Source organism: Kaistia defluvii (assembly GCF_026343955.1).
GTDB classification, from domain to species: Bacteria; Pseudomonadota; Alphaproteobacteria; order Rhizobiales; family Kaistiaceae; genus Kaistia; species Kaistia defluvii.
Genome location: NZ_JAPKNI010000006.1, coordinates 54,879 through 168,843, shown reverse-complemented (window position 1 = coordinate 168,843; position 113,965 = coordinate 54,879). Strand labels below are relative to the sequence as shown.

At 66.8% G+C, this 113,965-nt stretch carries 105 protein-coding genes, 2 tRNA genes and 1 riboswitch (2 of these 108 only partly in view); of the genes, 57 read left to right on the top strand and 50 right to left on the bottom strand.

The window, feature by feature from the left end:
• The 7 genes from OSH10_RS16760 to OSH10_RS16730 all read right to left on the bottom strand — a co-directional run.
• A protein-coding gene (locus tag OSH10_RS16760) for a CHASE2 domain-containing protein (RefSeq protein ID WP_266333052.1) crosses the window boundary here: on the bottom strand, positions 1-1,255 show its 5' portion. It extends 935 nt beyond the left edge of the window; the window shows 1,255 of its 2,190 coding nt (coding positions 1-1,255); it begins with the start codon at positions 1,253-1,255; the stop codon falls past the left edge of the window.
• A 66-nt stretch (positions 1,256-1,321) separates the two neighbouring features.
• Positions 1,322-2,128, bottom strand: a complete 807-nt coding sequence (locus tag OSH10_RS16755; protein WP_266333051.1) for an ATP-binding cassette domain-containing protein — start codon at positions 2,126-2,128, stop codon at positions 1,322-1,324.
• Positions 2,125-3,246, bottom strand: a complete 1,122-nt coding sequence (locus OSH10_RS16750) for an ABC transporter permease (RefSeq protein ID WP_266333050.1) — start codon at positions 3,244-3,246, stop codon at positions 2,125-2,127. The genes OSH10_RS16755 and OSH10_RS16750 overlap by 4 nt, the downstream gene beginning before the upstream one ends.
• A 90-nt stretch (positions 3,247-3,336) precedes the next feature.
• Positions 3,337-4,335, bottom strand: a complete 999-nt coding sequence (locus OSH10_RS16745) for a sugar ABC transporter substrate-binding protein (RefSeq protein WP_266333148.1) — start codon at positions 4,333-4,335, stop codon at positions 3,337-3,339.
• A gap of 87 nt (positions 4,336-4,422) precedes the next feature.
• Complete coding sequence (locus tag OSH10_RS16740) at positions 4,423-5,688, bottom strand: ROK family transcriptional regulator (protein WP_266333049.1); 1,266 nt, start codon at positions 5,686-5,688, stop codon at positions 4,423-4,425.
• 165 nt (positions 5,689-5,853) lie between these two features.
• Positions 5,854-6,261 carry a hypothetical protein gene (locus OSH10_RS16735; RefSeq protein WP_266333047.1) on the bottom strand — a complete coding sequence of 136 codons (408 nt, stop codon included), beginning with the start codon at positions 6,259-6,261 and terminating at the stop codon, positions 5,854-5,856.
• Positions 6,258-6,533 carry a hypothetical protein gene (locus tag OSH10_RS16730; protein ID WP_266333046.1) on the bottom strand — a complete coding sequence of 92 codons (276 nt, stop codon included), beginning with the start codon at positions 6,531-6,533 and terminating at the stop codon, positions 6,258-6,260. Before OSH10_RS16730 ends, OSH10_RS16735 begins: the two co-directional genes overlap by 4 nt.
• A gap of 81 nt (positions 6,534-6,614) precedes the next feature.
• Here OSH10_RS16730 and OSH10_RS16725 point away from each other — a divergent pair, with 81 nt between their 5' ends.
• Complete coding sequence (locus OSH10_RS16725; protein ID WP_266333045.1) at positions 6,615-7,454, top strand: AraC family transcriptional regulator; 840 nt, start codon at positions 6,615-6,617, stop codon at positions 7,452-7,454.
• Here OSH10_RS16725 and xylB read toward each other — a convergent pair.
• Positions 7,418-8,890 (bottom strand): xylulokinase, encoded by a 1,473-nt coding sequence (gene xylB / locus OSH10_RS16720; RefSeq protein WP_266333044.1) that lies wholly within the window; start codon positions 8,888-8,890, stop codon positions 7,418-7,420. The genes OSH10_RS16725 and xylB overlap by 37 nt on opposite strands.
• A 546-nt stretch (positions 8,891-9,436) precedes the next feature.
• Here xylB and OSH10_RS16715 point away from each other — a divergent pair.
• The 3 genes from OSH10_RS16715 to OSH10_RS16705 all read left to right on the top strand — a co-directional run bounded on the left by OSH10_RS16715 (position 9,437) and on the right by OSH10_RS16705 (position 12,995).
• A complete protein-coding gene (locus tag OSH10_RS16715) occupies positions 9,437-9,637 on the top strand; it encodes a hypothetical protein (RefSeq protein WP_266333043.1) in 201 nt (66 codons plus the stop codon).
• 323 nt (positions 9,638-9,960) lie between these two features.
• The gene (locus OSH10_RS16710; protein WP_266333042.1) at positions 9,961-12,261 is read left to right on the top strand and encodes a putative bifunctional diguanylate cyclase/phosphodiesterase; all 2,301 of its coding nucleotides are present in this window, start codon (positions 9,961-9,963) and stop codon (positions 12,259-12,261) included.
• A 149-nt stretch (positions 12,262-12,410) separates the two neighbouring features.
• Positions 12,411-12,995, top strand: coding sequence for a serine O-acetyltransferase (locus tag OSH10_RS16705; RefSeq protein WP_266333041.1), 585 nt, complete (start codon positions 12,411-12,413; stop codon positions 12,993-12,995).
• A gap of 1 nt (position 12,996) precedes the next feature.
• Here OSH10_RS16705 and OSH10_RS16700 read toward each other — a convergent pair whose 3' ends face one another.
• From OSH10_RS16700 to OSH10_RS16680, 5 genes are all read right to left on the bottom strand, one after another.
• A complete protein-coding gene (locus tag OSH10_RS16700) occupies positions 12,997-14,238 on the bottom strand; it encodes a glycosyltransferase (protein ID WP_266333040.1) in 1,242 nt (413 codons plus the stop codon).
• A gap of 2 nt (positions 14,239-14,240) precedes the next feature.
• Positions 14,241-15,536, bottom strand: a complete 1,296-nt coding sequence (locus OSH10_RS16695) for a hypothetical protein (protein ID WP_266333039.1) — start codon at positions 15,534-15,536, stop codon at positions 14,241-14,243.
• A gap of 120 nt (positions 15,537-15,656) precedes the next feature.
• Complete coding sequence (locus tag OSH10_RS16690; protein ID WP_266333038.1) at positions 15,657-16,277, bottom strand: invasion associated locus B family protein; 621 nt, start codon at positions 16,275-16,277, stop codon at positions 15,657-15,659.
• 80 nt (positions 16,278-16,357) lie between these two features.
• Complete coding sequence (locus tag OSH10_RS16685) at positions 16,358-16,900, bottom strand: invasion associated locus B family protein (RefSeq protein WP_266333037.1); 543 nt, start codon at positions 16,898-16,900, stop codon at positions 16,358-16,360.
• A gap of 380 nt (positions 16,901-17,280) precedes the next feature.
• Positions 17,281-20,814 carry an autotransporter domain-containing protein gene (locus OSH10_RS16680; RefSeq protein WP_266333036.1) on the bottom strand — a complete coding sequence of 1,178 codons (3,534 nt, stop codon included), beginning with the start codon at positions 20,812-20,814 and terminating at the stop codon, positions 17,281-17,283.
• 525 nt (positions 20,815-21,339) lie between these two features.
• Between OSH10_RS16680 and OSH10_RS16675 the strand changes: the two genes are divergently transcribed.
• Entirely contained in the window at positions 21,340-21,582 is a 243-nt protein-coding gene (locus OSH10_RS16675; protein ID WP_266333034.1) for a hypothetical protein, read from the top strand.
• A gap of 329 nt (positions 21,583-21,911) precedes the next feature.
• The gene (locus OSH10_RS16670; protein ID WP_266333033.1) at positions 21,912-23,264 is read left to right on the top strand and encodes an MFS transporter; all 1,353 of its coding nucleotides are present in this window, start codon (positions 21,912-21,914) and stop codon (positions 23,262-23,264) included.
• Positions 23,265-23,362: 98 nt separating this feature from the next.
• Here OSH10_RS16670 and OSH10_RS16665 read toward each other — a convergent pair whose 3' ends face one another.
• Positions 23,363-24,292 carry a ring-cleaving dioxygenase gene (locus tag OSH10_RS16665; protein ID WP_266333031.1) on the bottom strand — a complete coding sequence of 310 codons (930 nt, stop codon included), beginning with the start codon at positions 24,290-24,292 and terminating at the stop codon, positions 23,363-23,365.
• Positions 24,293-24,571: 279 nt separating this feature from the next.
• On the bottom strand, positions 24,572-25,435 hold the full coding sequence (locus OSH10_RS16660) for a DMT family transporter (RefSeq protein WP_266333030.1): 864 nt from the start codon (positions 25,433-25,435) through the stop codon (positions 24,572-24,574).
• A gap of 107 nt (positions 25,436-25,542) precedes the next feature.
• Here OSH10_RS16660 and OSH10_RS16655 point away from each other — a divergent pair, with 107 nt between their 5' ends.
• Positions 25,543-26,973 carry an aminotransferase-like domain-containing protein gene (locus OSH10_RS16655; protein WP_266333029.1) on the top strand — a complete coding sequence of 477 codons (1,431 nt, stop codon included), beginning with the start codon at positions 25,543-25,545 and terminating at the stop codon, positions 26,971-26,973.
• Positions 26,974-27,007: 34 nt separating this feature from the next.
• Here the strand turns inward: OSH10_RS16655 and OSH10_RS16650 are convergent, their stop codons facing one another.
• The 6 genes from OSH10_RS16650 to OSH10_RS16625 form a co-directional block, all read right to left on the bottom strand.
• Complete coding sequence (locus OSH10_RS16650; protein WP_266333028.1) at positions 27,008-28,180, bottom strand: pyridoxal phosphate-dependent aminotransferase; 1,173 nt, start codon at positions 28,178-28,180, stop codon at positions 27,008-27,010.
• A gap of 26 nt (positions 28,181-28,206) precedes the next feature.
• The gene (locus OSH10_RS16645) at positions 28,207-28,476 is read right to left on the bottom strand and encodes an ATP-binding cassette domain-containing protein (protein ID WP_266333027.1); all 270 of its coding nucleotides are present in this window, start codon (positions 28,474-28,476) and stop codon (positions 28,207-28,209) included.
• A 53-nt stretch (positions 28,477-28,529) separates the two neighbouring features.
• Positions 28,530-29,561, bottom strand: coding sequence for a histidine kinase dimerization/phosphoacceptor domain -containing protein (locus tag OSH10_RS16640; RefSeq protein WP_266333026.1), 1,032 nt, complete (start codon positions 29,559-29,561; stop codon positions 28,530-28,532).
• Positions 29,562-29,564: 3 nt separating this feature from the next.
• Positions 29,565-29,978, bottom strand: a complete 414-nt coding sequence (locus OSH10_RS16635; RefSeq protein WP_266333147.1) for a response regulator — start codon at positions 29,976-29,978, stop codon at positions 29,565-29,567.
• A 34-nt stretch (positions 29,979-30,012) separates the two neighbouring features.
• The gene (locus OSH10_RS16630) at positions 30,013-31,533 is read right to left on the bottom strand and encodes a sensor histidine kinase (protein ID WP_266333024.1); all 1,521 of its coding nucleotides are present in this window, start codon (positions 31,531-31,533) and stop codon (positions 30,013-30,015) included.
• Positions 31,534-32,353: 820 nt separating this feature from the next.
• A tRNA-Pro gene (locus OSH10_RS16625) sits at positions 32,354-32,430 on the bottom strand.
• Positions 32,431-32,614: 184 nt separating this feature from the next.
• On the opposite strand from OSH10_RS16625, the gene OSH10_RS16620 reads away from it, so the two are divergent.
• Positions 32,615-32,689 (top strand) — tRNA-Gln (locus tag OSH10_RS16620).
• Between the two features lie 374 nt (positions 32,690-33,063).
• Here the strand turns inward: OSH10_RS16620 and OSH10_RS16615 are convergent.
• Together OSH10_RS16615 and OSH10_RS16610 are read right to left on the bottom strand one after the other, a co-directional pair.
• Entirely contained in the window at positions 33,064-33,738 is a 675-nt protein-coding gene (locus OSH10_RS16615) for an outer membrane protein (RefSeq protein WP_266333023.1), read from the bottom strand.
• Between the two features lie 199 nt (positions 33,739-33,937).
• Positions 33,938-34,591, bottom strand: coding sequence for an outer membrane protein (locus OSH10_RS16610; protein ID WP_266333022.1), 654 nt, complete (start codon positions 34,589-34,591; stop codon positions 33,938-33,940).
• 446 nt (positions 34,592-35,037) lie between these two features.
• Between OSH10_RS16610 and OSH10_RS16605 the strand changes: the two genes are divergently transcribed.
• A complete protein-coding gene (locus OSH10_RS16605; protein WP_266333021.1) occupies positions 35,038-35,475 on the top strand; it encodes a YqaA family protein in 438 nt (145 codons plus the stop codon).
• Between the two features lie 117 nt (positions 35,476-35,592).
• Positions 35,593-35,868, top strand: a complete 276-nt coding sequence (locus tag OSH10_RS16600) for a helix-turn-helix domain-containing protein (protein WP_266333020.1) — start codon at positions 35,593-35,595, stop codon at positions 35,866-35,868.
• A gap of 50 nt (positions 35,869-35,918) precedes the next feature.
• Here OSH10_RS16600 and OSH10_RS16595 read toward each other — a convergent pair whose 3' ends face one another.
• Entirely contained in the window at positions 35,919-37,067 is a 1,149-nt protein-coding gene (locus OSH10_RS16595) for an MFS transporter (protein ID WP_266333019.1), read from the bottom strand.
• A gap of 287 nt (positions 37,068-37,354) precedes the next feature.
• Between OSH10_RS16595 and OSH10_RS16590 the strand changes: the two genes are divergently transcribed.
• The 4 genes from OSH10_RS16590 to OSH10_RS16575 all read left to right on the top strand — a co-directional run bounded on the left by OSH10_RS16590 (position 37,355) and on the right by OSH10_RS16575 (position 40,663).
• Complete coding sequence (locus OSH10_RS16590) at positions 37,355-37,723, top strand: hypothetical protein (protein WP_266333018.1); 369 nt, start codon at positions 37,355-37,357, stop codon at positions 37,721-37,723.
• A gap of 136 nt (positions 37,724-37,859) precedes the next feature.
• Positions 37,860-38,420: a sigma-70 family RNA polymerase sigma factor gene (locus OSH10_RS16585; protein ID WP_266333017.1), complete on the top strand. Its 561-nt coding sequence runs from the start codon at positions 37,860-37,862 to the stop codon at positions 38,418-38,420.
• Positions 38,417-39,091 (top strand): zf-HC2 domain-containing protein, encoded by a 675-nt coding sequence (locus OSH10_RS16580; RefSeq protein WP_266333016.1) that lies wholly within the window; start codon positions 38,417-38,419, stop codon positions 39,089-39,091. Before OSH10_RS16585 ends, OSH10_RS16580 begins: the two co-directional genes overlap by 4 nt.
• Positions 39,092-39,145: 54 nt before the next feature.
• Positions 39,146-40,663 (top strand): S8 family serine peptidase, encoded by a 1,518-nt coding sequence (locus OSH10_RS16575; protein ID WP_266333015.1) that lies wholly within the window; start codon positions 39,146-39,148, stop codon positions 40,661-40,663.
• Positions 40,664-40,786: 123 nt separating this feature from the next.
• On the opposite strand, the gene OSH10_RS16570 is transcribed toward OSH10_RS16575, so the two are convergent.
• Entirely contained in the window at positions 40,787-43,063 is a 2,277-nt protein-coding gene (locus OSH10_RS16570) for a heavy metal translocating P-type ATPase (RefSeq protein ID WP_266333014.1), read from the bottom strand.
• A 98-nt stretch (positions 43,064-43,161) separates the two neighbouring features.
• Here OSH10_RS16570 and OSH10_RS16565 point away from each other — a divergent pair, with 98 nt between their 5' ends.
• Positions 43,162-43,587 (top strand): MerR family transcriptional regulator, encoded by a 426-nt coding sequence (locus OSH10_RS16565; RefSeq protein ID WP_266333013.1) that lies wholly within the window; start codon positions 43,162-43,164, stop codon positions 43,585-43,587.
• A 308-nt stretch (positions 43,588-43,895) separates the two neighbouring features.
• On the opposite strand, the gene OSH10_RS16560 is transcribed toward OSH10_RS16565, so the two are convergent.
• The gene (locus tag OSH10_RS16560; protein WP_266333012.1) at positions 43,896-44,822 is read right to left on the bottom strand and encodes an SMP-30/gluconolactonase/LRE family protein; all 927 of its coding nucleotides are present in this window, start codon (positions 44,820-44,822) and stop codon (positions 43,896-43,898) included.
• 193 nt (positions 44,823-45,015) lie between these two features.
• On the opposite strand from OSH10_RS16560, the gene wrbA reads away from it, so the two are divergent.
• Positions 45,016-45,633 carry an NAD(P)H:quinone oxidoreductase type IV gene (gene wrbA, locus OSH10_RS16555; protein WP_266333011.1) on the top strand — a complete coding sequence of 206 codons (618 nt, stop codon included), beginning with the start codon at positions 45,016-45,018 and terminating at the stop codon, positions 45,631-45,633.
• Positions 45,634-45,774: 141 nt separating this feature from the next.
• The gene (locus OSH10_RS16550) at positions 45,775-46,683 is read left to right on the top strand and encodes an MBL fold metallo-hydrolase (RefSeq protein ID WP_266333146.1); all 909 of its coding nucleotides are present in this window, start codon (positions 45,775-45,777) and stop codon (positions 46,681-46,683) included.
• Between the two features lie 9 nt (positions 46,684-46,692).
• Here OSH10_RS16550 and OSH10_RS16545 read toward each other — a convergent pair whose 3' ends face one another.
• The gene (locus tag OSH10_RS16545; RefSeq protein WP_266333010.1) at positions 46,693-47,511 is read right to left on the bottom strand and encodes a DUF1499 domain-containing protein; all 819 of its coding nucleotides are present in this window, start codon (positions 47,509-47,511) and stop codon (positions 46,693-46,695) included.
• A 267-nt stretch (positions 47,512-47,778) separates the two neighbouring features.
• Between OSH10_RS16545 and OSH10_RS16540 the strand changes: the two genes are divergently transcribed.
• Positions 47,779-47,958 (top strand): hypothetical protein, encoded by a 180-nt coding sequence (locus tag OSH10_RS16540; RefSeq protein ID WP_266333009.1) that lies wholly within the window; start codon positions 47,779-47,781, stop codon positions 47,956-47,958.
• Positions 47,959-48,194: 236 nt separating this feature from the next.
• Here the strand turns inward: OSH10_RS16540 and OSH10_RS16535 are convergent, their stop codons facing one another.
• Both OSH10_RS16535 and OSH10_RS16530 read right to left on the bottom strand, forming a co-directional pair.
• Positions 48,195-48,806 (bottom strand): LysE/ArgO family amino acid transporter, encoded by a 612-nt coding sequence (locus OSH10_RS16535; protein ID WP_266333144.1) that lies wholly within the window; start codon positions 48,804-48,806, stop codon positions 48,195-48,197.
• Between the two features lie 123 nt (positions 48,807-48,929).
• Complete coding sequence (locus OSH10_RS16530; protein ID WP_266333008.1) at positions 48,930-49,673, bottom strand: SOS response-associated peptidase; 744 nt, start codon at positions 49,671-49,673, stop codon at positions 48,930-48,932.
• Between the two features lie 138 nt (positions 49,674-49,811).
• Here OSH10_RS16530 and OSH10_RS16525 point away from each other — a divergent pair, with 138 nt between their 5' ends.
• The 6 genes from OSH10_RS16525 (at position 49,812) to OSH10_RS16500 (ending at position 52,878) form a co-directional block, all read left to right on the top strand.
• Positions 49,812-50,219, top strand: a complete 408-nt coding sequence (locus OSH10_RS16525; protein WP_266333007.1) for a hypothetical protein — start codon at positions 49,812-49,814, stop codon at positions 50,217-50,219.
• Positions 50,194-50,643, top strand: coding sequence for an NUDIX hydrolase (locus OSH10_RS16520; protein WP_266333006.1), 450 nt, complete (start codon positions 50,194-50,196; stop codon positions 50,641-50,643). Before OSH10_RS16525 ends, OSH10_RS16520 begins: the two co-directional genes overlap by 26 nt.
• 34 nt (positions 50,644-50,677) lie before the next feature.
• Positions 50,678-51,169 carry a TIGR02301 family protein gene (locus tag OSH10_RS16515; RefSeq protein WP_266333005.1) on the top strand — a complete coding sequence of 164 codons (492 nt, stop codon included), beginning with the start codon at positions 50,678-50,680 and terminating at the stop codon, positions 51,167-51,169.
• A 148-nt stretch (positions 51,170-51,317) separates the two neighbouring features.
• Positions 51,318-51,566 carry a hypothetical protein gene (locus OSH10_RS16510; protein WP_266333004.1) on the top strand — a complete coding sequence of 83 codons (249 nt, stop codon included), beginning with the start codon at positions 51,318-51,320 and terminating at the stop codon, positions 51,564-51,566.
• Between the two features lie 152 nt (positions 51,567-51,718).
• Positions 51,719-52,396: a hypothetical protein gene (locus tag OSH10_RS16505; RefSeq protein ID WP_266333003.1), complete on the top strand. Its 678-nt coding sequence runs from the start codon at positions 51,719-51,721 to the stop codon at positions 52,394-52,396.
• 71 nt (positions 52,397-52,467) lie between these two features.
• Positions 52,468-52,878, top strand: coding sequence for a VOC family protein (locus OSH10_RS16500; RefSeq protein ID WP_266333002.1), 411 nt, complete (start codon positions 52,468-52,470; stop codon positions 52,876-52,878).
• Positions 52,879-52,991: 113 nt separating this feature from the next.
• Here OSH10_RS16500 and OSH10_RS16495 read toward each other — a convergent pair whose 3' ends face one another.
• On the bottom strand, positions 52,992-54,326 hold the full coding sequence (locus OSH10_RS16495) for a dihydroorotase (protein WP_266333001.1): 1,335 nt from the start codon (positions 54,324-54,326) through the stop codon (positions 52,992-52,994).
• Between the two features lie 116 nt (positions 54,327-54,442).
• Here OSH10_RS16495 and ygfZ point away from each other — a divergent pair, with 116 nt between their 5' ends.
• The 6 genes from ygfZ to OSH10_RS22930 all read left to right on the top strand — a co-directional run bounded on the left by ygfZ (position 54,443) and on the right by OSH10_RS22930 (position 61,452).
• Positions 54,443-55,327: a CAF17-like 4Fe-4S cluster assembly/insertion protein YgfZ gene (gene ygfZ / locus OSH10_RS16490; protein ID WP_266333000.1), complete on the top strand. Its 885-nt coding sequence runs from the start codon at positions 54,443-54,445 to the stop codon at positions 55,325-55,327.
• Positions 55,324-55,944 (top strand): HD family hydrolase, encoded by a 621-nt coding sequence (locus OSH10_RS16485; protein WP_266332999.1) that lies wholly within the window; start codon positions 55,324-55,326, stop codon positions 55,942-55,944. Before ygfZ ends, OSH10_RS16485 begins: the two co-directional genes overlap by 4 nt.
• Before the next feature lie 117 nt (positions 55,945-56,061).
• Positions 56,062-56,583, top strand: a complete 522-nt coding sequence (locus OSH10_RS16480) for a tyrosine phosphatase family protein (RefSeq protein WP_266332998.1) — start codon at positions 56,062-56,064, stop codon at positions 56,581-56,583.
• A gap of 25 nt (positions 56,584-56,608) precedes the next feature.
• A complete protein-coding gene (locus tag OSH10_RS16475; protein ID WP_266332997.1) occupies positions 56,609-57,181 on the top strand; it encodes a GNAT family N-acetyltransferase in 573 nt (190 codons plus the stop codon).
• 134 nt (positions 57,182-57,315) lie between these two features.
• Positions 57,316-60,036, top strand: coding sequence for a pyruvate, phosphate dikinase (gene ppdK, locus OSH10_RS16470; RefSeq protein ID WP_266332996.1), 2,721 nt, complete (start codon positions 57,316-57,318; stop codon positions 60,034-60,036).
• Positions 60,037-60,162: 126 nt separating this feature from the next.
• The gene (locus tag OSH10_RS22930) at positions 60,163-61,452 is read left to right on the top strand and encodes a cell wall hydrolase (protein ID WP_323181616.1); all 1,290 of its coding nucleotides are present in this window, start codon (positions 60,163-60,165) and stop codon (positions 61,450-61,452) included.
• Positions 61,453-61,560: 108 nt separating this feature from the next.
• On the opposite strand, the gene acuI is transcribed toward OSH10_RS22930, so the two are convergent.
• The gene (acuI, locus tag OSH10_RS16460) at positions 61,561-62,550 is read right to left on the bottom strand and encodes an acrylyl-CoA reductase (NADPH) (protein WP_266332995.1); all 990 of its coding nucleotides are present in this window, start codon (positions 62,548-62,550) and stop codon (positions 61,561-61,563) included.
• Between the two features lie 262 nt (positions 62,551-62,812).
• Between acuI and OSH10_RS16455 the strand changes: the two genes are divergently transcribed.
• The 3 genes from OSH10_RS16455 (at position 62,813) to OSH10_RS16445 (ending at position 67,348) form a co-directional block, all read left to right on the top strand.
• Complete coding sequence (locus OSH10_RS16455) at positions 62,813-63,697, top strand: glycine--tRNA ligase subunit alpha (protein ID WP_266332994.1); 885 nt, start codon at positions 62,813-62,815, stop codon at positions 63,695-63,697.
• Positions 63,698-65,908 carry a glycine--tRNA ligase subunit beta gene (gene glyS / locus OSH10_RS16450; protein WP_266332993.1) on the top strand — a complete coding sequence of 737 codons (2,211 nt, stop codon included), beginning with the start codon at positions 63,698-63,700 and terminating at the stop codon, positions 65,906-65,908. It begins immediately after the preceding gene.
• Positions 65,909-66,985: 1,077 nt separating this feature from the next.
• The gene (locus tag OSH10_RS16445) at positions 66,986-67,348 is read left to right on the top strand and encodes a hypothetical protein (protein ID WP_266332992.1); all 363 of its coding nucleotides are present in this window, start codon (positions 66,986-66,988) and stop codon (positions 67,346-67,348) included.
• A 39-nt stretch (positions 67,349-67,387) separates the two neighbouring features.
• Here OSH10_RS16445 and OSH10_RS16440 read toward each other — a convergent pair whose 3' ends face one another.
• From OSH10_RS16440 to OSH10_RS16425, 4 genes are all read right to left on the bottom strand, one after another.
• On the bottom strand, positions 67,388-67,579 hold the full coding sequence (locus tag OSH10_RS16440) for a hypothetical protein (protein ID WP_266332991.1): 192 nt from the start codon (positions 67,577-67,579) through the stop codon (positions 67,388-67,390).
• Positions 67,580-67,655: 76 nt separating this feature from the next.
• The gene (locus tag OSH10_RS16435) at positions 67,656-68,459 is read right to left on the bottom strand and encodes a S49 family peptidase (RefSeq protein ID WP_266332990.1); all 804 of its coding nucleotides are present in this window, start codon (positions 68,457-68,459) and stop codon (positions 67,656-67,658) included.
• Between the two features lie 82 nt (positions 68,460-68,541).
• A complete protein-coding gene (locus tag OSH10_RS16430) occupies positions 68,542-69,372 on the bottom strand; it encodes a tRNA1(Val) (adenine(37)-N6)-methyltransferase (RefSeq protein WP_266332988.1) in 831 nt (276 codons plus the stop codon).
• Between the two features lie 3 nt (positions 69,373-69,375).
• Positions 69,376-69,603 (bottom strand): putative signal transducing protein, encoded by a 228-nt coding sequence (locus tag OSH10_RS16425; RefSeq protein ID WP_266332986.1) that lies wholly within the window; start codon positions 69,601-69,603, stop codon positions 69,376-69,378.
• A gap of 226 nt (positions 69,604-69,829) precedes the next feature.
• On the opposite strand from OSH10_RS16425, the gene OSH10_RS16420 reads away from it, so the two are divergent.
• The 4 genes from OSH10_RS16420 (at position 69,830) to moaB (ending at position 74,550) form a co-directional block, all read left to right on the top strand.
• Complete coding sequence (locus OSH10_RS16420) at positions 69,830-70,849, top strand: polyprenyl synthetase family protein (protein ID WP_266332984.1); 1,020 nt, start codon at positions 69,830-69,832, stop codon at positions 70,847-70,849.
• A 145-nt stretch (positions 70,850-70,994) separates the two neighbouring features.
• Positions 70,995-73,016, top strand: coding sequence for a tetratricopeptide repeat protein (locus OSH10_RS16415; protein WP_266332983.1), 2,022 nt, complete (start codon positions 70,995-70,997; stop codon positions 73,014-73,016).
• A complete protein-coding gene (locus tag OSH10_RS16410) occupies positions 73,013-73,927 on the top strand; it encodes a 4-(cytidine 5'-diphospho)-2-C-methyl-D-erythritol kinase (protein WP_266332982.1) in 915 nt (304 codons plus the stop codon). Before OSH10_RS16415 ends, OSH10_RS16410 begins: the two co-directional genes overlap by 4 nt.
• Before the next feature lie 68 nt (positions 73,928-73,995).
• The gene (gene moaB / locus OSH10_RS16405) at positions 73,996-74,550 is read left to right on the top strand and encodes a molybdenum cofactor biosynthesis protein B (protein WP_266332981.1); all 555 of its coding nucleotides are present in this window, start codon (positions 73,996-73,998) and stop codon (positions 74,548-74,550) included.
• Here the strand turns inward: moaB and OSH10_RS16400 are convergent, their stop codons facing one another.
• Complete coding sequence (locus OSH10_RS16400) at positions 74,551-75,144, bottom strand: glycosyltransferase (RefSeq protein WP_266332980.1); 594 nt, start codon at positions 75,142-75,144, stop codon at positions 74,551-74,553.
• A gap of 101 nt (positions 75,145-75,245) precedes the next feature.
• On the opposite strand from OSH10_RS16400, the gene OSH10_RS16395 reads away from it, so the two are divergent.
• From OSH10_RS16395 to OSH10_RS16380, 4 genes are all read left to right on the top strand, one after another.
• The gene (locus OSH10_RS16395; protein ID WP_407660724.1) at positions 75,246-76,397 is read left to right on the top strand and encodes a PA0069 family radical SAM protein; all 1,152 of its coding nucleotides are present in this window, start codon (positions 75,246-75,248) and stop codon (positions 76,395-76,397) included.
• 112 nt (positions 76,398-76,509) lie between these two features.
• The gene (locus OSH10_RS16390; RefSeq protein ID WP_266332977.1) at positions 76,510-77,265 is read left to right on the top strand and encodes an NYN domain-containing protein; all 756 of its coding nucleotides are present in this window, start codon (positions 76,510-76,512) and stop codon (positions 77,263-77,265) included.
• A 115-nt stretch (positions 77,266-77,380) separates the two neighbouring features.
• Positions 77,381-78,166: a hypothetical protein gene (locus tag OSH10_RS16385; RefSeq protein ID WP_266332975.1), complete on the top strand. Its 786-nt coding sequence runs from the start codon at positions 77,381-77,383 to the stop codon at positions 78,164-78,166.
• A 144-nt stretch (positions 78,167-78,310) separates the two neighbouring features.
• Positions 78,311-79,021, top strand: a complete 711-nt coding sequence (locus OSH10_RS16380) for a ribonuclease HII (RefSeq protein WP_266332973.1) — start codon at positions 78,311-78,313, stop codon at positions 79,019-79,021.
• On the opposite strand, the gene atpF is transcribed toward OSH10_RS16380, so the two are convergent.
• From atpF to OSH10_RS16355, 5 genes are all read right to left on the bottom strand, one after another.
• Entirely contained in the window at positions 79,018-79,503 is a 486-nt protein-coding gene (atpF, locus tag OSH10_RS16375; RefSeq protein ID WP_266332972.1) for a F0F1 ATP synthase subunit B, read from the bottom strand. The genes OSH10_RS16380 and atpF overlap by 4 nt on opposite strands.
• A gap of 11 nt (positions 79,504-79,514) precedes the next feature.
• Positions 79,515-80,126, bottom strand: coding sequence for a F0F1 ATP synthase subunit B (locus OSH10_RS16370; RefSeq protein WP_266332971.1), 612 nt, complete (start codon positions 80,124-80,126; stop codon positions 79,515-79,517).
• 92 nt (positions 80,127-80,218) lie between these two features.
• Entirely contained in the window at positions 80,219-80,446 is a 228-nt protein-coding gene (locus tag OSH10_RS16365; RefSeq protein ID WP_266332970.1) for a F0F1 ATP synthase subunit C, read from the bottom strand.
• A 62-nt stretch (positions 80,447-80,508) separates the two neighbouring features.
• Positions 80,509-81,261 (bottom strand): F0F1 ATP synthase subunit A, encoded by a 753-nt coding sequence (locus tag OSH10_RS16360; protein WP_266332968.1) that lies wholly within the window; start codon positions 81,259-81,261, stop codon positions 80,509-80,511.
• A 58-nt stretch (positions 81,262-81,319) separates the two neighbouring features.
• Positions 81,320-81,712: an AtpZ/AtpI family protein gene (locus OSH10_RS16355; protein ID WP_266332966.1), complete on the bottom strand. Its 393-nt coding sequence runs from the start codon at positions 81,710-81,712 to the stop codon at positions 81,320-81,322.
• A gap of 229 nt (positions 81,713-81,941) precedes the next feature.
• Between OSH10_RS16355 and OSH10_RS16350 the strand changes: the two genes are divergently transcribed.
• The 3 genes from OSH10_RS16350 to smc all read left to right on the top strand — a co-directional run bounded on the left by OSH10_RS16350 (position 81,942) and on the right by smc (position 86,863).
• Positions 81,942-82,448, top strand: a complete 507-nt coding sequence (locus OSH10_RS16350) for a DUF721 domain-containing protein (RefSeq protein WP_266332965.1) — start codon at positions 81,942-81,944, stop codon at positions 82,446-82,448.
• Positions 82,449-82,585: 137 nt separating this feature from the next.
• Entirely contained in the window at positions 82,586-83,224 is a 639-nt protein-coding gene (locus OSH10_RS16345; RefSeq protein WP_266332964.1) for a DsbA family protein, read from the top strand.
• Between the two features lie 177 nt (positions 83,225-83,401).
• Positions 83,402-86,863, top strand: a complete 3,462-nt coding sequence (gene smc / locus OSH10_RS16340; RefSeq protein WP_266332963.1) for a chromosome segregation protein SMC — start codon at positions 83,402-83,404, stop codon at positions 86,861-86,863.
• A 15-nt stretch (positions 86,864-86,878) separates the two neighbouring features.
• Here the strand turns inward: smc and OSH10_RS16335 are convergent, their stop codons facing one another.
• Positions 86,879-87,748 carry a class I SAM-dependent methyltransferase gene (locus OSH10_RS16335; protein WP_266332962.1) on the bottom strand — a complete coding sequence of 290 codons (870 nt, stop codon included), beginning with the start codon at positions 87,746-87,748 and terminating at the stop codon, positions 86,879-86,881.
• Between the two features lie 188 nt (positions 87,749-87,936).
• On the opposite strand from OSH10_RS16335, the gene OSH10_RS16330 reads away from it, so the two are divergent.
• The gene (locus tag OSH10_RS16330; RefSeq protein WP_266332961.1) at positions 87,937-89,565 is read left to right on the top strand and encodes an ABC-F family ATP-binding cassette domain-containing protein; all 1,629 of its coding nucleotides are present in this window, start codon (positions 87,937-87,939) and stop codon (positions 89,563-89,565) included.
• 7 nt (positions 89,566-89,572) lie between these two features.
• Positions 89,573-90,664 carry an A/G-specific adenine glycosylase gene (gene mutY / locus OSH10_RS16325; RefSeq protein ID WP_266332960.1) on the top strand — a complete coding sequence of 364 codons (1,092 nt, stop codon included), beginning with the start codon at positions 89,573-89,575 and terminating at the stop codon, positions 90,662-90,664.
• Positions 90,665-90,706: 42 nt separating this feature from the next.
• Here the strand turns inward: mutY and OSH10_RS16320 are convergent, their stop codons facing one another.
• A complete protein-coding gene (locus tag OSH10_RS16320) occupies positions 90,707-93,955 on the bottom strand; it encodes a hypothetical protein (RefSeq protein ID WP_266332959.1) in 3,249 nt (1,082 codons plus the stop codon).
• Between the two features lie 244 nt (positions 93,956-94,199).
• Between OSH10_RS16320 and OSH10_RS16315 the strand changes: the two genes are divergently transcribed.
• The 3 genes from OSH10_RS16315 (at position 94,200) to OSH10_RS16305 (ending at position 96,245) form a co-directional block, all read left to right on the top strand.
• The gene (locus tag OSH10_RS16315; protein WP_266332957.1) at positions 94,200-94,814 is read left to right on the top strand and encodes an HAD family hydrolase; all 615 of its coding nucleotides are present in this window, start codon (positions 94,200-94,202) and stop codon (positions 94,812-94,814) included.
• 71 nt (positions 94,815-94,885) lie between these two features.
• Positions 94,886-95,347, top strand: a complete 462-nt coding sequence (locus tag OSH10_RS16310) for an Rrf2 family transcriptional regulator (protein ID WP_266332956.1) — start codon at positions 94,886-94,888, stop codon at positions 95,345-95,347.
• A complete protein-coding gene (locus OSH10_RS16305) occupies positions 95,337-96,245 on the top strand; it encodes an NAD(P)/FAD-dependent oxidoreductase (RefSeq protein WP_266332955.1) in 909 nt (302 codons plus the stop codon). The genes OSH10_RS16310 and OSH10_RS16305 overlap by 11 nt, the downstream gene beginning before the upstream one ends.
• 71 nt (positions 96,246-96,316) lie before the next feature.
• On the opposite strand, the gene OSH10_RS16300 is transcribed toward OSH10_RS16305, so the two are convergent.
• Positions 96,317-97,441, bottom strand: coding sequence for a site-specific DNA-methyltransferase (locus OSH10_RS16300; RefSeq protein WP_266332954.1), 1,125 nt, complete (start codon positions 97,439-97,441; stop codon positions 96,317-96,319).
• 199 nt (positions 97,442-97,640) lie between these two features.
• Here OSH10_RS16300 and OSH10_RS16295 point away from each other — a divergent pair, with 199 nt between their 5' ends.
• From OSH10_RS16295 to OSH10_RS16280, 4 genes are all read left to right on the top strand, one after another.
• Positions 97,641-99,080 (top strand): vWA domain-containing protein, encoded by a 1,440-nt coding sequence (locus OSH10_RS16295; RefSeq protein WP_266332953.1) that lies wholly within the window; start codon positions 97,641-97,643, stop codon positions 99,078-99,080.
• Between the two features lie 195 nt (positions 99,081-99,275).
• The gene (locus tag OSH10_RS16290; protein WP_266332952.1) at positions 99,276-99,956 is read left to right on the top strand and encodes an HAD family hydrolase; all 681 of its coding nucleotides are present in this window, start codon (positions 99,276-99,278) and stop codon (positions 99,954-99,956) included.
• Between the two features lie 15 nt (positions 99,957-99,971).
• Positions 99,972-100,397 (top strand): DUF1284 domain-containing protein, encoded by a 426-nt coding sequence (locus OSH10_RS16285; RefSeq protein ID WP_266332951.1) that lies wholly within the window; start codon positions 99,972-99,974, stop codon positions 100,395-100,397.
• Positions 100,398-100,462: 65 nt separating this feature from the next.
• Positions 100,463-102,379 carry a VWA domain-containing protein gene (locus tag OSH10_RS16280; RefSeq protein WP_266332950.1) on the top strand — a complete coding sequence of 639 codons (1,917 nt, stop codon included), beginning with the start codon at positions 100,463-100,465 and terminating at the stop codon, positions 102,377-102,379.
• A gap of 21 nt (positions 102,380-102,400) precedes the next feature.
• On the opposite strand, the gene OSH10_RS16275 is transcribed toward OSH10_RS16280, so the two are convergent.
• From OSH10_RS16275 to OSH10_RS16250, 6 genes are all read right to left on the bottom strand, one after another.
• On the bottom strand, positions 102,401-103,297 hold the full coding sequence (locus OSH10_RS16275) for a formyltransferase family protein (protein ID WP_266332949.1): 897 nt from the start codon (positions 103,295-103,297) through the stop codon (positions 102,401-102,403).
• 251 nt (positions 103,298-103,548) lie between these two features.
• Positions 103,549-105,129, bottom strand: coding sequence for an aminomethyl-transferring glycine dehydrogenase subunit GcvPB (gene gcvPB / locus OSH10_RS16270; protein ID WP_266332948.1), 1,581 nt, complete (start codon positions 105,127-105,129; stop codon positions 103,549-103,551).
• Positions 105,126-106,469: an aminomethyl-transferring glycine dehydrogenase subunit GcvPA gene (gcvPA, locus tag OSH10_RS16265; RefSeq protein WP_266332947.1), complete on the bottom strand. Its 1,344-nt coding sequence runs from the start codon at positions 106,467-106,469 to the stop codon at positions 105,126-105,128. Before gcvPA ends, gcvPB begins: the two co-directional genes overlap by 4 nt.
• 80 nt (positions 106,470-106,549) lie before the next feature.
• Positions 106,550-106,921, bottom strand: coding sequence for a glycine cleavage system protein GcvH (gene gcvH / locus OSH10_RS16260; RefSeq protein ID WP_266332946.1), 372 nt, complete (start codon positions 106,919-106,921; stop codon positions 106,550-106,552).
• A gap of 25 nt (positions 106,922-106,946) precedes the next feature.
• Positions 106,947-108,095 carry a glycine cleavage system aminomethyltransferase GcvT gene (gene gcvT / locus OSH10_RS16255; protein ID WP_266332945.1) on the bottom strand — a complete coding sequence of 383 codons (1,149 nt, stop codon included), beginning with the start codon at positions 108,093-108,095 and terminating at the stop codon, positions 106,947-106,949.
• A gap of 177 nt (positions 108,096-108,272) precedes the next feature.
• A riboswitch (glycine riboswitch) is annotated at positions 108,273-108,369 on the bottom strand.
• 167 nt (positions 108,370-108,536) lie between these two features.
• On the bottom strand, positions 108,537-109,142 hold the full coding sequence (locus OSH10_RS16250) for a hypothetical protein (protein ID WP_266332944.1): 606 nt from the start codon (positions 109,140-109,142) through the stop codon (positions 108,537-108,539).
• Positions 109,143-109,355: 213 nt separating this feature from the next.
• Here OSH10_RS16250 and thrC point away from each other — a divergent pair, with 213 nt between their 5' ends.
• The 4 genes from thrC to OSH10_RS16230 all read left to right on the top strand — a co-directional run.
• Positions 109,356-110,762 carry a threonine synthase gene (thrC, locus tag OSH10_RS16245; protein WP_266332943.1) on the top strand — a complete coding sequence of 469 codons (1,407 nt, stop codon included), beginning with the start codon at positions 109,356-109,358 and terminating at the stop codon, positions 110,760-110,762.
• A gap of 41 nt (positions 110,763-110,803) precedes the next feature.
• The gene (locus OSH10_RS16240) at positions 110,804-112,078 is read left to right on the top strand and encodes a M16 family metallopeptidase (protein WP_266332942.1); all 1,275 of its coding nucleotides are present in this window, start codon (positions 110,804-110,806) and stop codon (positions 112,076-112,078) included.
• Between the two features lie 127 nt (positions 112,079-112,205).
• Positions 112,206-112,793: a GNAT family N-acetyltransferase gene (locus OSH10_RS16235; protein WP_266332941.1), complete on the top strand. Its 588-nt coding sequence runs from the start codon at positions 112,206-112,208 to the stop codon at positions 112,791-112,793.
• Positions 112,794-112,927: 134 nt separating this feature from the next.
• On the top strand, positions 112,928-113,965 hold the 5' portion of the coding sequence (locus OSH10_RS16230; RefSeq protein ID WP_396307401.1) for an EAL domain-containing protein. The gene runs 1,851 nt beyond the window's last position; only the first 1,038 of its 2,889 coding nucleotides appear in the window; the start codon lies at positions 112,928-112,930; its stop codon lies off the right edge, out of view.

The window sequence follows — 113,965 nt, the reverse complement described above, 5'->3', positions numbered from 1 at the left end:
TCACCAGCGCCGGATAGAACGGGTCGAACAGCAGTCCCGCCCCGTCATAGGCGAGGAAGCCACCGACCAGGATGCCGCCGATCGCCAGCACGCCCAGGATCGCGGCGATGCCCGCCGAAACCAGCGGCAGCACCAGCGCCAACAGCAGCCCGAGCGCGACAATGCCGGCGATCTCCAGTCCGCTGGCGTAATCGGGCCGGGTCAGCGAGCGGCCGGTCAGGATGTGCTCGATCACCTGCGCATGGATCTCGACGCCCGGAACGGCGGAATCGAGCGGCGTGGCGCGCAGGTCGAGCAGGCCGGCCGCCGAGGTGCCGACCAGGACGATGCGGCCCTCCATCGCATGGGCGGGAATGTTGCCGCTGAGCACGTCGCTGGCGGAGACGAAATTCTCGGGATCGCTGGGCCGGAAGCGCAGCCAGATCGCGCCGTCGGCATCGGTCGGCACCACCAGCGCGCCGATCCGCACATGGTTAAGCCCGGTCGACCGGCCGAAAGCCTCCTCGCCGCTGGCGTTGGATCCCTTGAGGATATAGGAGCCCGCGTCCTGCGCGACACGCAGCGCCTCGGCCGCCAGAGACGGCACCAGCGTATCGCCGACGCGCAGCACCAGCGGCACGCGGCGCACGATCTGGTCGCGATCCTGCAACCAGTTGATCGAGCCGAGCCCCTTCGCCGCCGCGTCGAGCACCGGCAGGTTGACGACGGCGCCGGCGAAATTCGGAATGAAGGGGCGCGGGTCGTCGCCGGCCGTGGCGAAGCCGGCGTTCAGATGCGGCAGCGGCGCGCCCCCGCCCGACAGCGACAGGCCGAGCACGGAAGGCGTCCCGGCAAGCGCGTCGGCGAAGGTCCTGTCATGCGTCGGGGCACTGCCGATCGACGCGGTGACCAGCGCCGCCTGCTCCGGCAGCAGCCGCTTGACCACCTCCTCCGGCGAACTCTGGTCCGGCTCGGAAAACAGGACGTCGAAGACGATCGCGGCGGCCCCCGCCTCCCCCAGCTTGCGGGTAAGTTCCGCCATCACCGTGCGCGGCCATGGCCATTGGCCGATGGCCTTCAGCGAGGGCTCGTCGATATCGACCACCACGACCGGCGGCTCGGCCAGCGGTTCGGCCGGCGCCATGCGCTGATAGAGATCGAAGGCAAGCAGGCGGATCGCCTGGACCGGGAACGGGTCGGCGACGCGCAACAGCACGGCGCCCCCGAGAAACGCGGCGACTGCCAGGAAATAGACGGGCCTGCCGAAGAATCGCATGAATATCCGTTCGCGCTCGCGGCCGGAACGATAGCCGAAGGCGGGCGCGAACGGAACGCGCCTCGATCAGGCCGCCTCGTCCAGGGGCGGCGCCATGGCGCCGGTCATGATCGCCACGGCGTCGGACATGGTGTGGTTCTTCGGGTTGATCACGGCGATGCGCTTGCCGAGGCGATGGATGTGGATGCGGTCGGCCACCTCGAACACATGCGGCATGTTGTGGCTGATCAGCACGATCGGCAGGCCCCGCTCCTTGAGCCGCAGGATCGTCTCCAGCACCTTTCGCGATTCCTTGACGCCGAGCGCCGCCGTCGGCTCGTCCATGATGACGACGCGGCTGCCGAAGGCGGCGGCGCGCGCCACGGCGACGCCCTGGCGCTGGCCGCCGGAGAGCGTCTCGACCGGCTGGTTGATGTTCTGGATCGTCAGCAGGCCCAGTTCCGTCAGCTTCTGGCGCGCCACCTTCTGCATGTAGGGCTTGTCGAGGGTTCGGAACATCCGGCCAATCAAGTCCTCGCGCCGCTTCTCGCGCCCGAGGAACATGTTGTCGGCGATCGACAGCGCCGGCGACAAGGCGAGGTTCTGGTAGACGGTCTCGATGCCCAGGTTGCGCGCCTCGATCGGGCTCTTGAAGGAGACCGGCTGTCCGTTCAGCCAGATCTCGCCATGGTCGGGACTGACCGCGCCGGTGAGCGCCTTGATCAGGGTCGACTTGCCCGCGCCGTTGTCGCCGATGACGGCGAGGATCTCGTTCGGCATCAGGTCGAAATCGGCATTGTCGAGCGCGACGACGCGGCCATAGCGCTTGTTGAGCGCGCGGGCCTTGAGCGCGGGGACCAGGGCGGCGGGTTCGATGGGAGTTGCGGCGCTCATGACGAAATCTTCCGGATCCACTGGTCGATGGTGACGGCGACGATGATCAGCACGCCGACGGCGAAATCCTGCCAGAGCAGTTCGAGGCCGGAGAGCGCGAGGCCGTTGCGGAACACGCCCACGATCAGCGCGCCGACCAGCGTGCCGACGATCGAACCGCGGCCGCCGAACAGGCTGGTGCCGCCGATCACCACGGCGGTGATCGAATCGAGGTTGGCGGTCTGGCCGGCCTGCGGGCTGACGCCGCCGATGCGGCCGATGAGGACCCAGGCGGCGATGGCGCAGATGAAGCCGGCCAACGCATAGACACCGATCAGCGTGCGGTCGGTGTTGATGCCGGCGAGCCGCGCCGCGTCGGGATCGTCGCCCGAGGCATAGACGTGGCGGCCGAACGCGGTCTTGTTGAGCACGTACCAGATGACCGCGGCGACGATCAGCATCACCACCGAGCCGTAGTTCAGCACCCAGCCCTTCAGGAAGCCCAGGTCGAGCCCGAGCGTGTTCGAGAAGAAGTCATAGGGTTTGATGATCGTGCCCGTCCATTGCAGGAAGGGCGCGGTTTCCTGGACGTCGGCTTGGCGGATCGTCTCGCTCTTCGAATACCAGACGTTGAGCGCGCCGAAGATGCTCCAGGTGCCGAGCGTCACGATGAAGGGCGGGAGGCGCAGCTTGGTGACGATGACGCCGTTGACGAAGCCGCAGGCGAGGCCCGCGAGCAGGCCAAGCGGAAAGGCGATCTCGACGGGAACCCCGTAGACGACGGCCGTCCGGCCCATCACCACCGAGGCGAGGATCATGATCACGCCGACCGAAAGGTCGATGCCGGCGGTCAGGATCACCAGCGTCTGGGCGACGCCGAGGATCGCGATGATCGTCACCTGCTGCAGGATCAGCGAGAAATTGAACGGGGCGAGAAATTTGCCGGGCGCGGCGAACGAGAAGATGACGACGCCGATCAGCAGCACGATGAACGGGATGCTGGTCGGAAAACGATGCAGGAACTCCTGCATCCGCCGGATGGGGCCGCGATCGGCTTCCTCGAAGCTCGCGACGCCGCCCGGTTCCGACGGTGGCAGGCCTCGTTCGGCCGCTGCCGAACCCGTTGCATTGTCACTCATAAAGCCATTCTCCCCGACGCCAGTCTGTGGGAGCGCCTGGGCGCTCCCACATGGTCATGATCAGAACCGCCACGGGGCGGCGCGGAAAACTCAGCCCCAGCAGAGCTTGAGACCCTCTTCGACGGAGATCGACGGCACGCCATCGACCGGCTTAGCGGTGATCAGCTGCGCGCCGGTGTCGAGGAAGCCGACGGCCGGATCGATTTCCGGGATCTTGCCGGTGTGAATCGCCTCGAGCGCCATCGCCGCCATCTTCAGCGGATATTGCTGCGAGGTGGCGCCGAGCGTGCCGGCCTGGACGTTCTTGACGCCCGGGCAGCCACCATCGATCGAGACCAGCAGCACGCTGCCATCATCCTTGCCGACCGCCTTCAGCGCTTCCCACGCACCAGCCGCGGCCGGCTCGTTGATCGTGTAGACGACATTGACATCCGGGCACTTCTGCAGCGCGTTCTCCATCGCGGTACGACCCTTCTCCTGGTCGCCCTGGCTGATTTCATGCGTGCAGATGCGCGGATCGTCCTCGTCGCCGATCTTGTTCGGGTCCTTCACGTCGATGCCGAAGCCCTGCATGAAGCCCTGGTCGCGCAGGAAGTCGACCGTCGGCTGGTTGGTGGCAAGGTCCAGGAACACAATCCGGGCATCCTTGGCCTTGTCGCCCAGCGTGCCCTTGGCCCACTCGCCGATCAGCATGCCGGCCTTGCGGTTGTCGGTCGCGAAGGTCGCGTCAGCGGCGTTCATCGGATCGAGCGGCGTGTCGAGCACGATGACCTTCAGGCCGGCGTCGCGCGCCTTCTGGATCGTCGGCACGATCGCCTTCGAATCCGACGGCACGATCGCGAAGCCCTTGGCGCCGGCCGCGATCAGGTTCTCGATCGCCGCGACCTGGCCGTCATTGTCGCCGTCATACTTGCCGGCGGCGGTGATCAGCGTGACGCCAAGCTCCTTGGCCTTGGCCTGCGCGCCCTCGCGCATCTTGACGAAGAAGGGGTTGGTCTCCGTCTTGGTGATCAGGCCGATCGTCTCGTCGGCGAGCACCGGAGCGGCCGACAGCGCCAAAAGGCTGGCGGCGAGCATGAGCTTCTTCAACATATCCGTTCCTCCCTGGCCGTTTCTTGTTCTGCGCCAGCGAAGCGACCAGCTTCTCCGCGACGCTCCCGGTCCCTCCCGAGGATTTCATGTGAGGCCGGCGAGCCGCATCGGGCCGGTCTCGAATTCGCTGTCATCGTCGTCCCGCGTCAGGATCGAGGCGCGGGGCGAGAAATTGAAGAACATCGGCAACGTCGCCGCGCCGATGGCGCCGGCATCGCGGCCAAGCGTGCCATGCACGATGCGGGGCGGCCGGCGCGCTTCGGGCGCGTGCTCGTCCAGCGCGACGGCAAGCCGCCGGATCAGCGCATCCACCAGCCCGCCATCGATGTCGGCGTCGACCACGATCAGCGGCACGTCGAGCAGCGCGATCGCCGACCAGATCGCGGGCGCCAGCGCCTGGACGGCATCCTCGATCCACTCCTGGACGGCGGGATGGCCGGCCGCGAAGGCTGCCTGCATGTCGGCCGGCGTAGCGACGGTGACTCCATGGGCCTGGAGATGCCGGCCAAGCGCATTGAGCGAGGCGCGGGTGATCAGCAACTCGCGCCCGTCCTCCGACTTTGGCGACGAGCCGAGCCGGCTGGGCGCCACCGCGATCACCGCGACGTCGCCGGCATTGCCGGTGCTGCCGCGCAGGCAATCGCCCTTGACGACGATGCCGCCGCCGATAGCCGGCCCTATGAACAGATAGAGAAAGTCGTCGGCGCGCCGGCCCAGTCCGTAGAACAGCTCGGCGATGGCGGCGGCGTTGCCGTCATTCTCGCTGAACACGGGAAGGCCGGTCGCCTCCTCCAGTTGCGCGGCGAAGTCGAAATCGTCCCAGCGCCGGAAGGTCTCGGCCGGCAGGTCGAGGCGACGCAGCCAGGCGCCGAGATTGTAGGGCAGCGCCAGGCCGATCCCCGCGAAACGCTCGCGCGCCTGCGGGTCGAGCCGCTCCAGCAGCGCCTGCACGTCGCCCGCTACCATGGCCAGCGCCTCGGCCGGCTCCGGCAGCACCATGTCGTAAGCGCGTCGGGCGAGCGGCGTGCCGTCGAAATCGATCAGGAGCGTTTCGATCGAACGGCGATCGAGGCGCACGCCAATGCCATAGGCGCCATCGGGATTGAGACGGAGCATCGTTGCCGGCTGGCCGCGCCCGCCATCATGGCGCTTTCCCACGGCCTCGATCAGGCCGAGATCGTCGAGCTTGCGGATGATGCCGCCAATGGCAGTGTTGGTGAGGTCGGCGGCGCGGGCGAGATCGGCCTTGGAGGCCTCGCCGGCACGGCGCAGCCGTTGCAGGACAAGCCTTTCATTGTAGCGGCGAAGCTGGGCGGAATTGCTTCCGCGACCAATCCCGGCCTTTTCCAAGGCGCGCCTCCCAGGCAGAGCGTTGACCGCTCATTAATTTAACCTGATGCAGTTAATCGGTGGATGCGGAGGCAAGTCAACCCGCATTCGATCTTGCGTTGCGGCAATAAAATCCTCCCGATTGCGGCGATGCGAAGTCTCGATTTCTTGGATCGGAACCTGCCTTCAACCCGAGATCAGGACTTTGTCCTCCAGGATAGTGGTGGCTACTTCTCTGGCTGCCTTATCGTCTCCGACAAACCTGAATTCGACTCCGAACGCCTTGCCGACAGCGCGGGCGGCAAGGCGGATCGGCATCGGCGTCGGGCCATTGCTCTCGATCACGATGGCGCCGGCGCAGAGCGCGGTCAGGCGGGCGCGATTCCTCTTGAACCAGATCGCCTTCTCGCGCCGCTCCTCCTGCGTCTCCTCCTGCTCGTGCTTTTGCGGCGCATCGAAGAGTATAACGAAGGGACGGTTCCGGCCGAGCAGCGCCTCCATCTCCTCCGGCCAGGACGGCTCGCCAGGCGCGCGAACGTCGTGATCGTGGTCCCGGATATAGACCAGCGGAAACTCGTCGCAATTCAGCATCATCGTTCTCTCCGCCCGGCTTCGGTCCAGTCCGCGATACAGTGACGAAGGTTCGGGTCACGAACCTCCATGACGGCGAACAGGCCGAGCGCCTGGAGCGCCGGTACGGCTTCGAGGATATGAAACTCTGCGATTGCCTTGGCGGCCGTGGAGGCGCCCGGATCCGAGAAGGTCTCGGCATTGGCGAGGAAGGCCGCGACGGTGCCCTTGCGGATCACCGTGCCGGCGAATTCGCCGGTATCGACGTCATCGGGGAGGATGTCTGCTGCACGCATGGAAGATCTCCGTTCTGCGATGCCGGAGATTTACGCCGCGCGATCTGGCGTGGCTTGCGGGTTCGTGCCAATTTTTGTCGCATGGACGCCAATCTAGCCTCATCGATCGAACTCGACCTCCTCCATACCGAGGACGGCCCGCTGCTTTATGCCGTTGCCGATTTGCGCGGGACTGTGGTCCGGTCCGGCCAGCATCAGCATGCTCGCGGCCAGTTGTTCGGCTCGAATGCCGGCCTGCTGTCGCTGATGAGCGAGACCGCGGGCTTCGTCGTGCCGCCCGATTACGCGATCTGGATTCCGCCTGGCGTGCCGCATGGCGCGCGCTCACATGGGCCGTTTGCCGGCTGGACGGCCTATATCGCGCCGAGCGCCTGCGCAGGACTGCCCGACACGGTGCTGGTCGGGGCGCTGTCGCCCTTCCTCAAGCAGGCGGTGCTGAAGGCGGCGAACTGGCCGGAGAAGCGGGAGCTAGGGCCGCCCCAGATCAACCTCACCCATGTCATCCTCGACGAGATTGCCGCCCTGACGCCGATGCCGCTGAGCCTGCCCCTACCCCGTGACCCGCGCGCCCGCAAGATAGCGCGCGCCATCGCCGACGATCCCGCCGCAAAGATGGACCTCGCCGGCTGGGGCGTCTGGGCCGGGATTGCGCCGCGGACGCTGACGCGCCGCTTCATCGACGAAACGGGGATGAGCTTCTCCGCCTGGCGGCAGCGCGCCTGCCTGATCCGCGCGCTGGAACGGATCGCCGCTGGCAACCCGATCACACATGTGGCGCTCGATGTCGGCTACGACAGCCTGAGCGCCTTCATCGCGATGTTCCGGCGCGAGCTGGGCGTCACGCCCGCGCGCTATTTCGCTAACGCCCGCCCCGAAACGGCGTCTCAGCGCGGCGCGAATTCCGGCTTCAGCACCTTGTAGAGCCGCCGGAAGCGCTCGATCTTCTCGGCGTAGCGGGCCGTGGCGGCGGGATCGGGATCGATCGTCGCGTTGATCGGCGGCGCGGTGCAGACCGTCGCCGTGCTTTGGCCCGTCGCCGCCAGGATCGCCAGCCGTGCCGCGCCGAAGGCAGGCCCCTTGGCGCCGCCTTCATGCAGCACGATCTGCACGCCCAGCACGTCGGCGAACATCTTCATCCAGAGCGGGCTCTTGGCGCCGCCGCCGATGGCGCCCATCCGCTTCGGCCGCGTCCCGGCGGTGGCCAGCGCCGATTGCGCATCGGCAAAGGAGAAGGCGACGCCTTCCAGCACAGCGCGGATGAGATCCGTCGTCTCCGTCGCCGGATCGAGCCCGAAGAACACACCGCGGGCATAGGGGTCGTTGTGCGGGGTGCGCTCGCCGGCGAGATAGGGCAGGAACAGCAATTCGCTGTTCTTCGCCGGCGTCGCCTCGACCCGGGCCAGCAGTTTTCCAATATCGGCCTCGCCGACCAGTTGGGCGGCCCAGGCCAGCGCGCTGGCGCCATTCAGCATCGCCGCCATCTGGAACCAGCGCCCCGGTAGCGCATGGGCGAAGGTATGGACATAGGCGGCCGGATAGGGCCGGTAGGTCTCATTGACCACGAAGAACTGGCCCGACGTTCCGAGCGAGATGAAGGCATCGCCCTCGTCGACCGCGCCGATGCCGATGCCACCCGCCGCCGCATCGCCGCCGCCACCGGCAACCACGACCTTGGGATCCAGCCCGAGCGTCGCCGCCGCCGTCGCCGACAGCGTGCCGGCCGCGTCCGAGCCCTCGACCAGGCGCGGCATCACGGCGGGATCGAGCCCGGTGGCGGCAACGATCTCCGGCGACCAGCGCCGCTCCGCCTCGTCGAGCCAGAGCGTCCCGGCGGCATCCGACATTTCGGAGACATAGGATCCGGTCAGGCGGAAGCGGACATAGTCCTTGGGCAGCAGCACATGGGCGACGGCGGCAAAGACCTCCGGTTCGTGCCGCGCCACCCACAGCAGCTTCGGCGCGGTGAAGCCCGGCATCGCCGGCACGCCGGCGATCCGGCCGAGATCGGGCACGCGGTGCTCCAGGGCTTCGCACTCGGCATGGCTGCGGCCATCGTTCCAGAGGATGGCCGGCCGCAGCACGCGATCTGCCTTGTCCATGAGCACGGCGCCGTGCATCTGCCCGGAAAGACCGATCGCCACCGTCGCCGCATAGGCGGCCGGGGCGGCATCCTGCAGGCTGCGAAGCGCCTTCTCCGTCGCCTGCCACCAGGCCTCGGGATCCTGCTCGGACCAGAGCGGATGGGGCCGCGAGATCGGCAGCGCCACATCCGTCTCCGCCAGAACCGACTGGCTTTCGTCAAGCAGCAGCGCCTTGACCGCCGACGTACCGATATCGATGCCGATGTAGCAGGCCATGTGTTCTCCCCCGACCCAAGCGTTGCGCCCAAGAACTGGAAAGACGCCGATCTTGTCAATCGCGGCGTTGACCAACCGGCGCCGACCGCGCCGAAATTTGTCTTCGATCGGACAGCAAAGACCAAGACTTCCGCAGGATTCCTCGTGGCGCGCCCTGAGCGGAACCCTATCCTCGCGGACTGTCAAAAAAAGGAAATGCGTGGCTGGTAGAAGCGCCGGTGTCGGGCCCATATGGGCGTCGCATCCAAAGCGATGCCGCGGTGATTTGAACAGCAGCTTGCGCCGCGACACCAAACGCTAAAGCGTCACGAACGGGTTCGTGGCTCTGGATTTCGATGAGGAGATGTCCGATGCCGAAAACAGTGGCAACCCTGCGTAAGCCCTTCCATCCGTTCGAAATATGCCGCTGTCGCCGGAACTCCCGCTGACTTGCCACATTGGTGCGCACCGGGACCCCATCCCGGCGCGTCACTGACGCTGAGACACAGGAATGATCGCGGCCCGAAGCTTGCATGGCAGGCTTCAGGCGGCGAAAGGAGAACTTCGGTGTTCGACAACTACATCATCGAGATCGATGACGAAGCGGCCGGCATACTCATCCGGTCTGGCAGGTCCTTTGCGTTCCACGCCCTCGAAGGGACGTTTTCGACGCTGGAGGGCCAGGTTTTCATCGATGCCGTGGCGGCCGAACGCGCCGCGCGCCAGATCCGACGCAATCCCCCCGCCCCGCTCGCCCGGGCTTCCTAGGCCGCCCCACGCCGGCGTCCGCGACGGCTTGCCCGAACTGCACGCCCCGCGCGCCGCCAGGCGCGCGGCCGCTATCCAGAGTAGCGCCCACAAAACGACCATCCGGCAGGCAACGTCTCCGGGCTGCCCTCGCAGGGGCCGAGCCCATACGCAGAGACAATAAGCTGACCTTACGTTACACTCTCCGGTGGAATGTCGCGTTCTGAGAATTGCCGGTAGCCAGGAATTCGCCACAATTGGGGCGGATGGCGATTCCATTTAATCGGTTATAAAGATCGGTCACGGTAGCTTTCGCCAGGTATTGACCCAGGAAGGCCCGCGGCTTGACGAGCTATGTAGACGTCCGCATAGGCGATATAGAGCAGACGACTGATTTCAGTGACGTCCGTGATCTCTACGCCATGTGGTTTGCGGCAAATGGCGGCGAGATCCCTGACATCCGGCACTTCGCGATCGCGCTCGCGAGCCCGATGGCGGAGCGCATGATGGTCATGCGTGCCGCGGGCGAGACATTGATCTACGAAAAGGTCGGGCGGAACGTCGTCGCCGTGTTCGGGCATGATCCCACGGGCCGCGTTCTGGAGCAGATCGGCAACCTGGGCGCGCGATCGTTTCGCGCCACCTATTTCCAGGTCCTGCGATCGGGCAGGCCCGGCCTGGCGCTGCACAGCAAGGTCGGGGCCACCGCGGTCGGCATAACGGAACGTCTGATCCTGCCCGTTCGGTCGGACGACACCACGTGCCTGGTCTGCTATGTCCGGCCGCGCGAAGACGCCACCAATGTGCTGCGCTCCGTTTTCAACGTCAGCGCCGATGCCATCACCGTGCTGAGCGCGAACCGCGATGGTAAGGGTGCCATCCTGGATTTCAGCGTGGTTGCCGCCAATGCCGAATCCGCCCGGCGCGTGCACAGGGAACCGGACGCGCTGATCGGCAGCCAGATGCTGGAGGTGTGGCCGTTCGCCGGAACCAGCGGCATGATGGACCGGTTCGTGCGGGCCGTGAACAGCCAACTGCCCGACGTGTTCGATGCCAGCTACATGCAGGACGGCAAGGTCGTCGAGCGCCAGTTGCGCCTGGCGCCGCATGGCGAGGGCCTGACCGTCACCGATATCGACATCGGCCCGACTCTGGCCGCGACCCGCGCCATCGAGAAGCAGCACAACGAGCTGTTGCATGCCAATGAACTCCTCGAGGCGCGCGCCGTCGACCTGATGGCAAGCTATGCCTCGCTCGAGCGCACGACGAATGAATTGCGGGAAGAGATCACGCGCAATCGCGCGCTGGAGGCCGAGCTGGTCCATCTCGCCCATCACGACGGGCTGACCGGGCTGCCCAACCGCAGCTTCTTCGAACGCCGTTTCGAGGAGAAGCTGAAGCAGATGAAGCGCGCCAAGCGACGGGCGGCGCTCTGCATCATCGATCTCGACCACTTCAAGGACATCAACGACAGCCTCGGCCATGACGCGGGCGACATGGTGCTGCGCGAGGTCTCGAGCCGGCTGCGGGGCACGATCCGCAAGTCCGACGTCATCGGCCGACTGGGCGGCGACGAATTCGCCGTCGTGCTGACCAACGCGCAGGACACCCAGGACGCGGCCGCCGCCGTCAAGCGGATGATGGAAGCGGTGGCCCGCCCGTTCGCGGTCAAGCAGCAGGACGTGCCGATCAGCCTGAGCGCCGGCGTCGCCATCTTCCCGGCCGATGGCCGCACCTCGGGCGAGCTGATGGCGGATGCCGACATCGCCGTCTATCGTTCCAAGCGCGCCGGGCGCGGGCGCACCGTCTTCTTTGCCCCGTCGATGCGCGACGACGCCGAGCGCCGCTACAAGCTGCTGAAAGCCTTGCGGCTGGCGCTCGATGCCAGCGAGATCGTGCCATTCTACCAGCCCCTGCTCGATATCCGCACCGGCAAGCTGATCGGCTACGAAGCCCTCGCGCGCTGGCTGCACCCGGAGCGCGGCACGCTGATGCCGGCCACCTTCGCGGAGACCTTCGACGAACCGGATATCGCCCAGGCGCTGACGAAGACGATGATCCAGAGCGTGATCAGCGATCTCGCCGACTGGAGCAAGCTCGGTATGCCGACCCGTGTCAGCATGAACGTCACCGCGTTCGACCTGCGCCAGCCGAGCTTCGCCGAGGATCTGGACGCCCGGCTGCGCCTGCAGGGCCTGACCAGTTCGCAGCTCACCATCGAGGTGACCGAGACCACGCTCCTCTCGCGCGATGCCGAACGCATCGCCTCGACGCTGAACGATCTGCGCCGGCTCGGCTTTTCCCTCGCCCTCGATGATTTCGGGACCGGCTACGCCTCGCTCAGCCATCTGCGCAGCCTGCCCGTCGACAGCCTGAAGATTGACCGTTCCTTCATCACCGATCTCGAGCACGATCCGAAGACACGCGCCATCGTCCGCTCGATCATCGAACTGGCCGACGCGCTCGATCTGGAGATCGTCGCCGAGGGGGTGGAGACACGGTCGCAGCTCGATGCCGTCGTCGCGCTCGGCTGCCAGATCATCCAGGGCTACCTGATCGCAGAGCCGATGCCCGCCCAGGCCGTGCCCGAGTTCTGCCGGAGCTTCAGCCAGAGCCAAAGGCTCGCGCAGGGCTCGGCCGGCTGAGGCGCGCGCGGGAAAGGCAGGCATTGCCGCCCGCGCCATTCCCGTCCAGACTGGCTGCCGCGTTCCGAGGCGGGGGCATCGATGCGGCAGCAGGCTCCGGAAATCAGCTCGTCCATGGGCGCCGCGCAGCGCCCGCGGAGCCAGGCATCGTGACGGATGCGACGCCGACGGCGCGCCCATCGCCCTTCGACAAGCTGCGGCAGGATTTTCACGCCTGGGCCAAAGCGACGGGGCGGCCGGCGGATTTCCGATTGCTGCTTCGCCTCATCCTGCTGGAACCCGGTTTTCAGCTGGCGCTGTCGATCCGCCTGCAGGAGGCGGCAATCCGCGTGCCGCTCGCCGGCCGCTTGCTTCGCCGCCTGCTCTGGTATGGCGCGACGATCTCGACCGGCTGCCACATCGCGCCCGATGCCCGGATCGGCGGAGGCCTCTACATGCCGCATCCAACCGGCATCGTGATCGGCGCCGGAACCGTGGTCGGCTCGCACGTGACCCTGTTCCAGCAGGTGACGCTCGGTCGGCGCGAACCCGACAGGGCGGGTGTGCCCTCGCTCGGCGATCATTGCCGGATATCGGCCGGCGCAAAGGTCCTTGGCGACATTGCGCTGGGCGATCACGTCACGGTCGGCGCCAACGCCGTGGTGCTGGGCGACATCCCGGCCGGGCATACCGCCGTCGGCATTCCGGCTCGCATCCTCGCCGGCACGGCCAAGCGGCCCGACATCGACATTTGAATCAGCCCTCGGGGTCGTCCGTTTCGCGTGCCGGGCCGGAGGATCCGGCGATGGCAGCCATGAAGGCCAGCATCCGCTCGCCCAGGCGGTCCTGGTCGTAACGCCCGCGGATCGCCTCCGCATTCCGCCGCCAGCGCGCCAGTTCCAAGGGATTTTCGAGCACCCGCCCCAGCGCGGCGATCCATGCGGCGCGGTCTCCCGCCGGCACGAGATCGCCCGTTCGGCCGCGATCGATCAATTCCGGCAGGCCGCCAATATCGCTGGCCAGCACCGGAAGCCCCATTTCCAGCGCCCGCACCACCACGCCGGGCCAGTTTTCCTGCCAGAGCGAGGGCACGCACAAAAGATCGGCATCGCCCATGAAATCCGCCACCTCCGCTTCCGGCACGTGCCCAAGGAAACGGAGCCAGGACGAAGCGGGATAGCGCTGCTGCAGACGCGTCGCCTCGGGTCCACCGCCGAGGATCGTCAGTTCGAAGCGATGCGTGGCCGCCAGGGCCGCCGCCGCATCCAGCAAGAGTTCGACACCCTTGCTGCGATGCAGCCGGCCGACATAGAGCAGCCGGACAGGATCGGAGATGGAGCGCTGCCCGCCCGGCCGATCATAGAGGTTGGGATTGGGGATGCTGGTGTGGGGATAGCGGGCGATCGGGAAAAGCGCCGAGAGCGCCGCCAGATTGGCGCGCGAGGGCGAACAGAAGCCGATCCGCTCGAAGCGGGCGATCAGCGCGGCCTTGTAGCGGCTGGAGATCCGGCAGCCCAGGCATTGCCGGGCGCAGTTGGCGCCATCGCGGAACATCGACATCCGCATGCAGGCGAGGCCGAGATCATGCAGCAGGAACAGCGTCGGCACGCCGGCGCGGGCAATTTCCCAAAGCGCGTTGTAGCCGATCCCCTGCACGAAATGGATGTTGACGAAATCCGGCCGAAACGCCTCGATCACCCTGGCCACCAGGCGGGGATTGCGGGGATCGGCATGGTCCTGCAGATGCCAGATCGGCTTCTTCCAGCGCGCCGCGATCGGCGCGTCACGGGCGGGATAGAGATGGGCCGTGCGCAGCCGCCAGATCCGGATGCCGTCGACCTCGACGCCGTGCAGTTCTTCGGCCGGCGAGCCCGCGGTGGTGAGCACGGCCATCTCGTGCCCCTGCCGCGCCAGCCAGCGGGTCAGGTTCGCGGCCGAATTTTCGGCGCCGCCGCGGCTGTCGGGGGGATAGAGCGCGGCGACGACCAGGATCCGCATCGCTAGAACCGCACCGGGTCGAGCCGCAGCTGCCGCCCTGACCGGATGGCGGGCGGGCCCTCGAAGGCCGCGGCGCGGGGATCAAGCGCCTTGCCGGCCAGCATCCCCAGCAGAAAGCCCGGGATCACCGATTCCACGATATTGGCCATCGTGCCGAGGACGAGCACGAGGATGGCGACCAGAAAGAGTTGCCGATGGGCCGGCGGCGCAGCCTGGAACAGCCATCGATTGCCCCGCCAGAACGGGGCGGCAAAGAGGAGCGAGCCGAAGCCGAACGTCACGAAGAGGAACACGAACAGATTGTCGCCGGGGCTGAATCGCGCGGCATCGAAATAGGCCTGCCCTGCCCCGACGCCGCCAAATCCGACACCCAGCGCGAGACGTGGCCAAAGGGGATCGAGCAGCGCATAGGCGCGCGGCCACATCTCGTCCATCCGCACGCCGACCGAGCCGAGCGACAGAAAGGTCAGGTTTCCGGTTTCTCCGAACCGAAACCCGACCAACGCCGCCAGGGGAAGGCCGATCGCGCAAGCGAATAGGCCGCCGAGGAGCCACTGGCTGAATCGGAAGCAACGGATGGCGGGGAGCCGGTCATACAAGGCGAGGCAAAAAGGCGCGACCAGGATGGCGACAAGCGGCGCCTTCGACGTCGTCAGGGCGATGGCCAGGATCGACAGCAGCCAGACGGCGAGTTTCGCGGTCCGCCGCATTTCGCCGGCCAGCAGCAGCGCGCCGCCGATCGTGATCTGGTTGGCGGCCGTGAAGCTTGCGCGGGAGAAGCCCGGCAGCCTCTCGATGCCGAAAGCCTGCCATTCGCGCGCGAACTCCGCCTGAACGCCCAGGATCTCGTAGCTCTCGCCGACCCAGGGAAACGGCATCATCGCATTGGCGAACACGCCGATGACCGCCACGGCCCATACCCCGGCGATCCACCGTAGCGCCGCCATCCTCGCTCCGGCGGCCACCGCGACCATGCCGAGGAAGAACGGCACCCAGGTGTAGACGCCGAAGGCGACCTGCGCCTTGGGAAGACCGAGCAGCAGGGCGTAGGGCAGCCACAGCAAGGCCGGCAGGAAGATGGCGATCGCAAACGGATCCGGCCTGAGCGTCGCCAGCGCCGCGAGCCCGTAGACCAGGATCAGGACGGCCGCGATCAGGAACGGCGCATAGGAGAGACCGACCAGGCCGATCGGCGCGAGGGCATAGCGGACGGGTCCGCCCAGCGCATCGCTCGCCAGCATCAGGCCGAGCGCTGCCAGCACCGCGAAGCGGAACGCTGTTGCCGGATTGCCGTTCATACGCCCCTGCCCCTGCCGGACGATCCAGGCGAAGTCCCGCCGGAGACGGATCCGCTGCAGGCTTCGGGATCATGCTGACAAGCGCATGACGTAACGTCAATGCCGCGCCGGTCGCGCCGGCTATTTGGCGGCGATCAGGCGCGTCAAACCGTTGGCGAGGCCGTCATGGCTGAAGCCATAGGTCTGCGTGGCGCCGCCCTTCAGGGTCACGGTGGTGGCGGTCCTGCGCGCGGCGCGCATCAGCTCGACGAAGTCGGGCCCGAGCTTGGCGCGGACCTCGCAGGAGGACTGCGCGCAGGAATCATAGGGGACGACGCTCGGCTTGCCGTCGTCGAGCGCCAGCTGCATGCCGCGCCCGACCATGATCCCGGTAGGCAGGGTCCATATGCCGACGAGTTCGCCGGCGGCATTCCGCTCGATCCGCCAGGAGGCAGCCGTCATGCCCGGCTGGCGGACCGTCTGCGTGAGGGAGCAGCCTTTCGCCGGCGCGTCGCAGGCGACGAACCAGTCGCCGACCCGTTCGCCGACCTCGAGGCTCGGCGCGCCGACATCGGCGGCATGGATGACGGGCGCCGTCTCGCTCGCGCTTCGGTCGATGCCGACGACCGCCAGCACGCGATCGAGTCCCGCGCCGCGCCAGGTCAGCCCGACCGCGACGACAAACGCCACCAACAATACCGCGAAAATCCCCCAGAGGACCGGCCGCCCGCCCGATTCCTCTTCGTCATATGCGTCGCGCATCGCTCGGCGCCCCCGCTCGCCATCGATCTCTACCGGGACGGAAAGCCCCGGGGGCAGAGCCCCCCTTCCGTCGCGCCGCCTTACTTGATCTTGCCGTATGTGGCCGAGAAGCCCGCCAGCGACATCGGCAGCTTGATCGCTTCCTTGTTGAGATTCTGGAACGTCACATTGAGCTTCTGGCCCTTGAACATCGCGGCCAGCAGTTCGTCCGAGACGGGCGCCCCCGCATAGCAGCCGCCGGCGTCACAGGTTTGCAACGGCAGCGCCAGCGGCGAGGCATCGTCGACATCGATGGTGACGCCGCCGGCCAGCGACAGGCCGAGCGGCCCGCGGATCATCAGCACGGGCTTGCGCGTCTGCGAGGGCACGCGGATGGTGATCGAACCGATCAGTTGGCCCGAGCCGGAGATGACCGCGCGCTGCTCCATCTGGCATTCGAGCTCGGCGGCGCGGCCGGGCCCCTGGCAGGTGCTGAGCCAGTTCGGCCCGGCAGCCGCCTTGTTGGCGCCGAGGACGGGCACATCGCCGCCCTTGTCCTGCGCCGAGGCGAGGCCGGGCGCGGCAAGCAGCAGCGCGGCGGTGAAGAGCGAAGGCCGCAGGCCGCGCACGATTCCCTGAAACATCTGAATCCCCCGAAATGAAACAATGCGCCCAACCTCGCCCCGGATTTCCGCGACGGCAAGAGCGCCATAGATGTCTCTCTATAGACGAGCGCTGCCGACATGCCAGCGGAAGATGCCGTTCCGGCACGATCACGAGCGAAGGCTGGGAAAAGTACCACAGACGCGACGTCCGGGATCGCCGCCGCATCGGCGCAAAGGCCGAGAAACGGTCGATCCGCCGAACCTTGGAGTTCGTCTTTTCCAGCTCGCCCGTCCCGGCCGCCGGATCCCCCGAGGGCGCCTGGTGCAGGCCCGCCCCCGGCCGGCGCGCGACTCAGGGAGCGCCAGAAAGAAAACCGCCGGCCCTGGGGCCGGCGGCTTGTCGTTTCTGCAGGTCGCCCCTACCAGGCCCAGCGGGCGCCGATCTTGCCGGTGCCGCCGACATAATCATCGCCGAAGCGAAGGTCCGCCTTGGCAAAGCCCGTCCATCCGCTCTTGCTGGAGAAGATGTTGATGCCCGCGCCCACTTCGCCGAAGACGTCCGGCGCATCATCCTCGACGACGAGGCCCGGACCGCTATCCAGGAAGACCTGGTTCTTGCTGAGCAGGTCGCCGGCGATGCCGACGCTCAGATACGGGTCGTACTTGACGCCGTCCTTGAGCGCCGAGCCACCGAAGCGCGCACCGAGCCTGCCCTCGAGGCCATTGCCATTGTCGAAGTTCACCGCCGTTCCAGCGATATTGATGTCGTCGATCTTGGTATGGGCATAGGCGAGGCTGGCATTCGGCTCGATGAACATGCCGGTCGCGGTCAGGAAGCGATAGCCCGACTCGACGCGGACACCGATCGTGGTCGCATCGGTGCTGTCATCCGCGCCGCCGACATTGTAGTCCGCCTTGAGGAAGTCGCCCTTGACCAGGCCGTCGACATAGAGACCGCCCTTCACCCAGGTCGCATAGACGCCGACCTGCGGGCCCGAGAGCTTGACGCTTTCGCCGTTGTCGAAATCGACATCGCTGGTGACATAGCCGCCCAGCACGCCGGCGATCAGGACGCCATCGGCGACCGTGCCATCGAACTCATGGTCGAGACCGGCCTGGAAGCCCCAGAGCGTCTGGTCGTAGCCGGTATCCATCTTGACCGACTGGTTCTGGAACGGCGTGATGGTGGTATCCGTGCTGCGGCTGGCGCCATTGCCGATCATCCGGCCCCAGATGCCCGAACGCTTCGAGGGATCCGTCCCGGCAGCGCTGACGCGCAGGTCGCCGGCCCGGTCGATCCAGCTATCCGACGTCGTGTTCCAGACGCCCTGGGCAAGTCCGGTGAACTCGGAGAGATTATACGCGCTGGCATTGGCGTAGCTGGCCAGCACGAAACAATCATTGCCGCCGCAGGCCGTGTTGCCGTCGTTGTCCAGGAACATGTCGAAGTTCCAGAGACCCTTCGCCATCGGGCCGCCATCGAGCACGAAATCGCCCGCCTTCGCCGAACCCGTCGTCGCCACGTCGACGATGCCGATGCCGGTCGGATTATAGACGCCGGGTCCGACGTCGAGGTCGTTGACGCCGACATAGGTGACGCCTTCGCCGGAGATCGAACCGATCTTCAGCATGTCGCTGACCGAGCCCTCCGCGCCGAGATAGGCATCGACAATGAGCCCGGCTGCGCCCGTGTTGTGGTAGTCGGTCGTCGACATGTCGACGACATCGACCGCATCGCTGTCCAACCAGCTCATGTCGATGGCGCCGTCCACGGCGTTGAACGTCTCGAGACCCGGAGTTGTCGTCAGCCCCTGCGAGAAGAACGTGCCGGTATTCTGGAACGTATCGACGCCACCCCCGAAGTCGAGAACGGTATCGCCATCTTCGCCGGCATAGATGCCGCCGGAATTGGACAACAGGTTATCGCCGCCACCAAACGTCGACGTGCCGCTGGTGTGCCAGCTATAGGTGGAGTTGTAGAACGCATTGTTGGCGTCGTTGAGCGCGAGCGTGCCGTAGATTTCACCACGGTTGTAGATCGTCAGGCTGCCGGTGCCGCCGGTATTGTCCACCACGAGCTTGCTGGTCAGGCCACCGGTGTTGATGTCACCGTTGTAATCGTTCCACAGCTCTGCATTGCCGCTACCGGCGCGGACGAGATATTCCGTGCCCGTCGTGCTGATGTCGCCGTCATTGTAGAGCCAGATCGACTGCCCCGTCGCGGCCACGCCATTGCCGGCCCCGGTGATGTCCGACGAGCGCGTTGTCGCCACACGAACGTCACCGGTTCCGTTGCTGCTGGCGCGGATGCCGGCGCTGTTGGCATCCGTCGTGTTGATGTCGCCGCGGGCCCAGATCTCGATCTCACCAACGCTGTTGGCATTGGTGATCAGCGCCACGATGCCGTCGCCGGCCGTGTTGATCTCGCTGCTGCGCCAGGTGTTGATGCCGATGTCGCCAGTGCCGCCCAGCGAGGTGGCGGAAATGCCGTTGCCCAGGGCGGAAGTGGTGGTGATATCGCCATAGACGCTGACATAGACCGTGCCGGAGCCGGTCGAACTGGCGGCGACGCCGGTCAGGTCCGTGGTGATGTCGGACTGGCGACGGACGATCACCTCGACGTTGCCGCTGCCAAGCGCGCTCGCGGCGATGCCGGTCAGGCCATCGGTGATGTCGCCATAGGTCTCGACATGGGCCGGGCCGTTCGTCACCGTCGCGACGATGCCGACACCCAGCGGGTTGGTGGCGGCGATGGTGCTGCCGTCATAGGTCGTGATGTCGACCGAGCCGGCGCCGGTTGCGCTGCCGCTGACCCCGAACAGGCCCCCCGAAACCGTGGTGCCCCGTCCGACATCGATATCGAGGGTGCCGCCCTGGACCTCGCCGTAGATCGCGGTGCCGAGCGCCGACGTCGCGGTGACGAAGCTGTCGTCACCCGTCGTGATCTCGACGTTTCCGCTGCCCGTCGCTTCGCCGCGGATGCCGGCGAGACCGCCGGAGGTGGTCGAGCCCTCGCCGGTTTCGATATCGACCGTGCCGTTCACGGTCCGGCCCTGGATGCCGATGCCGAGCACGCCCGACGTCGCCTTCACGGTCCGGCCCTCGGCCGTCGTGATGGTGACGTTGCCTGCGCCGGTCGCTTCGCCGCGAATGCCGCCGAGCGTGCTGGAAACGTAGCCGTTCTCCGTCACATGGACGATGACGTCGCCATCGCCGCCGCTGGCGCGGGCATCAATGCCGTAGCCGGCCGCAACGCCCAAAATCGCGTAACTGCTGGTAACCGAACCGTCGACGTTGACCGTGATGTCGGCACCGCCGGTGGCCCGCAGCTTGATGCCGGAACCGGTCGAAGCGGAGACCGAGGTGCCCTCGCCGGTCGAGACGCTGATCGGCGCATTCGAGCCCGAGGTCTGGACCTGGATGCCGTCATGAAATCCGAACGTGCCGCCGCCACCGGTAATCGAGCCGGAATTGTGCTTGATCGTCACGGCGGCGTTGGTGCCGACCGTGTTGATGTCGACCGCCGCGTCGCCGTTGAAATTCCGGCCATTGGTGATCGACGCCGCCGGAGCACTGGGCACGGCATTGGTCTGGAATTCGACCGTGCCGCCAGCGCCGCTGTTGTTGCTGATCTTCACGCCCTTCTGGACCTGCGTGCCATTCAGCACCAGCGTGAAGGCATCCGTCTGGCTGCCGCCCTGGCTGTAGGTGATGCCGTTGTTCTGGGCGGTAAGATTGCCGCAGGTGGCGATATCGCCCGAGCCATCGGTGCCGTTTCCAACGGTGCCGCACTCATTGTTTGCCATGGCGATCGTCGGCATGAAGATGCCGGCCGCCGGAAGGCCGAATACGGCCAGGCCCAAGGTCGCGAGGCTGGTCGTGGCACGAAGCCGCTTCAGCCGCCTGGCTGGCGCAGCCCCGCCAGCCCGGATAACAGAATTCTCGATTGGCATCCCTGCCGCTCCCCGCATGTTCGTGCCGCGAAGCAGGATCCTCCCCACGCCCCGGCCGCCCGCCGGACCCCCACCACGACATGCCCCCGCCGTAGAGGTCGATCCGATCTCATGGCTGAGATACGAGATGGAACCAGCCGGATTGTCCAGAGAGCGCAACCTAGAGGGTGGATTTCACAACCCTGGGGAGTCCAAGGCCGTTAACCATGGGACGGCGTCGATCGTTACGGACGTCCATGCGTGGAATAGTTCGGATTTTGAACCATTTGTGTTTTCGATAATTTGTAAGGGATGCGAATTACCCAACGGCATCTCCAGCCCGCTCATTAAGCAATCGGCCGTCGCCAGCGCCGACGAATTCCCCCGTTTGTTGCCCTAACGACACAGGGAAATCCGGCGTGGCGGGCCCGCGAATCAGTTCGCGCCTGCGTCATCCGCCGGCTCTGCCGAACCGGCCTTCGCCCGGATTCGACAGCCTCGCCAATTCATGGGATCAAGCCGCGCCTAGTGAAGGAGAACGGCGGAATGGACACCAATACCAAGGCTTTGATCGACGAGATCAACCACGCCATGCGCAACATCGATGCCGGCATGACGGCGATCATGGCCTTCGTCGCCTCGATCCCCGGCGCCAAGGATGTCGACATCGAAGCCGTCAAGCAGCGGCTGAACGTGCCGAGCAACCTCAAGGCCGGCACCCGCCAGCCGCCGCCGAACATCGTCGTCGCCGAAGTGCTCGACCGCCTGAAGCGCATGGCCGACAAGTAAGCCCGGCACCCGCCAGGCGATTTCCGGCACGCGATGCGTGTCATCGACATCGACACGACTTCGACGCGCGAACCCGATTTTGCGCGTCGTCTTGCTCCGGCACACGGCGCAACCTTCGCGATTGACGCCAGATCGCTGTCGCCGCCCGAAAAGCGGCGATTCATGGGTGCATTCGGGCCAAAGCTCGGCTATAGCCACTGCCATCATCTTGACGCAAAGCAACGGCGCCCGTCGCCGCGCCCGCGACCTGCCAGCTTGCCATCGCCAGCCTGATCCGGACGAGGACACTGCCTGTCGCCGCTGCCGCGTCCCCTTGGAGCATGGTACTCATGGCATCGACCCTCGCCGCGACAGCAAGGAACGCCGCGCCGGCCAATTCGCGCGCTCGCGTCCTCCTCGCCAGTCTCGTCGGCACCACCATCGAATTCTACGATTTCTACGTCTACGCCACGGCGGCGGTGCTGGTGTTCCCGCACCTGTTCTTCCCGACCGGCAACGACACCACGGCGCTGCTCGCCTCCTTCGCCGTGTTCGGCGCGGCGATGGTGGCGCGCCCGCTCGGCGCCATCTTCTTCGGTCATATGGGCGACAAGCGCGGCCGCAAGATCACGCTGGTTGGCGCCCTGCTCACCATGGGCATCGCCACCTTCCTGATCGGCCTGCTGCCGACCTATGGCACGGTCGGCTGGCTGGCTCCCGCCATGCTGGTAATCCTGCGTCTCGCCCAGGGCTTCGCGCTCGGCGGCGAGTGGAGCGGCGCGGCGCTGGTCGCGACCGAGAACGCACCGCCCGGAAAGCGCGCCATCTTCGGCACCTTCCCGCAGCTCGGCGCGCCGCTCGGCTTCATCATCGCCAACGGCCTGTTCCTGCTCATCGCGGCGCTGCTGCCCTCCGATGATCCGTCGCGCCCGTCGACCGCCTTCCTCGAATGGGGCTGGCGCATTCCGTTCCTGTTCTCGGCCGTGATGGTGATCGTCGGCCTCTGGGTCCGCCTCAACCTGGTCGAGAGCAACGCCTTCGAGAAGACGGTCGAGACCGGCAAGGTCCAGAAGGTGCCGCTCGCCGCCGCCTTCAAGCTGCACTGGAAGGAGCTGATCCTCGGCACCTTCTACATGCTGGCGACCTATGTGCTGTTCTACCTGATGACGACGTTCTCGCTCAGCTATGGCCGCGCCGGCGTCAACGCGCCGCTGCCGGGCCTCGGCTTCGATTATCGCACCTTCGTGCTGATGATGATCGCCGGCGTCGTGTTCTTCGGCATCTTCACGCTGGCCTCCGGCCCCTGGGCCGATCGCTGGGGCCGCCGCAAGACGCTGATCTGGGTCACGCTCGGCATCATCCTGTTCGGCCTGCTCTGGGTGCCGATCCTGTCCCTCGGCACGTTCGGCGTCATGGCCTGGCTGATCCTCGGCTTCACGCTGATGGGCATGACCTTCGGCCCGATGGGCGCGCTGCTGCCGGAACTGTTCCCCGCCAATGTGCGCTATACCGGCTCGGGCATTTCCTACAACGTCTCGTCGATCCTGGGCGCGGCGGTCGCGCCGTTCATCGCGGTGGCGCTCTGGAGCTATGGCGGCGGCAGCCCGTTCTGGGTCGGCGTCTATCTCTCGGCCATGGGCCTGCTGACTCTGATCGCGCTGGTGCTCGGCAAGGAAACCAAGGACGTCGACATCAACGCCTGAGGCGTCTCGACCTCCCGCCAAGCCACAATAAACAGAAGCCCGCGCGGATCGCTCCGCGCGGGCTTTCTTGTTTCGGTTTCGTCGTCCGAGACCAAGCCTCAGGCCAGTTCGGGCAGGACGGCTTCGAGTTCGGCGCGGCGCGGCTCGAGGAAGGCCGGCAGCTTCAGCGACTGGCCGAGGCTTGCCTGCGGCTCGTCGACCGCGAAGCCCGGCACGTCGGTGGCGATCTCGAACAGCACGCCGCCCGGCTCGCGGAAATAGACCGAGCGGAAGTAGTCGCGGTTCTTCTGGGCCGTCGTGCGCTGGCCGTGGTTCTCGGCCAGCTTGCGAACCATCGCTTCCTGCGCCGCGTCATCCGCCGCGCGGAAGGCCACGTGGTGCACCGTGCCGGCGCCGAGATTGCCGCGTGGAAAGCCGCCGACGACCCGGAGATCGACGATGCCGCCCAGCGTCGTGCCCTCGGCCTGGTAGCGCTGCGTCGCCGCCTCGCTTCCGCCCTTCTGGAAGCCGAAGACGTCGCTCAGGATCGCGCCGGTCGCGGCGGCGTCGTCGAGCAGCAGCGTCACGGAATGGAAGCCGCGAAGCGCATGCTCGGCCGGGATGTCGCCCGCGCTGAAGCCGGGCTCGCCCTCGGCTCCGGCGACGCCGACCAGCTCCAGCCGCATGCCGTCCGGGTCGCGGAAGGCGAGCACCGGTTCGCCGAAGCGGCGCGACGGCGTCTCGTGCGAAACGCCCTTCTCCAGGAAGCGCTGCGTCCAGTAGCCGATGGACGATGAGGGCACGCGGAAGGCGGTCTCGAAGGTCTCGCCGCGGCCGACCTGCCCGGTTGCCGCATGCTCCCAGGGGAAGAAGGTCAGGATGGTGCCGGGATGGCCGATCTCGTCGCCATAGTAGAAGTGATAGGTGCGCGGATCGTCGAAATTGACCGTCTTCTTGACGAGGCGAAGGCCGAGCACGCCGGCATAGAATTCGAGATTGCGCCGCGCCGGGCCGGAGATCGCGGTGACGTGGTGGATACCGTTCGACATGGGAATCTCCCGTTTCGGAAGCGCGGAAAGGCCGCGCTCGTTCGAGAGGGAATGTAGGCGAGCCGACCCGCCCCCGCCACGCAGGGTTCGGTGAACGATCTGTCGCCGGGTGTGGCCGAGAGGTTGAATCGGGAAGCGAGGCCCTCACCCAGCCCTCCCCCGCGCGCGGGCGAGGGCTTTCCGCCGGCGCGGTGGAAAGGTCGAGGTCAGGCGCGATCGCTCCCTCTCCCGCGCGCGGGAGAGGGCTGGCGTGAGGGTCTTCCCGTCCACCCAAGGCCCTCAGCGTGCGAACCGCCGGGCGCCGGCGACGCAGGCGATGACGGCCAGCGTCACCACCACCATCATCCAGCTGACGGGTTCCCGCAGCAGCCAGGCGGCGAGCGCCAGGCCAAAGAAGGGCTGCAGCAATTGCAGCTGGCCGACAGCCGCGATGCCGCCCCTGGCCAGGCCGCGATACCAGAACACGAAGCCGATCAGCATGCTGAACAGCGAGACATAGCCGAGGCTGAGCCAGGCCGGCGCACCGATGCCGGCGAAGCTGGGCGGCCAGTAGAGCACCGATACCGCCAGCATCACCGGCAGCGACAGCACCAGCGCCCAGGAGATCACCTGCCAGCCGCCGATGGTGCGCGAAAGCCGGCCGCCCTCGGCATAGCCGAGGCCGCAGACGAGGATCGCCGCCAGCATCAGCAGGTCGCCCGTCGGCGAGGCCGTCAGCCCCTGCGCCAGCGCGAAGCCGGCGACCGCCGCGCTGCCAAGCCCGGAAAAGATCCAGAAGGCCGGTCGCGGCCGCTCGCCGCCGCGGATCACGCCGAAGATCGCGGTCGAAAGCGGCAGCAGGCCGATGAAGACGATCGAATGGGCCGAGGTGACGTGCTGGAGCGCCAGCGCCGTCAGCAGCGGAAAGCCCAGCACCACGCCCCCCGCCACGACGGCGAGCGGCAGCAGGTCTTCGCGCGCCGGCCGCTTCTGGCGGAGCAGCATCAGCAGCGCAAGCGCCAGCAGGCCGGCGATCGCGGCGCGCGCCACGGTCAGGAAGACCGGATCGAACTGCAGCACGGCCGTCCGGGTCGCCGGCAGCGAGCCGCTGAAGATGAGCACGCCGATAAATCCGCTGATCCAGCCGCTCGTCGCCTTGTCCATGTCGCACCTCTTGGAGATCCAGCGCTTCATTGCCTGCGGGGGCTTTTGCGACTAGGGACAGAGCGGTACAGTTGACTGAAACTGTTATGGCGACGGGAACAATACGGATGGACAGGATCGCCGGGGACGGCACGCTCACCGCGCAGGTCATGGCCGTGATCCGGCAGCGCGTCGCCAATCGCAGCCTGACGGCCGGCGCGAAGCTGCCGTCGATCCGCGCGCTGGCGGCGAGCCTTCGCGTCTCGACGTCGACGGTGGTGGAAGCCTATGAGCGGCTGGTCGGCGAAGGGCTGATCCAGTCGCGGCCGGGCTCGGGCTTCTATGTCGCCAGCCAGACGGCGCCGCTGGCGCTTTCGGAAATCGGGCCGAAGCTCGACCGCGAGATCGATCCGTTCTGGGTGTCGCGTCAGTCGCTCGATGCCGGCGACGACGACCTGAAGCCCGGATGCGGCTGGCTGCCGCCGACGTGGTTTCCGGAGGACGGGCTGCGCCGAGCACTTCGGGGGCTGTCGCGCGCCGACAGCGCGGCGCTCAGCGATTACGGCACGCCGCTCGGCCTGGCGCCACTGCGCCAGTTGATCGGCCGCCGGCTGGCCGAGAAGGGCGTCGAGGCGCCACCGGACCAGATCCTGCTGACGGATTCGGGCACGCAGAGCATCGACCTGCTCTGCCGCTTCCTGGTCGAGCCCGGCGACGTCGTGCTCGTCGACGACCCCTGCTATTTCAATTTCCAGGCGTTGCTGAAGGCGCATCGCGTCGTCATCGTCAGCGTGCCCTACACGCCGAACGGCCCCGATATCGAGGCGTTCGCGCAGGTTTGCGCCGAGCGGCGGCCGCGCCTCTACATCACCAATTCGGCGATCCACAATCCGACCGGCGCGACGCTCTCGCCCGTCATCGCGCATCGCGTGCTGAAGCTCGCCGAGCAGTTCGCGCTCACCATCATCGAGGATGACATCTTCGCCGATTTCGAGGCCCTGCCCGCGCCGCGGCTGGCGGCCTTCGACGGGCTGGAGCGGGTGATCCAGATCGGCAGCTTCTCCAAGACGCTTTCCGCCTCGGCGCGCTGCGGCTTCATCGCCACGCGTCCAGACTGGATCGAAGGGCTGATCGATCTGAAGATCGCCACCACCTTTGGCGGCGGGCGACTCAATGCCGAGCTGACGCTGGCCGTGCTGCGCGATGGCGGCTATCGCAAGCATCTGGAGGCGCTGCGCCTGCGTCTTTCGCGCGCGCGGCTGGAGGTCGGCGCGAAGCTGCGGGCCCTGGGGCTGGTGCCCTGGATCGAGCCTCAGGCCGGCATGTTCCTCTGGTGCCGGCTGCCCGAGGGGATCGATGCCGCCGATGTCGCCCGGGCGGCGCTGGAGCAAGGGATCGTGCTGGCGCCCGGCAACGCGTTCAGCGTCGCGCAAACCGCCGGCAGCCATCTGCGCTTCAACGTCTCGCAATGCCAGGACGAGCGCGTCTTCACTGTGCTGGACGCGGCGATCGGGATGGCGGCACGGCGGGACAAGGCGCGGAGCGCCTCGCCCTCGTGATGCCCCCGGCCGGATGGCCGGAGCCCCGCCGGTCCTAGCGGCTCAGGAAGTCGCGCAGGCGGCCGAGGCCTTCCGCGAGCTTCTCTTCGGAGGTCGCGTGGCACCAGCGCAGCCAGCCCTCGCCTTCCGGGCCGAAGGCGCGGCCGGGCGCGAGGCCGAGGCCGGTCTCGCGCACCAGGCGCTGCGCCAGTTCCAGCGAATCGTCATAGCCCTCGATCTTCAGGAAGGCGTACATCGCGCCGCCGGCGTCGGGGACCCTGACGCGGTTCAGCCGGCGCAGACCGTCGACGAGGAATTCGCGCGTGCTGACCATCTGCGCGCGCATCCGCGCGACCTCCGCCTCGCCCTCGACAAGGGCCGTGGTGGCGGCGCGCTGCGTCGGCTCGAAGATGCAGGAGAAATTGTATTCCACGAGCTTGGTCGCGTCCTGGGCCAGCGGCTCCGGCAGCACCATCCAGCCAATGCGCCAGCCGGTCATCGACCAGGATTTCGAGAAGCTGTTGACCGAAATGATCCGGTCGCCCGGCTGATAATGACGCAGGAAGGACGGCGCCGAGCGCGGCGCGGGGTCGTAGACCAGCCGCTCATAGACGTCGTCGGCGAGGATCCAGATTCCGTGCTTGCGGCAATGGGCGAGGATCGCCTGGAGGCTCTCGTCGTCGATCATCCAGCCGGTCGGGTTGTTGGGCGAGTTGATGATCACCATGCGCGTATCGGGCGTCAGCGCCGCCAGCAGCTTGTCGACGTCGAGCGTCCAGCGCCCGTTTTCGACCGACAGCGAAACGCGCTCGACCTTGGCGCCGAGGATCAGCGGCGCCTCGCTGATGTTGGGCCAGAGCGGCGTCACCACCACGACCCGGTCTCCGGGCGACAGGATCAGCTGGTTGGCAACCTGAAGACCGGTCATGCCGGATCCCGTCGCCGCCACCCGCTCGAACGGGATGTCGCGGCCATGCAGGTCGCTCAGATAGGCGGCGATCGCCTCGCGCAGATAAGGGCGGCCGAGGTTCTGGGCATAGAAGGTCTCGCCCGCGGCCAGCGACGCGGCGGCGGCGTCGCGGATGAAGGGCGCGGTCGCCCGGTCGGATTCGCCGAACCAGAACGGCAGCACGTCGGCCTTGCCCATCGCGGCATTGGCGACTTCGCGGATGAGCGAGCTGGACAGCGCGCGAACGGCGGGCCGTGCTTCAACGGGGGTATCAATCATCGGGCAGGCTTTCGTGATGAGGACGATCAGGCGGCGCCGTGCATGATGGCGCTGAGGAAGGCACGGGCTCGCTCCGTTTTCGGATTGTCGAAGAGGTCGTCGGGGCTGCCCTGCTCGATGATCTGCCCCGCCTCCATGAAGACGACGCGATCGGCGACGCGGCGGGCGAAACCCATCTCGTGCGTCACCACAAGCATGGTGACCCCGGTGGCCGCAAGGCCCTGGATCACGTCGAGCCCCTCGCCCATCCTCTCGGGGTGGAGCTTCTGGTGAGGCGTCTCGAACAGCGCGGCCATGGCAGCGCCCCGCCCTGCCCGTGAAAGGCGGGAATGGCGCCGCCCCCCCGGCTTCAGATGTCGAAGACGAGGCTGGCCGAGCAGCCCGGCGGCTGCGAATATTCGATCGTCGCGCCCAGGCTTGACGCCATCGCGCTGACGATCCTGCCGCCGACGCCGGTGCCGCGCGGATCCGCGCTTTGACGGCCGACGCCGTCATCCTGGACCGCAAGCTGAAGCCGGCTTGACGGATCGGCCTTGAGGATGACGCGGATCTGGCCGCTCAAGGTGCCGGGATAGGCGTATTTGAACGCGTTGATCACCAGTTCGGTGACGAGGATGCCGATGGTCACCGCCTTGTCGGTGGGAACCTCGACCGCATCGATGTCGCATTGCGTCGTCGAGGTATGGCCCGAGGCGCGCATCGTCGTCTCGAGTTCGCTGACCAGGCCGCCGAGATAGCCGGACAGGTCGACGACGCGCACGTCGTGGGAGGAATACAGCCGGCGATGCACGCCGGCGATCGCCGCGATCCGGCTCTGCACCTCGCCAAGCGCCTGCTTGACCTGCGGCTCGGTGACGGCGTTGGCCTGCATGCGGATCATCGAGCCGACAATGGCCAGGCTGTTGGCCACGCGGTGATTGACCTCGTGCAGCAGGACCTCGGCGCGTTCCTTGGCGATGCGCGTTTCCTGTTCGGCCAGCTCGCGCGCCCGCTGCAGGCGGCCCTTCTCGACCGCCTGGTCGATGGCGCTGCCCAGGATTTCCAGGAACTCGTCGCCCACGGCCTTGGGCACGTAGTCGGCGGCGCCGGCCTTGAGCGCCGCGACGATCACCGCCGTATCGCCGGATGCGGTGACATAGACGACCGGCGGCCGGTCGGGCATGGCGCCGAGCTGGTGCAGGAAGTCGAGGCCGGTGCCGGTCGGCAGATAGTGGTCGAGCGCGATGACATCGATGCCACCCGCCGCCAGCCGCGCCAGGCCGCTTTCCCCCGTCGCCGATGCTTCGACCGCATAGCCACGCCGCCCAAGCGCCTTCTGCACCAGACGCGTCAGCCCGGGATCATCGTCGATATAGAGGATCGAAATCGGCCGGCTCGGCATGGCTTACTCGGTTTCAGGCACTTGCATGACCGCAAAGAACAGCCCGAGCTGCCGGATCGCGTTGGCGAAGCCTTCGTAATTGACCGGCTTGGTGATGTAAACATTGGCGCCGAGGTCATAGCAGCGCTGGATTTCGCGGCTGTCATCCGTCGTCGTCAGCACCACCACCGGCGAGCGACGGGTGTGCTGGTTCGACTTGATCTTCTCGAGGATGTCGATGCCGGTCATGTCGGGCAGGTTGAGATCGAGCAGGACGAGAATCTGGCGGCCGGCGCTGACCAGGCCCGAGCCATCCGGCCCCATCAGGTAGTTCAGCGCTTCCGTGCCGTTGGTGAACGGAATGATCTCGTTGCTGACGCCGGCGCGTCGAATGTTCTTCTCGATCAGCCGGGCATGGCCTTCATCGTCTTCGATCATGACGATGAGAACGGGTTTGGCTTGCTGGTTCACGTCAAATGGCTCCGATTACCTTGCGCAGATCCCGCGCGAATGTGATTTCAAAAGTCGATCCCGTCCCCAGTTCGGACTGGACGCCGATATCGCCGCCTATGTTGCGGGCCATGGAGCGGACATGGGCCAGTCCGATCCCCTCGCCGGCCTGATCCTGCGAGCCCGAGCGGCGGAACAGTTCGAAGATGCGCTCATGATCCTGAGCGGCAATGCCGCGGCCATTGTCCTCGACCTTGACGACCACGGTATTGCCCGGGCCGATCCCGGCCTCGATCCGCACCCGCAACGGCCGGTCCTTCGAACGATACTTGACCGCATTGTCGAGCAGATTGCCGAAAATCTGTTCGAGAGTAAGGCGATCCGAAAGAAGCGCGGGCGGACGGCCGACAATGACGACCTCGCCGCCGGCGTCGGCGATCTGGTGGTGCACCGCGTTGGCGGCGTTCTCCAGCAAGCCCTGCAGGTCGATCGTCTCCGGCTTCAGCGTGCGCCGCCCCTCGCGCGAGAGCTTCAGGATGGCGTTGATCAGGCCATCCATCTTGCGCGTGGACGAGCGGATGAAGCCGATCGCTTCGGGCAGGTCCTCAAAGGCGGCGACACGCGCCGCTTCCGCCTTGCCGGTTTCATCCGCGGCATCGGCAGAGGCGTCGGCCGCCGGCGGCGCGACCACCTCTCCGACATACTCCTGCAACGCGCCGAGGCTCGCCTCCAGTTCGCTGGTGAAGCCCATGATGTTGACCAGAGGCGCGCGCAGATCATGCGTGACGATATAGGCGAAACGCTGGATTTCCTCGTTGGCCCGGCCGAGATCGGCCGTCCGCTCGCTGACCCGCCGCTCCAGGTCGGCATTCAGAACGGCGACTTCGCGCTGCGCCTCGACCAGTTGCCGGGTATATTGCCACACCGTCCAGATCGAGCCGCCGACGACGGCGATGATCACCAGTGCGCCGAGAAACGTCACCCAGCGCAGCATTTCGATGCCGCGCTGCTGGCGCGCGATGCTGTCGAGAACGGTCTGGTCCGCCCGCTCGATCGAACGGGCGAAAAAGACGCGCGCCTCGTCCATCAGCGCGCGGCCGCGATCGGCATTGACGATCGCAAGCGCCTCGGCGTAGCGGCCGCTTTTCGCCAGTTCGATCGTCTGCTCAAGCTCGGCGAATTTCTCCGTCATCGTCTGGCGCAGGCGGGCTGCGAGGGCGGCCTGCTCCGGCTCGTCGGCATAGGCCGACTGGACCGTTTCCATCTGATCGGGGAACTTGGCCCTGGCGTCATTGTAGGGAGCGAGATAGGCGGGATTGCTGGTCAGCAGATAGCCGCGCTGTCCGGTCTCCGCGTCCTGGCCCAGGCCGCGCAGCGTGATCAGCGCCGAGCGCTCGCTGCGCGCCTTGATCAGGTTGGACGAGTTGACCGCCGTTTCATTGACAAGCCAGACCATCGCACCGACGATCGCCAGCAGGGCGGCGAGACCGAGCAGCAGGAACAGAACGGTCGAGCGGACCAGGGCATTTTTGGAAATCGGCATGGGACCCCGTCTCAGGCCCAGGCGACGGCTGGACATGTTGGCCGCCACGCTAACGTCGTGCCCGCCGGTCAGCAAGATGTGATGACGCCGGGAAACGGATGCAAGTCCTTCATGGTCAAGGGAAAGTGTCCCTTCCAAACCTCCGGCGCCGCCGGCCCGTCAAATTGCCGCCCTGCCCGGCCACGCGCCGCCGGAGCGCCTCCCGCCCGGGTCCGCAAGATGGCGTCACCCGACACCGAATCGACGTTGCCGAGATCTTGCCCGGCCGGACACAACAAACCCGCCAGCTCGGGTGGAGACTGGCGGGTGGAAGAAGGCCATCGCTCGCTGAGGGATGGCCCTCCACGGCGTCCCCGTCGGCAAGATCCGGCAGACCTGCCGGCACCGCCCCCGGGGCGCCCGGCGGCTTTAGCAGTCGTCGAGGCTGATGTTGCAGACCGCGGCGATGGTCTGCAGCGTGGTCGCCCTGTCGAGCGACGGCTTCTGGTAGGTCTTCTTCATCATGTGCCCCCATGGCGTTGTTGACGCTAGGCAATCTGGCAGAACCGTAAGGCACCCGTCCAGTGCGAAGTGGGGTACGCGGCCCGCGAATGTCACAACGAATTTTATCCGTGCAGGACGTCGCGTCGGCCAGGGCCAAGCGCGGCGGCGCCCGCGAGGCGATGCGCGGCGCGGATGGCCCGAAACCGAGCGCGTTTGGCGCAGGCCGACGATGGAGAAACGAGCGGATGAGACATGCCGCCGATCGCGGCGGGCGGGCTGCGGGCCTTGCCCGCCCCCGAGGGGAAATCAGAACATTCAATGACTTCCGGGAGATCGATGGTCGGAGTGGCAGGATTTGAACCTGCGACCCCCTCGTCCCGAACGAGGTGCGCTACCAGGCTGCGCTACACTCCGTGACCGCCGATGAACCGGGTTATAGACAGTGGATTCGCCAGCCGCAAGGGGCCTTGTGAAGCTTCTAAACCACCCTGTGGATGACCGATGACGAAGGCTGTTGATGACGGGGGTGCTGCACCGTTGCGGGCGCGCGCCCAACCGTCTATAGGACGGTCGCTGCGGTGTCTTCGGGCCCGCCTGCTGGGGCGTCGCCAAGCGGTAAGGCAGCGGTTTTTGGTACCGCCATTCGGAGGTTCGAATCCTCCCGCCCCAGCCAGTCAGCCAGAAATCAGAAAAATCCGCCGCCTCAGAATTCGGATCGCGACGATGCGTCCCGTTCGAGACCATCTGCCGCTCGATGGGCGATACCATCGTTCTCCACGACGGTACGGCTCTGTCCCGCGCTCTCGAGCACGGAAGCGCCGGTCGGGCTGGCAGCCCTATTTCTCTACGACTCATGCAACAGCAGGAAATGCGCCGCCCCTGTCGCGGGCAGCGATCTCGATTCGCTTCCCCCGGGAGAGGCTGACGAGCCGGGAACCGAACTGTCCGAGTCCCCCTCCCCGATCCATCGAGGACCAGCGGGCCAAGCCCAAAACGAAAAAGGCGGCCCGATGGGCCGCCTTCTCGTAAGCGATGGATCGAAGCCGATTAGAACTTGTAGTTCAGACCGGCCTTGATGACGTTCGACGTCAGGTCGACGCGCATCGTGTTGCCCAGGTAATCCTGCGAACCGAGATCGGTGTAGTTGTACTCGAGCAGGCCGGTGATGTTCTGGGTGAAGGCGTATTCGACGCCCGCGCCAGCGGTCCAGCCGGTGTGCCACTGCGAATCCTGCAGCGAGAGACCACCGGTGTAGGGGACGTCGAAGGTCGAGCGGCCATAGGCGACGCCGCCCTTGCCATAGACCAGAAGGTTGTCGAAGGCATAACCGATGCGGGCGGTCGTGCTGCCCAGCCATTCCAGCTTCTGCTCGGCGGAGTTCGTGTCATCGCCACCGAAAGACGTCTTGGCCGAGGTATAGGCGAAGTCCGTCTGGAGGCCGAGGACGATGTTGTCGAACTGCCAATTGTAGCCGGCCTGGACGCCACCGAGGAAGCCGGTGTTGTCGTTGCTGAAGCCCAGGCCGCCTTCCGTCAAGCTGAAGTCGAAATCGGTGATGGCAGCGCCGGCGTGAACGCCGAGGTAGAAGCCGGTCCAATTGAAGGCAGCGGGAGCTGCTGCGGCGACCGGAGCGGGCTCGTAGGTCAGGTCAGCAGCCTGGGCGCCGACGACGCCGAGAGCCAGGACCGAAGCGGAAGCGAGTGCGAAAAAGCGAATGTTCACAGGGAACTCCATATGTATTGCTATGGAGCCATTAGCATGCCCCCTGGCGAAATACCGTTGCCCGAACACCACAGTGGAAGGCGATCGCAGGGGCGAAATGTCGATTCACACACTATCTTCGCCGGCACGCCCGCCGATGAGCGCACACGAAAAAGGCGGCCCGATGGGCCGCCTTCTCGTAAGCGTATGGCGAAGCCGATTAGAACTTGTAGTTCAGGCCGGCCTTGATGACGTTCGACGTGATGTCGGACGAAACGGCGTTGTCGAAGTAATCCTTCGAGCCGAGGTCGACGTAGTTGTACTCGACCAGACCGGTGATGTTCTGGGTGAAGGCGTATTCCGCGCCAACGCCAGCGGTCCAGCCGGTGTGCCACTTGGAGTCGTCGGCACCCGGGACGTTGATCTTCGACGAACCGTAGGCGACACCGCCCTTGCCGTAGACGAGCAGGTTGTCGAAGGCATAGCCGACGCGAGCGGTCGTGCTGCCGAGCCATTCGAGCTTGTTCTCGAAGCCGCTGTCCGAAACCTTCGCCGAGGTGTAGGCGAAATCGGTCTGGGCGCCGATCACGATGTTGTCGAACTGCCAGTTGTAGCCAGCCTGGACGCCACCGAGGAAGCCGGTGTTGTCATCGCTGGCCGTGCCGACGACGAAGGGCGAGCTGTATTCGAAATCGGTGATGGCGGCGCCGGCGTGAACGCCGAGGTAGAAGCCGGTCCAGTTGAACGCAGCCGGAGCGGCTTCGACGATCGGAGCCGGAGCGGGCTCATAGGTCAGGTCAGCAGCCTGGGCGCCGACGACGCCGAGAGCCAGAAGCGAGGCCGAAGCCAGGGCAGAGAGACGGAGAATGTTCACGGGGGGAACTCCAAGTTCGAAGATATTAAGCTACGTATATCACAGCCCATCCAAATTACTGTTGTGCGCAGGACACAGCGACAGCATGAATTGGTGGGGCTACGGGAAACTCCGATCGATAACGCAAACGGCACAATTTCGTTGCCAGCCGACGCGGGGTGGTTACGAATTCATGTCCGTTAGGTTAAGAAATGTCAGGAAATCCGGCGATTATGAGGCCAAATTAAGGACACCCCGTTCTGTGCACAGCGCGCTTCGCCAACGCGCCTTGGCGCGCAATCCGGTAGAGCCATGCTGGCCCGGAGATCAAGTTGAATTGGAAGGCGACCATACTAACGTTACGGAACGCTATCCGAATACGCGGCATGGTCTAGCCGGATGCGCAGCTTTGCCTCCGCGATCCCGCCAATGACGCAACGATACTTTGCTGGCGGTCGCCACCCCACATGACCGATCTCGCCCTTTATGCCGGCCTGTTTCTCGCCGCCCTGGCCGCAGCCACCATCCTGCCGATGCAGTCGGAGGCGGTCCTTGTCGGGCTGCTCCTCGCCGACTATTCGCCGATCTGGCTGCTGGCGGTAGCCAGCCTCGGCAATGTGCTGGGCTCGGTGATCAACTGGTACCTCGGCCGCGGCATCGCCCGCTTCCAGGATCGCCGCTGGTTTCCGGTCGGGCCCGAGGCTCTGGCCCGCGCGGAGGCGTGGTATCGGCGCTATGGCCGGTGGTCCCTGCTGTTGAGCTGGGCGCCGGTGGTCGGGGATCCGCTCACCGTCGTCGCCGGCATCCTGCGCGAACCGATGCCGGGTTTCCTCGTGCTGGTGACGATCGCCAAGGTGGGGCGCTATCTCGTGCTCGCGGCGATCACGCTGAACTGGGTCCATTGAGCGGCTCGTCCGCGCAGACCCTTCTTCGTCCGGCTGCGCCGGTTCGGAAGGTCACGCGCCCGCGGCGAGGGATCGAAATGTCGGGCCGCGCATTGAAAGGCTCAGGAGGTAACCGACATGCCCATTCACTCCAGCCTTCAATCGACCGCCGCGGCGGGCCCGCACTCCGGGTCGCCCCATGGATATCTGGCGGACGTCGACACGCTGCGGGGCGGATCCAGCCTGGCGACGCTGAGAAAATCGCGCGGGCTCACCTGCGCCGAGCTTTCGGAACGCTCCGGCGTGGATCTGATCATCATCATGCTCGCCGAACGGGGCAGCGACCTGATGCCTGAAGAACGGACCGCGATCGCGGCCGTTCTCCAGGTCGAGGATAATCTCATCTGGAGCTGATCGGCCGCGCGCGCCCGCTATCCCCCGGACTCCCGCCAGCGAAGGGCTGGTTAGCGTAGCCAGCGGCTGCTGGCCGCGACGCCGACCAGCAGGACGGCGATGAGCAGGAACGCCGCCGACAGGCTGGTGAGCTGAGCGACGAAGCCGATCGCCGCCGGCCCGGCCAGGATGCCGGCATAGCCGAGCGTCGTCACAGCCGGAATGGCGATATGTTCCGGCATGACTTTCTGACGGCCGATCGCGCTGTAGAGGACCGGTACGACGTTGGAGCAGCCGGCGCCGACCAGCGCATAACCGAGCAGCGCGGCCTCCCAGAACGGCACCAGCGTGGCGATCGCGAGGCCCGCCGCCGCGCACAGACCGCCGAAAACGATGATGCGATTCTGCCCGAAGAAGCGGACGATGCGGTCGCCGGTCAGGCGGCCGATCGTCATGGTGATGGCAAACGCCGTATAGGCGAGTCCGGCATGGCTGGGATCGACGCCGCGCACCGAGCTCAGGAAAACGGCGCTCCAGTCAAGCACGGCGCCCTCCGTCAGGAAGACGATGAAGCACAGCGCGCCGATGAACAGCACGATGCCATGCGGGATGGCGAAGGCTGGGCCGCTGCCGCTGCTGCCATAGGGCAGCAGATTGCCGGCGGCGAAGGCAAGCGCCGCGGCAACCAGCGCCACCACGACCAGCGCCGCCGCGAAGGGCGATGCTCCCAGCGCCAGCATGGCGCTGACGCCGCCGGCGCCCGCTATGCCGCCGACGCTGAAAAGGCCGTGAAAGCCGGACATCATCGTTCGGCCGCTGGCGCGCTCGACGATCACCGCCTGGATGTTGACGACGCAATCGACCAGGCCGACGCCGGCCCCGAACAGCAGCAGGGCCGGCACCAGCAGTGCGAAACTCGATACGCTGGCCAGCATCGGCAGCGCCAGGCACAGCATGGCGGAGCCGGCGATGATGATCCGCCGGCACCCGAACCGCGCCGCCAGCGCTCCCGAAAGCGGCATTGCGACGATCGAGCCCGCGCCGAGGCAGAGCAGCAGCAATCCCAGCATGCCATCATCGAGGCCCGCCCGCGCCTTGGCGAAGGGCACCAGAGGCGCCCAGGCGGCCATGCCGAAACCGGCGATGAAGAATGCGACCCGCGTCGAAAGCTGTTCGGGCGCGCCGGGAAGGCTGGTCGCAATCGTTTCGGTGGAAGCCATGCAAGAAGACCTGTCGTAGCTTGATCGTTGTTTCAGAGGCGCGCTCGGCAGGCTGCTCGGGCAAGAATCCGGCGCAGCGCGACCGTGACGATGGCGAAGCCGGCGCTTTAATCAAGCCCGAAGCCTCTTTCCGGGCCAAAATCGTTTCAAAATCGGCGATTTCCGGCGGTCTCAAAAAAACTTCGAAAAAAAGTGGGAGCCCGCGTGAACCTTTTCCCGTGCCGCCACGACCAATGGTCATCGGGGCCGCAACGGGCGGACCCAAAGGTTCCAGAGGGAGATCTAGAATGACCATTCTCAAGACGATCCGCACCACCGCCACCGTCGCAGCGCTGGCCATCGCCACCATCGGCGCCACCTCGTTCCTCACCGCCGGCAGCGCCAATGCCGGCCCCGGTTTCGGCGGCCCCGGGGGCTTCAGCGGCGGCCATGGTGGCGGGCATGGCGGTGGCCATGGTGGCGGTCATGGCGGCCATGGCGGTCACGGTGGTTGGGGCGGCCATGGTGGTGGCTGGGGCGGCCCGCGCTGGGGCGGCGGCATCTATATCGGCATCCCCGCTTATGTCGGCGTCCGGGACGAATGCTACAAAGTCCGCAAGCGGGTCTTCGTCCCCGGCGTCGGCCGTGTCTGGAAGCGGGTCGTGGTCTGCGATTGAGCGCAGCATGGCCGGTAAAGGCCAGGTGGCGATGGGACGTTTCCCCAAATCCGCCTGGCAACCGCCACGAGAGTTGACCGGGGAACGGCAAATCGCCACCCTCCCCGGTCAGATGGCGGGATGGATGGGGCCTCCAATGCTCGGCAGCCAGGACGAACAGTGGATCGCCCGGATCGCTAGGGGCGACCAGGCGGCGATGCGGGCCCTGTTCGGCGCGCACAACATCCGCGTCCACCGCTTCGTCCTGCGGCTGGTCCGGCGCGAGGATATCGCCGAGGACATCGTGACCGAAGTCTTCCTCGACGTCTGGCGCCAGGCGGCCAGGTTCGAAGGGCGCGCCAGCGTCACGACCTGGCTCCTCTCCATCGCCCGCTTCAAGGCCTATTCGGCCCTGCGCCGCCGCACCGAAGCGCCGCTCGACGACGAATTCGCCGAGGCGATCGAGGATCTCGACGACACGCCGGAGGTGACGCTGCAGAAATCGGACAAGGCCGGCGTCCTGCGCGCCTGCATCGACCGGCTGTCGCGCGAGCACCGCGAGGTGATCGACCTCGTCTACTATCAGGAACAGTCGATCGAAGATGTCAGCCGCATTGTCGGCATACCGGAAAATACGGTGAAGACCCGCGTGTTCCATGCCCGCAAGCGGCTTTCGGAGCTCTGCCGGGACGCCGGACTGGACAGGGGTTGGCCATGACGGATCCACAAGACGAGCCCGGCCGCATCGAGGCGTTGCTGCCCTGGTACGCCAATGGCACGCTTTCGGCCGAGGAAGCCGCCGAGGTGGAGGCGGCGCTGGCCACCGATCCGCTGCTGCGCGCCCATCTGGCGCGGATAGACGGCGAGCGGATCGCCGCGATCGAAAGCGCCGAGGCCCTGCCGCTGCCGGCGTCGCGCATGGCCGATCGCCTGTTCGCCGAGATCGGAAAATCCGCCCCGTCAGCCCGTCCGTCGCTGCTTTCCCGGCTGTTCGGCGCATTCGGGGAACAGATCGCGGCGCTATCCCCGTCGCAACTCGGACTGTCGGCGGCTGCCGCGGCGCTGGTGCTGCTCGTGCTGGGCGGCGCGCTTGGCGGGCTGGTCGCCCAAAGGGAGTTAACGCAGGGCTACCAAACCGCCTCCGGCGACAGCGCTGTTAACCCATCTGGCGCCTATCTGCTGATCGCCTTCCAGCCGGAGGCGACGGCCGCGGAGATCGAGCAGATCGTCGGCTCGGTCGGCGGCAGCCTCGTCGACGGCCCCCGCGCCGGCGGCCTGTTCAAGCTGCGGATCGGCGACGCCACGATGCGCGAAGCCGACCGTAAGACGGCGACCGACAGGCTCGCGGCCGCGAAGGACATCGTGAAGCTGGTCATAGCGGCGCCCTGAGCCCCGGTCCACAACCGTCCGAGTTAGTCTGCAACCGGCCCTCGGGAGGCTGCCATGAACACGCACCGGATCGGTATGCTGGCGCTCGCGCTGGCGATGCTGGCAACAGCGCCCTACCCGCAAGCCCTTGCGGCGGAACGCATTCTCGTCGCGCAATCGGCCGTCAATGCCAATGCCGATACGGGCGACGATGACTGGAAGCGGCGCCCGAGGCGGCCGAGGCCCGAGCGACCAGACCGGCCGCGACGTCCACGCCCTGGCCCTGGCCCGGTGATCCTGTTCGTTCCGGCGATCGCCTATCCGATGGCCGAGCGCGAAGTGGCACCGCCGCGCGATTACGAACGTCCCGCCCTCCGTCGGCCAAAAGCCCAGACGCGTAAGCCGGCGCGGGCAACCAAGGCGCCAGCGCCGAAGAAGACAACGCCGAAGCCAATCCGGCGGACGGACGTTCTCCAGGCACGGGTCGGCAGCCATGTCGAGGGAGAGGTTCTCTTCACGGCCGCTTCGCCGGAAATCAGCGAGACCATCCTGAGGCGTCACCGCCTGACCCGTCTCGAGACCGTTCATCTGGCGCTGACCGGCACGACCGTGGTGCGCGCCCGGGTCGCCAAGGGCGGCAGTTCGGTCGCGGCGCTCCGGGCGCTGCGAGCCGATAAAGCCTTGCTTTCCAGCGAGTTGAACCATCTCTACGCCTTGCAGGACGATGACGCGCCGGTCCCGCCCGGCGACCTGGCGGCGGTGCAGTATGCACCAGCGAAGATGCGCCTGCCCGAAGCGCATGCGGTGGCTGATGGCAAGGCCATCCTCGTGGCGGTGATCGATTCCGGCATCGACGGCAGCCATCCGGAGCTTGCCGGCACGCTTGATCCCGCCAGCCAGAGCGCAACCCTCGACCCGCATGGCACCGCGATCGCCGGCGTCATCGCTGCGCACCAGCGCCTGGTCAGCGCCTCGCCCAAAGTGAAGATCCTGGCCTTCGACAGCTTCCTCGGACGTCAGGACGCCACGGCGCGGGGCTCGACGCTCGACATCCTGAAAAGCCTCGACAAGGCCGCGGCCGCCGGGGCGCGCATCGTCAACCTGAGCTTCGCCGGCCCGGAAGACGTTATGCTGGCCAAGGGTTTGGACGCCGCCGGCCAGCGCGGCATGATCCTGATCGCAGCGGCCGGCAATGGCGGCCCCAAGGCGGCGCCCGTCTATCCCGGCGCGCATCCGGCCGTGATTGCCGTGACGGCGACGGACGCCAATGACGCCATCTACGCCTCGGCCAATCGCGGCGCCTATGTCGCGCTCGCCGCCCCCGGCGTCGACATCCTGACCGCGGCGCCGGGCGCAACCTATACCCAGCTTTCCGGCACCTCCTTCGCGGCGGCGCAGGTGACGGGCGTGACGGCCCTGCTGCTCGAACGGGCGCCGGACCTGTCGCCCGCGGCCCTGCGCGCCATCCTCACCCGGACGGCCCGCGACCTTGGCAAGCCCGGCCGCGACGACATTTTTGGCGCGGGGCTGGTCGATGCGGCGGCGGCTCTGTCGGCGCTTCCCGAGGCGACGGCGAGCGCCGCCTTGCGGTAAGGCGGCCGCCATCCGTTCGACCAACACACCCCGTCATCGCTGCGAAAGCAGGATGACGGGGTGTGTTGGAACAGGTCGAGATTCATGTGGACCCGTCCAAGGACCTTGGAGAAACCTCCGGCCCTACCCCTTCTTCACCACCAGTAGCGACAGCGCGTTGATCGTTACCAGCACCGTCGCGCCGGTGTCGGCGAGAATGGCGGGCCAGAGGCCGGTGATGCCGAGGATGGTCGTGACCAGGAACACCGCCTTCAGGCCCAGCGCGATGACGATGTTCTGGTGGATGTTCCTCATCGTCCGCCGCGCCAGCCGGATCAGCCGCGCGACATCGCCGACATTGTTGTTGAGGATCGCCGCATCGGCCGTCTCCAGCGCCACATCGGTGCCGCCGCCCATGGCTATGCCGACATCGGCCGCCGCCAGCGCCGGCGCATCGTTGATGCCGTCGCCGACCTTGGCCACCTTCGCGCCACCGGCCTGCAGTTCGCGGATGATGCGCTGCTTGTCCTGCGGCAGCAGTTCGGCGCGCACCTCGATGCCGAGATCGCCGCCGACCGCCTGGGCCGCGCGCGCATTGTCGCCCGTCAGCATGATCGGCGACACATTCAGCGCCGCGAGCGCCGTCAGTCCCGCCTTGGCGTCGGCGCGCGGGCCGTCCCGCATGGCGATGATGCCGACGATAACATCGTCGACCAGCAGCACCGAAACGCTCTTGCCTTCGCCGCTGAAAGCGCTGATCGCGGCGTCCTGCTCGGCCGTCAGCGGCACGATCTCCGCCGCAGCGGCGGCCGAGCCGAGCAGCAGGGAACGGCCCTCGACCTTGCCGGTCATGCCCTTGCCGGCGATGGCGGCGATCGCTTCCGCGACGATCGTGGGCGCCGCCAGGTCGGTCGCCTTGGCGAGAATGGCGCGGGCGAGCGGATGGTTGGAGCCCGTCTCCAGCGACGCGGCCAGCGCGATCACCTCGGCCTCCGGACGGCCATAGCCGACGACATCGCTGACGACAGGCCGGCCCAGCGTCAGCGTGCCGGTCTTGTCGAAGGCGACCCTGTTGATTCCGGCCAGCGTCTCCAGCACGGCGCCGCCCTTCATCAGCAGGCCCTGGCGCGCACCGGCGGCGAGCCCGGCCGCGATCGCCGCCGGCGTCGAGATCACCAGCGCACAGGGGCAGCCAATCAGCAGGATGGCGAGGCCCTTATAGACCCATTCGCCCCAGTTTCCGCCAAAGACCAGCGGCGGCAGGACGGCAACCAGCGCGCCGACGATCAGCACGGCTGGCGTGTACCAGCGCGAGAAGCGGTCGATGAAGCGCTCGGTCGGCGCCTTCGATTCCTGCGCTTCCTCGACCAGGCGGACGATGCGCGCGATCGTGTTGTCGGAAGCGACCGCCGTCACCTCGACGCGGATGACGCCATCGGCGTTGATCGTGCCGGCAAAAACCGTGTCGCCGACGCCCTTGCGCTTCGGCACGCTTTCGCCCGTCACCGGCGCCTCGTCAATCGCGCTCTCGCCCTCGAGGATGCGCCCGTCGGCGGCGATGCGGTCGCCGGGACGGATCTGGATGATCGCGCCAAGCGTCAGCTCGGCCGCCGGGATCTCGCGCGTGCCGTCAGGGCCTTCGAGGCGCGCCGTTTCGGGCAGCAGGGTGGCGAGGCCGCGAATGCTGGAGCGCGCCCGGCGGGCCGCGACGCCCTCCAGCAGCTCGCCGATCAGGAACAGGAAGACGACCATCGCCGCCTCCTCGCCCGCACCGATGATCACGGCGCCGACCGCCGCGATGGTCATCAGCGTCTCGATCGAGAACGGCGTGCCATAGCGCGCCGCCATCAGCGCGCGGCGGGCGATCGGCACGAGGCCGACCAGCATGGCGACGGCAAAGATGATCGACTTCGCTTCGGGGAAGAGATGCGAGGTCACGAAGGCGACGACGATCGCGGCGCCCGCCGCCAGCGTCAGCTTGGCCTTCTTCGACTGCCACCAGGCGCCCTCGTCCTCGCCGGCATCGTGGCCGTGCAGGTCGAGCGGCGGCGCGGCCTTCGCGGCAGCGGCCGGCGTCGCAGGCGCATGATCGTGCGCATGGCCATGGTCATGGTGGTGCCCACCGTGGTCATGGTCATGGCCGCTACAGGTAGCGTCGTGGTCAGGGCCAGCGCCATGCTGCGAATGCGCGGGCGTCGTGCGGTTGGCGAGTGGCGCGATGCCGTAGCCAAGCTTCGTCACGATCGCCCGGATTGGCTCGGCCGGATCCGCCACCTCGCCGCGCCGCACCGTCATCGTGCCGGCCGAAACCGACACGGAGACATCCTCGACGCCGTCAATTCGGCGGACGGCGGTATCGATCTTCTGCGCGCAGGAGGCGCAATCCATGCCGGTGATGCGGTAGCGGTCCTGAATTCCCATGATCTACTCTCGAATTCGGCCTGGTGGTGCGAGGCTCTTGTGTGTTTCGAAAGGTAGCCTACATGCTCTAGCGACTAGAGGATCAAGAGGTGATTTGCATGGATCGCGCAGTTCCGATCGGCACCGTGTCGCGCCAGACCGGCATCAAGGTTCCGACCATCCGCTATTACGAGGAAGTAGGGCTGCTGCCCTCCCCGGCCCGCACCGACAGCAACCGGCGCAGCTATGACGCGGCGGCGATCCAGCGGCTGCGCTTCATCCGCCATGCGCGGGAGCTGGGTTTCGAGGTCGAGGCGATCCGGCAGCTGCTGACTCTCTCCGACCAGCCGGACCGCTCCTGCGCCGATGTCGATGTCATCGCGCGCAGCCATCTGGCCGAGATCGACGAGAAGATCGCCAAGCTGACGGCGTTGCGTTCCGAGGTTCAGCGCATGGTCGACGAAGGCGAGCACGGCCGCGTCGCCGAATGCCGGGTGATCGAAGTCCTGGGCGACCACGGCGCCTGTCTGCACGAACGGCATTGAGAGGCTGGGGGCTAGCCAGAGGACGAAGTCTTGGACGACGGAACCACTCACCCGCCGGCCTTGGGCCGTCGACCTCTCCTCGTGGGAGAGGTGAAGGCTAGGCCGAGTCGTCAGGCTGGGCCCGGCGCTCGGCTTCCGTCATGTCCGCACGAAGCCGCGGAATGAAGCGCCGATTATCCATCATCGCCTCACAGCCAGCGCAAGGCGACCGCTCGATCTTCTCTCCCATGGGAAGAGGTCGGCCCGTCAGGGCCGGGTGAGGGGTTGAGGCCTGCCAGACCTGCCCCCTCACCCGCCTTCTCGAATCTCTACTTCGCGGCCGGACGCTTTGCCGCGCGGGTGTTGAGATAGACCGAATAGAGGCTGGTCGTGCCGCAGATGTAGAGGCGGTTGCGCTTGCGGGCGCCGAACTCGACGTTGGCCACGACTTCCGGGATCTTGATCTTGCCGATCAGCGTGCCGTCCGGCGCGTAGCAGTTCACGCCGTCGCCGCACGAGCTCCAGATGTTGCCGTGAATGTCGACGCGGAAACCGTCGAACAGGCCGATGTCGCTGGTGGCGAAGGTGCGACCGGCGCCGACCGACTTGCCGTCGGCCGCGACCGGATAGGCGCGGATGTCGGGCGAGCAGTCCGCCTTGTGGGTCAGGCCGGTATCGGCGACGTAGAGGATCGATTCGTCGGGCGAGAAGGCCAGGCCATTCGGGCGCACCATGTCGGTAACAACTGCCGTCACCGCCCCGGAGGCCGGATCGATCCGGTAGACGTTGCAGGCGCCGATTTCGCTGTCGGCCTTGTCGCCTTCATAATCGCCGTCGATGCCGTAGGTCGGATCGGTGAACCAGATCGAGCCATCCGACTTCACGACCACGTCGTTCGGCGCGTTTAGCTTCTTTCCCTCGAACCGGTCGGCAAGCACCTTGCGCGTGCCGTCATGCTCGATGCGGCTGACGCAGCGGCCAAGATGCTCGCAGGACACGAGTCGCCCCTCGAGATCGACGGTATGGCCGTTGTGGTTGTTGCACGGCGTGGCGAAAACCGAGACCGAGCCGTCGGTTTCGTCGTAGCGCATCAGACGGTCGTTCGGGATATCCGACCAGATCAGATACTTGCCGGCGGCGAAATAGGCCGGGCCCTCGGCCCAGCGAAAGCCCGTCGCGAGCTGCTCGACATGGACGTTCCCCATGGCGAGAGAACGGAACCGGTCGTCATAGACCACGAAATCCTTGGTAAGCATGTCCCCTCCACAATCTTCCAGATCTTGGCGTTGAAAGATGCCGAAGCATAGGCGAAGCAACCTTTGCCGCAAGGCCCTCCCCGCCGCCGGCCGATGCATAACCGTGCATAGACAGACTGTTCACCAGCAGCCGCCTTTCAAAAAATGCTCAGGCATCCGACATGTGCTGCAGTGCAAATGAAGGAAGGCTCCCATGACCAAGGTTCTCGTTCTCTATTATTCCGCTTATGGCCACATCGAGAAGATGGCTGAAGCCGTCGCGGAAGGCGCCCGCTCCACCGGCGCCAAGGTCGATATCAAGCGCGTGCCCGAGCTGGTGTCGGACGAAGTCGCCAAGGCCTCGTACTACAAGATGGACCAGGCTGCTCCGATCGCGACCCCCGCCGATCTCGAAAACTACGACGCGATCATCGTCGGCGCCGGCACCCGCTACGGCACCGTCGCCTCGCAGATGCGCAATTTCTGGGACCAGACCGGCGGTCTGTGGGCCCAGGGCAAGCTCGTCGGCAAGGTCGGCTCGATGTTCACCTCGTCGGCGACGCAGCATGGCGGCCAGGAGTCGACCATTCTCGGCTTCATCCCCACCTTCCTGCATCACGGCCTGGCCTATGTCGGCCTGCCCTACGCCTTCCAGGGCCAGATGGGCGTCGAGGAAGTAAAGGGCGGCTCGCCCTACGGCGCCTCGACCATCACCGATGGCGACGGCAGCCGCCAGCCTTCGGCGATCGAACTGGAAGCCGCCAAGTACCAGGGCGCCCATGTCGCCACCATCGCCGCCAAGGTTGCCGGCAAGGTCCTGCAGCCCGCATAAGCCGCACCAGAGCCGCTGCGCCCGCCTTCCTGCGCGGCGCGCTTGGAAACGCCCCGGCCTTCGCCGGGGCGTTTTTGCGTCGGGCGCCCGATTTTGTCGCGGCGGCTTGAACCCACCCGCCGATCCCGCTAGCTCATGCGCATGACTTTCATGGATTTCGAACGCGACTTCGATCCTGCCTATGGCCGCGCCGTCGCGATCGGCGACCAAGTGCGCCGCATGACCGTGCCGAATGGCGGCCCCTTCACCTTCCACGGCACCAACAGCTACATCGTCGGCCGTGGCGACGTAGCGGTAATCGATCCAGGTCCCGACGATCCCGAACACATCGAGGCGATCCTGCGCGCCACAAAGGGCGAGCGGATCCGCCAGATCCTCGTCACCCACACGCATCGCGACCATTCGCCCGGCGCCGCCCGCCTCAAGGCGCTCACCGGCGCGACGCTGCTTGGCGAAGGGCCGCACCGGCTGTCGCGGCCGCTGGCAACCGGCGAAACCAATATGCTCGATGCCAGCGGCGACATGGATTTCGTGCCGGACCGGGCGCTGGCGGATGGCGATCGCATTAATGGCGACGGCTGGACGCTGACGGCAATCGCCACCCCCGGCCACGCCGCCAACCATCTCGCCTTCGCGCTGGAGGGGACGCCGCTGCTGTTCTCCGGCGACCATGTGATGAAATGGGCGACGACCATCGTGGCGCCGCCGGACGGGGCGATGAGCGACTACATGGCCTCGCTCGACAAGCTGGCCGAGCGCCCCGAGACGATCTACCTGCCCGGCCATGGCGGCCCGGTCGAGGACGCGCCCTCCTTCGTGCGCGGCTTGAAGGCGCACCGGCGGATGCGCGAAGCGGCCATCGTCGACCGCATCGGCCGCGGCGACCGCACCATCGCCGATATCGTCGCCGCCATCTATCGCGATACGCCCCAGGCGCTGCATGGCGCCGCCGCCCTTTCCGTTTTCGCGCATCTGGAGGATCTGGTGGCGCGCGGACGGCTTCGCGCGCCCGAAGGCGTCACGCTGCTCGGCATCTTCGAGCCGGCCTGACCGGACGCCTCAGCGCGCGCGGGGCGACACCGGCGGCAAGGGAGGCATGTCGGTCTCGTCGCTCTCGACGGGCTCCGTGACGCCCTGAAGCGCGGTATCCAGATCGCGGAAAAAGGCGCGGATCCGGCGCGCATTGTCGCCGAGATCATGCGAACCGATGCGCGAGGCCGACCGCATGTCGACCAGCGAACCGTCATCGTCGGCGACGATGCGAACCGCGACATCGGCCGGAAGGGCCAGGACCAGGGTCCGCGCAACGGCGTCGATCGACGCATCGGCGCTGTCGATATCCGGAGGCAACGCCTTGCCGATGGCCCAGCCGCGTGCCGCCATCAGAGCCGTCGCGGCGTCGAAGATACGCGCGGGCGATACCGGATAGTGGCGGGAGAGAATGTCGGGATAGGCCTTCGTTTGCGGCTCATTGCTGACGGTATCCGGCGACGGATGAGCGGCCTGGGCCGACGGCGCCAGTTCGGGAGGGTCGATCAGATCGGTCGAGATATCGGCCAGGCGCGGCAGGCGGATCATCTCCTCGACCACCAGCGCCGGCACGGCAAGGATCACGATCGCCAGCAGCGAACCCGTGAGCGCGGGTGCGAAGCCGCGCGCGCCGTCGATCCAGATCCGGCGCATGGCGAGCCCGCCCAGCACCAGCGCCGCCATCGCCAGGGCCCAGGCGATGGCGATCAGGAGGAAGAGCGGTACGGTGTCGATCTGGCCGTAGCGGTGCATCACCACCGCCACGATCAGGAGCGGAATCGGCAGGAGAGCAAGGCGCAGCGACCAGGGGGCCGTCCTCGCCTCGCGCTCGAACGGGCGCGCGGTCATGCTGTCTCTCCGCAGCCACGCTGCTTCTGGAAACCGGGCTGCCCGGAACGCGTCTTCCGGAAGCTTGTCGTGGCAAGTGTACCGCAGCCGACGGACATTCCTATCCTGCAAACTCCTTTAACAATCATTGTCCTCAGCCATGGCCTTTTAACCATTTTGTAAACCACGAATCCGCCATAATGGAATTTCATACGCGCATCCCTCGGATGCCAGCCGGCAAAAGATCGGTACGGTGTCCGGCGGAAACGCTCAGGATTCGAGACGATTATGACCAGTGTGAAGCACCCCCCCTTCCGTTCCAAGGCTCAACGCGAGCAAGAGCAGGACCTGCAGGCCAAGTATGGCGAACTCGGCAATCCCGAAATCGTCGCCGCCATCCTGCAGAAGAAGAAGCTTGAGCAGCAGAAGCAGGCCAAGGCCGCTTTGAAGCCGAGCGAGCGGGACTGATCCACGCGGCGGCCTGTTAGGCTGCCTCGCGCATCGACCGGAATGGCCATGGCGGGAAGCCCCGCCGGATCCATGGATCGTGCATGGAACCTGCGCAGGGCTATAGCGACTGCGCCTCGGCCGTGAACCTTCCAGCCTGATAGCAGGCTGCTGCGGGCATGCCGTCTTTTGGCCCGAACGCGTCGCCGGCGAAGGGAGCCGTCAGCGCCCGGCGCCCTGTCGGCGTGGGCGGACTTTCATCCAAAGGCCTGCCAGAGCAGCGATGCGGCGATCGCGAACATCACCACACCGATGACGATATCCAGAGCCTGCCAGGCGACAGGTCGGGCAAACAGGGGCGCCAGCAGCCGCGCGCCATAGCCAAGCGCATAGAACCAGACGCCCGAAGCGAACATGGCGCCCAGGCCAAACGCCAGCCGGGCCGTGCCGGCGTAGCGGGCCGACAGCGATCCCAGCAGAACGACCGTATCGAGATAGACATGCGGGTTCAGGAAGGTCAGCGCCGCGACGGTCGCCAGCGCCGGGGCGAGCCGAGCCTCCGCCGCACCGCTGGCCGAGAGCCCCGCCGTGTGGAACGCGCGACGGATCGCCATGGCGCCATAGGCTGCCAGAAAGGCCGCGCCCGCCAGCGTTACGACGAACAGCACGCTCGGCACCGCCTGCACCAGCGAGCCCAGCCCGCCGACGCCGGCCGCGATCAGCAGCGCATCGGCAAGGAAGCAGAAAGTGGCGATCGGGAAGACATGGCGCCGCGCCAGTCCCTGCCGCAGCACGAAGGCATTCTGCGCCCCGATGGCGACGATCAGGCTCGCACCGAGGAAGAACCCCTCGACGGCAGGCTGGAGCAGGTCTGTCATGGGGTAGGCTTTCGGACAGGCGAGAGAGGTTGGACGGCAACCTCTTAGGCAAGCCGCATAGCGCCGTCATCCTCGAAATCGTCTATTTCGCGGCCCGCAGCCGGCAGTTCGCACCTAGAACAGCTTCAACTGACTGTTGTCGGCCGGCTTTTCCGCCTTTTTCGGACGAGATGGCTCCGGGTCCGAAAGGGGCGCCGCGCGCGCCAGGATCGACGGGTCGTCATTGCGGAAATTGTTGACGGCCGGGCCGATCGGGATCGCCTCGAACGTGCCGTCCGGGGGCGGCAGCAGGACCTGACCGGCCTTGGCGCCCCGGTCGGCGTCGAGCCCGAGCCAGAGATCATATTGCTCGCGCCGGACGATGACGGGCATGCGCTCGTGGATCGGCGCCAGTTCGCGATTGGCGGCGGTGGTCAGGATGGTCGCCGTGTCGATGATGTTGCCCTTGTCGTCGGCCCACTCATCCCAGAGCCCGGCGAAGGCGATGATGCCGCCGCTGGCGGGCTGCAGGTAATAGGGCTGCTTCTTGCCGTTCGGCCCCTTCTGCCATTCGTAGAATCCGGTCGCGGGTATCAGGCAGCGGCGGTGGCGATAGGCGCCACGGTAGGCCGGCTTTTCGGCCGCCGTTTCCGAGCGCGCATTGAACAGCAGCGGCAGGGCGGCGAGATCCTTGGTCCAGGACGGGATCAGACCCCAGCGGACCAGCGCCGGCCGCCGCTCGCCCCTTTCGCCCCGGACGATCAGGATCGGCTGTGTCGGCGCGATGTTGTAGCGCGGCGGGAACCACTCGATGCGGATCATCGAGAATTCAGCCTCGACATCCTCCGGCTGCACCGCCAGGGCAAAGCGTCCACACATCGATTTTGCTCCAACTCAGCCTGCGGCGCCGCTTTGGTAAAGACTTCGTAAGGAAGCACCGCTAACGATCTGCATCGTATCATTTTCTCGCCGCGTATTTGCGATGCCGTCCAGCGTCGTCGCAATTTGGGGGACAGCATGCAGTTCGGGCCGGCGCCGCCGGAAAGCAATTATCTGAATCACGCCGAGGACCTGGCGCTGCTTCTTGAGACATTGCCGCACCGGCTCGACCTCGTCGACGGCGTTCTGGCCTGGAGGCCGGAGCATCGGCGTCATGTGCTGGCCATCGCGGCCGGCCACCGCGACCGCGTTCGCCTGGAGCAACTGGAAACCCGGCTCTACCGTCAGGCCACCGCCGCGCAGGACGCCGTTCGCGAAGCGGTGCGCCACGGAAAGCTCGACCTGCTCTGGCCGATCGCGGCCCTCGCCGCCACGGAAATCCGGCCCGTCATCGCCGAGGCGCGCGACGCCATAGCCCATGCCGAGCCGCCGATGCCCTCCCCCGATCCGGAGGAATCGCATGTCCCATTCGCCCGCTCCGCCTGAACCGCCCACGACCGCTCCGCCGGCCGGCCCGGTGCTCGGCGTCAGCGTCGCCATCTGGCGCGATGGCAAGGTGCTGCTGATTCAGCGCGGCCACGATCCCTGGCTAGGCGCCTGGTCGCTGCCCGGCGGCCGTGTAGAGCGCGGCGAGACGCTGGTCGAGGCGGCAGCGCGCGAACTCATAGAAGAAACCGGGCTCGTGCTTGGCACGCCCCGCCTCGTCGAGACGCTCGACGCGATCGACCGGGCCAAGGACGGCGCGGTTCGGGGCCACTTCGTCATCATCGTCTTCGCGGCCGATGCGGAAGGGTCACCAATCGCGGCTTCCGACGCCGCGGACTTCGGCTGGTTTGCGCTCGACGCCATCAACGCCCTCACGACGACGCCTGGGCTGAAGCGCATCGTCGCCCTCTCCGTCCCGGCGTGAACGACGCCCATCTCGACCGCGCCCCCGGATGGCCTTGCTGCGCGCCGTCCCGCACAGCATGATCCCGCCGGGCCGCAAGGCCGAAGCAGCAACGGCAGGCAGGATCGGCGTGATCAACCCAACGCGAAATTCGGGACGTATGGCGGCGATCGCGCTGGCGCTGATGCTCGCGGGCACGCCTTTGTCGGCGCGCGCGCAAGACGCCATCGGCGCCGGCGCCGGCGACCCACCCTATGAGCAGCAATTGCAGCGGCTGGCCGAGATCCTTGGTGCGCTGCACTATCTCCGGCCGCTTTGCGGGGCGGAGGAACCCAGCGTCTGGCGCGACCAGATGGACCAGATCCTCACGGCCGAGGATCCGACGCCCGACCGGCGCGCGCGTATCGTCTCGCAGTTCAACCACGGCTTCTCCAGCTTCGCCACGGTCTATCGCACCTGCACGCCCGCGGCCCTGACGGCGATCGACCGCTACATGGCCGAAGGCAAGAAGCTGACCCGCGACATCACGGCGCGCTACGGGCGCTGATCGCCTGTGTTAACCAGCCGCATCGAATTGTTATCGACATCTTAACCTCCTCTTCAGGATCTCGGCCCGGTTCCAACCGCTCGTGCTACCCTGCGGATGAGGGCGATTCGGTTTCTGCCCATTCATGATGCGGAAAGCAGGCGACCCCATGGAACACGATCCCGACGAGATCGAGATTGCCGAACAGAAGCGCGCGGCTCTCGCCTATCTCACGGAAGCCTGGGACGAGGCGATCGCCGAGGGTATCGAGCCGGACATTCTCGCCCACGCCGCCCTGTTCGCGGCTCTATCCGACCTGATCGACACCTATGGCGAAGACGCCGTCGCCGATCTCGCGGTGTCCCTCCCTGACCGGGTCCGCCGCGGCGAATTCACGCTGCAACGCACGATCCAGTAGCGGATCCGACCAAAGCGCGTTGAAATCAAAGCCTCGCGGCGGAAACGCCGGCGGGGCTTTTTCATGCCCGACGCGGGGCGGATTGTCCGTCCCGGCGCTTGGCCGGGTCCGGCCCGTCAGGTATGAGTGGCAAACGAATGTAGGAGACAGGCATGCTCGGGCGCTGGACTATCGCGGGAACCGCCATCGCGATGCTGATGATCGGGGCGAGCCCTTCCCACGCTCTCGTCGCCGGCGAGAGCAAATCGGTGCCCACCTTGAGCATCACCATCCCGCCGGACCCGGAGGACGATGGCGCCGAGGATCCGGCCGATGCCAAGAAGACGGCGCCCGCGGTAAAGATCGCGCCGGATGAGCCGCTCCCGGTCATTGAATACGACGTCTCCAAGCTGCCGGAACCGGTGAAGCGCCTGCGCGAGAAGCTGCTCGAGGCAGCAAGGACCGGCGACATCAACCAGTTGAAGCCGATCATCGACGCCAACAAGTCGCCCCCCAATCTCGGCGCCGACGAGGACCAGGACAAGGACCCGATCGCCTTTCTGAAGACACTGTCGGGCGACCCCGAGGGACGCGAGATCCTGGCGATCCTGAGCGAGATCCTGGATGCCGGCTATGTGTATGTCGACGTCGGCACGCCGCAGGAAGCCTATATCTGGCCCTATTTCGCGCGCTACCCGATCGACGCGCTGACGCCGCCGCAGATGGTCGAATTGTTCCGCATCCTCACCTCGTCCGATTTCGAGGAGATGAAGAGCTTCGGCGCCTACATGTTCTACCGCGTCGGCATCGCGCCGGACGGTACCTGGACCTATTTCGAAGCAGGCGACTGACACGCCTGCCGAAGGCCGGTTGACGACGCCATCGAGTTCATGATTTGTTCTCTCCGAACAGGGAGACCTCCATGGCCGATATGCAGTTCCATCGTGGCCGACTCATCGACCACATCCAGCTGGTCGTCGCCGATTACGACGCGAGCCGCCGCTTTTACGAGGCGGTTCTCGGCGTCCTTAGCATTCCGATTCTCGCCGGCGAGGGCTATTTCTTCGCGGACGAGTTCTGCGTCAGCAGCGGCACGCCGCCGACGGGACGCTGCCACATCGCCTTCCAGGCACCGGACCGGGCGACGGTCGATGCCTTCCACGCCGCGGGCCTTGCCGCCGGCGGACGCGACAACGGCGCGCCCGGCCTTCGCGATTACCATCCCACTTACTATGCCGCCTTCCTGCTCGATCCGGCCGGCAACAATATCGAGGCGGTGTATCAGGGGGCCGCAAAGCGGTCCGCGGAATCGGTCGTCATCGAGCCGATCTGATCAGGCCCCATGCCGAGGATCGGCCGCTGTTCCGGCTCCATCCTGTTGGTCGGATCGGGACGGCAGCGCTGCGAACGCGCCGGAGCCACCGCCCGATGTCCGTGGATCAAGCCTTATGCCGGAGGAAGCGCCTCGAGAAACCGGATCGGCTCGCCGGTCGACGGCTCCGTGATCTCGCCTTCCCACATGACGCGGCGGCCGCGCACGACGGTGCCGACCGGCCAGCCGATGACGCGCTTGCCATCATACGGCGTCCAGCCGGCGCGCGACGCGATCCACTTGTTGGTGATCGTCTCGCGCCGCTTCATGTCGACGATGGTCAGGTCGGCATCATAGCCGACGGCGATGCGGCCCTTGCGCGCCATGCCGAAGATCCGCGCTGGTCCGGCCGAGGTGAGATCGGCCAGGCGCTCCAGCGTCAGCCGGCCGGCATTGACGTGGTCGAGCATGATCGGAACCAGCGTCTGCACGCCGGTCATGCCGGAGGGCGAGGCGGGATAGGGCTTGGCCTTTTCCTCCAGCGTGTGCGGAGCATGGTCGGAACCGAGCACGTCGATGATGCCCTGCGCCACGCCCTTCCAGACGCCCGTGCGATGGCGCGCATCGCGGATCGGCGGGTTCATCTGCAGAAGGGTTCCGAGCCGGGCGTAATCGTCCGAGGACAGCGTCAGATGGTGCGGCGTCGCCTCGGCGGTGGCGACGTCCTTGTGCTGCGCCAGGAAGTCGATCTCTTCCGCCGTCGAGATATGCAGGACGTGGATGCGCGCACCGGTGCGGCGGGCGATGGCGACGAGTCGCTCGGTCGCCTGCATGGCGGCAATCTCGTCGCGCCAGACCGGATGCGAGGACGGATCGCCCTCGACCCGCAGGGACTTGCGCGATTCGAGCCGCATCTCGTCTTCGGAATGGAAGGCGGCGCGACGGCGGGTCTTGGAGAGGATGGCCGCGATGCCCTCATCGTCCGCCACCAGCAGATTGCCGGTCGAGGAACCGATGAACACCTTGATGCCGGCCGCGCCCGGCAGGCGCTCGAGGTCGGGAATCGCGTCGACATTCTCGCGCGTGCCGCCGACCCAGAAGGCGAAATCGCAGTGCATGCGATGATACGCGCGCGACACCTTGTCGGCCAGCGCCTCGGCGGTCGTCGTGGTCGGGTTGGTGTTGGGCATTTCGAAAACGCCGGTGACCCCCCCCAGCACGGCGCCGCGCGAGCCGGTTTCGAGGTCTTCCTTCTGCTCCGCGCCCGGCTCGCGAAAATGCACCTGGGTATCGACGACGCCAGGCAATATATGCAGGCCGGTGCAGTCGATCACCTTGCCGGCGCGACGCGGATCGACATCGCCGATCGCGGCGATTCGTCCGTCGCGGACCGCGATGTCATGCGTTCCGATGCCGTCCTGATTGACGACGGTTCCGTTCCGAAAGAGAAACTCGTAGGTATCCGACATGGCCGCCCTCCCCAGTGCAGATCCGATCCGTCACGGAATGAAGACGGATTGTTGGCATCGGATTAAGGAAGGCGGAACAACTTCACAAGCGCGTCCAATGCATGGGAACCATGTCTATGCGTAATGGGTCATATGCCCGCCTTACCGATCGCGGCTCCGTTTTTATCCATGGCCCCGAAGCCGAGGCGTTCCTGCAGAATATCATCACGACCGACATGGGTCGCGTGGTTTCGAGCGGCGCGGGCTTCGGCGCACTGCTCTCGCCGCAGGGCAAGATCCTGTTCGATTTCCTCGTCGTCGCATCCGGGGACGGCTTCCTGTTCGACCTGCCGCGCGCGCTGGTGGCCGATTTCGTCAAGCGCATGACGCTTTACCGGTTGCGCGCCAAGGTCGGGATCGCCGATCGCAGCGGGAGCGACCAGGTCGTGGCGTTCTGGGGCGGCGATGCTCCGCCCGCGATCGCCGGGGTGGTCGGCGCCGATCCGCGCCTGCCGGCGCTTGGCTATCGGGCGATCGTCCCGGTCGACGCATTCCTAACGGTGCCGGGTTACGACGAGGCGACCGAGGCGGATTATCACGCCTGGCGGACCGGGCTGACCGTGCCGGAGGGCGGACGCGACTTCCCGTTCGGCGACGCCTTTCCGCATGATGTCGACATGGACGATCTCGGCGGTGTCGATTTCCGCAAGGGCTGCTATGTCGGCCAGGAAATCGTCTCGCGCATGGAGCATCGCGGCACCGCCCGCCGCCGCGCCGTTGCCATTGCGGGCGAGAGCGCCCTGCCCCCGCCCGGCACGCCGATCGAGGCCGATGGCAAGCCGCTCGGCGCCCTGGGCGGCACGGCGGGCCAAGCCGGGATCGGGCTGATCCGGCTCGACCGGGCGAAGCGGGCGCTCGACCAGGGAATGCCGGTGACGGCCGGCGGCGTGCCGCTTTCGATCACGCTGCCGGCCTTTGCCAAGTTCGACTGGCCTGGAGATGGCGGAGAAAGCGACGCATGAAGTCGAAGGCCGCCGCCCCGCCCCGCGTCTGGCAGCGCATGCTTTCTGGCCGGAGGCTCGATCTCGCCGATCCCTCGCCCTTCGACATCGAGATCAGCGACATCGCGCATGGGCTTGCCCGCGTCGCGCGCTGGAACGGCCAGACCAGCGGCGCGCATGCCTTCTCGGTCGCGCAGCATTCCGTGCTCGTCGAGCAGATCGCGGGGCTTGCCGATCCCGCGCTTTCCGCGGCCGGACGGCTGGCGGCGCTGCTGCATGACGCGCCGGAATATGTGGTCGGCGACATGATCTCGCCGTTCAAGGCGCTGGTCGGCGGCGAATACAAGGTGGTGGAAGCGCGACTGCAGGCGGCGATCCATCTGCGCTTTGGCCTGCCGGCCGACCGCGCCGCGGGCTTGACCGACGCCATCAAGGCGGCGGACCGCATCGCAGCCTATTTCGAAGCGACGGAACTGGCCGGCTTCACCACAGTCGAGGCAGCGAAAATCTTCGGCCGGCCGCGCGGCGTGCATCGCGAGCAGCTGGCGCTGGAGCCGTGGCCGACCGCTGAAGCCGAGCAGCGCTTCCTGTCTCGGTTCGCCGCCCTGGCGGAGGCGCCCGTGTTCGTTTCGGCGTGACCGGAACGTCTCCACCCCCTACATAGACGTCCCGGCGCCTGCTTCGCCGGGCCACCCCATTCCGGCGGCCGATCGATCGGGTCCGCCGGCGAACGAGACGGCGCAAGGAGAAAAATTATGTCCCGCATTCACGTCTGCTCATTGTCCCGTATCGGCGCGACCGTGGCCCAGACGGGCGCAAGCCATCTCGTGACGCTGATCAATGCCGGCACGCCGGTCGAGCGCCCGGCGGCGATCCCGGAAGACCGCCACCTATTCCTGGCCTTCAACGACATCCTAGAGCCGATGGAGGGCATGACTCCGCCGGCCGAGGAGCATGTCGTCTCGCTGCTCGACTTCGTCGAAGGCTGGAAGCCGGAGAAGCCGATCGTCATCCACTGCTTCGCCGGCATCAGCCGCTCGACCGCCGCCGCCTTCATCACCGTCTGCGCGCTGCGCCCGGACCGCGACGAAGCCGAGATCGCCACGCTGATCCGCAGCGGCTCGCCCTCCGCGACGCCGAATCTCCGCCTCGTGCGTTTCGCCGACGAGATTCTCGGCCGCCGCGGCCGCATGGTCAGCGCGATCGAGGCGATCGGCCGGGGGCGAGACGCTTTCGAAGGCCACCCCTTCGCACTGGACCTCGATCTGGTGCGGTGATCGCACGTCGCCGGAACCCAGCTGGATGAACATCGAGTCCCTGCAATTCCCCATCACGACCGGTCGGCTGACACTTCGGCCGTTCGCGGCGGAAGATTTCAGCGCCTACGCCGCGTACCACGCGCTTCCCGAGGTCTACCGATATCTCTATGCGGCGCCACCGGCCGGCGCGGATTTGCAGAGGCAGTTCGACCGAGCGCTTTCCGCGCCGTTCCATGCGGACGGGGATGCCTTCCGGCTGGCCGTCGTGACGAATGCCGGGCACGCCGTCATCGGCGAGACCGTTCTGAAACTGGCCAGCAAGGCGGCCCTGCAGGGCGAAGTAGGGTACATCTTCAATCCCGCCTTCGCCGGAAAGGGCTATGCCACCGAAGCCGTCGCCAGCACGATCGATTTCGGTTTCTCCACCTTCGGCTTCCATCGGATCTTCGCACGGCTCGACGCCGCCAACCGCGGATCCGTGGGCGTGGTCGAGCGCCTCGGCCTGCGCCGCGAGGCGCATCTCGTGCAGAACGACCGCTTCGACGGCGAATGGGGCGACGAGTACATCTACGCCGTGCTGGCCTCGGAATGGCGCCAGAGACGGGCCACCGCGTGATCCGAGCCCGCGCCAATCGCCGCAGGGACAAGCTCCAAGAACTGTTTCAATATTTTCGTGTTGCAGCGCAGTAAGAGCTTGATCTAGCTAGATGTAGCGTCGGCAGGAGCCGGTTGCCGCGGGAGCGTGCGCAGATGACGAAATGGGTCTACACCTTCGGCGGGGGACGCGCCGAGGGTGACAGCGCGTTGAAGGAAATCCTGGGCTCCAAGGGAGCCGGCCTCGCCGAGATGAGCGCGCTCGGCCTGCCGGTACCGCCCGGCTTCACCATCTCGACCGAAATCTGCCGCCACTTCCTCGCGACCGAGAGCGCCTTTCCGCCCGAACTCGAACAGCAGGTTGCCACCGCCCTGGAGGGGATCGGCAAGGTGGCCGGCCATCGCTTCGGCGATACCGGGCATCCGCTGCTGGTATCCGTCCGTTCCGGCGCCGCCGCGTCGATGCCGGGCATGATGGATACGGTCCTCAATCTCGGCCTCAACGACGAGACGGTCGAAGGGCTGGCGCAGATCTCTGGAGATCGGCGCTTCGCCTTCGACAGCTATCGCCGCTTCATCCAGATGTATGGCGACGTGGTGCTGGGTCTCGACCACGCGGTGTTCGAGGAAAGGCTGGAAGACTACAAGCTCGAGCGTGGCTTCACGCTCGACAGCGATCTCGGCGCCGGCGACTGGCAGGCGGTCTGCGACCTGTTCAAGGCACTCGTGGCCGACGAACTGGAGATCCCCTTCCCGCAGGCGCCGCAGGAGCAGCTCTGGGGCGCGATCTCGGCCGTCATCCGTTCCTGGAACAATCCGCGCGCGAAGGCCTATCGCCGGATCAACAATCTGCCGGAGGGCGGCGGCACGGCCGTCACCGTGCAGGCGATGGTGTTCGGCAATCTCGGCGAAACGTCGGCGACCGGCGTCGCCTTCACGCGCCATCCCTCAACCGGCGAAAACATCCTCTGGGGCGAATACCTGCCGAACGCCCAGGGCGAGGACGTCGTCTCGGGCATGCGCACGCCGCAGGACCTGACCGAGGTAGCCCGCCGCGAGACAGGTTCCGAATTGCCGTCGATGGAAGCGGCCATGCCGGCGGTGTTCGCCGAATTCCGCGCCGTCTGCGCGACGCTGGAAAAGCACCACCGCGACGTGCTCGACCTCGAATTCACCATCGAGCGCGGCCGGCTCTGGATGCTGCAGGCGCGCCCCGCCAAGCGGACGATCCACGCGGCGCTGAAGACCGCCGTCGACATGGCGCATGAAGGACTGATCACCCGCGCCGAGGCGGTCGCCCGCATCGAGCCGCGCACGCTGGAGCTGCTGCTGCATCCCACGATCGATCCGGAATCGAGCGGCGATATCTTCGCGCGCGGCCTGCCGGCCTCCCCGGGCGCCGCCAGCGGCACCGTCGTCTTCACGTCGGAAGAGGCGGAGATCGCGCGCACCCAAGGGCGAAAAGTCATCCTGGTCCGCGTCGAGACCAGCCCGGAGGACGTGCACGGCATGCATGCGGCGCGCGGCATCCTGACGACGCGCGGCGGCATGACCAGCCACGCGGCCGTGGTGGCGCGTGGCATGGGCAAGCCCTGCGTCTCCGGCGCGGGCACGATCCGCGTCGATTTCCATGCCGGCACGATGTCGGCTGGCGGCCGGACGATCCAGCGCGGCGACATGATCACCATCGATGGCGGCACCGGCCAGGTGTTGCTCGGCGCCGTTCCGCTGCGCGAGCCCGAGCTTTCGGGCGCCTTCGCCGAGCTGATGGAATGGGCCGACACCTTCCGCACGCTCAAGATCCGCACCAATGTCGATACGCCGTCGGATGCCCGCGCCGCGCGCGGCTTCGGCGCCGAGGGCATCGGCCTCTGTCGCACGGAGCACATGTTCTTCGATGCGCGCCGCATCGTCGCCGTGCGCGAGATGATCCTGGCCGAGACCCGTTCCAGCCGCGCCGAGGCGCTGGCCAAGCTGCTGCCGATGCAGCGCAGCGACTTCGCCTCGCTGTTCGAGATCATGTCGGGGCTGCCGGTGACGATCCGCCTGCTCGATCCGCCGCTGCATGAATTCCTGCCGAAGGGCGAGGCGGAGATCGCCGAGCTCGCCGCTGTCATGGGGATTTCACCGGCGAAGATCCGCGCCAGCACGCATGCGCTTTCGGAGGCCAATCCGATGCTCGGCCATCGCGGCGTCCGGCTCGGCATCTCCTTCCCGGAGATCGTCGAGATGCAGGCGCGTGCCATCTTGGAGGCAGCCCTCGACGTCGCCGACCAGACCGGAACGCCGGTCGACCTCGAGATCATGGTGCCGCTGATCGCCGGCAAGCCGGAACTGGACCTGGTCAACAGCCACATACGTGCGGCAGAAGCGCTCGTGCGTAAAATTCACGGCCGCGCCCCCGCCTACCAGCTCGGCACGATGATCGAACTGCCGCGCGCGGCGCTGGCCGCCGGCGAACTGGCGAAGAGCGCCACCTTCTTCTCGTTCGGCACCAACGACCTGACGCAGACGACGTTTGGAATTTCGCGTGACGACGCCGCAACTTACCTGAACACCTATCTCGCTAAGGGCATCCTGCCGCACGATCCCTTCGCCACCATCGATCGCGAAGGCGTCGGCGAACTGATCCGGATCGCCTGCGAGCGCGGCCGGGCAACGCGGCCGGATCTCAAGCTCGGCGTCTGCGGCGAGCATGGCGGCGACCCCGCCTCGATTCATTTTTTCGCCGAAATTAACCTTGATTACGTCTCGTGTTCGCCTTTCAGGGTGCCCGTCGCCCGGCTGGCCGCCGCTCAGGCAGCCTTACAAAACAGAGACAGAGCCAATTCCGCCTCTCCCCTCCCAACGCCCCCGACAGCCCCTCCCGACCGTTAACCTCGTTTTTAGGTTAATGCCGCAGATTCCAGCCACGTGACCAGCAAAGCACACTGGTCGGTTTTGTTCCGTGCGCGTGGAGTTGCGTACCTCATGGCTGGATCCAAGCGGCGTCCGACGTCAGGAATGTCCCCCCGCGCCCATCCGGGCAACGACGCGCAATTCGTGCTGCGACGCCGGCGACCCAGGCCGACCTTCCGCCGCATCGCGCTGCTTTCCGGCATTCTGGCGAGCGGCCTCGTGGCGCTCTCCTCGACCACCGTCGCGTTCCAGGACGTCGCCAGCCTCTATGGCAAGGACCTGCCGGCCTCGCAGCGCTGGCTGGCGCGGCTGATGCCGCGGCCCTCGGGCGAAGCCTATCAGCCGGGTTCTCTTTCGGCTCCGCCGGCAGCCCGCCTCGTCGCCGGCAATGTCGTCAGCGACGGCAAGCTGATCGAGCCCGTGCTCGACATCGCCGTGCGCGGTCCTGTTTCAGCACCGGAATTCGTCCCGCCGACCGTGAACCGGACGGGCAAGCAGGACATCACCGTCGCGCAGCGCAAGGCAGAGCCGCTCCGCACAGCCGCCGCCCGCTTCAAGGCCGGCGTGCTCAAGACCGCCGATCTCGGCAGCGTCTTCAGCAGCGCCAAAGCCGTTCCGAAGATGGCCTTCCTGACCGCGCAGGACATCGCCAAGCCCGACCAGCCGCTGCAATATGCCTCGAAGTCCGATCCTGCCGGCGCCGATGCCAGGAAGGGCGAGGAAGTGGCGAAGCCGGTGGTGGCACTCGCCTCGATCGCGCCGCTGCCGCGCCGCAACGAATTGCTCGATCGCAGCGGCAAGAACGCCGAGGCCGCCGCCAAGGCGCCGGGCAGCCTGGTCGTCTCCGCCTATGCCAATCCCGAACAGGACAAGGCGCTCAGCGCGCCGTTCACCGCCCTGCTCAACCGCCCGATGGCGATCGGCAAAGATGGCAAGCCGGATCACTGGTGGGTGATGAACAAGATCCCCACCAATGCGCGCTCCGCCACCGAGCAGAAATGCCTGGCCACGGCGATCTATTTCGAGGCGCGCGGCGAATCGGTGAAGGGCGAACTGGCCGTCGCCCAGGTCGTCATCAACCGGCTGAAGAACCCGGCCTATCCGAACACGATCTGCGGTGTCGTCTACCAGAACAAGAACATGCGCAACGCCTGCCAGTTCTCCTTCGCCTGCGACGGCATCCCCGACCGCATCACCGACGCGACATCCTGGACACGCGCCCAGACCCTGGCCAAGCGCGTCCTGTTCGAAGACAATTGGTGGAATGCCGATGTCGGCTCGTCCACGCATTATCACGCCAACTATGTGAAGCCGCGCTGGGCGCGAACGATGAAGAAGATGCAGAAGGTCGGGCACCACATCTTCTACAAGACCTATGGCGGCGGCTGGATCTGACGCGGCGCGGGTGAGGCGACGGCAGAGCCTCTTGCTGCTGGCGGCTTCGCCGGGCAACCCGCGAAGGGTCCGAAGCGGCTTCGATCCCCAATAGGGTTGCGCTCTCCCCTACCCGATCTCCACCACCAGGCGGCCCCGGATCTTGCCGTCGACGATCTGCCGCGCGGCGTCGATGACGCCGTCGAAAGGGATACGCTTCGTCATGGCGGCGAGTTGAGCCCGGTCGAGGTCGCGGTCGAGCCGATCCCAGGCGGCGATGCGGACCGGCTTCGGCACATAGACCGAATCGATACCGTACAGCGTGACGCCGCGCAGGATGAACGGCGCCACCGTGGCCGGTAATTCCATGCCGCCGGCCAGACCGCAGGCCGCCACCGCGCCGTCATAGCGGATCATCGACAGCAGATTGGCCAGGGTTTGACCGCCGACGACGTCGATCGCGCCAATCCAGCGTTCGCGCGCCAGCGGCTTGCCGGGACCGTTCAGCTCCGCGCGCGGGATGATCTCGGCCGCGCCGAGCCCCTTGAGATAGTCGGTCTCCTCCGGGCGGCCCGTCGAGGCGACGACGTGATAGCCGAGGCCGGCAAGGAGCGCGACGGCAACCGAACCGACGCCCCCGGCAGCGCCGGTGACGAGCACGGGCCCGGCGGGCGGATGGATGCCGTGGCGTTCCAGCGCCATCACCGCCATCATCGCGGTATAGCCGGCCGTGCCGATCGCCATGCCTTCATCCGGCGAGAAGCCGGCGGGCAATGAAATCAGCCAGTCGCTCTTCCAGCGCGCCCGTTCGGCCCAGGCGCCCAGATGCTGTTCGCCGACGCCCCAGCCATTCAGCAGCACCCTATCTCCCGGCTTGTAGCCCGGCGCCGAGGACTGCTCGACGATGCCGACGCCGTCGACGCCCGGCACCATGGGAAAGCGGCGCACGACCGGCGCCCGGCCCGTGATCGCCAGGCCGTCCTTGTAGTTGACCGTCGAGCGCTCGATGCGCACCGTGACGTCGCCTTCCATCAGATCCGCGTCGCTAAGCGTCGCGAAGCCGACCGACTGGCCGCCGCTCGCGTCCTTCTGGATCAGGACGGCCTTGAAGTCGGGCATGGGATATCTCCTCGTTTCGGCTGCGAATACAACGCTTCCACGATCATAGGAAGTCGAGGCCGCTTCGATAAGGCTGCGGCGACATGAAACGGCCGGATCGCGCTTCAACCCTCCCCGGCCTTCTGCTTGCGCCGTGCCGGATTCCGGCGCTTCCTTGACCGGGCGGGCGCCGGGCGATTAGGGTGCGCCGCCTTCGCGTCGCATTACGCCGCGCGTCCGATTTTCTCAAGGTTTGCCGGTGTTCGAAACACTTCCTCCCCACATGCGCCCTGACCGGTCCTTCCAGGGCCTGATCCTGACGCTGCAGCGCTTCTGGGCCGATTACGGCTGCGCGATCCTGCAGCCCTATGACATGGAAGTGGGCGCCGGTACTTCGCATCCCTCGACCATGCTGCGGTCGCTCGGTCCCAAGCCGTGGAAGGCCGCCTATGTGCAGCCCTCGCGCAGGCCGAAGGACGGCCGTTATGGCGAGAACCCGAACCGGCTGCAGCACTATTACCAGTTCCAGGTGATCCTGAAGCCGAACCCGCCGAACCTGCAGGATCTCTATCTCGACTCGCTGCGCGCCATCGGCATCAACATGGCGCTGCATGACGTGCGCTTCGTCGAGGACGATTGGGAAAACCCGACGCTTGGCGCCTGGGGCCTCGGCTGGGAGTGCTGGTGCGACGGCATGGAAGTGTCGCAGTTCACCTATTTCCAGCAGGTCGCCGGCATCGAGTGCAATCCCGTCTCGGGCGAGCTGACCTACGGCCTCGAACGCCTCGCCATGTATGTGCAGGGCGTCGACAACGTCTATGACCTGAACTTCAACGGCCGCGAGGGCGACGAGAAGGTCACCTATGGCGACGTCTTCAAGCAGGCCGAGCAGGAATACTCGCGGCACAATTTTGAGTTCGCCGACACGGAAATCCTCTTCCGCCGCTTCGCCGATTGCGAACGGGAATGCCAGGCGCTGCTCGCCGCGGGCGGCATGACCATGCCGGCCTATGACCAGTGCCTCAAGGCAGGCCACGCCTTCAACCTGCTCGACGCGCGCGGCGTGATCTCGGTCACCGAACGCCAGAGCTACATCCTGCGCGTCCGCGAACTGGCCAAGGCCTGCGGCGCAGCCTGGCTGGAAACCGCAGCCGGGGGAAAAGAATAAATGCCCGATCTTCTGCTTGAACTCTTCTCGGAAGAAATCCCCGCCCGCATGCAGCGCAAGGCGGCGGAAGACCTGAAGAAGCTCGTCACCGACGCGCTCGTCGAGGCAGGCCTGCATTACGAGGGCGCCAAGGCGTTCTCGACGCCGCGCCGCCTCGCCCTGACCGTCAGCGGCATCCCGACGCATTCGGCCGCGACCCATGAGGACCGCAAGGGACCGAAGGTCGGCGCCCCCGACGCCGCGATCCAGGGCTTCCTGCGTGGCGCCGGGCTGACCTCGCTCGACCAGGCGCATATCCACTCCGATCCGAAGAAGGGCGATTTCTACGTCGCCCATATCCACAAGCCGGGCAGCGACACCAAGGACGTGCTCGCCAGCGCGATCCCCGCCATCATCCGCGCCTTCCCCTGGCCGAAATCCATGCATTGGGGCACCGGCAAGCTGCAATGGGTGCGACCGCTCCAGTCGATCGTCTGCACTTTCGGGCCGGAGACCGAAGAACCGGAAGTCATCGATTTCGAAATCGACGGCATCCGCTCGGGCAACATCACCCACGGCCACCGCTTCATCGCGCCGAGCGCGATTCCGGTGAAGCGCTTCGACGATTATGTCGACAAGCTCGACAACGCCTCCGTCATTCTCGACGCCGATCGCCGCAAGGACGTCATCCTGCATGACGCGCGCGACCGTGTATTCGCGCTCGGGCTGGAACTGGTCGAGGACGAGGGCCTGCTCGAGGAAGTCGCGGGCCTCGTCGAGTGGCCGGTGGTCCTGGTCGGCACCTTCGAGGAAGAATTCCTTTCGATTCCGCCGGAAGTCATCCGCGCCACCATCCGCGCCAACCAGAAGTGCTTCGTCGTCCGCAAGCCCGGCACGACCGAACTCGCCAACCGCTTCGTGCTGATCTCCAACATCGAGGCGATCGATGGCGGCGAGGCGATTACCGCCGGCAATGGCCGCGTCATCCGCGCCCGCCTGTCGGACGCCAAGTTCTTCTACGACACCGACCTGAAGACCCGCCTCGAGGATCGTCTGCCGAAGTTCGACCAGATCGTGTTCCACGAGAAGCTCGGCACGCAGTCGCAGCGCATCCTGCGCCTGCAGAAGCTCGCCGCCGCGATCGCGCCGCTGGTCGGCGCCGATGTCGACAAGGCAAAGCGCGCCGCCCTGCTCGCCAAGACCGACCTCGTCACCGAGGTGGTCGGCGAATTCCCGGAAGTCCAGGGCCTGATGGGGCGCTACTACGCCATCGCGCAGGGTGAGGACGATTCCGTCGCCGCGGCGATCGAGGACCACTACAAGCCGCAGGGCCCCGGCGACCGCGTGCCGACCGATCCCGTCGCGATTGCCGTGGCACTGGCCGACAAGCTCGACACGCTCACCGGCTTCTGGGCGATCGACGAAAAGCCGACCGGCAGCAAGGACCCCTATGCGCTGCGACGCGCCGCGCTCGGCGTCATCCGCATCGCGCTGTCGATCGACGCCAAACTGCCGCTCAACGTGGCGCTCGCCCACGCGATCGACGGCTATAACGACCAGACCGAGTCGGAAGCCCTGACCTCGTTCGAGAGCCGGCAGAGCCAGGTCTCCAGCGAGGATGTGGATGGCGAACAGGACCTCGACAACGCGCTGGAGAGCTTCGGCCGCCGGCTGCGCCGCGATCTCGACGCGAAGACGCCCGAGATCATCGCCGACCTGATCGCCTTCTTCGCCGATCGTCTCAAGGTCCAGCTTCGCGACCAGGGCGCCCGGCACGATCTCGTCGACGCGGTGTTCGGCCTGGGCAATCAGGACGATGTCCAGTTGATCGCCCGCCGCGTCGAGGCGCTCGGCACGTTCCTCGAAACCGAGGACGGCAAGAACCTGCTCGCCGGCTATCGTCGCGCCGCCAACATCCTCAAGGCCGAGGAGAAGAAAGGCGACAGCTTCGAGGGGGCGGTCGATGCCGCTCACCTGAAGCTTTCTGAGGAACGCGCGCTGCATATGGCGATCGCGACGGCCCGTGCCGAAGCGGAAGGCGCTGTGGCGCGGGAGGACTATGAAGGCGCCATCGCCGCGCTCGCCCGACTGCGCGCGCCGGTCGACGCCTTCTTCGAGGCCGTTCTGGTCAATGCCGAGGAGCCGGAGGTTCGCGCCAACCGGCTGCGCCTGCTGAACGCCATCCGAAGCGCCACGCTGACGGTTGCCGACTTCTCGAAAGTGAGCGGCTAATCCGCCGCAATCCGGCCAGCCCTCCCCCATCGGGAGGGCTGGCCGCGCCACGATCTCTCCTGCTGGTGGCAACTCGATCACGCTACGTCACAGCGTTTTGAGGCCGGGAATTCTTGATCCTGATCAGGAAAGAGAGATGTTTCCCGCTTGCCCTCGGCCGGGGGAACCACCCCCCGATAGAAGTACCTTCAGGTCTCATGCGGCGCGCGAGCGGCTGTGAGGTCGCTCGGGTTGCACGTCGCTGCCGATGGCATGGCTCAAGGAGCACACCATCATGGCACATCAAACCAGATATGTTGCGCTAGCTGCCGCTGCCGCACTTTCGCTCGCAGTCGCGCCAGCCTTGGCCAATAGCGGCCCTTTCGGCTCCAGTTCCGGCATGGGCAGCGTAGGTGCTGGTTCCAACTATGGGGGCGGCGCGGGCAATGGGAGCGGTTCCGCTTCCTGGGGCGGCATGAACAATGGAGGTGGATCCGGTTCCTGGGGCGGCAAGGGTCCGGACGGCAGCAACGGTGGTTCCAGCTCGGGACACGGTTCCGGATCAAACCACAGCAAATGGACTGGCAATGGCCATGGGAACCACGGCGGCGGGTCAGGACACCCACACTGGCCCGGAGGTTGGCCCGGCGGCTGGCCCGGCCATGGGCATGGCCAGCCTGAGCCAGATCCCACTCCTCCGCCGACACCAACACCGAGCCGGATTATTCGGAACCTGACGGGAGGCGGCGGCAGCAGCAGCATGCCGGACTACAATTGCTCGATCTACGGATACGCCAACGCCCCCTGGTATTGCGGAGGACCACCCCTCTACGGGCAACCGCCCCTCTATGGGGAGCCTCCGCTCTACGGACAGTAGCTTTTGTGCGAGTTGGGTAATTCCGTCTGAAGGGGCCGGGGCCGCGATGTTGTGACCCCGGTCATATTGCCGTTCCTCGGAAACAGCGATGGTGTTCCTGCCATCGACCGGGCAGACATGCACGGCGCAGGATCCCCAAAAGAGATCGCATCGGCGCGCGGACGACAGGGTGTCGAGCCGGGATTCGCGTCGTCATCGGTGGCAGCTCAAAGGAGCCCATCATGACGAAACGTCTCGCTCTCTCCATCGCCGCTTTGGCAATTGCCGGTCTGTTTGTCGCCGACCTGTCCCCCGCCATCGCCCAGACCGCCGCGCCGTCGCGCACCCCGTCCTCGTCCTCCTCCACCGTGCCGGGTGGTCCCGATGGCGGCGATGGCGGCATGCGTTCGGCAAGCTGCGGGGAATATGGCTATGCCAACATGCCGTCTCGTTGCCTGACGCAGGCGATGGCGTGCGTCTGCCCGAACGACAGCGATCCGAACTACCGGTCGCCTTCCAGCTGTGAGGGAATCACGCGAAACGCCCGGCATGCCGCCGAGCGCAAGTGCGCGAACAATACGCGCGCTGTCCGCCGCCTGTTCTAGATCCTTGCATCTCGGCCGAGAACTCGGCGGAGATGCAGGCTAGAATCGGTCGCTGGGACGATAGATGCCGGTCACCGGATCCTGAACCAGAGTCGCCATCGGCCGCTTTGCCATGGCGCGCTCTGCTTCGCGCATGCGGACCGCGACGCGTTCGCGCGACTTCATCAGGGTACGGGCCGTAATGACGCCCAGCGTCCCCAGAAGCGCCAACATCAGAACCTGCGGCATCATCCCAATCCCTTCCCTGTCGAGCCCTCGGCCCGCTCGATCCATCCGCTGAACGATACCGGGGAAACCCGGCCTGCGCCTAAAGCCCGAACCGGCTCCAATGCGCGCGTTCCTCCAGCGTCGAGACCGCACTATCCACCATATTGGCCGCAATAGCGGCAGAGGCAAGGCCGCCGGCTCCGCCGCCGCCAAACCGCGCCAACACGCCGCGCTTCGGCGCGACCAGAACCATGCGCACCTTGTCGCCGAAACGACCGCGCAAATAAGAACGGAGATCGCCGATCCGGTCGATCAGACCGAGCTCGAGCCCCCGCGTGCCCGACCAGAACGCGCCGGAGAACAGCGTCGGATCGTCGGCGAGCCGCTCGCCCCGGCGGGCGCGGACAAGATCGATGAACATGTCGTGCACGTCGCGCTGCAGCGACTTCAGATGCTGGATGTCGGTTTCTTTCTCCGGCTTGAACGGATCGAGCATCGCCTTGCTCTCTCCCGCCGTATAGACGCGCCGCTCGATGCCGATCTTCTCGATCAGCTTCTCGAAGCCGAAGCCGGCCGAGACCACGCCGATCGAGCCCACGACCGAGCTCTGGTCCACGATGATGACGTCGCCGGCAAGCGCGATCAGATAGCCGCCCGAGGCGGCCACGTCCTCGACCGCGACAACGACTTCCTTCTTGTTCTCCTCGGCCAGCGCGCGAATGCGCTTGAAGATCAGATGCGACTGCACCGGCGAACCGCCGGGCGAATTGATCAGGATCCCCACCACCGGCGCGTTCTTCATCGAAAAGGCGCGCTCCAGCTGCGGTGCGACGCCAGAGAGCGTGAGGCCTGTGCGAAATTGCGACACAGCGCCGATGACGCCCGAGAGCCGAACCACCGGCACGACAACCTCTTCCTTGCGGAAGCGGGCAGGAATAACCCTTGAGAGCGAGGTTTTGAGATCCTGGAGCACGGCGATCTGACCTTCACGAAGAATTGGTTGCGGTCTCGCCCCATTGCGGGTCGGACCAGACAGGATGGATATCGACGATCGAGGCGCCCTCGCGCAGGATCGCGGCCGGGCCGGCCAGATACGCGGAGCCGGCGCTGCCGTGCAGAACGAGGCCCGGCAGCAGGCGCATGGCCGCCCGGCTGCCCTTGGTGCCCCGGACCAGAACCCGGTTCGCGGCTTCGCCGGCTCGCGGATGCAGCGGCAGGACCGCCAGTCCCCCGAACCGGCCGTCGCAGGCGGCCAGAACCGCCGGCAGGCGGTCGGCGGGCAGGATGGCGGCCAGCGTTCCCTGCTGCCGAACGAGCGCGGCGGCGGCCCGGAACCAGTCGTCCAGCCCGCCCCGCTCCAGCACGTGGGCGCGGGCGCGAAAATCATCCGGCGAGGCTCGAACGCGGCCATGGTCGTGGAAGGGAGGATTCATCAGTGCATGGTCAAAACTCTCCGGCGACAGCGCCGCGGCCTGGCGGGCGCTGCCAGCAAGAAGATCGACGCCAACAACCTCGACGCGATCCGCAAAGCCGGCATTGGCCGGCCGCGTCAGCGCCTGCTCCGCGCAGGCCACGAGTTCCGCCTCGCGTTCCGCCAGCACCAGGCGGGCGTGATCGGCGCGCGCCGCAAGCGACAGCCCGGCAACCCCCGCCCCGGCGCCCATGTCGATGACACGTCCACGCAGGGATGGCCCCATCGCGGCGGCGAGGAACACGGCGTCGAGCCCGGAGCGGTGATGACCACGCGCCGGCTGGATCGCCTCCACCCGGCCACCCAAGAAGGCGTCGACCGTCGTCTCGAGCGGCACGTCGAGCATCGCCTACCGTTCCTCCGGCAGTTCGCCACCGACACCGGCGTCGGTCAGCAACTGGCGCGCATCCGCCATCTCCTCGGCGAGGACGAGGACGCGGCGCGGCAGCACGCCGAGCGAGCCTTCCATGACGCTCATGTTCTGGTCGACGACCATGTGTTCGATGCCGGCATCCCGGAGCAGGGCTTCGACGAAGGAAATCATGACGATGTCGTTGGTACGGATGAGTTCTTCCATGTCCCCTCAGGGGTTGTCGACGGCCCTATACCGTCTTCACAAGCCTAAGGCCGGCCGGGCCTGGCAGCAATGCGGCGTCGATCGCGGCAACGTCCGTCCTGCGTTGCAGCAGGAAAAGCCGCGAACCGCGACTTGGTTGCCTCCGTGAGCCATCGTGTCACTTGTTCCGATCCCGCTCGCCCCCTATTGTCCCCGGCGAAACAGAGGCGAACCGGGAGCGTTGCCCGTGGGATTGGTAGTTCCGCTCGACGAGAGCAAGAAGAAGGGCGCAGCCCGGATCGAGCCTCTCGTCGCGCTAGTATCGGCCGACATGGATCTGGTGAACCAGATCATCCTGTCCAAGGCCGGATCTGATGTGGAGATGATCCCCGAGGTCGCCCAGCATCTCATTTCCTCCGGCGGCAAGCGCCTGCGCCCGATGCTGACGCTCGCGGCCGCGCGCATGTCCGGCTATCACGGCGATGCGCATGTGAAGCTCGCGGCGAGCGTCGAGTTCATGCACACGGCCACGCTGCTGCATGACGACGTCGTCGACGAGAGCGAGATGCGGCGTGGCAAGCAGACGGCGCGGATGGTCTGGGGCAACCAGGCCAGCGTCCTGGTCGGCGACTTCCTCCTGGGCCAGGCTTTCCGCATGATGGTCGAGGTCGGCTCGCTGGACGCGCTCGACGTCCTTTCGGCTGCCGCCACCGTGATCGCCGAGGGCGAGGTGATGCAGCTTTCGGCCGCCAAGAACATGGCGACCACCGAGGACGAGTATCTGGCCGTCATCAAGGCCAAGACGGCGGCGCTGTTCTCGGCCGCCGCCGAAGTCGGACCGATCATCGCCGACAAGGGCCGCGATGCCCGCGCCGCGTTCCGATCCTATGGCACCAATCTCGGCCTCGCCTTCCAGCTGATCGACGATGCACTCGACTATGGCGGCAACTCTGCCGATCTCGGCAAGAATGTCGGCGACGACTTCCACGAGGGAAAGATCACCCTGCCGGTCGTGCTGGCCTACCGGCGCGGCTCGGAAGCCGAGCGCGCCTTCTGGCAGCGCACGCTGGAGAATGGCGACATCCAGGACGGCGACCTGGAAAAGGCGATCGCGCTGCTTCGCTCGCACAAGACCATCGACGAGACCATCGAGCGCGCCCGCCATTTCGGCTCGGTCGCGCGCGATGCGCTGGCCACCTTCCCGGACAGCGGCTGGAAGTCATCGCTGCTGGAAGTCATCGACTTCTGCATCGAGCGGGCGCACTGACGAACGTGGCGGCTGAACGCATGGCGCCCCGGCGGCCATGAGTTCATTCGCCACGGGTTGCGGGGTGGTCGCAAAAGCGCCATCCTCTTTGGCCAGCCTCGGGATCGAGGTTCTATACCAACACTCGGTATCAGACAGGATTTCGATGCGTCGCACGCTGCCTTCCCTTGTCCGCCCGCTGCGTTCCGCGGCCATCTGTCTTGCGCTGCTCGCCAGCACCAGCCTTCTGGCCGGCGCGGCGGCGCGGGCCGAGACGTCCGTGTCCGAACTGCTCGACGACGCGATGCCCACACTGACGGGCAGCTATCTGGCCGCTTTGAGCGCCATCTCCGCCCAGGACTACGATTCGGCGACCGCGCTGTTCGAGGAGGCGCTGAGCCAGGATCCGGACAATCCGATCCTGATGGAGCGGACCTTCACGCTGCTGATCGCCAATGGTCACATCGACCGGGCCATTCCGCTGGCCGAACGGCTGGTCGAGCTGAATCCCGAGATGCGGATGGGCCAGATGGTCCTCGGCGTGAAGGCGCTCAAGTCGAAGAAATTCGCCGAAGCCAGCAAGCATCTCGGCAAGAGCGATCGCGGCCCTCTCGCCAACATCTCGTCCGGCCTGCTTTCTGCCTGGGCGGCGCAGGGCCAGGGCGAGACCGACGCGGCGCTCAAGATCGTCGAGACGCTGCAGGGCCCCGAATGGTATTCGGTGTTCAAGAATTTCAACATCGCGCTGATCAACGAGAATGCCGGCCGCACGGACGCGGCGGTGAAGGCGATCACCACGGCCTATGAGGCCGAGGGCGGCTCGCTGCGTGTCACGGAAGCCTATGCCAGAATCCTGGCGCGAGCTGGCAAGCTCGATCAGGCGAAGCAGGCGCTCGACAGTTTCACCCAGAACAGCGTCGGCCACCCGCTGGTCGCCGCCCTTCAAAAGGACCTCGCTGCCGGCAGAAAGCCTGCCCCGATGGTTCGCAACGCCCAGGAAGGCGCCGGCGAAGTCCTCTACGGTCTCGGCTCGGCGATCGGCAGCGAGAATGGCGGCGCCGACCTCGCGACGATCTATCTCCGGCTGGCAAACTACCTGCAACCGACCAACGAACTCGTGATCATGTCGCTCGGCGACCTGACGCAGAACGCGCAGCGCTTCGAGCGTTCGATCCCGATCTTCGACAAGGTTCCGAAGACCTCGCCGCTGCGGCGCAATGCCGATCTTCAGGTTGCCCTCAGCCTGGACGCCGCCGGCAAGCCGGACCAGGCCATCAAACGCCTCAAGAGCCTGATCGCCGCGAACCCGCGCGACATCGACGCCCTGACCACGCTGGCGACGATCAACCGCACCGCCAAGCGCTATGACGAGGCAGCCAAGCTCTATACCCGGGCGATCGATGCGATCACCGAGGATAATCCCCGCAACTGGCTGATCTACTATTTCCGCGGCATCGCCTATGAGCGCGCGCAGCAGTGGGCGAAGGCCGAGGCCGATTTCCTCAAGGCGCTGGAAATCACCCCGGAAGAGCCGCAGGTGCTGAACTATCTCGGCTATAGCTGGATCGATCGCGGCCTCAATCTCGACCGCGCCACCGACATGATCAAGAAGGCGGTCGAGTTGCGCCCGAATGACGGCTACATCGTCGATAGCCTGGGCTGGGCCTATTACAAGCAGAACAAGTTCGAGGAGGCGGTCGCCCAGCTCGAGCGCGCCATCACGATCAAGGCCGACGACGCCACCATCAACGACCATCTCGGCGACGCCTACTGGAAGGTCGGGCGCAAGCTCGAAGCGACGTTCCAGTGGGCGCATGCGCGCGACCTGAACCCCGAGCCGACCGACAAGGCGCGTATCCTCGCCAAGCTGGCCAAGGGGCTCGACAAGGTCGAGGCAGAAGAGAAGGCTGCGATTGACAAGAGCGACGCAGCCAAAGGTGAGGCTGGCAAGTCCGAGCCAGCCAAGGCGGATTCCGCCTCCGGCAAGGCCGCTTCGCCGCACGCCGAGGGTCCGAGCCGGATCACCATCAGCGCCGGCGACAGCCTGTGGAAGATCGCGCTCAAGGTCTATGGCGACGGCGAGCTCTACAGCCGGCTGATCGATGCCAATCGTGACAAGCTGCCCAACCCGAACGTCATCGTTCCGGGCCTCGTCATCGACATTCCGCAGTTCGACACGGCGCAGTGACGGCAGACGACTGGAGCGGCGCCGAGCCGGGCTCCGTGCTCGGATCGGCCTTCGCCCCGGCGAAGGTCAATCTCGCTTTGCACGTCATCGGCCGGCGCGCCGATGGCTATCATCGGCTCGACAGCCTCGTCGCGTTCGCGGCGATCGGCGACACCATCGAGGCGATCGCCGACCCAGCCGCCCCGGAGCCCTCCCTTGCCATCCTGGGGCCGTTCGCGGCGGGGCTCGCGATCGGGCCGGACAATCTGGTTCTGCGCGCCGCGCGCGCCCATGCCGCGGCCGGCGGCCGGATCGGCGGCCTCGCCCTGCGCCTCACCAAGCGGCTACCCGTCGCATCCGGGATCGGCGGCGGATCGGCCGATGCGGCGGCGACGCTCCGCCTGCTGGGCGCGATAGCTCCCCTCCCCGACGCACGCGCCAGCGAGCTTGCGGCGCTGGCGGCATCGCTTGGCGCCGACGTGCCGATGTGCCTGCTCTCCACGCCCGCTCGCGCCAGCGGCATTGGCGAGATCCTCGAGCCGGTGTCCGGCCTGCCCGCCCTGCCGATGCTGCTGGTGAACCCCGGCGTCGCCGTGTCCACGCCGACCGTCTTCAAGCGGCTCGAGCGGGCCGACAATCCGGCGCTTCCGCCTATTCCCTCCGCCTTCGCCGATAGTGCCGCAGTGGCCGCATGGCTCCGCGCGACGCGCAATGACCTCGAGGCCCCGGCCATCACCGCCCTGCCGCCGATCGCCGATGTGATCGCCAGGGTCGATGCCGAGCCAGGATGTCTGCTGGCGCGAATGTCCGGGTCCGGCGCCACCGTGTTCGGACTTTTCCCCGATATGGCTAGCGTGGACCGGGCCGCCGCGCGGATCCGCGTCGGTCATCCCGGATGGTGGGTCGTCCCGACCCGCACGCAAGCTTCCTAGCCGCCACTTTCCTCGCCCCCCGGCGCGGGCTATGTCTGGTCCCGAGACATGCGACCGAGGATCCAGCCATGGCCACCCCCGACGAGAGCCTCCCCTTCATTGCGGTCCGCTTCGCCGTGCTGACTGTCTCGGACACGCGCTCGCTGGAGGACGACAAGTCCGGCCGGATCCTGGCCGACCGGATCGTCGGCGCCGGCCATATCCTGGCCGAGCGGGCGATCGTTCCCGACGATGTAGACGAGATACGAACCATCGTCACCTGCTGGATCCAGGACCCCGAGATCGACGTGATCCTCACGACGGGTGGAACCGGCTTCACCGGCCGAGACGTGACGCCGGACGCCGTGGAGCCCTTGTTCGAGAAGCGGATGGACGGCTTTTCCGCGGTCTTTCACCGGATCAGCTACGACAAGATCGGCACGTCGACGATCCAGTCCCGCGCTACGGCCGGCGTCGCCAACTCGACCTTCATCTTCGCCATTCCGGGATCGCCCGGCGCCTGCAAGGATGCCTGGGACGGGATCATCCGCGTGCAATTCGACTATCGCAGCCGGCCCTGCAATTTCGTCGAGATCATGCCGCGTCTGGATGAACACCTGAAGCGCGGCAAGCTGAAGGGCTGATCAGGCAACCGCCGCGCTCGACACGGCACGGGCACGAAGGAAGGACAGCCGGGCACGACCGATGCGGCGCGCGAGATCGCCATCGACATTGCCGGGCCGGGCCCGATGCCCGCCGACCGTGCGGTAGAGGCTGGCCGAGACCAGCAGGCCCTCCATGCGCGACGGCGACGCAAACAGGCGCGAGCGGACCGATGCGCGGACTTCCGCCCACCGGGCCCGCCAGCCGAAACCGGCATTGGCGTGGCGGAACGAGGCGGCACGATTGGCCCCCGCCCCTGACATCGCAAGCCGATCGATGAAGTCGCGCGCCTCGCGCTGCCAGCCGGGCTCCAGCATCACATCGGGCGACAGGAACAGCAGCCAGTCGGAGCGCGCCTTGGCGGCGCCCGCCGCGAGGTCGGCGCCGCGATCGCCGGTACCCACGAGGATCTTGCAGCCGGCCGCATCCGCGACCGCCAGCGTATCATCCGTCGAGCGCGCATCGACCACGATCACTTCGCGCACCATGCCGTCAGCCGCAGCCGGGACCAGTGCCGCCAGCGCGTGCGCCAACGCCATTTCATCGTTGTGAGTGGAAAGGATCACGCTGATCATCATTTCGATCTTAGACCGAGTTTTTTGCGACTGCGAGACGAATCCGCCGAGACGTTGCGTCGCAATGCAGCTTGTTCTTGTTTTGTTCTTTCGTTGGGCGTATGCATCGTTGCATGTCGCTCGCCCGCTCCCTTCCCCCGCATCTCGACCCGCTGCTCCTGCCGGCGGACCCAACCCATGCCGCGCCGATCGATCCTGACCGTCGACGCGGACGGGGCGCCCAGAGCAACAGCTCTGGGCGCTTTGAGAAGTTCCAGTCAATCCCATTCGACGATGGCTGGCAGACGCTGGATGAACTGCCGCCGTTCAAGACGGAAGTGATGCCGGAGAAGGCGAAGACGATCATCACGCGCAACGATTCGCCGGATCTCGCCTTCGACCGGTCGATCAATCCCTATCGCGGCTGCGAGCATGGCTGCTCCTACTGCTTTGCCCGGCCGACCCACGCCTATATGGGCCTGTCGCCCGGGCTCGATTTCGAATCGAAGCTTTTCTACAAGCCGGACGCCGCCAAGCTGCTGGAGAAGGAGCTTTGCGCCCCCGGCTACAAGCCGCGCACGATCGCCATCGGCACCAATACCGATCCGTATCAGCCAATCGAGCGGCAGCACCGGATGATGCGCGACATCCTCGAGGTGCTGGACCACTTCAACCATCCCGTCGGCATCGTGACGAAGTCGGCGCTGGTGCTGCGCGACGCCGACATTCTCGGGCGGATGGCGGAGCGCGGCTTGGCCAAGGTGGCGCTGTCGATCACGACGCTCGACCGCCAGCTGGCGCGCACGATGGAGCCGCGGGCGGCCACGCCCGGTCGCCGTCTGGACGCGTTGCGCGGCCTGGCGGATGCCGGCGTTCCGGTCGGCGTCCTGGTCGCCCCGGTCATTCCAGCCCTCAATGACTCGGAGATCGAACGCATTCTCGACGCAGCCGTCGCCGCCGGAGCGACGGAGGCCGGCTACGTGATCCTGCGCCTGCCGCTCGAGGTAAGCGAGATCTTCAAGGAATGGCTGCTGCGCCACTATCCCGACCGCTTCCGCCATGTCCTTTCGGTCCTGCGCTCGATGCGCGGCGGCAAGGACTACGATTCGGAGTTCGGCAAGCGGCAGAAGGGCGAAGGCCCCTATGCCTGGCAGATCGGCCGCCGCTTCGAGATCGCGGCGCAGCGCCTGGGGCTGAACCGGCGCCACCTGAAGCTTCGCACGGACCTGTTTTCCCCACCTCGCGAGGCCCCGGCGCAGCTCAGCCTGTTCTAGTCACGGCGCTCTCCGACGCCATCTGTGGTAACAAGGGCGATCTGGCGCGCTGGCGGCAGGCGCCCGGCGCCGTTGTCCATCGGCCGCCCTCATGCGACGATCGGAGTTAGAATTGGCAGAACAACTTCCTGGGGCGACGCAGAAGCTCGCTCTGCTGATCGATGCCGACAATGTCCGGGCCGACTTCCTTCCGATCATCATTCGCGAGGCCTCGACCATCGGCCGGGTCGTCATCCGCCGCGTCTATGGCCACTTCGCCTCCAGCGCGATGAACCAGTGGCAACCACTGCTGCATTCGCATGCGCTGACGCCGGTCCATGTGCCGCCGGCCGCCGTCGGCAAGAACGCGACCGACATGAAGCTCGCCATCGAGGCGATGGACATGCTGCACGAGAAGGGGCTGGACGGCTTCTGCATCGCGTCCAGCGACAGCGATTTCACCACTCTTGCCAGCCGGATCCGCGAGGATGGCCTCGTCGTCTACGGCTTCGGCGAGCAGAAATCGACCAAGCCCTATGTCGCCGCCTGCGATCGCTTCTTCTATTGCGACCTGCTTCTGGCCGAGGAGCGCCAGGAGAAGAATGACGGCCCTGCGGCCAAGGCGGCCAAGGAACCGGCCAAGTCGACGCCGCGATTGCCGCGCGACGAGATCTTCGCCGCGATCGAGGATGTTTCGGGCGACGATGGCTGGGCGCATCTGGGTCCCGTCGGTCAGATCCTGTTCAAGCGGATGCCGGATTTCGATCCGCGCAACTACGGCTTCCGCAAACTGGTCGACCTGATGGAAACGGTTGCCGGCGTCGAAGTGCGGCGCGTCGACCTCGAAGCAGGCGGCCGTGCCGTGATGATCCGGCTCAAGGTAAAATAGCGCCGACGCGGGTTTGACAGGTCGGCGATGCGCGCCCCAGCCTTCCGATGCCATTGCGGCGCGCTACTTTGCTGACTAACATACTCACAATTGCATTCTTCTTGTGGGGGCGACCGTGCTCAAGTCCACGACCACCGATCTCGACTATCTGGTCAGCCACATCGCCCAGGCGGTCCGCGCGGCCGAGGCGTTCGAAGATCCGTTCTACCATCTGGTGCTCGACGGCATCTTTCCGGCCGATGTATATGCCGAGATGCAGGAACTGATGCCGTCGGCCGGGCATTTCCGCGCGCTCGCCGGTCGGGGCAACGTCAACATCCGCGACGACGGCAGCGCCACGCGCGTCAAGGTCGACCTGTTTCCGGAGTATCTGCGCCATCTCGAAGGGCGCCGGAAGGTTCTATGGAACCTGGTGGGGGCCGCGCTCTGCTCGGTTCCGGTGCGGGACGCCTTTGTCGAGCGGCTGGAGCCCGGCCTCAAGCGCCGGTTCGGCAGCGCCTATAGACCGTCGGATTTCTTCCCGATCCCGATGCTCACGCGCGATACGTCGGGCTACCGCATCAAGGAGCACACGGATACGCGCTGGAAGGGAATCACCGTCCAGATGTACCTCCCGCGCGACGAATCTCTGAATGGCGTCGGTACGGTGTTTTCCTCCCGCGAACCCGAGGGTGGTTTCACCCGGGTGAAGCAGATGGAGTTCATTCCGAACCACGGCTATGCCTTCGCGGTCGGCGACAATACGTGGCATTCGGTCGATCCCACCGGGGTGCTGCCGACTTCGCGCGACAGCATCCTGCATACCTATTTCGTCGACCAGACCGCCTTCGAGAAGGCGCGCAATCGCGGCAAGCGGGTCGGCAATTTCATCAAGAACGAGTTCCGCCAGCTGGTTGGCTGAATTCGTCCCATAGCGGCGCAGGCTTGCATTCGAAGGCGCCGGGGCAACCCGGCGCCTCTTTTCATTCGACCCTGACGCATCCCCCCGTCTGGCTCGGTGCCGGCCACGCTTGCATTCAACCCCAGCGTCGGGGATTTTGCCGAAATGGCACGCGCATCCGAATCACAGCTTCTGTTCGAACTTCCGCCGGTCCCAACCGACGCGATCGAACGACGCCTGCGCCGGGCCGGGCACAAGGCCATCGCCGGCGTCGATGAGGTCGGGCGTGGCCCGCTCGCCGGGCCGGTGGTGGCGGCCGCGGTCATCCTCGATCCCAGGCGGATTCCGGACGGGCTGAATGATTCGAAGAAGCTGACACCCGCGGCGCGCGAAGCGCTTTTCGAGCAGATCATGGCCACGGCGCATGTCTCCGTGGTCGCGGCCTCCGTGCTCCGCATCGATACGACCAACATCCGCCAGGCAACGCTCTGGGCGATGGCCCGCGCGGTAAATGGCCTGTCGCATGTCGCCGATCACGTCATCGTCGACGGCATTGATGTGCCGCCCGGCCTCTCTTGCCGCGGTGAGGCATTCGTCAAGGGCGACGGCCGCTCCGTGTCGATCGCGGCCGCCTCGATCGTCGCCAAGGTCTCGCGCGACCGGATGATGATCCGCGCGGCCGCGCATTATCCCGATTACGGTTTCGAGCGCCATGTCGGCTACGGCACGGCGGTTCACCTCGCCGCGCTGGCCAGGCTGGGCGCCTGCCCGCTGCACCGCACCAGCTTCGCGCCGGTGCGCGCCGCGCTCGCAAACGAAAACGCCGCCGGCAGAGCCGACGGCGTTGACTGTCTCAACGAGGAAGTCCTCGTCTAGTTCAGGCGGTTCTTCACGTCGGCGATCGACGAGGCAACCATATCGGCGCCGGCCGCGCCCTTGAGCTTGGCCGACAGGATCTTCTCGGCGGCCGCAATCGCGACATCGGCAGAAAGCGCCTTCACTTCCTGCAGAGCCTGATGCTCGGCCTGGGTGATCTTGTCCTCGGCCATCTTGGTGCGGCGCGTGACGTAATCTTCCATCTGGACCTTCGCCTCATCGGCCAGCGCCGCGGCTTCGCGACGGGCCTTCTCGACGATGGTCTGAGCCTCGGCCTCGGCCTCGCGCGCCCGCTTCTGGTAGTCGGCGAGCAGAGCCGCCGCTTCCTCACGGAGACGCTTGGCGTCGTCCAGGTCCTTGGCAATGCTCTCGGACCGCTTGTCGAGCGCCTTGCCGATGCTCGTGTGCACGCCGACGAAAGCCAGCAGCACGAAGAAAAGGATCAGGCCGACAAGGGCGAAAAAGGAAGCATCGATATGCATGGTCCTGCCCCTTACTTCGACGACACGGAAGAGACGGCGGCTGCCACCTCGTCCGAGCTCGGCTGCTGGCCCGAAAGCGCCGCGACAACGGCAGCGGCGGTTTCCTCGGCGATCGCACCGACGTCACCAAGAGCCTTGGCCTTGATCTCGCCGATCCGCGCTTCGGCTTCCTCGAGCTTCGCGCTGAGCGAGGACTCGATATCGGCACGCTGCTTGACGGCGGCGGCCTTCGCCTCGTCCGTGCCGGCCTGCGCGATGGCGTGGGCAGCCGTGCGGGCGTCAGCCAGCGCCTTCTCGTAGGTGCCAAGTGCCTTGTCGGACTCGACACGAAGGCGCTGGGCTTCTTCCATGTCGCCCGAGATCCGCGCTGCGCGGCCCTCGACGATGGTGCTGAGCCGCGGCACCAGGAAGCGCTTCATCAGCAGATAGAGCAGGCCGAAGAAGATCACATACCAAAGGATCTGCGACGGGTACTTCTGCGTGTCGAAGGGTGGGAACGGCGCCTTCACCCCTGCCTCGTGCCCGACCTCGGTATGTGTCTCAGTCGGCGCCGGCGGAACGACGGCAGGCGCCGGCGCGGGCGCGGCGTCCTGTGCGTGGGCAGGCGAGATGAACCAAGTCATCGAAGACCCCAGATCGTAAACTAAAACACATGCGACGGCACGAGGCCGCCGCATGAGGCTTCACCCGGCCGCCCGAAGACGGCCTGACGGGATCAGACCACGAAGAGCAGGAGCAGAGCGACGAGCAGCGAGAAGATGCCGAGCGCTTCCGTCACGGCGAAGCCGAGGATGAGGCGACCGAACTGGCCGTCAGCAGCCGACGGATTGCGCAGCGCGCCCGTCAGGTAGCTCGAGAAGATGTTGCCGAGGGCGAGAGCCGTTCCGGCCATGCCGAAGCAGGCAAGACCAGCACCGATGAACTTTGCAGCTTCCGCTTCCATTTTATGCTCCTTGAAGTCGTAATTTCGGGTTGGAAGAACGTGTACCTTCGCCGACCTGCTGATCAATGCCCGGGATGGAGGGCGTCGTTCAGATACATGCAGGTAAGGACCGTGAAGATGTAGGCCTGGAGGAATGCCACCAGGAATTCGAGTGCCGTCAGGCCGACCGTCATGACCAGCGGCAGGATCGCGCCGCCGACGCCAATGGCGCCGAGCGAGGCCATGCTGGCAACGAAACCGGCAAAGACTTTGAGCGTGATGTGACCGGCAAGCATGTTGCCGAAGAGACGAACCGAGAGGCTGATCGGGCGGGACAGGAACGAGATGACCTCGATCGCCGACACCAGCGGCACCACCGCCATCGGAACGCCATGCGGCACGAACAGGCCGAGGAAGCCGAAGCCATGGCGCATGAAGCCATAGACAACCACGGTCAGCATGACCGTCATCGCCAGGGCGAAGGTCACGATGATCTGGCTGGTCGCCGTCATGAAATAGGGGAACATTCCGAAGAAGTTCGCCACCAGGATGAACATGAACAGCGAGAACACGAGAGGGAAGAACCGCATCCCCTCCTTGCCAGCGCTCGATCGGAGCGTGCTGGCAACGAATTCATAGGCCATTTCGGCGACCGACTGCAGCCGCCCCGGGACCAGGCTCGCCTTCGACGTGGCGAGCAGGAGGAAACCCGTCACGATGGCGACCGTCGCCCCCATGGCGAAGGCGGAGTTGGTGAAATGGAATTCCATTCCGCCGAACTGGCCGAGCGGGAAATATTCCTGAATGTGAAACTGATGGATCGGATCGTTAGCCACCGAGCCCGCCTTCTTCGCCTGAGTCTGATCGCGGCCAGTGCCGCGACCCTATGGATACCTACTTCTTCTTAGCCCGGCTCGACACCTGCCGGGCTTCCGGCGGCGCAACCTTGCCGACCGCGCGCAAGACGTTCAGGACGCCCGCGACGAACCCAAGCAGCAAGAGCACGATCATCCCCCAGGGGGACGTACCAAGCCAGCGGTCGAACAACCAGCCAAGTCCGGCACCGACCAGCACGCCCGAGACGAACTCTCCAACGATCCGAAACGCCAGGCGCATGCCCTGCGCATTGACTTCGTTCGATGGCTGAGCCCGTTCGGCTGCCTTCGCTTCCTCAGAGGCCTTATCCAGCTTCTGACTCAGCGCCCGCAGCCTCGCCGACAGCGCGGCTTCGTCCTCGGCCATCCGCCTGATCTTCTCTTCGTCACTCGGCGAACCCGTGTCGCTCATCGCGTCATCCTTGCCAAGTACCGAGAAAGCCTCACAAAGCTTATTACCGCCCCGAAACCGCGCGCACCATAGTGACGCCTCCTACCCGTGTCAAGAAGCCGGAACCTATTCGTAAGATATTGATTTCATTGACATTAATCAAATCGTCGCTGAGACGTTTTCACGGAATCAGCGAATCCCTGACGGGCGGTACGTTCACAGCGCCCCAGCATCGTGCGACAAGACGACCATGAGCGACAACACCAACCCCAAGGTCAACCGCGGGCCGCGATCGATCGGCGCGCTGATCGGCAGCGTGATAGCCCCGGTCTGCGCCAAGCGCGGCTTCGCCACGGCCGACCTGATCTCGTCCTGGGCCGACATTGTCGGTCCGCGCTACGCCACGACCACAATGCCGGAAAAGATCACCTGGCCGCGGCGCGACCAGGCCAAGGCGCCGGCCGGCGCGACGCTGGTCATCCGGGTCGATTCGGGCATGGCGATCTATCTGCAGCACGAGACCGGCGTGATTCTCGACCGGATCAACGGCTTTCTCGGTTTCGGAGCCGTGTCGCAGCTCAAGATCGTGCAGGGCGTCGTCGCGACACCGCGCAAGGCCACGGTGGCGCCCGCCCCGCTTTCCAAAGCCGATGAAGCCCGCGTCGTCGACACCGTTGCCTCGGTGGAGAGCGAGGGATTGCGCCAGGCGCTCGAGCGCCTGGGTCGCGGCGTCTATGGCGCCTCCCGGCGGTCCTGAGCCGCGCGGGCAAGGGCCGGCGTGTTCAACTTAACGAGAAACGCCACATTTGATGTGGTAGGTTTCCCGCCAAGCGTGTCATTCGTTCCGCTGTCCGGACGCCATTGCAGCGCCGGGGCAAAAGGAGATGCAGGATCTTGAAGTTCAATCGCAGACAGTTTCTCGGCCAGGCTGGTGTCGGCGTTCTCGCCATCGGCGCCGTTTCGATGCTGCCGGCTTCGGCCCAGGCCGCGGACACGGTCGACCTCGCAGCGTTGCTGAAGCCGGGCCCGCTTGGCGACAACATGATGGGCGATCCCAAGGCTCCCATCACGGTCGTCGAGTACATGTCGCTGACCTGCTCGCACTGCAAGCATTTCCACGACACGACCTGGAAGCCCTTCAAGGAAAAGTACATCGACACGGGCAAGGTCCACTTCATCATGCGGGATTTCCCGCTCGATCCGCTGGCCACCGCCGCGATCATGCTGGCGCATTCCGCCCCCAACGATAACTTCTTCCCGATGGTCGACCTGCTGTTCGACCAGCAGGAGAAGTGGGCTTTCGTCGAGAACCCGGTTCCCGCCCTGCTCGACCTCGCCAAGCAGGTCGGCTTCACGCAAGAGACCTTCGAGCTCACCCTGAAGAACCAGGCCCTGCTCGATGCGGTGAACGCGGTCAAGGAACGCGGTGCGAACGAGTTCGGCGTCAATTCTACCCCGACCTTCTTCATCAACGGGTCCAGGCATCCGGGTGCTCTCTCGATCGAGGAAATGGACAAGCTGCTGGCCGGCTGACCGGCGGCACCGGACCGTATCCGGTCTCGCGAGGGCGCGCTGGCGCCCTTGCGAGCCTTCCTTTCTGTCTGTCCCGACGATCGGCCCTCTCGACCCTGGGAGGGCTTTTGCTATGCAGTTGTTCCGCTTGCCGTCCCTCCGCTCGCAGCCCCTCCCCTCCAGGCCCGGTACCGCGTCATGAAATTCACGCGGCTCCGCGTCCACGGCTTCAAGTCCTTTGTCGAAGGCACCGATTTCCTGATCGAGCCGGGGCTGACCGGCGTGGTCGGCCCGAACGGCTGTGGAAAATCCAATCTCGTCGAAGCGCTACGCTGGGTGATGGGCGAGAGCTCGTACAAGAACATGCGCGCGTCCGGCATGGACGACGTCATCTTCGCCGGCAGCGGCAAGCGCCCGGCGCGCAACACCGCCGAAGTTACGCTCGTCGTAGACAATCAGGACCGGATGGCGCCGGCCGCCTTCAACGATGCCGACATCCTGGAAGTGACGCGTCGGATCGAGCGCGAATCGGGCTCGGTCTACAAGATCAACGGCAAGGACGTCCGCGCCCGCGACGTGCAGCTGCTGTTCGCCGACGCCTCGACCGGCGCCCGCTCTCCGGCCATGGTGGGCCAGGGCCGCATCGGCGAGCTGATCTCGGCCAAGCCGCAGGCACGCCGCGCGGTGCTCGAAGAGGCGGCCGGCATTTCCGGGCTCTATTCCCGCCGCAACGAGGCCGAGCTTCGCCTGCGCGCCGCCGAGCAGAACCTGGAGCGGCTGGAAGACGTGCTCTCCGAGCTCGAGAACCAACTCGAGGCGTTGAAGCGCCAGGCGCGGCAGGCCAACCGCTACCGCAACCTTTCCGCCGATATCCGCAAGACGGAAGCGACCGTCCTTTACCTGCGCATGCTCGCCGCCGCCGTGCAGATGCGCGACGCGGAAACGGCGCTGCAGGCGGCGGGCGAAACCGTGGTGGCCCGCAGCGAGGCGCAGGCTCGCGCGGCCCGCGACCAGGCCGTCGCCGCCAGCAAGCTGCCGGCGCTGCGCGAGGCAGAGGCCGGATCCGCGGCGGCGCTGCAGCGCCTGACACTCGCCCGCGACGCGCTCGACGCCGACGAAAAGCGGATGAAGGAGCGGCTGGTCGACCTCGATCGCCGCCTCGCCCAGCTCAACGAGGACATTCTTCGCGAAGAGCGCATGGTGCGGGAGAACGCGGATATCCTGGCCCGGCTGGACGCGGAGGAGCAGACGCTCCGGGCCGAGGACGCCGAGGCTGTCGGCAAGCAGGCTTCGGCCAACGAGGCGCGCGGCCTCGCCGAGGCCCGGCTCGCCGAGACGGAGCGCAAGCTCGCCGAGGCGACCGCCGCCCATGCCGCGATCGCGGCGCGAAAATCCGAACTGGAGCGCGCGCATCGCGAGACCGGCGAGCGCACCGCCCGCGCCCGCAACCAGCTTGCGGAAGTCGACCGGGAACTGACGGCGCTGGTCAGCCAGATCGCCGCCTTGCCGGGCGTCGTCCCGGCGCAGGCAGCCGTCGCCGCCGGCGAGGCCGCCGTCGCGGAGGCCGACGCCCAGGCCCAGGCGGCCGAGCGCCTGACGGCGCAGGCCCGCGACAGCGAGACCGCCGCCCGTGCGCCGCTGGCGGAAGCCGAGCGCGCGCTTTCGGGCATCGAGACGGAAGCGCGAACGCTGGCCAAGATATTGGGATCCGGGGCGCCGGCCGGCAAGCGCCCGCCCCTGCTCGACACGCTCTCCGTCGCCAAGGGTTTCGAGGCGGCGCTGGCGGCCGCCTTCGGCGATGCGCTGGACGCTTCGGACGACCTCGCCATGGTCGCGCACTGGCGCGATGTCGCGGCGCTGGGCGACGACCCCGCCCTCCCCGCCGGCGCGCAGCAGCTTGCCGCCAAGGTCAAGGCGCCCGACGTGCTGGCCCGCGCGCTGGCCCAGACCGGGCTGGTCGCCCGCGCCGATGGCCCGGCGCTGCAGAAATCGTTGAAGACCGGCCAGCTTCTTGTTTCCCGCGAGGGCGATCTCTGGCGCTGGGACGGCTATGTCGCCACCGCCGAGGCGCCGACGGCCGCCGCCATGCGCCTCGCCAACCGCAACCGTCTGGCCGAACTGCAGGAAGCGGCGATCGGTGCCCGCGCCGAGGTGGAGCAACACCAGGCCGGATTGGCGCAGGCAGCGCTTGCCGCCCGCACCGCGCAGGAACAGGAGCGGATGGTGCGCGAGGCCGGCCGCGCCGCGCAGCGCACGCTGGACGATGCGCGCAGTCGTCTCGCCGCCGTCGAGCGCGAGGCCGGCCGCCTGACCAGCCGGCGCACGGCGCTGGAGGAATCGCGCGAGCGCGTCGTCGCCTCGGTCACCGAGACCGAAGCCCAGCACGCCAGCGCCGCAACCGCGCTCGCCGACGCCGCCGACCCTCTCGCGGCGCAGCAGGAGGTCATGATCCTGCGCGGCACGGTCGCCGAGGAGCGTGGTGCGCTTTCCGAAGCCCGGGCCGCCGCCGATGGCCTGACGCGGGAGTCGGAGGTGCGCCGACGCCGCCTGGAGTCGATGGCGGCGGAACGCAGGAACTGGCAGGAACGCGCCCTCAACGCCGAGAGCCAGGGCCGCATCCTGGCCGGTCGCCGCAAGGAGATCGAGACCGAACGCGCTGGCCTTGCCGACGCACCGGCCGAGATCGAGCAGAAACGGCGGGCCCTGCTTTCGGAAATCGACCGGGGGGAGGCGGCCAAGCGCGACGCCGCCGACGCGCTGCGCGAAGGCGAGCAGGCGCTGTCTCGCTTCGATCGCGCATCGCAGGACGCCATGACGGCGCTTTCCGAGGCGCGCGAGCAGCGCGGCCGGGGCGAAGAGCGGTTGAAGGCGACCCAGGAGCGCCGGCTCGAGATCGAGGCGCGCATCCTGGAAATCCTGGATTGCGAGCCGCATGACGTGGTGAAACTGGCCGAGATCGATGCTTCCGCGCCGATGCCGGACCTCGGCCAGCTGGAGACCCGCCTCGACCGGCTCCGGCAGGAGCGCGAAAAGCTCGGCGGCGTCAATCTGCGCGCCGACGAAGAGGCCGTCGAAGTTGCCGGCCGGCGCGAAGCGCTGATCAAGGATCGCGACGACCTGATCGAGGCGATCCGCCGGCTGCGCCAGGGCATTGCCAACCTGAACCGCGAGGGCCGCGAACGGCTGCTCGCCGCTTTCGACGTCGTGAACGGTCACTTCCAGCGGCTGTTCACGCATCTCTTCGGCGGTGGCGCGGCCGAACTGCAGCTGACCGAATCCGACGATCCGCTGGAAGCCGGCCTCGAGATCATGGCCAGCCCGCCCGGCAAGAAGCCGCAGACCATGACGCTGCTTTCCGGCGGCGAGCAGGCGCTGACGGCGATGGCGCTGATCTTCGCGGTGTTCCTCACCAATCCGGCGCCGATCTGCGTGCTCGACGAGGTCGACGCCCCGCTTGACGACCACAATGTCGAGCGCTTCTGCAACCTGCTGGACGAGATGGCGCGGACGACCGACACCCGCTTCGTCACGATCACCCACAACCCGATCACGATGGCCCGGATGAACCGCCTGTTCGGTGTGACGATGGGCGAACGCGGCGTCAGCCAGCTGGTCTCGGTCGACCTTGAAACGGCCGAGCAGTTCCGCGAGGCGGGATAGACCCGGTCGATCGTTCTAGCCCGGTTTTCGGGCTTCGAAGACCAGCGTCTTGATGGGCATGAGACCGGGATCGGCACCGAACTCCCGGTGAAGCGCCTCGACGAAGGCATCGACGACCCTGTCGGGATCGACGCCGCCGCGCGCCCGGATCTCGGCGATGGTCGGATTGCCGAATACCAGTCCGCGCGCAAAGGCATGGGCGTCGGGAATGACAGCCTGTCGCCGGATGAAGTCCGTCTCAATGTCGGTAAACCCTGCCGCCGCAAGCGATGCGCGGATCGGCTCGGCATCGGCACAGGAAAACGGCACCTTGTAGAACTGCGGCGGATCGTCGGGGAAGAAGCTGGCGATGGTTTCGTGCGCGATCCGGCCGTACGGATTGTCGGCATGAGACCCCCACGTATTGAACAGATAGCTGCCGCCGGGCGCCAAGACGCGAAACACCTCGCGATTGCAGCGGTCCTTGTCCGGAAAGAACATCATTCCGAACTGGCAGGCCACGACGTCGAAGGAATTGTCGCGGAATGGCAGCACCATCGCGTCGGCGGTCTGGAATTCGACCTGTTCGCCGGGCTGGAACTTGGTCTGCGCCCGCTCCAGCATCGGCGCATTCAGATCCGTTATGGTGATCCGCACGCTGGCCGGAAGCCTGTCGCGCAGCTGCCGGGACAAGATGCCGGTGCCGGCAGCGATCTCCAGTACGACCGCAGGATTATGCGCCTCGACGCGTCGAGCGAGATCTTCCGCAGCGACGCGGAAAAGGACCGGCCCGAGCCCCAGATCATAGTGCTCCGGAATATCTCCGACAAAACGGGCGACGTCGCTTGCCATGATCCACCTTCGGTTCGCCACACCTTGAGATAGATCATGGGTGCGGTCCGGCAAGACGCCCGCCCCGATGCCGACATGATTGCGGACTTGGCATACCGGCTTCGGTCGCCTATCTAGGATCGACCGACAGGCGCAGGAGTTCAGGACAATGAAGCAGCAGGCATTCGCGACGGCGTAGTCGCCATATTCCGCCTGTTCCCGGCGCGCCCACCCGCGCCCTGCTTCCGTCTCCGGTATCTCTCATGTCTCTTCGTGCCGCCACGTCGCTCGTGGCCCTGCATGGCGTTTCGTTCGCCACCCCCGACGGCCGTCCACTGCTCACCTCCCTCGATCTCGCCTTCGGGCCGGAACGCACGGGTCTTGTCGGCCGCAACGGCGTCGGAAAATCGACCCTCCTGAAGATCATCATCGGCGAAGCCTTGCCTTCCGCCGGCTCGGTTGAGCGCGCCGGCCGGATCGGGCTGCTGCGCCAGACCGTTCAGCCCTCTCCGCGCGAGACCTCCGCCACCGCGCTCGGCCTCGACGCCGATCTCGAACGGCTCGAGCGGCTGGAGCGCGGGCTCGGCACGGATGAGGATTTTGCCGAGGCGGACTGGACGCTGGAAACCCGCCTGGCCGAAGCGCTCGCCGCCGTCGACCTTGTGGGGCTCGATCCCGGCCGGGCGATCGGCAGCCTCAGCGGCGGCCAGCGCACCCGGCTCGGGCTCGCCGCGCTGCTTCTGGCCGAACCCGACCTGATCCTGCTCGACGAGCCGACCAACAATCTCGACGCCGAGGGCCGCGCCTGCGTGGCGCGCATACTGGCCGGCTGGAAGAAGGGCGCGATCGTCGTCAGCCATGACCGGACGCTGCTGCGCGACATGGATCGCATCATCGAACTCTCGCCCCTGGGCGCCCGCCTCTATGGGGGAAACTACGACCTCTATGCCGAGCGCAAATCGGCCGAACGGGCCGCCGCCGCGCGCGAACTGGAGACCGCCCGGAACGAGGCCAAGGGGACGGAGCGCCGGATCCAGGCCAGCGTCGAGCGCCAGCAGAAGCGCGACGGCCGCGGCGCGAAAAATCGCGCCAGGAACGACCAGCCGAAGATCCTGCTCGACGCCAAGCGCGATCGCAGCGAGCGCACCGCCGGCGCGATCGGCCAGCGCGCCGAACACCAGCGACAGGAGGCGGCGGGGGCTCTTTCCAGCGCTGAAGCCGAGGTCGAGCGCATCGAGACGCTGGGGCTGCGCCTGCCCTCCACCAGGCTGCCGGCGGGCCGGATGGTACTCGCTTTCGACAAGGTCGCGTTCGCCTATCCCGACCGCCCGGCCACCCTTGGCGATTTCAGCCTCACGCTGACCGGGCCGGAGCGCGTGGCACTGGTCGGCGCGAACGGGGCCGGCAAGTCGACCTTGCTGAGGCTCGCTGCCGGCGAACTCCAGCCGACGCGCGGGATCGTGCGGCGGCCGGTCCCCAGCGCCATGTTGACCCAGAGCGTCGATTTTCTCGATCCCGGGCTGTCGATCGTCGCGAATTTCCGCCGGCTCCATCCCGACGCGAGCCTCAACCATGCCCATGCGGTGCTGGCGCGGTTTCTCTATCGCAATCAGGCGGCGCTGAAACCGGTTCATGCTCTTTCGGGCGGCGAGATGCTGCGGGCAGGGCTTGCCTGCGTGCTGGGCGGCGCGACGCCGCCGGGCCTGCTGATCCTCGACGAGCCGACCAACCATCTCGATCTCGATTCGATCGCGGCCATCGAGGCGGCGCTGCGCGAATTCGACGGCGCGCTGCTGGTCGCGAGCCATGACGGGGATTTCCTGGATGCCATCGGGATCGAACGTCGCATCCCCTTCCCGCTCGCTGGCGCGGCAACGCCGTTTCCAGCATGATCCCGGCATGATTCAGCCCATCAGCCCGCCCCGTCCCGCCGATCTGCTCGCGTGGTACGATCGCCATGCCCGCAGGCTTCCCTGGCGGACGCCGCCGGCCGAACGCCGCGCCGGGGTGAAGCCCGATCCCTACCGGGTCTGGCTTTCCGAGATCATGTTGCAGCAGACCAACGTCACGACGGTGAAGCCCTATTTCGAGGCGTTCCTCGCGCGCTGGCCGACGGTCGCCGACCTCGCGGCCGCGCCGACGGAAGACGTCATGAAGGCCTGGGCCGGCCTCGGCTATTATTCGCGCGCCCGAAACCTGAAGGCCTGCGCCGATGCCGTGCTGCGCGAGCATGGCGGCCGCTTCCCGGAAAGCGCCGCTGGCCTGCGGGAATTGCCGGGAATCGGCGCCTATACCTCGGCCGCCATCGCCGCGATCGCGCATGACGAGCCGGCCGCGGTCGTGGACGGCAATGTCGAGCGCGTGCTGTCGCGCGTCTTCGCCGTCGAGACGCCGCTGCCCGCCGCGAAGAAAGAAATCGGCGCTCTGCAGGCACAGCTGACGCCGGAAAAGCGGGCCGGCGATTATGCACAGGCGATGATGGATCTCGGCGCCACGCTCTGCACGCCGAAGCGGCCGGCCTGTTCGCTCTGCCCCTGGGAGACCGCCTGCATTGCCCATGCGCGTGGCACGGAAGAACTCTATCCGCGCAAGGCGGCCAAGGCCGACCGGCCGGAGCGCGCGGGATCCGCCTTCGTCGCCATCCGCGCCGATGGCGCCATCCTGCTGCGCAAGCGTCCCGAGCGCGGCCTGCTGGGAGGGATGACCGAAGTGCCGGGCTCCGACTGGATCCAGGGTTCCGAGCGATCACGGGGACCCGAAGCGGCGCCGCTCGACGCCGATTGGCAGCGCGTCGCCGCGCCCGTCATCCATGTCTTCACCCATTTTCGCCTGACGCTCGACATCTGGCATGCGCGCCTGCCGGACACCCACCCCGCCCCCGCCGACGCCTGGTGGGCGAGCGCGGCGGAGCTGCCGCATGAGGCTCTGCCCAGCGTGATGAAGAAGGCGATCGAGGCGGCGGCCCCCGGAGCGACCCGCAAACGCAAATGACGGCCGGGGACCGGCCGCCATTCTTCCTGTGAGAGTGGCCGCCTATTGCGGCGGCTGTTGCTGCTGGTCCAGTTGTTGCCGGATCATTCGCTGCGGCCGCTGGTTGTCGCCGCCCTGCTGGTTCGGCACGCACTGACCGCGACGGAAGGTGGTTCCATCGGGGCAATCCGGCCGCTTGCGTTCCGGCTGCTGGTTCCGTTGCGGCCGGTTGTTCTGCGGGGGCTGGCTATCCTGCTGGGGCCGGTTGTCGCGCTGGCGCTGGGGCTGCGCGTCGACACAGCGACCATTGCGCAGGCGCTGATCCGGCCCACACTGGACCGGAGCCGGACGAACCTGATCCGGCTTCTCGGCCCTGACGGGTACGCAGCGGCCACGACGCGAGACCGTCCCGTCCGGGCAATCCTGCGTCTGCGGCTGTTGCGGACGACGAATGTCGACGCAGCGACCGTTGCGCAGGCGCTGATCCGGGCCGCACTCGACAGGCGCAGGACGGACCCGGTCGGGCTGCTCCGCACGAACCGGGACGCAACGACCGCGACGCGAGACGGTCCCTTCCGGGCAGTCCTGTGTCTGTGGCTGCGGGCGACGGGCATCGACACAGACGCCATCGACAAGACGCTGGCCGCGACGGCAATCCGGCCTGTCGGGAGTGGGCCGAACCGGCGCGTCGATGCAGCGGCCGCCCCTGCGGATCTGCCCATCGCCACATTCCACCGGGGCGATCGGGCGGCATCGTCCGTTATCGGCCCGCTCCTGGCCACGGGGGCAAGGACGACCCTGCGGCGGCACGCACCGTCCGTTGTTGTCGCGGATCAGCGGCGGACGGCATTCGCCCTGCGGGGGCACGCACCGGCCATTGTTGTCGCGGATCAGCGGCGGGCGGCATTCGCCCTGCGGCGGCACGCACCGTCCGTTGTCGTCGCGGATCAGCGGCGGGCGGCATTCGCCCTGTGGCGGCACGCAGCGGCCATTGTTGTCGCGGATCAGCGGCGGACGGCATTCGCCCTGCGGCGGCACGCACCGGCCATTATTGTCGCGGATCAGCGGCGGACGGCATTCGCCCTGCGGCGGGACGCAGCGACCATTGTTGTCGCGCACCATCGGCGGGCGGCATTCGCCCTGCGGGGGCACGCACCGGCCATTGTTGTCGCGGATCAGCGGCGGGCGGCACTGACCTTGCGGCGGGACGCAGCGACCGTTGAAGTCGCGCACCATCGGCGGGCGGCATTCGCCCTGGGGCGGAACGCAACGACCATAGCGATCCATGAACAGCGGCGGGCGGCAGCCGACCGGCGGCACGCAACGGCCGTTTCGATCCATGAACATGGGCGGGCGGCAGCCCTGCGGCGGCAGGCAACGACCGTCGCGGGTCATGAACATGTCCGGCGGGCAACGCTGCGGAATGCACTGGCCACGGACATAGATTTCGTCGCGCGGGCAGCCGCAATAGCCATTCGGCAGCCGCACCAGGTCCGGCGGGCAGCGCCAGGGAATGCAGCGCCCGTCGACGAAGGTCTCGTAGCGCTCGCAATGCATCGGCGGGGGCAGGCATTCGCCCCGGATGCGGATCATGTCCGGCGGGCAGCCTATGGCGACGCAATAGCCATCGCGGAAGCGCGTGCCGATCGGGCAACTGGGCGGCAGCAGGCAAGCATCCCCGACAAGGAAGGTGCCGACCGGGCAGCCGAGCAGGACCGGCGGCGGCGGAGGCAGCGGTTCGGAGAAGCGCTGCGGTGGTGGCGGCGCCACGGCGCGTCGGCCGGGCGCAGGCGCGGCCTCGCAGGGTAGCGTGACGACGGCGCCCATGTGACCGGAGAAGGCGCTGTCGCCCGGCTTGTCGCCATAGGCGATGAACCAGCTGTTGGTCGGCGGGGCGTTGGTGGGCAGCACGAGTTGGGTGTCATTGCCCTGCAGGCCGTCGACGGGCTCGACGGACGGGGCATCGCCGAGCAGTTGCTCGCCCGTGGACCAGAGCGTGACGGCGCAGGCATTCATCTGGATGCGGCCACTGGAATCATAGCCGCGACCGAGCGCAACGCCGCCGTCGGCATTGCGGTAATCCGGCAGGAGGCCGACCGCGTACTGCTCCGGCATGGGCAGCCAGAGACCGGGCTCGGAATCCGGCTGCGTCTTCGGCCGGAAGCGCAGGACGCGGCTGTTGCCGCCCTCCGCCACATTGGTGAAATCGTAGGCGCCGGTGGGCGGCGCGCGTTCGGCCGCATAGAGCAGGCCGCGATTGTCGAAGGCGATGGAGGAGACCTCCATGCCGGGTCCGGACGAATCGACGGCGGTCTCGAAGCGCGCGTCGCGGGCGAAGGAGCCGTCGCGGTTGATGCCGACCGACCAGATCTCAGGCCCGGCGGCGATGGAATAGAACAGGCGGTCGCCATGGATCGCGAGCGCGAAGACCAGGCGCTCCGGATCGGCGAAGCCCCAGGTCGCGGGCTGTTCGGTATCGAAGGACTGGCTGGCGATATCGACGCGGACCGGCGTCAGCGGCGCTTCGGGCAAGCCGTTGGCCGGGCGCGCTTCCGTGCCATGGTCATAGGTGCCGCGATCGGCGCCATCGAGGCTGAGCTTGTGGATCAGGCCCGTCGCGCGGTCGGCGACGAAGATCTGCTGGCTGCGCGGGTCGTAGGCGAGACCGCCCAGCGAGGCGGCGGCGTTGGCGCCCTCGTCGCCGATATTGGCGAAGAGCGCGACCTGGCCGGTCGTGCCATCGACGCGCCAGATCGAGGTCGGGCCGCCGCGCTGCTCGGCCGGGCCGAACTGATTGGGCAGGAAGCTGGCGCCCTGCAGGCCGTGCAGCAGGCGCTTGAAGCCGCCGCCCGACGCATCAGCGAGGCCGATCGACAGGCCATAGGCCGAGGTGGCGGCGAGATAGATCGAAGGCGCCGGCGCATCGTCGAGCGTGGCGCCGAAGACCTGGCCGACTTGGCCGGCCTTGACGGTGAAGGGCTTGGCCGCTTCGGACAGCCCGCCCTGCGCGCCGAGCCTGGACAGGTCGATGACCCGGGCCGAAGGGCCATCGGCCGGGATGACGAGGTAATCGAGCGGGTCGGCACCGTTTGGCGCCTGTCCCGGCGCCGTGCCGGAGAAACCGGTGACGACAGCGTCCTCGGGACCGACGATCGCCTGTTGCTGCTGCGCCTGGGCCGGCGCTGCGGCAAGGCCCGCGCCCGCCAGCAAGAGCAGGAAGGCACCGGAGAGGCGCCGTGTCCAGATATCCGACAGAAAGACTGCCAACTCCGCGCCGGCCGTCCTCCGCGCCGTCTTCGAGCCCGTAAACATGGTCGCCTCTCCCGGAACATCATCCCGTGACGTAGGTCGCGGCAAAGGACGGAAGAGAAGAGCCGCGGTCCCAGACACGAAACAAGCTAATCTTCTTTGGCCGAAATCTACGCCACCGCAGAAATTCCGGCCAGCGGGAACATTATTAAGGCATGCGAAATTGTCAGTGACCGCCTTCACAGGGTCAAGATGATGTTGCGTCTGATTGTCAGCATACGTTTCCAGGACACGGAGAGCACCCGCCATGAGCGAAATCCGGCATATCGTCTTCGACATCGGCAACGTCTTGCTGCGATGGGATCCCGAGATCCCGTTCCGACGATTGATCCCGGATGAAGCCGAGCGGCGGCAGTTCCTTGCCGAGGTCTGCACGCCGGACTGGAATCTGGAACAGGATCGGGGTCGCAAATGGCAGGACGCGGAAGCGGCGCTGATCGGCGAGTTTCCCGAGCAGGAGGCGCTTATCCGCGCCTGGCGCGCGCATTGGCACGAAATGGTGCCCGGCTCGATCGAAGAGACCCCCCTCATTCTCGACGCGTTGCTCTCGTCCGGCCATGACGTCACCGCCCTGACCAATTTTGCAGACGACACCTTCACCGAGGCGCAGGAGCGGTTTCCCTACCTCCGCCTGTTTCGCGGCATCACCGTTTCCGGCCGGATCGAACTGGTGAAGCCGGATCCGGCGATCTACCGGCTGCATGCCGACACATTCGGCCTCGCCCCGGCCGCGACCCTGTTCTTCGACGACAACGCGGCCAATGTCGAAGCGGCGCGGGCGGCCGGCTGGAAGGCCGAACGCTTCATCGACGCCGCCACGATGCGCGCCGATCTCGCCCGCCACGGCATCGTGATCTCCTGACCAAATCCTTCTCGCCCCTCGCCTTACGGTCTGCTTGACAGCTTCGCATCTCATGTAACATTATTTGTTTCATGAGACACGACAGCAGACTTTCGGGCGTCCTGCACGTCCTCCTTCACATGCTCGAGGCCGGCGAGCCGATCACCTCCGAACACCTTGCCGAGATGATGTCGACCAATCCGGTCGTCGTCCGGCGGATCATGGCCGGGTTGCGCGATGCCGGCTTCGTGCATTCGGAAAAGGGCCATGGCGGCGGCTGGACCGTTACCTGCGACCCCGCCCAGGTCACGCTCGACGACATCTATGTGGCGCTCGGCTCACCGCCGGTCTTCGCGCTCGGCCACCGCTCCGAGAATCCGGCCTGCCTGGTTGAGCAGGCGGTCAACGCCTCCCTGGAGAGCGCCTTTCACGATGCCGAGCAGCTTCTGCTGAAGCGGCTCGGCGAGGTGACGCTTGCCGCCCTCTCCGCCGATTTCCACCAGCGCTACCTCGCAAAGCGGGGCACGAAGAAGGACATAAGCCATGCCGTATGACGCCATCATCATCGGCGGCAGCTATGCGGGCCTTTCCGCCGCCATGCAGCTCGCCCGCGCCCGCCGGTCTATCGCCGTCATCGACAGCCACACGCCGCGCAACCGCTTCGCCGCCGCCTCGCAGGGCTTCTTCGGCCAGGATGGCGCCGCGCCCCGCGCCATGATCGCCCAGGCGCGCGAAAAGCTTCTCGCCTATCCGAACGTGCATTTCATCGACGGCGCGGCGATCCATGCCGAGGCTGTCCCCGCCGGCTTCGCGATCGATCTCGGCCAGGGCGATCGGCTCGAAGCCGCCAAGCTGGTGCTGGCCTTCGGCGTCGTCGACGAGCTTCCCGACCTGCCGGGCCTCGCCGGAAAATGGGGCAAGTCGGTGCTGCACTGCCCCTATTGCCACGGCTACGAGTTCAAGGGGCAGCGGCTCGGCGTGCTCAACGTCATGGAGAAGTCGGTGCATCAGGCGCTGATGATCCCCGACTGGGGCCCGACGACCTTCTTCGTGCATGGCGGCGCGATGCCGGATGCCGAGACGCTGGAGAAGCTCCGCCGCCGTGATGTCGCGATCGAGCCGGCGAAGGTCGTGACCCTCGAAGGAACGGAGATGGATCTTTCCGGCGTGCGCCTCGAGGGTGGTCGGGTGATCGAACTCGATGCGCTCTTCACCGGGTCGCGCACGCGAATGGCGAGCGGAATCGCCGAGCAGCTCGGCTGCGCCTTCGAGGAAGGCATGCTCGGCCCGGTGATCCGCACCGACGCCATGAAGATGACGACGGTGCCGGGCGTCTATGCCGCCGGCGACATTGCGCGCGGCATGCACAATGCCACCTTTGCCTCGGCCGACGGAGTCATGGCCGGCACGGCGCTGCACCAGGCGCTGATATTCGAACCGCTGGCGGCCTGATCCGGCATCGGATCCAGGGCGCCAGCGGCCTGTCAGGACGCCGCGAGACCCGGGAGCCTCGCGGCGTCGGCTCAGCCTCCGGCTGCAGCCAGTTCATCGCGGACGATCTTCCGGAGATCGTCGATCGAGGTCAGTCGTCCATTGTGGTGGACGTGCCAGAACGTCCAGCCATTGCAGGCATCGAAGCCCTGCACCAGCGCGCCGACCCGGTGGATCGAACCCATCATGGCGCCGGATTCCAGCGAGGCGTCGGCCCGGACGCGGGCCTGGTGGCGGCCGCGTGAATCGGTCAGCACGGCGCCCGGAACGATCAGGCCGCGCTCCAGCAGCGTGCCGAATGGAATGCGCGGCTCGGAGCGCTTGCCCTTGAGCAGTTCGAGGGCGGCGGCCGGCGCGGTCTCGACCGCATCGATGCGGGCCTGCGCTGCATCGATATAGGCCTGCTCGCGTTCGACGCCGACGAAATGGCGGCCGAGGCGCTTGGCGACGGCACCGGTCGTGCCCGAGCCGAAGAACGGATCGAGGATGACGTCGCCGGGCTTGGACGAGGCGAGCATGACACGGGCCAGCAGCGCTTCCGGCTTCTGCGTGGGATGTACCTTCTGGCCGTCGCCATCCTTCAGGCGCTCGCCTCCGGTGCAGATCGGCAGCAGCCAGTCGGAACGCATCTGGACGTCGTCGTTGAATGCCTTCATGGCCTCGTAATTGAAGGTGTATTTCGAGCCCTGCCCGCGCGAGGCCCAGATCATGGTCTCATGCGCGTTGGTGAAGCGCTTGCCGCGGAAGTTCGGCATCGGGTTGGCCTTGCGCCAGACGACATCGTTCAGGATCCAGAAGCCGAGATCCTGCAGCATCGCGCCGACGCGGAAGATGTTGTGGTAGGAACCGATGACCCAGAGCGCGCCATCCGGCTTCAGCACGCGGCGCACCGCCAGCAGCCAGGCGCGGGTGAAGGCGTCATAAGCCTCGAAGCTATCGAACTTGTCCCAGTGATCGTCGACCGCGTCGACGACCGAATGATCGGGACGGGTGAGTCCGCCTTCGAGCTGCAGATTGTATGGCGGATCGGCAAAGACCAGATCGACCGACGCGGAAGGCAGCTTCTCCAGCGCGGCAATGCAGTCGCCCTTGATGATGGTGTCGAGCCAGGGTGCCTGGTTCGCGACCTCGATCGGCTTCCGCGCAAGTGCCTTCATTTCCCAACTCCCCGACGCAACAAAATATGCCCCTATGGTTAGCGAACAGGGTGAAGGACCGGTTACGAAGCATGGTTAATCAATTGTAAGCGCACGAAATTGCACGTTTTGGCCAGCTTCGACATCGTTTCGCCGAAAGTCTTGGTTTATGGTTCGGCGTCGAAAGGGCCCGGCGCCGGGCCGCACCATCGAGGCCATCATGATCCGCGGTTTTCTTGCCCTGCCGGCTGCGCTGGCTCTTCTCTGCGCGACCAGCGTCAGCGTGCTCGCCGACGACGTGATGCTCGTGCTCGACGCATCCGCCTCGATGGCCGGAAAGCTCGGACGAGACCGGAAAATCGATCTCGTCGCCGATAGCGTCGAGACCGCGGTCGCCGATTTCCCGACGGAAGCGCGGATCGGCGTGCTCGCCTTCGGCGCCAAGAGCAAGACCAGTTGCACCGACGCCGAAGTCGTCGCGCGGCCCCAGCGCAACAACAACGAGACCGTCGCCGCAGCCGCCGCCAAGCTGCAGCCGCGCGGCAAGGCGCCGCTCGCCGTCGCCGTCGAACGCGCCGCCAACGCGCTCAACTACAAGAAGGAGCGAGCCACCGTCATCGTCTTCGTCGACAAGGTCGAAGCGTGCGACGCCAACCCCTGCGTGCTGGCGGAATCGCTCGCCGAACGGGCCAAGGACCTGACCGTCGAGGTGATCGGCCTCGGGCTCGACGACAAGGATATCGAGAACGTCGCCTGCCTCGCCGAAAAGACCGGCGGCAAGTTCATCAACGCCAAGGACGGCACGGACGTGGCCGGCGGCCTCGCGGCGGCTCTCGCCTCGGCCAAGGCGCCGCCCGCCGACCTGCCCTCCGCCCATATCGAAGCGCCGGCCAAGGTGGAGCAGTCGGCGGTCTTCGACGTCGCCTATGACGGCCCCAAGACCAAGGGCGACCGCGTCCAGATCGTCTGGCCCGGGTTGCCGGCGGGATCGGAAATCCGCAGCGTGCTGGTCGCCAAGGATGGCAAGATCCGCAAGCTGCGCGCGCCGGCCGAACCCGGAACCTACGAGATCCGCTATTACCATCCCGAGCTCAACGTCGTCCTGGCGACGCAGTCGATCGAGGTCGATGTCCGTCCGACCACGGTCACCGCGCCGGACCGCGTCGGCGCCGGCGCGCCGTTCAGCGTCGCCTGGTCCGGCCCGGCCGCCGCTTCGGATGTGATCGAGATCGCGCCGGAAGCCGCCAGCACCAAGCTTGCCGCCATCCACGTCAACAAGGACGGCCGCGCGCTCACCTTCACGGCGCCGATCGCGCCGGGCCGCTATGAGGTGCGCTATCGCTCGGCCGCCGACCAGACGATCGCCGCCAAGGCCGGCTTCACGGTCGACCCGCCATCCGCTTCGCTGAACGGCCCGGCGACCGCCAAGCCCGGCAGCGAGATCAAGGTCGACTGGAAGGGGCCGGCAGCCCGCTTGGACGACGTCGTCATTGCCCGCTCCGAGATGCCGGCCGGCGAGCATGTCACGCTGGCGCGCATCCGCCCCGACAGGGCGACGGTCGTCATCACCGTTCCGAGCGAGCCTGGCAGCTACGAACTGCGCTACATCGCCGGAGACGGCACGGCGATCTTCGCCCGCGCGCCCATCACGGTCCGTTAACCGGCATAGGGCTCGACCCGCATGGATCGGAACAAGACAGTTTCGCCGTGATCTGGTAGAGAGCCCGCTTCTTTCACGCCAGAGATCACGTCCTCCGACCGATCTCTTTCCCGTCCCATCCTGCAACGCGCGATCCGCGTCCGAACCGTTCGTGACGCTGCCGAGATCCCGCTCAGACTGACCGGAAGGTCCTTCATGCTTGTTCTTTTCGATTGCGACGGAGTGCTCGTCGATTCCGAAATCATTTCCTCCCGCGTCGACAGCGAGCGGCTTGCCGCCATTGGCTACGACATCTCGGTCGAGGAAATGTCGCACCGCTTCGCCGGCCTGACCTGGGACCGCATCTCCAAGCTGATCGAGGCCGATCTCGGCCACGCGCTGCCCGAGAACTTCCACGACGAGACCAACAAGGAACTCGATCGCCGCCTGAAGAAAGACCTGCAGATCATCCCGGGCGTGCAGGAAATGCTCGATGCGCTCGATCATCCGCGTTGCATCTGCTCCAACTCCTCGCCCGAACGGCTGAAGATCTCGCTGACCAAGACCGAGCTCTACGACCGCTTCCGCCCCTACATCTTCTCGGCGGTCGCCGTCCGCAACAAGCAGCCGAAGCCGTCGCCCGACGTCTACCTGCATGGCGCGGCCGAATTCGGCGTCGACCCCAGGGACTGCATCGTCATCGAGGATTCGACCCATGGTATCCATGCGGGCCGCGCGGCCGGCATGCGCGTGGTCGGCTTCACCGGCGGCACCCATTCCTGGCCCGGCCATGCCGACGCCCTGACGGCCGCGGGGGCCATCACGGTCATCAACCGCATGCGTGACCTGCCGGCCACGATCGAGGCACTCGCCGCCTGGCACCCCGAGGACGTCTGATCGACGGAGGTCCAGGTGACGATCCGGCTGCGCGCCCACCACCTGCTCTGCATGCTGACCTATGTCGGCAAGGGCTACACGCCGGATTTCTGCACCAACTACGACGAGATCGCCGCGCGCCTGACGCGCGGCGAAGACATCGAGATTGTCGCCGGCCCCGACGATGTCTGTGCGCCGCTGCTTTCGACGAATGACCCGCATTGCCACAAGGACAGCGTGCGGGTGCGCGACGCGGAGGCGGCTGCTGCCGTATCGGGCCTGCTTGAGGCGACGGTCGAACCCGGCTTCTGCTTCACGCTCGACGCAAGCCTGCTGACGCGGTTCCGCACGGCCTTCGCAGCCGGAACCTCGCGCAGCGCCTGCGGCGGCTGCGAATGGTCAGCGCTCTGCGACGGTATCGCCGGCAGCGGTTTTCCGGGCGCCCGCCTCCAGGACGTGTGACCGACGTCACTTGCCGCAGCGGCCTCCTCCCACCCAAGCTGCGCCTTTGCGGATGGGAGGCGGCCATGAAACGAATCCTCAGGCATGTGGCATTGCTCGGCGCGCTGGCGCTCGCCACGCTCGCGACACCAGCACTCTCGGCCGAGCGCGCCATCATCGTTCTCGATGCCTCCGGCTCCATGTGGGGACAGATCGACGGCGAGGCGAAGATGGCGATCGCCCGCCGCACGCTCGAGCAGGCCATGGGCACCGTTCCCGCCTCGCTCGATCTCGGCCTGATCGCCTATGGTCATCGCGAAAAGGGCAGTTGCTCCGACATCGAGCTGGTCGTGCCGGCCGGCCCCTCCGCCAGCACGGGCCCGGAGATCGTGGCGGCCGCCAACGCCCTGGTGCCCAAGGGCAAGACGCCGCTCTCCGCCGCGGTACGGCAAGCAGCGGAAGCGCTCCACTACACCGAGGACAAGGCAACCGTCATCCTGATCACCGATGGTATCGAGACCTGCGACGCCGATCCCTGCGCCGTTGGCGCGGCGCTCGCCGAGGCCGGCATCGACCTCAAGGTGCATGTCGTCGGATTCGGCCTGAGCAAGGCCGAGGGCAGGCAGGTCGCCTGCCTGGCCGAGAACACCGGCGGCCGCTACTTCGACGCCAGCAATGCTGGCCGGCTGGCCGAGGCGCTTTCCGAGACGGTCGCTGCGGCGGCTCCCGCGGAAGAGCCTCCCGCCCCGATCGCCCAGGTCGAAGACCGGCTGCGCGCCGTCGCGCGCCTCTCGTCGACGAGCGAGATCTTTCAGCGCCCCGGCTCCATCCGCTTCGATATCCACAAGGCCCGACCCGAGGGCGGCTTCGAACAAGACATCCTCACCACCGGCTATGCGGGTGAATCCTTCCTCGGCTACGCCGCGTTCGATCTGCCCCCTGGCCGCTATCGCGTCGTCGCCAGCCGCGACCTCGCCAAGGCCGAGGCCGATATCGACGTAACCGCCGGCAAGCCGGCGCTAGTCGACATCACGCTCGATGCGGGCGTGGTGGTCGCGCGCGGCATGAAGACGGCGAGCGAGCCGATCACCGACGACAATCTGCGCTGGGACGTCACCGGCTCGAGCCAGGAAATCGTGACCACCTATGGCACGGGCAGCACCACCGTGATCGCCGCGGGCGCCGCCGACATCACGGCTTCGCTGGGCGCTGCCAAGGCGACGCTGCCCGTCGACGTCCGGGCGGGCGTGACGACGACCGTCGACGTGGTTCTCGGCGCCGGCAGGCTGACGCTCCGCGGCAAGCGCAGCGTCACGGCCCCGGACCTCGACGACAGCATCCGCTGGGACGTCACCGACGCGGCCGGCGAAACGGCGACCGCCTATGGCGGCGCGGTTGATTTCGACCTGCCGGCCGGCCCCTATGCGGTGAAGGCGACGCTGGGCGAGGCGATTGCGGAACTCGCCATCGTCATCGAGGCCGGGCAGACCCTGGAACAGACGGTCGTCGTCGCGACCGGCAAGGTCGTGGCACGCAGCCTGTTCGCCGAGGGCGGGCCAACGGTGAAGGGCGCCCGCTTCGACGTACTCGCGGCCGAAGCCGGCGCCGACGGTTCCCGGAAGGTGATCGCCACCAGCTATGACGACGGCACCGCGTTCGACCTTCCGCCCGGCTCCTATCTGCTCAAGGCCCAGTCCGACATCGCCAGCGGGGAATCGCGCTTCGAAGCCAGGGCGGGAGAGCCGGTCGAAGTTCCCGTCATCCTCAATGCCGGGCTGCTGGCCGTGACGGCGCCTGGGGGCGACCGCCTGGACTTGCTGTCGGAGAAGAAGGACATCTATGGCAAGCATGCGGAACTGGCCACCAGCTATGGCGAAAGCTGGCAGATCACCGTTCCCGCCGGCAGCTATGTCGTGCGCGTCCGCAAGGCCAACTCCAACACCGAGGTGACGGGGTCTGCCATCGTGAAGCCCGGCGAGCGGACGGAAGTGACCGTGGAATAGCATCGAGGCCGGGCGCCGGCCTCAGGGGACCGCCGGCGGCGGCAGGACCGGCGCCTGCCGCAGCATCCAGAAATGCCGCCATCGATTGAGCCTGCGCCAGCCATTCCAGCGCAGCCGGACCCGCACGCGCCGATCGGCGGCATCGAAATCGGCGTAGAACCAGCGCGCCCGAGGCGCGGCACCTGTGACGGGCCCCAGAATGCGAACGAAGCCGATGGCTTCGCGCCCCGGCAGAGGCCGGATCGCGGGGGCGCGGATAAAAGGCATCGTACGGCACCGCCGCGCGATCTCGGTTGCCGACAGATCGGCGGAGAGGAAGAACTCACTCGCCGGCGTGACCCGCTCATAGGAGGCGCGACTCTCGTCCTGCGGCCGCGCGGCGATGCGCCCATCCAGGAATGCGGGAATTGCATCGGTCAGTTCTCCCGCCGCATGGGCGAGCGCCACCGCATATCGACGCTGCGGATAGGTGACAGCCATCTGAGCGATGATCGCTCCCGTATCGATCGAGGCATCCAGCAGGTGGAGCGTCATGCCGGCGGCGTCCATCGCATCATCGCGGATCATCCCCTGCAAAGGCGTCGGCCCGCGATAGCGGGGCAGCAGGGAAGAATGGAAATTGAAACCGCGCCCTTCAAAGAGCGCGAGCATCCCGGGCGGGACGACGTGATGAAAATAGGCCGAGATGAGTACGTCCGCGCCGGTCTGGCGCGCCAGGTGCTCCGCATCCGGCCAACGCGCCAGACGGGGAACCTCGACGCGCGGCACGCCGGCCGCCTCCAGCCGCCTCCCCATCGACCATTGCGGCGCCACGCGCCCCAAGCGGCGGTCGTAGCGCCAGTGATCGTCATGGCCAGCCGCCGTCCAGAAGGCGGCAATTCGATGGCCGCTCGCCAACCAGCGCGCGACGACGGACACCGGAGCTGGAGCCGGGCTGCCGAGGAACAGGGCCGTTAGAGCCAAAAGCCACCTCTCGCCGACGCCGCAAGTCGCACGTCCGGATCCGGTTTCCAAGGCGCGAGCCTAGGATCCGCGCTCCGGGCTTGCAATGGCAGCCAACGCTGAAACGTGGAGCGTCCCTGCCACGGCAACCGGCGGCTTCCCGGCCATCGTGCCGGAAAGCCATATCGAAACCGCGTCGGCTCCGACGCGGTCCAGGAAGGGACGACCTACTCCGCCGCGGCCACTTCGGTCCACGGCTCCGGCTTTTCCCATTTGAGCTTCGGCGAGCGCGCGGCGCGCGTCTCGTCCAGGCGGCGGCGCGGCGCATGGCGGGGCGCCTGCTGGAAGCGCTCCCGTTCACCTGCCTTCGCCTTCATCACCAGATCCCGCAAGGTCGCGATGAACAGGTCCAGCGAAGCCTTCGATTCCGACTCCGTCGGCTCGATCAGCATCGCGCCATGGACGACGAGGGGGAAATACATCGTCATCGGGTGATAGCCTTCGTCGATCATCGCCTTGGCGAAATCAAGCGTCGAGACGCCGGTGCCTTCCAGGAAGGTGTCGTCGAACAGCACCTCATGCATGCAGGTGCGGTCCCCCGAAGGCTGGCTCATCAGGTCGCGAAGACCGGCGCGGACATAGTTGGCGTTCAGCACGGCATCCTCCGACGCCTGCTGCACCCCGTCCGAGCCATGCGACAGCATGTAGGAAAGCGCGCGGACGAACATGCCCATCTGGCCATGGAACGCCGTCATGCGGCCGAAGGGTGTCTCCCCCGGCAGCAGTGCTTCCTCGCTCTCGACCAGAACCGGACCATCAGCGCCCGCGCGGACGAAGGGCAGCGGTGCGAAGGCCGCAAGCCGCTCGGACAGCACCACCGGCCCTGCCCCGGGCCCGCCGCCGCCATGCGGCGTGGAGAAGGTCTTGTGCAGGTTGATGTGCATGGCGTCGACGCCGAGATCGCCGACCTTGGCCTTGCCGACGATGGCGTTGAAATTGGCGCCGTCGCAATAGAAATACGCGCCCGCCGCATGGATCGCGGCGGCGATCTCTACGACGTCGCGCTCGAACAGGCCGCAGGTGTTCGGATTGGTCAGCATGATCGCGGCGACGTCGGGCGAAAGCAGCGCCTTGACCGCTTCCGGGGCGACGGTGCCGTCCGGCCGGGCCGGAACCGTGACGACCTTGAAGCCGATCAGGGCGGCGGTGGCCGGATTGGTGCCATGCGCCGATTCCGGCACCAGCACGATGTTGCGCGTCTCGCCCTTGGCGGCGATGGCGGCCTTGATCGCCATCATGCCGCAAAGCTCGCCATGCGCGCCGGCCTTGGGCGACAGGGCGACCGAGGTCATGCCGGTCATCTCGAGCAGCCAGCGGCCGAGCTCGGCCATCAGTTCGACCGCGCCGCCGACTGTCGAGAGCGGCTGCAGCGGATGCACGTCGCCGATGCCGGGCAGCCGCGCCATCTTCTCGTTGAGGCGCGGATTGTGCTTCATCGTGCAGGAGCCGAGCGGATAGAGGCCGCTGTCGATCGAATAGTTCTTCTGGCTGAGGCGCACATAGTGGCGCATCGTTTCCGGCTCGGAGAGGCCGGGAAGATCGATCGGCTGCTGGCGGGCGAGCCTGCCGAGGCGCGGCGTGAAATCGGCGGGTTCGTCGAGATCGACACCGGTGACGTCATGCCGTCCGACCTCGAACAGCAGTGCCTCCTCGATCTGGAGCGCGCGGTTGCCGGTGAAGGTATCAGGCAGGTCGGAGGTCGCGGCGGTGGCGGCGACGGTGGGTCGACCCTGGCTGTTCATGCTCATGCGAGCACCTCCGAAAGCGCGGCCACGAAGGCGGCGCGGTCATCATCCGTGTTCACTTCGGTCGAGGCGACGATCAGCAGATCGGCGAGCTCGGCCTTGCCAGGCTCGAGCCTGGAGACCGGCACGCCGGCGAGCACGCCCTTGGCCACCAGCTTCTCTACGATATCGGCGGCGTTGCCCGGCAGGCGGATGGTGAACTCATTGAAGAACGAGTCATTCAAGAGAGTTACGCCCGGAACCTTTGAAAGCGATTCAGCGAGCTTCACCGCATTGGCGTGATTGACCCGCGCCAGCCGCGCCAAGCCGGTTTGCCCGAGCAGCGTCATATGAATCGTGAACGCCAGGGCGCAAAGCCCTGAATTCGTACAGATATTGGAGGTCGCCTTGTCACGGCGAATGTGCTGCTCGCGGGTGGAGAGCGTCAGCACGAAGCCGCGCCGCCCTTCCGCGTCAACCGTCTCGCCGCAGAGCCGCCCCGGCATCTGACGGACGAATTTCAGCCGCGTCGCGAACAGGCCGACATAGGGTCCGCCGAAGGAGAGCGCGTTGCCGATCGACTGGCCCTCGCCAACGACGATGTCGGCGCCCTGCGCGCCGGGCGGCTCGATCAGGCCGAGCGAAACGACCTCGGTGAACACGGCGATCAGCAGCGCGCCGACCTCATGCGCCTTCGCCGCGATCGGTGCGAGATCGATCAGATGGCCATAGACGGAGGGCGACTGGACGACGACGCAGGAGGTGTCGGCATCGATCGAGGCAAGGATGTCCTCGGTCGCGTTCGGATCGGCCGGCAGCGACAGGACGGTGTCCCCCGCCATGGGCGACAGCGATTCGACGACGGCGCGGTAGTGCGGGTGGAGGCCGCCGGAGAGCACGGCCTTCTTCCGCTTGGTCAGGCGATGGGCCATCAGCACCGCCTCGACGGTGGCGGTCGAGCCGTCATACATCGAGGCGTTCGCCACCTCCATGCCGGTCAGATGCGCGATCTGGGTCTGGAATTCGAACAGGACCTGCAGCGTGCCCTGGGTGATCTCCGGCTGATACGGCGTGTAGGAGGTCAGGAACTCCGAACGCTGGATCAGGTGGTCGACGGTCGCGGGCACATGGTGCTTGTAGGCGCCGGCGCCGACGAAGAACGGCACCGAGGACGCCGCGACGTTGCGGGCAGAAAGGCGGCCGAGCGTGCGCTCGACGGACATTTCTCCGGCAGCCTTGGGCAGGTCCAACCCGTGGACGCGAAGATCCTTTGGAATATCGGCGAACAGATCGTCGATCGAGCCGACGCCGATCGCCGCCAGCATCGCCTGCCGGTCGGCATCGGAATGGGGAAGATAGCGCATTGCCTGGTCTTTCCTTCACCTCTCCGCTCCGGAGAGGTCGACGGCGCGCCGTCGGGGAGGGTTTCGGGGCGGTCGTTCCGCTACAGGGTCTCGACGAATGCCCGGTAGGCGGCCTCGTCCATCAGGCCGTCCAGTTCGCCGGGCTCGGTCAGCGTCAGCTTCAGGAACCAGCCGTTGCCCTCGGCGGCGTCGTTGATCATGGCGGGCGACTTCTCCAGGGCGTCGTTGACGGCAACCACGACCCCGGAGACAGGGGCGTAGACGTCGCTCGCCGCCTTGACGGATTCGACCACGGCCGCGTCATCGCCCTTGGCGAAGGTCTTGCCGACTGCCGGCAGCTCGACATAGACGACGTCGCCCAGTTGCGACTGCGCGTAGTCGGTGATGCCGACATAGGCCGCGTCGCCATCGATGCGGACCCACTCGTGATCCCTGGTGAAATAGCTGGTCATGGTGATCTTCCCTGGAAGGTGCCGTTCAGGCTTGCTTGCGGAAATAGCGGTGGGGGACGAAAGGCATGGCGACGACGGACGCAGCAAGATCCTTGCCGCGCACCACCAAGGTCACCGGCGTGCCGGGCGCGGCATGCTCGGCCGCGACATAGCCCATGGCGACGGGGCCGCCGGCCGTCGGGCCAAAACCGCCCGAGGTGACGATGCCGATGGTGGTGCCGGCGGCATCGCGGATCTCGGTGCCCTCGCGGGCGGGCGCCCTGCCCTCGGGCTTGATGCCGACGCGCAGCCGCGCCGGACCGGAGGCGAGTTCGCCCAGAATGCGTCCGGCGCCCGGAAAGCCGCCCTCGGCGCGACGGCGCCTGGCCAGCGCGAAGCCAAGATCGGCCTCGACCGGCGAGGTCGCTTCATCGATGTCGTGGCCATACAGGCAGAGGCCGGCTTCGAGCCGCAGTGAATCGCGCGCGCCGAGCCCGACCGGCTCGACCTCGGCTTCGGCCAGCAGCGCGCGGACCAGCGCCTCGGCGTCGGCCGCCTTGACGGAAATCTCGTAGCCGTCCTCGCCGGTATAGCCCGAGCGGCTCAGATGGCAGTCGATGCCGTCGACGGGGAAGCGCGCCGCCGTCATGAAGCCCATTCCGGCGGCTTCAGGGCAATGGCGCGCCATCACCTCGGCCGCCTTCGGCCCCTGCAACGCCACCAGCGCCAGGTCGTCGGCCGGCTCCAGCGTAACGCCTTCCGGCAGATTGGCGGCGATATGCGCGTAGTCGATCGCCTTGCGACCGGCATTGACGACGAGATAGAGCGTGCCGTCCTCGTTGGGATCGGCCGAGCGCGTGACCATCAGATCGTCGATGATGCCGCCTTCCGGCGTCGTCAGCAGCGTGTAGCGGATGCGGCCGGGCGCCAGCGCCTGGAATTCGCCCGGCGTCAGCGCCTCGAGCGCGCGCGCCGTCGACGCATGGTCCGGGCCGACCAGATAGGCCTGCCCCATATGCGAAACGTCGAACAGTCCGGCGCTTTCGCGCGTCCAATTATGTTCGGTGAGGATGCCCTTGGGATATTGCACCGGCATCGAATAGCCCGCGAACGGCACCATGCGGGCGCCGAGTTCGCGATGGAGGCCGGCAAGCGGCGTCTCGAGCAGAAGGTCCGTATCGGCCTGTTCAGCCATGCACCAGAATCCTCGACAGGGTCCAAATGGCACGGGCAGGCCCAATCTGGCCTGTTCCGCGCCCCCTCTGTCTGAGAACCTGAGAGATTTCCCACGCTTGGCCGTAAGGCAAGCGCGGCTACTCCTTCGGTGAGCTCTCGCCTGATTGGGGCAAGAAGCTGCTTTCCAGAGCGTCGCCGACCGTCCGGTCCGTTGGCCTGAGAGTTTCCGGGGCGGTTGCTCCTTCGGCGCCGACGGGGCTTTCGCCTCTTCGGTCTCTCCCGGCGGTCGTTCAGCCGGCGACCATGGCCGCCGACTCGACAGGATCGCGACACGGATCCTGTCTCGCTCGTTAGTGGCGGATAGCGGGCCTGCCTGTCAATCGACGGAATGCCCCGACCTGCCTCAATACTGGACAGATTCCAGAAGCCGGACCCGGAGCCCGGCTTCGGACGCCGCCTTTTAGCTGCGGCCCTTGCCGCCTGCCGCACGCTCGTCGAAGCCAACATAGACGTGGAAGTCGGTGTTGTTTTCCGACATCGGGACCGTGATCGATTCGTCGATGCGCGAGAAGTCGGACGCAAAGGTCGGCGCCGACAGGACGACCGGCAGCTTGACCAGGTCGGACTTCAGCACCTTGTCGCGCCCTTCCATGACCACGATGCGAATCGGCACGTTGATGGTCTGCGCCTTGCCGGCGGGCCCGGAGGCGACGCGGCCCTTGATCCCGAGCTTGATATTGACGCCGCCCTCGACCTTGCTGCATTCGCGCGCCGTGTCGACGATCGTCGCCTGATAGACGATCGGCGGGTTGGCGCCCGTCAGCGGATCCGGCTTGCCGGCCGCGAAAACCTTGTATTCCTCGGTCCCCGGCTTGATCGCCACGGGGGGGCAGTCGACGTCGGAACCGAAGTTCGCTGCCGAAACGATCGTCGCATTCTGCAGGTTCTTGTTCGGCGCGCCGAAGAGCGCGTTGTTGACGACGTTGCCGCCGCCGGACGAACCATCGGCGACACTCGAGCAAGCGGTAACCAGGCCAGCCAGGGCGGCGACCGACAGAAGAGCCATGAGGCGGCGCGGCCCAGCCGAGCCACCGAAAGAAGAACCATGCATCCCAATAATCCTCGACGCTGATGCGCGACGTCTATAACAGTCCGATTGATCTTTGGCGACTTAGTGGCCGACGGCCTGCCGCACCTTGCCCGCCGCATCACGCGAAGATAGGGTTGCAGCAAAGAGCGGCAGGCTACAAGTCCGGCCGCATGTGGAGGCGTTTCTTCCGTGAAATATGTAAGCACGCGCGGCCTTGCCCCCGCGCTCGGCTTCTCTGACGTTCTTCTGGCTGGGCTCGCACGCGATGGCGGCCTGTATGTCCCCGAGGCATGGCCGGCATTTTCTTCCGAGAGCTTCGCGCGCCTGGCAGGGCGGCCCTATCACGAGGTTGCCTATGCGGTGATCCATCCCTTCGTCGCCGGCGAAATCGCCGATGCCGATCTGGAGCGGATGTGCACCGAGGCCTATGCGACCTTCCGCCATCCGGCGGTGGCTCCGCTCGTGCAGAGCGGGCCGAACAGCTTCATCCTCGAACTGTTTCACGGCCCGACGCTGGCGTTCAAGGACGTGGCGATGCAGTTGCTCGCGCGGCTGATGGATCATGTCCTGGCCGAACGCGGACGGCGCGCCACGATCGTGGGAGCGACCTCCGGCGACACGGGCGGTGCAGCCATCGAGGCGTTCCGCGGGCGCAGCGCCACCGACATCTTCATCCTGTTCCCGCATGGCCGCGTCTCGCCGGTGCAGCAGCGCCAGATGACGACGGTGCCCGATGCCAACGTCCATGCCATCGCGCTGGAAGGCTCGTTCGACGACTGCCAGACGATCGTGAAGGGCCTGTTCAACGACCACGGCTTCCGCGACCGCGTCTCGCTTTCCGGCGTCAACTCGATCAACTGGGGCCGCATCGTCGCCCAGGTGGTCTATTACGTCACCGCCGCGCTTTCGCTCGGCGCCCCGGCCCGCGCGATCTCGTTCACGGTCCCGACCGGCAATTTCGGCGACGTCTTCGCCGGCTATGTCGCGAAGAAGATCGGCCTGCCGATCGACCGCCTGGTGATCGCGACCAACACCAACGACATCCTCGCCCGCACGCTGGAAAGCGGCCGCTACGAGATGACCGGCGTGGTGCCGACGCAGTCGCCGTCGATGGACATCCAGATCTCGTCGAATTTCGAGCGGCTTCTGTTCGAGGCGTCCGGCCGCGACGGCGACGGCGTGCGCCGCCTGATGGAAAGCCTCGGCCAGTCCGGCGCGTTCACCATGCCGGAGGCCGCACTGGCCGGCATTCGCGGCGAATTCGCCGCCGGCCGCGCCAGCGAAGCCCAGACCGAGGCGACCATGCGCGACACGCTGGCCTCGACCGGCTATCTCGCGGACCCGCACACGGCGGTGGCGCTCGCCGTGGCGGCGCGCCAGCCGGATACGGGTTCGCCGATGGTTACGCTCTCGACCGCCCATCCGGCCAAGTTCCCGGCGGCGGTCGAACAGGCGACCGGCATCCATCCCGCCCTGCCGCTCTGGCTCGGCGACCTCATGCAGAGGGAGGAGCGCTTCACCGTTCTTCCCAACGATATCGGTGCCGTCGCCCGCTTCGTCGAAGCCCGCGCCCGCGCTCTCCACGAGAAGGTGTGAAGCATGGCTCTGGAAGCATTCCTCATGCCGGTGATCCGCGCATGACCGTGCAGGTGACCAAACTCAAGTCGGGTCTGACCGTCGCGACCCACGACATGAATCACCTGGAAAGCGCGGCCCTAGGCGTCTGGGTCGGTGCCGGCTCCCGTCGCGAAGACACCTCGGAACACGGCATTTCGCACCTTCTCGAGCACATGGCCTTCAAGGGCACGGGCAAGCGGTCCGCGACCGACATCGCCGAGCAGATCGAGGCCGTCGGCGGCGAACTCAACGCCGCGACCAGCGTCGAGACCACATCCTACTACGCCCGGATACTGAAGCCGGACGCCGAACTGGCCGTCGACATCCTGAGCGACATCCTCTGCAACTCGGCCTTCGACACCGACGAGCTGAAGCGCGAGCAGCACGTCATCGTGCAGGAGATCGGCGCCTCGCTCGATACGCCCGAGGATCGCGTCTTCGACTTCTTCGTCGAGAGCGCCTATCCCAACCAGCCGATCGGCCGCACCATCCTCGGCACCGAGGAAACCGTGCGCCGGACGCGTTCGAGCGACCTCTCCTCCTATCTCGACCGCCACTATCACGGCCCCAACATGGTGCTGGCAGCGGCCGGCAATGTCGATCACGACGCCCTGGTCAAGCTCGCCGAGGACCGATTCGCCAGCCTGCCGTCGGCCGAGCTGTCGCAGAGCGAGCCGGCGCATTATCGCGGCGGCGAGATGCGCGAAACGCGCGACCTGATGGAAGCGCAGATCCTGCTCGGCTTCGAGGGCGTGCCCTACAAGTCCGAGGATTTCCACGCGGTCCAGATCCTCGCCTCGATGCTGGGCGGCGGCATGTCCTCGCGCCTGTTCCAGGAAGTCCGCGAAAAGCGCGGCCTCTGCTATTCGGTCTATGCCTTCCATTGGAGCTTTGCGGATACCGGCCTGTTCGGCATCCATGCGGCGACGGGCGGCGAAGACATCGAGGAGCTGATGCCGGTGATGCTCGGCGAACTCGAGCGCGCCAGCCTCGACGTTACCGAGGCGGAGCTCGGCCGCGCCCGCGCCCAGATGCGCGCCAGCCTGCTGATGAGCCTGGAGAGCCCGGCGGCGCGTGCCGGCCAGGTAGCCCGGCAATTGCTCCTGTTCGGCCGCCCCATTCCGGTCGAGGAGATCGTCGCCCGCATTGACGACGTCTCCGTCAGCCGCGTGCGCGACCTCGCGCAGCGCATCTTCACCGGCAGCGCTCCGACCGTCGCCGCGATCGGCCCCATCGACAAGCTGGTCGAGCATGGCAAGATCGCGGAGCGCCTGGGAGCGCCGCTCGCGGTCTGACGGATTGACGGACGGTTGTGGCGGATGGGCGCATCCCGCCCGCCGGGACCGGAAACGGACGGCCAGATCGATCCGGACGGATTGATCTGGAAGAGCAGCAACGCGGATCGGGGGTCCGGCGCGGCAAATGGAATTTTTGCGATCCGTCGTGCCATTCCATCCCATGCCGGTGATCTCCACCGGCACCGTTGTCCTGCGCGCGCCATCCATGTCCGATTTCGACGCCTGGTCCAGCCTGCGGGAACAGAGCCGCAGCTTCCTGGCGCCGTGGGAGCCGCTCTGGCCGGCCGACGACCTCACGCGCGGCGCGTTCCGCCGGCGGCTACGCCGCTATCACAGCGAGATGCGTGACAGCACCGGCTTCCCGTTCCTGGTCTTCACGACGGACGGGATGCAACTCGTCGGTGGGCTGACGCTTTCCCATGTCGTACGCGGCGTGACGCAGAGCTGCTCGCTCGGCTACTGGATGGGGGCCCCCTTTGCCGGCCGCGGCCTGATGACCGCGGCGGTCCGCGCCGTCATCCCCTTCGTTTTCGACACCTTGCGCCTGCACAGGCTCGAGGCCGCCTGCCTGCCGCACAACGCGGCGTCCACACGCCTTCTCGAAAAAGCCGGATTCACCCGCGAAGGCTACGCGCGTCGCTATCTCTGTATCGAGGGTCGGTGGCAGGACCACCTCCTCTACGCGATCGTCAGCGATGATCCACGTCCTTGAGACACCGTGTTCCGTCGGGTTCCAGCCGACTGGGCGAAAGGACCTGTTGCAAGCCTGTCACGCAGCCGAAAATTTCTTGTGCTGCTCCGGCCCGGATAGTACTGCTCGACTGCCTTCGGGCCTTGGAGGTTTGTTTGTTGCTTAACCGCTTCGTCGCCGCGGTCTTATTCGTCCTGTTTGCGGTCGTCGGCACAGCCACGCACGTGCAGGCGCTCGATGCCGTCAACGTGCCGCTGGATGGCACGACGCTCGACCTCACCAAGGCCGTCGAACGCGCTTCCCGCGACCCGTCCGATCGCGTGCAGGTATCGACCGCGCCGGGCCCGGACGGCATCGTCCGCCGCATCGAGGTGCGCTCCAACGAAGCCGGCGGCACCTCCTACTGGGTTTCCTTCGCGCTCACCAACAATGGCGACGAGCAGATCGACCGCCTCCTGGTCGCGCCGCATTTCCGCCTCGCCAATTCCGGCCTGCTGATCCCCGATCTCGGCGCCTCGCGCATCGCGACCGTGACGCCGAGCCAAGGTTTTGCGCCGGAACGGCAGGCGAGCCAGGAAGCCGATGTCTTCCGCGTCACGCTCGATCCCGGCGCCGTCGTCACCTTCGTGGCGGAACTGCGCACCCCGGTGCTGCCGCAGCTCTATCTCTGGGATCCCGACAACTACAAGGACGCCATCAACAGCTACACGCTGTATCATGGCATCGTGCTGGGCATTTCCGGCCTGCTGGCGCTGTTCCTGACCATCGTCTTCGTGGTCAAGGGCACGGCGATGTTCCCGGCCACGGCGGGCCTCGCCTGGTCGGTGCTGATCTATCTCGCCATCGATTTCGGCTTCTGGAACAAGGTCATCCAGATCGCGCCCGGCGACGACAAGATGTGGCGCGCCTTCGCCGAGGTACTGCTGTCGGCGACGCTGCTGATCTTCACCTACACCTATCTGAACCTGAACCGATGGCACGCCCGCTACAGCCACGCGACCATCGCCTGGCTGGTCGGCCTGCTGATCCTGCTCGGCGTCGCCGTTTTCGAGCCCGGCATCGCCGCCGGCGTCGCCCGCTTCTCGTTCGGCCTCACGGTCACGCTCGGCTTCGTCGTCATCATCTACCTGGCGCTGCATCACTACGACCGCGCGATCATGCTGATCCCGACCTGGGTGCTGCTGATGGTCTGG

Bases quoted from the DNA above. Each gene is read 5' to 3' on its own strand.
- OSH10_RS16755 (WP_266333051.1), bottom strand. From the start codon at position 2,128: ATGAGCGCCGCAACTCCCATCGAACCCGCCGCCCTGGTCCCCGCGCTC.
- OSH10_RS16750 (WP_266333050.1), bottom strand. From the start codon at position 3,246: ATGAGTGACAATGCAACGGGTTCGGCAGCGGCCGAACGAGGCCTGCCA.
- OSH10_RS16735 (WP_266333047.1), bottom strand. From the start codon at position 6,261: ATGATGCTGAATTGCGACGAGTTTCCGCTGGTCTATATCCGGGACCAC.
- OSH10_RS16730 (WP_266333046.1), bottom strand. From the start codon at position 6,533: ATGCGTGCAGCAGACATCCTCCCCGATGACGTCGATACCGGCGAATTC.
- OSH10_RS16725 (WP_266333045.1), top strand. From the start codon at position 6,615: ATGGACGCCAATCTAGCCTCATCGATCGAACTCGACCTCCTCCATACC.
- xylB (WP_266333044.1), bottom strand. From the start codon at position 8,890: ATGGCCTGCTACATCGGCATCGATATCGGTACGTCGGCGGTCAAGGCG.
- OSH10_RS16700 (WP_266333040.1), bottom strand. From the start codon at position 14,238: ATGCGGATCCTGGTCGTCGCCGCGCTCTATCCCCCCGACAGCCGCGGC.
- OSH10_RS16695 (WP_266333039.1), bottom strand. From the start codon at position 15,536: ATGAACGGCAATCCGGCAACAGCGTTCCGCTTCGCGGTGCTGGCAGCG.
- OSH10_RS16690 (WP_266333038.1), bottom strand. From the start codon at position 16,277: ATGCGCGACGCATATGACGAAGAGGAATCGGGCGGGCGGCCGGTCCTC.
- OSH10_RS16685 (WP_266333037.1), bottom strand. From the start codon at position 16,900: ATGTTTCAGGGAATCGTGCGCGGCCTGCGGCCTTCGCTCTTCACCGCC.
- OSH10_RS16680 (WP_266333036.1), bottom strand. From the start codon at position 20,814: ATGCCAATCGAGAATTCTGTTATCCGGGCTGGCGGGGCTGCGCCAGCC.
- OSH10_RS16675 (WP_266333034.1), top strand. From the start codon at position 21,340: ATGGACACCAATACCAAGGCTTTGATCGACGAGATCAACCACGCCATG.
- OSH10_RS16670 (WP_266333033.1), top strand. From the start codon at position 21,912: ATGGCATCGACCCTCGCCGCGACAGCAAGGAACGCCGCGCCGGCCAAT.
- OSH10_RS16665 (WP_266333031.1), bottom strand. From the start codon at position 24,292: ATGTCGAACGGTATCCACCACGTCACCGCGATCTCCGGCCCGGCGCGG.
- OSH10_RS16660 (WP_266333030.1), bottom strand. From the start codon at position 25,435: ATGGACAAGGCGACGAGCGGCTGGATCAGCGGATTTATCGGCGTGCTC.
- OSH10_RS16655 (WP_266333029.1), top strand. From the start codon at position 25,543: ATGGACAGGATCGCCGGGGACGGCACGCTCACCGCGCAGGTCATGGCC.
- OSH10_RS16650 (WP_266333028.1), bottom strand. From the start codon at position 28,180: ATGATTGATACCCCCGTTGAAGCACGGCCCGCCGTTCGCGCGCTGTCC.
- OSH10_RS16645 (WP_266333027.1), bottom strand. From the start codon at position 28,476: ATGGCCGCGCTGTTCGAGACGCCTCACCAGAAGCTCCACCCCGAGAGG.
- OSH10_RS16640 (WP_266333026.1), bottom strand. From the start codon at position 29,561: ATGCCGAGCCGGCCGATTTCGATCCTCTATATCGACGATGATCCCGGG.
- OSH10_RS16635 (WP_266333147.1), bottom strand. From the start codon at position 29,978: ATGATCGAAGACGATGAAGGCCATGCCCGGCTGATCGAGAAGAACATT.
- OSH10_RS16630 (WP_266333024.1), bottom strand. From the start codon at position 31,533: ATGCCGATTTCCAAAAATGCCCTGGTCCGCTCGACCGTTCTGTTCCTG.
- OSH10_RS16605 (WP_266333021.1), top strand. From the start codon at position 35,038: ATGACCGATCTCGCCCTTTATGCCGGCCTGTTTCTCGCCGCCCTGGCC.
- OSH10_RS16600 (WP_266333020.1), top strand. From the start codon at position 35,593: ATGCCCATTCACTCCAGCCTTCAATCGACCGCCGCGGCGGGCCCGCAC.
- OSH10_RS16595 (WP_266333019.1), bottom strand. From the start codon at position 37,067: ATGGCTTCCACCGAAACGATTGCGACCAGCCTTCCCGGCGCGCCCGAA.
- OSH10_RS16590 (WP_266333018.1), top strand. From the start codon at position 37,355: ATGACCATTCTCAAGACGATCCGCACCACCGCCACCGTCGCAGCGCTG.
- OSH10_RS16585 (WP_266333017.1), top strand. From the start codon at position 37,860: ATGCTCGGCAGCCAGGACGAACAGTGGATCGCCCGGATCGCTAGGGGC.
- OSH10_RS16580 (WP_266333016.1), top strand. From the start codon at position 38,417: ATGACGGATCCACAAGACGAGCCCGGCCGCATCGAGGCGTTGCTGCCC.
- OSH10_RS16575 (WP_266333015.1), top strand. From the start codon at position 39,146: ATGAACACGCACCGGATCGGTATGCTGGCGCTCGCGCTGGCGATGCTG.
- OSH10_RS16570 (WP_266333014.1), bottom strand. From the start codon at position 43,063: ATGGGAATTCAGGACCGCTACCGCATCACCGGCATGGATTGCGCCTCC.
- OSH10_RS16565 (WP_266333013.1), top strand. From the start codon at position 43,162: ATGGATCGCGCAGTTCCGATCGGCACCGTGTCGCGCCAGACCGGCATC.
- OSH10_RS16560 (WP_266333012.1), bottom strand. From the start codon at position 44,822: ATGCTTACCAAGGATTTCGTGGTCTATGACGACCGGTTCCGTTCTCTC.
- wrbA (WP_266333011.1), top strand. From the start codon at position 45,016: ATGACCAAGGTTCTCGTTCTCTATTATTCCGCTTATGGCCACATCGAG.
- OSH10_RS16550 (WP_266333146.1), top strand. From the start codon at position 45,775: ATGACTTTCATGGATTTCGAACGCGACTTCGATCCTGCCTATGGCCGC.
- OSH10_RS16545 (WP_266333010.1), bottom strand. From the start codon at position 47,511: ATGACCGCGCGCCCGTTCGAGCGCGAGGCGAGGACGGCCCCCTGGTCG.
- OSH10_RS16540 (WP_266333009.1), top strand. From the start codon at position 47,779: ATGACCAGTGTGAAGCACCCCCCCTTCCGTTCCAAGGCTCAACGCGAG.
- OSH10_RS16530 (WP_266333008.1), bottom strand. From the start codon at position 49,673: ATGTGTGGACGCTTTGCCCTGGCGGTGCAGCCGGAGGATGTCGAGGCT.
- OSH10_RS16525 (WP_266333007.1), top strand. From the start codon at position 49,812: ATGCAGTTCGGGCCGGCGCCGCCGGAAAGCAATTATCTGAATCACGCC.
- OSH10_RS16520 (WP_266333006.1), top strand. From the start codon at position 50,194: ATGTCCCATTCGCCCGCTCCGCCTGAACCGCCCACGACCGCTCCGCCG.
- OSH10_RS16510 (WP_266333004.1), top strand. From the start codon at position 51,318: ATGGAACACGATCCCGACGAGATCGAGATTGCCGAACAGAAGCGCGCG.
- OSH10_RS16505 (WP_266333003.1), top strand. From the start codon at position 51,719: ATGCTCGGGCGCTGGACTATCGCGGGAACCGCCATCGCGATGCTGATG.
- OSH10_RS16500 (WP_266333002.1), top strand. From the start codon at position 52,468: ATGGCCGATATGCAGTTCCATCGTGGCCGACTCATCGACCACATCCAG.
- OSH10_RS16495 (WP_266333001.1), bottom strand. From the start codon at position 54,326: ATGTCGGATACCTACGAGTTTCTCTTTCGGAACGGAACCGTCGTCAAT.
- ygfZ (WP_266333000.1), top strand. From the start codon at position 54,443: ATGCGTAATGGGTCATATGCCCGCCTTACCGATCGCGGCTCCGTTTTT.
- OSH10_RS16485 (WP_266332999.1), top strand. From the start codon at position 55,324: ATGAAGTCGAAGGCCGCCGCCCCGCCCCGCGTCTGGCAGCGCATGCTT.
- OSH10_RS16480 (WP_266332998.1), top strand. From the start codon at position 56,062: ATGTCCCGCATTCACGTCTGCTCATTGTCCCGTATCGGCGCGACCGTG.
- OSH10_RS16475 (WP_266332997.1), top strand. From the start codon at position 56,609: ATGAACATCGAGTCCCTGCAATTCCCCATCACGACCGGTCGGCTGACA.
- ppdK (WP_266332996.1), top strand. From the start codon at position 57,316: ATGACGAAATGGGTCTACACCTTCGGCGGGGGACGCGCCGAGGGTGAC.
- OSH10_RS22930 (WP_323181616.1), top strand. From the start codon at position 60,163: ATGTCCCCCCGCGCCCATCCGGGCAACGACGCGCAATTCGTGCTGCGA.
- acuI (WP_266332995.1), bottom strand. From the start codon at position 62,550: ATGCCCGACTTCAAGGCCGTCCTGATCCAGAAGGACGCGAGCGGCGGC.
- OSH10_RS16455 (WP_266332994.1), top strand. From the start codon at position 62,813: ATGCGCCCTGACCGGTCCTTCCAGGGCCTGATCCTGACGCTGCAGCGC.
- glyS (WP_266332993.1), top strand. From the start codon at position 63,698: ATGCCCGATCTTCTGCTTGAACTCTTCTCGGAAGAAATCCCCGCCCGC.
- OSH10_RS16445 (WP_266332992.1), top strand. From the start codon at position 66,986: ATGACGAAACGTCTCGCTCTCTCCATCGCCGCTTTGGCAATTGCCGGT.
- OSH10_RS16440 (WP_266332991.1), bottom strand. From the start codon at position 67,579: ATGATGCCGCAGGTTCTGATGTTGGCGCTTCTGGGGACGCTGGGCGTC.
- OSH10_RS16430 (WP_266332988.1), bottom strand. From the start codon at position 69,372: ATGCTCGACGTGCCGCTCGAGACGACGGTCGACGCCTTCTTGGGTGGC.
- OSH10_RS16425 (WP_266332986.1), bottom strand. From the start codon at position 69,603: ATGGAAGAACTCATCCGTACCAACGACATCGTCATGATTTCCTTCGTC.
- OSH10_RS16415 (WP_266332983.1), top strand. From the start codon at position 70,995: ATGCGTCGCACGCTGCCTTCCCTTGTCCGCCCGCTGCGTTCCGCGGCC.
- moaB (WP_266332981.1), top strand. From the start codon at position 73,996: ATGGCCACCCCCGACGAGAGCCTCCCCTTCATTGCGGTCCGCTTCGCC.
- OSH10_RS16400 (WP_266332980.1), bottom strand. From the start codon at position 75,144: ATGATCAGCGTGATCCTTTCCACTCACAACGATGAAATGGCGTTGGCG.
- OSH10_RS16395 (WP_407660724.1), top strand. From the start codon at position 75,246: ATGCATCGTTGCATGTCGCTCGCCCGCTCCCTTCCCCCGCATCTCGAC.
- OSH10_RS16380 (WP_266332973.1), top strand. From the start codon at position 78,311: ATGGCACGCGCATCCGAATCACAGCTTCTGTTCGAACTTCCGCCGGTC.
- atpF (WP_266332972.1), bottom strand. From the start codon at position 79,503: ATGCATATCGATGCTTCCTTTTTCGCCCTTGTCGGCCTGATCCTTTTC.
- OSH10_RS16370 (WP_266332971.1), bottom strand. From the start codon at position 80,126: ATGACTTGGTTCATCTCGCCTGCCCACGCACAGGACGCCGCGCCCGCG.
- OSH10_RS16365 (WP_266332970.1), bottom strand. From the start codon at position 80,446: ATGGAAGCGGAAGCTGCAAAGTTCATCGGTGCTGGTCTTGCCTGCTTC.
- OSH10_RS16355 (WP_266332966.1), bottom strand. From the start codon at position 81,712: ATGAGCGACACGGGTTCGCCGAGTGACGAAGAGAAGATCAGGCGGATG.
- OSH10_RS16350 (WP_266332965.1), top strand. From the start codon at position 81,942: ATGAGCGACAACACCAACCCCAAGGTCAACCGCGGGCCGCGATCGATC.
- smc (WP_266332963.1), top strand. From the start codon at position 83,402: ATGAAATTCACGCGGCTCCGCGTCCACGGCTTCAAGTCCTTTGTCGAA.
- OSH10_RS16330 (WP_266332961.1), top strand. From the start codon at position 87,937: ATGTCTCTTCGTGCCGCCACGTCGCTCGTGGCCCTGCATGGCGTTTCG.
- mutY (WP_266332960.1), top strand. From the start codon at position 89,573: ATGATTCAGCCCATCAGCCCGCCCCGTCCCGCCGATCTGCTCGCGTGG.
- OSH10_RS16320 (WP_266332959.1), bottom strand. From the start codon at position 93,955: ATGTTTACGGGCTCGAAGACGGCGCGGAGGACGGCCGGCGCGGAGTTG.
- OSH10_RS16315 (WP_266332957.1), top strand. From the start codon at position 94,200: ATGAGCGAAATCCGGCATATCGTCTTCGACATCGGCAACGTCTTGCTG.
- OSH10_RS16310 (WP_266332956.1), top strand. From the start codon at position 94,886: ATGAGACACGACAGCAGACTTTCGGGCGTCCTGCACGTCCTCCTTCAC.
- OSH10_RS16305 (WP_266332955.1), top strand. From the start codon at position 95,337: ATGCCGTATGACGCCATCATCATCGGCGGCAGCTATGCGGGCCTTTCC.
- OSH10_RS16300 (WP_266332954.1), bottom strand. From the start codon at position 97,441: ATGAAGGCACTTGCGCGGAAGCCGATCGAGGTCGCGAACCAGGCACCC.
- OSH10_RS16295 (WP_266332953.1), top strand. From the start codon at position 97,641: ATGATCCGCGGTTTTCTTGCCCTGCCGGCTGCGCTGGCTCTTCTCTGC.
- OSH10_RS16290 (WP_266332952.1), top strand. From the start codon at position 99,276: ATGCTTGTTCTTTTCGATTGCGACGGAGTGCTCGTCGATTCCGAAATC.
- OSH10_RS16280 (WP_266332950.1), top strand. From the start codon at position 100,463: ATGAAACGAATCCTCAGGCATGTGGCATTGCTCGGCGCGCTGGCGCTC.
- gcvPB (WP_266332948.1), bottom strand. From the start codon at position 105,129: ATGAGCATGAACAGCCAGGGTCGACCCACCGTCGCCGCCACCGCCGCG.
- gcvPA (WP_266332947.1), bottom strand. From the start codon at position 106,469: ATGCGCTATCTTCCCCATTCCGATGCCGACCGGCAGGCGATGCTGGCG.
- gcvH (WP_266332946.1), bottom strand. From the start codon at position 106,921: ATGACCAGCTATTTCACCAGGGATCACGAGTGGGTCCGCATCGATGGC.
- gcvT (WP_266332945.1), bottom strand. From the start codon at position 108,095: ATGGCTGAACAGGCCGATACGGACCTTCTGCTCGAGACGCCGCTTGCC.
- OSH10_RS16250 (WP_266332944.1), bottom strand. From the start codon at position 109,142: ATGGCTCTTCTGTCGGTCGCCGCCCTGGCTGGCCTGGTTACCGCTTGC.
- OSH10_RS16240 (WP_266332942.1), top strand. From the start codon at position 110,804: ATGACCGTGCAGGTGACCAAACTCAAGTCGGGTCTGACCGTCGCGACC.
- OSH10_RS16235 (WP_266332941.1), top strand. From the start codon at position 112,206: ATGGAATTTTTGCGATCCGTCGTGCCATTCCATCCCATGCCGGTGATC.